Annotated in this window: 105 protein-coding genes (2 of these 105 only partly in view); 59 read left to right on the forward strand and 46 right to left on the reverse strand. The window is 45.4% G+C overall.

Annotated features, from left to right (window positions below; genetic code table 11):
* The 4 genes in view from OCU35_RS18435 to OCU35_RS18450 are tightly spaced (at most 45 nt apart) and all read right to left on the reverse strand, a layout consistent with a single transcriptional unit that may run on beyond the window.
* Positions 1 to 925: the 5' portion of an NAD(P)/FAD-dependent oxidoreductase gene (locus OCU35_RS18435; protein ID WP_017031859.1), read on the reverse strand. Its footprint begins 353 nt before the window's first position; 925 of the gene's 1,278 nt are visible here — the first part of the coding sequence; the start codon lies at positions 923 to 925; its stop codon lies off the left edge, out of view.
* Between the two features lie 45 nt (positions 926 to 970).
* Positions 971 to 2,455 carry an aldehyde dehydrogenase gene (locus OCU35_RS18440; RefSeq protein ID WP_065210455.1) on the reverse strand — a complete coding sequence of 495 codons (1,485 nt, stop codon included), beginning with the start codon at positions 2,453 to 2,455 and terminating at the stop codon, positions 971 to 973.
* A gap of 35 nt (positions 2,456 to 2,490) precedes the next feature.
* On the reverse strand, positions 2,491 to 3,048 hold the full coding sequence (puuR, locus tag OCU35_RS18445) for an HTH-type transcriptional regulator PuuR (protein ID WP_017031857.1): 558 nt from the start codon (positions 3,046 to 3,048) through the stop codon (positions 2,491 to 2,493).
* Positions 3,049 to 3,061: 13 nt separating this feature from the next.
* A complete protein-coding gene (locus OCU35_RS18450; RefSeq protein ID WP_065210454.1) occupies positions 3,062 to 3,811 on the reverse strand; it encodes a gamma-glutamyl-gamma-aminobutyrate hydrolase family protein in 750 nt (249 codons plus the stop codon).
* Positions 3,812 to 4,144: 333 nt separating this feature from the next.
* On the opposite strand from OCU35_RS18450, the gene OCU35_RS18455 reads away from it, so the two are divergent.
* Positions 4,145 to 5,488 carry a glutamine synthetase family protein gene (locus tag OCU35_RS18455; protein WP_261826179.1) on the forward strand — a complete coding sequence of 448 codons (1,344 nt, stop codon included), beginning with the start codon at positions 4,145 to 4,147 and terminating at the stop codon, positions 5,486 to 5,488.
* 15 nt (positions 5,489 to 5,503) lie between these two features.
* The gene (locus OCU35_RS18460) at positions 5,504 to 6,979 is read left to right on the forward strand and encodes a Na+/H+ antiporter NhaC family protein (protein ID WP_261826180.1); all 1,476 of its coding nucleotides are present in this window, start codon (positions 5,504 to 5,506) and stop codon (positions 6,977 to 6,979) included.
* 45 nt (positions 6,980 to 7,024) lie between these two features.
* On the opposite strand, the gene OCU35_RS18465 is transcribed toward OCU35_RS18460, so the two are convergent.
* On the reverse strand, positions 7,025 to 7,606 hold the full coding sequence (locus OCU35_RS18465; protein ID WP_017243374.1) for a GNAT family N-acetyltransferase: 582 nt from the start codon (positions 7,604 to 7,606) through the stop codon (positions 7,025 to 7,027).
* A 278-nt stretch (positions 7,607 to 7,884) separates the two neighbouring features.
* Between OCU35_RS18465 and OCU35_RS18470 the strand changes: the two genes are divergently transcribed.
* The 19 genes from OCU35_RS18470 to OCU35_RS18560 all read left to right on the forward strand — a co-directional run bounded on the left by OCU35_RS18470 (position 7,885) and on the right by OCU35_RS18560 (position 26,997).
* Positions 7,885 to 8,841 carry an AAA family ATPase gene (locus OCU35_RS18470; RefSeq protein ID WP_261826181.1) on the forward strand — a complete coding sequence of 319 codons (957 nt, stop codon included), beginning with the start codon at positions 7,885 to 7,887 and terminating at the stop codon, positions 8,839 to 8,841.
* An 11-nt stretch (positions 8,842 to 8,852) separates the two neighbouring features.
* Entirely contained in the window at positions 8,853 to 9,854 is a 1,002-nt protein-coding gene (locus OCU35_RS18475; RefSeq protein ID WP_261826182.1) for a DUF58 domain-containing protein, read from the forward strand.
* A gap of 10 nt (positions 9,855 to 9,864) precedes the next feature.
* Positions 9,865 to 10,359: a DUF4381 domain-containing protein gene (locus OCU35_RS18480; protein ID WP_065210449.1), complete on the forward strand. Its 495-nt coding sequence runs from the start codon at positions 9,865 to 9,867 to the stop codon at positions 10,357 to 10,359.
* Positions 10,356 to 11,324: a vWA domain-containing protein gene (locus tag OCU35_RS18485; RefSeq protein ID WP_261826183.1), complete on the forward strand. Its 969-nt coding sequence runs from the start codon at positions 10,356 to 10,358 to the stop codon at positions 11,322 to 11,324. Before OCU35_RS18480 ends, OCU35_RS18485 begins: the two co-directional genes overlap by 4 nt.
* Complete coding sequence (locus OCU35_RS18490; RefSeq protein WP_261826184.1) at positions 11,314 to 13,188, forward strand: vWA domain-containing protein; 1,875 nt, start codon at positions 11,314 to 11,316, stop codon at positions 13,186 to 13,188. The genes OCU35_RS18485 and OCU35_RS18490 overlap by 11 nt, the downstream gene beginning before the upstream one ends.
* 5 nt (positions 13,189 to 13,193) lie before the next feature.
* Positions 13,194 to 14,807, forward strand: coding sequence for a BatD family protein (locus tag OCU35_RS18495; RefSeq protein ID WP_261826185.1), 1,614 nt, complete (start codon positions 13,194 to 13,196; stop codon positions 14,805 to 14,807).
* A 508-nt stretch (positions 14,808 to 15,315) separates the two neighbouring features.
* Positions 15,316 to 15,759 (forward strand): PTS sugar transporter subunit IIA, encoded by a 444-nt coding sequence (locus tag OCU35_RS18500; RefSeq protein WP_102427549.1) that lies wholly within the window; start codon positions 15,316 to 15,318, stop codon positions 15,757 to 15,759.
* Positions 15,760 to 15,789: 30 nt separating this feature from the next.
* Complete coding sequence (locus tag OCU35_RS18505; protein ID WP_290242873.1) at positions 15,790 to 17,193, forward strand: PTS mannitol transporter subunit IICB; 1,404 nt, start codon at positions 15,790 to 15,792, stop codon at positions 17,191 to 17,193.
* A gap of 45 nt (positions 17,194 to 17,238) precedes the next feature.
* Positions 17,239 to 18,510, forward strand: coding sequence for a zinc-binding dehydrogenase (locus OCU35_RS18510; protein WP_102381818.1), 1,272 nt, complete (start codon positions 17,239 to 17,241; stop codon positions 18,508 to 18,510).
* 57 nt (positions 18,511 to 18,567) lie between these two features.
* Positions 18,568 to 19,086: an MltR family transcriptional regulator gene (locus OCU35_RS18515; RefSeq protein ID WP_170875140.1), complete on the forward strand. Its 519-nt coding sequence runs from the start codon at positions 18,568 to 18,570 to the stop codon at positions 19,084 to 19,086.
* Between the two features lie 10 nt (positions 19,087 to 19,096).
* Positions 19,097 to 19,831, forward strand: coding sequence for a nucleoside/nucleotide kinase family protein (locus OCU35_RS18520; RefSeq protein ID WP_261826186.1), 735 nt, complete (start codon positions 19,097 to 19,099; stop codon positions 19,829 to 19,831).
* 19 nt (positions 19,832 to 19,850) lie between these two features.
* Entirely contained in the window at positions 19,851 to 20,597 is a 747-nt protein-coding gene (locus OCU35_RS18525) for a phosphatase (RefSeq protein WP_261826187.1), read from the forward strand.
* Positions 20,598 to 20,608: 11 nt separating this feature from the next.
* The gene (gene tkt / locus OCU35_RS18530) at positions 20,609 to 22,618 is read left to right on the forward strand and encodes a transketolase (protein WP_261826188.1); all 2,010 of its coding nucleotides are present in this window, start codon (positions 20,609 to 20,611) and stop codon (positions 22,616 to 22,618) included.
* Between the two features lie 134 nt (positions 22,619 to 22,752).
* Positions 22,753 to 23,790: an acyltransferase gene (locus OCU35_RS18535; RefSeq protein WP_261826189.1), complete on the forward strand. Its 1,038-nt coding sequence runs from the start codon at positions 22,753 to 22,755 to the stop codon at positions 23,788 to 23,790.
* 38 nt (positions 23,791 to 23,828) lie between these two features.
* On the forward strand, positions 23,829 to 24,794 hold the full coding sequence (locus OCU35_RS18540; RefSeq protein ID WP_261826190.1) for an aminoglycoside phosphotransferase family protein: 966 nt from the start codon (positions 23,829 to 23,831) through the stop codon (positions 24,792 to 24,794).
* Positions 24,795 to 24,869: 75 nt separating this feature from the next.
* Positions 24,870 to 25,847 (forward strand): permease, encoded by a 978-nt coding sequence (locus OCU35_RS18545; protein WP_102472033.1) that lies wholly within the window; start codon positions 24,870 to 24,872, stop codon positions 25,845 to 25,847.
* A gap of 15 nt (positions 25,848 to 25,862) precedes the next feature.
* Entirely contained in the window at positions 25,863 to 26,096 is a 234-nt protein-coding gene (locus OCU35_RS18550) for a thioredoxin family protein (protein ID WP_017028550.1), read from the forward strand.
* 87 nt (positions 26,097 to 26,183) lie between these two features.
* Entirely contained in the window at positions 26,184 to 26,693 is a 510-nt protein-coding gene (locus tag OCU35_RS18555; protein ID WP_390208385.1) for a sigma-70 family RNA polymerase sigma factor, read from the forward strand.
* A gap of 169 nt (positions 26,694 to 26,862) precedes the next feature.
* Positions 26,863 to 26,997: a hypothetical protein gene (locus OCU35_RS18560; RefSeq protein WP_257744375.1), complete on the forward strand. Its 135-nt coding sequence runs from the start codon at positions 26,863 to 26,865 to the stop codon at positions 26,995 to 26,997.
* A gap of 20 nt (positions 26,998 to 27,017) precedes the next feature.
* On the opposite strand, the gene OCU35_RS18565 is transcribed toward OCU35_RS18560, so the two are convergent.
* The gene (locus OCU35_RS18565; protein ID WP_261826192.1) at positions 27,018 to 27,905 is read right to left on the reverse strand and encodes an AraC family transcriptional regulator; all 888 of its coding nucleotides are present in this window, start codon (positions 27,903 to 27,905) and stop codon (positions 27,018 to 27,020) included.
* Positions 27,906 to 27,994: 89 nt separating this feature from the next.
* On the opposite strand from OCU35_RS18565, the gene OCU35_RS18570 reads away from it, so the two are divergent.
* Positions 27,995 to 30,196: a glycoside hydrolase family 3 N-terminal domain-containing protein gene (locus OCU35_RS18570; RefSeq protein ID WP_261826193.1), complete on the forward strand. Its 2,202-nt coding sequence runs from the start codon at positions 27,995 to 27,997 to the stop codon at positions 30,194 to 30,196.
* Between the two features lie 52 nt (positions 30,197 to 30,248).
* On the opposite strand, the gene OCU35_RS18575 is transcribed toward OCU35_RS18570, so the two are convergent.
* On the reverse strand, positions 30,249 to 31,139 hold the full coding sequence (locus tag OCU35_RS18575) for a PA4780 family RIO1-like protein kinase (RefSeq protein WP_290242868.1): 891 nt from the start codon (positions 31,137 to 31,139) through the stop codon (positions 30,249 to 30,251).
* 697 nt (positions 31,140 to 31,836) lie between these two features.
* On the opposite strand from OCU35_RS18575, the gene OCU35_RS18580 reads away from it, so the two are divergent.
* The 4 genes from OCU35_RS18580 to OCU35_RS18595 all read left to right on the forward strand — a co-directional run bounded on the left by OCU35_RS18580 (position 31,837) and on the right by OCU35_RS18595 (position 36,431).
* Entirely contained in the window at positions 31,837 to 33,021 is a 1,185-nt protein-coding gene (locus OCU35_RS18580) for a DUF4062 domain-containing protein (protein WP_261826195.1), read from the forward strand.
* Between the two features lie 99 nt (positions 33,022 to 33,120).
* Positions 33,121 to 34,026, forward strand: a complete 906-nt coding sequence (locus OCU35_RS18585; RefSeq protein WP_261826196.1) for a nucleotide-binding protein — start codon at positions 33,121 to 33,123, stop codon at positions 34,024 to 34,026.
* A gap of 80 nt (positions 34,027 to 34,106) precedes the next feature.
* The gene (locus OCU35_RS18590; protein WP_261826197.1) at positions 34,107 to 34,670 is read left to right on the forward strand and encodes a hypothetical protein; all 564 of its coding nucleotides are present in this window, start codon (positions 34,107 to 34,109) and stop codon (positions 34,668 to 34,670) included.
* Between the two features lie 240 nt (positions 34,671 to 34,910).
* Positions 34,911 to 36,431: an ISNCY family transposase gene (locus OCU35_RS18595; protein ID WP_261825223.1), complete on the forward strand. Its 1,521-nt coding sequence runs from the start codon at positions 34,911 to 34,913 to the stop codon at positions 36,429 to 36,431.
* Positions 36,432 to 36,582: 151 nt separating this feature from the next.
* On the opposite strand, the gene OCU35_RS18600 is transcribed toward OCU35_RS18595, so the two are convergent.
* A complete protein-coding gene (locus tag OCU35_RS18600; protein WP_261826198.1) occupies positions 36,583 to 37,953 on the reverse strand; it encodes a serine hydrolase domain-containing protein in 1,371 nt (456 codons plus the stop codon).
* A gap of 88 nt (positions 37,954 to 38,041) precedes the next feature.
* Between OCU35_RS18600 and OCU35_RS18605 the strand changes: the two genes are divergently transcribed.
* A complete protein-coding gene (locus OCU35_RS18605) occupies positions 38,042 to 39,013 on the forward strand; it encodes a helix-turn-helix domain-containing protein (protein ID WP_261826199.1) in 972 nt (323 codons plus the stop codon).
* A 22-nt stretch (positions 39,014 to 39,035) separates the two neighbouring features.
* Here the strand turns inward: OCU35_RS18605 and OCU35_RS18610 are convergent, their stop codons facing one another.
* The gene (locus OCU35_RS18610) at positions 39,036 to 39,917 is read right to left on the reverse strand and encodes a LysR substrate-binding domain-containing protein (protein WP_261826200.1); all 882 of its coding nucleotides are present in this window, start codon (positions 39,915 to 39,917) and stop codon (positions 39,036 to 39,038) included.
* Between the two features lie 153 nt (positions 39,918 to 40,070).
* Here OCU35_RS18610 and hisC point away from each other — a divergent pair, with 153 nt between their 5' ends.
* The 6 genes from hisC to OCU35_RS18640 all read left to right on the forward strand — a co-directional run bounded on the left by hisC (position 40,071) and on the right by OCU35_RS18640 (position 45,224).
* A complete protein-coding gene (gene hisC / locus OCU35_RS18615) occupies positions 40,071 to 41,147 on the forward strand; it encodes a histidinol-phosphate transaminase (RefSeq protein WP_261826201.1) in 1,077 nt (358 codons plus the stop codon).
* Positions 41,148 to 41,160: 13 nt separating this feature from the next.
* Positions 41,161 to 41,937, forward strand: coding sequence for an ABC transporter substrate-binding protein (locus OCU35_RS18620; RefSeq protein WP_065210425.1), 777 nt, complete (start codon positions 41,161 to 41,163; stop codon positions 41,935 to 41,937).
* Between the two features lie 176 nt (positions 41,938 to 42,113).
* Positions 42,114 to 42,584 (forward strand): ASCH domain-containing protein, encoded by a 471-nt coding sequence (locus OCU35_RS18625; protein WP_017026970.1) that lies wholly within the window; start codon positions 42,114 to 42,116, stop codon positions 42,582 to 42,584.
* Between the two features lie 10 nt (positions 42,585 to 42,594).
* The gene (locus OCU35_RS18630) at positions 42,595 to 43,230 is read left to right on the forward strand and encodes an HD domain-containing protein (RefSeq protein ID WP_261826202.1); all 636 of its coding nucleotides are present in this window, start codon (positions 42,595 to 42,597) and stop codon (positions 43,228 to 43,230) included.
* Positions 43,231 to 43,413: 183 nt separating this feature from the next.
* The gene (locus OCU35_RS18635; RefSeq protein WP_261826203.1) at positions 43,414 to 44,577 is read left to right on the forward strand and encodes a glycosyltransferase; all 1,164 of its coding nucleotides are present in this window, start codon (positions 43,414 to 43,416) and stop codon (positions 44,575 to 44,577) included.
* A complete protein-coding gene (locus OCU35_RS18640) occupies positions 44,574 to 45,224 on the forward strand; it encodes an START domain-containing protein (protein WP_017026973.1) in 651 nt (216 codons plus the stop codon). The genes OCU35_RS18635 and OCU35_RS18640 overlap by 4 nt, the downstream gene beginning before the upstream one ends.
* A 39-nt stretch (positions 45,225 to 45,263) precedes the next feature.
* On the opposite strand, the gene OCU35_RS18645 is transcribed toward OCU35_RS18640, so the two are convergent.
* The 3 genes from OCU35_RS18645 to OCU35_RS18655 all read right to left on the reverse strand — a co-directional run bounded on the left by OCU35_RS18645 (position 45,264) and on the right by OCU35_RS18655 (position 46,826).
* Positions 45,264 to 45,566 carry a DUF1330 domain-containing protein gene (locus OCU35_RS18645; RefSeq protein ID WP_017026974.1) on the reverse strand — a complete coding sequence of 101 codons (303 nt, stop codon included), beginning with the start codon at positions 45,564 to 45,566 and terminating at the stop codon, positions 45,264 to 45,266.
* Between the two features lie 97 nt (positions 45,567 to 45,663).
* Positions 45,664 to 45,936, reverse strand: a complete 273-nt coding sequence (locus OCU35_RS18650) for a hypothetical protein (RefSeq protein ID WP_065210423.1) — start codon at positions 45,934 to 45,936, stop codon at positions 45,664 to 45,666.
* Positions 45,933 to 46,826 carry a homocysteine S-methyltransferase family protein gene (locus OCU35_RS18655; RefSeq protein WP_261826571.1) on the reverse strand — a complete coding sequence of 298 codons (894 nt, stop codon included), beginning with the start codon at positions 46,824 to 46,826 and terminating at the stop codon, positions 45,933 to 45,935. Before OCU35_RS18655 ends, OCU35_RS18650 begins: the two co-directional genes overlap by 4 nt.
* Before the next feature lie 215 nt (positions 46,827 to 47,041).
* Between OCU35_RS18655 and OCU35_RS18660 the strand changes: the two genes are divergently transcribed.
* Entirely contained in the window at positions 47,042 to 48,583 is a 1,542-nt protein-coding gene (locus tag OCU35_RS18660) for a glutamate synthase-related protein (RefSeq protein ID WP_261826204.1), read from the forward strand.
* A gap of 173 nt (positions 48,584 to 48,756) precedes the next feature.
* Here the strand turns inward: OCU35_RS18660 and OCU35_RS18665 are convergent, their stop codons facing one another.
* The 3 genes from OCU35_RS18665 to OCU35_RS18675 all read right to left on the reverse strand — a co-directional run bounded on the left by OCU35_RS18665 (position 48,757) and on the right by OCU35_RS18675 (position 51,004).
* A complete protein-coding gene (locus tag OCU35_RS18665) occupies positions 48,757 to 48,984 on the reverse strand; it encodes a hypothetical protein (RefSeq protein WP_017028057.1) in 228 nt (75 codons plus the stop codon).
* The gene (locus OCU35_RS18670; protein WP_102359934.1) at positions 48,981 to 49,886 is read right to left on the reverse strand and encodes a LysR family transcriptional regulator; all 906 of its coding nucleotides are present in this window, start codon (positions 49,884 to 49,886) and stop codon (positions 48,981 to 48,983) included. Before OCU35_RS18670 ends, OCU35_RS18665 begins: the two co-directional genes overlap by 4 nt.
* A 128-nt stretch (positions 49,887 to 50,014) precedes the next feature.
* Positions 50,015 to 51,004: a zinc-dependent alcohol dehydrogenase family protein gene (locus OCU35_RS18675; protein WP_017031814.1), complete on the reverse strand. Its 990-nt coding sequence runs from the start codon at positions 51,002 to 51,004 to the stop codon at positions 50,015 to 50,017.
* Positions 51,005 to 51,285: 281 nt separating this feature from the next.
* Here OCU35_RS18675 and OCU35_RS18680 point away from each other — a divergent pair, with 281 nt between their 5' ends.
* From OCU35_RS18680 to OCU35_RS18700, 5 genes are all read left to right on the forward strand, one after another.
* Positions 51,286 to 52,131, forward strand: a complete 846-nt coding sequence (locus OCU35_RS18680) for an enoyl-CoA hydratase/isomerase family protein (RefSeq protein WP_261826205.1) — start codon at positions 51,286 to 51,288, stop codon at positions 52,129 to 52,131.
* Between the two features lie 178 nt (positions 52,132 to 52,309).
* The gene (locus tag OCU35_RS18685) at positions 52,310 to 53,185 is read left to right on the forward strand and encodes a radical SAM protein (RefSeq protein ID WP_017243042.1); all 876 of its coding nucleotides are present in this window, start codon (positions 52,310 to 52,312) and stop codon (positions 53,183 to 53,185) included.
* A 195-nt stretch (positions 53,186 to 53,380) separates the two neighbouring features.
* On the forward strand, positions 53,381 to 54,832 hold the full coding sequence (locus OCU35_RS18690; RefSeq protein ID WP_261826206.1) for a catalase: 1,452 nt from the start codon (positions 53,381 to 53,383) through the stop codon (positions 54,830 to 54,832).
* A gap of 217 nt (positions 54,833 to 55,049) precedes the next feature.
* A complete protein-coding gene (locus tag OCU35_RS18695) occupies positions 55,050 to 56,366 on the forward strand; it encodes an ABC1 kinase family protein (protein ID WP_065210415.1) in 1,317 nt (438 codons plus the stop codon).
* Positions 56,367 to 56,428: 62 nt separating this feature from the next.
* Positions 56,429 to 56,962 carry a dihydrofolate reductase family protein gene (locus tag OCU35_RS18700; RefSeq protein WP_261826207.1) on the forward strand — a complete coding sequence of 178 codons (534 nt, stop codon included), beginning with the start codon at positions 56,429 to 56,431 and terminating at the stop codon, positions 56,960 to 56,962.
* A 7-nt stretch (positions 56,963 to 56,969) separates the two neighbouring features.
* On the opposite strand, the gene OCU35_RS19200 is transcribed toward OCU35_RS18700, so the two are convergent.
* Positions 56,970 to 57,980: a GNAT family N-acetyltransferase gene (locus OCU35_RS19200; protein ID WP_315972633.1), complete on the reverse strand. Its 1,011-nt coding sequence runs from the start codon at positions 57,978 to 57,980 to the stop codon at positions 56,970 to 56,972.
* 177 nt (positions 57,981 to 58,157) lie between these two features.
* Between OCU35_RS19200 and OCU35_RS18715 the strand changes: the two genes are divergently transcribed.
* Positions 58,158 to 58,508, forward strand: a complete 351-nt coding sequence (locus OCU35_RS18715) for a DUF4156 domain-containing protein (protein WP_026026139.1) — start codon at positions 58,158 to 58,160, stop codon at positions 58,506 to 58,508.
* Here OCU35_RS18715 and soxR read toward each other — a convergent pair.
* The 3 genes from soxR to OCU35_RS18730 all read right to left on the reverse strand — a co-directional run bounded on the left by soxR (position 58,499) and on the right by OCU35_RS18730 (position 60,461).
* Positions 58,499 to 58,969, reverse strand: a complete 471-nt coding sequence (gene soxR / locus OCU35_RS18720; RefSeq protein ID WP_017028049.1) for a redox-sensitive transcriptional activator SoxR — start codon at positions 58,967 to 58,969, stop codon at positions 58,499 to 58,501. The genes OCU35_RS18715 and soxR overlap by 10 nt on opposite strands.
* Positions 58,970 to 59,038: 69 nt before the next feature.
* Entirely contained in the window at positions 59,039 to 59,269 is a 231-nt protein-coding gene (locus OCU35_RS18725) for a hypothetical protein (RefSeq protein ID WP_017028048.1), read from the reverse strand.
* Positions 59,259 to 60,461, reverse strand: a complete 1,203-nt coding sequence (locus OCU35_RS18730) for an iron-containing alcohol dehydrogenase (RefSeq protein WP_102430726.1) — start codon at positions 60,459 to 60,461, stop codon at positions 59,259 to 59,261. The genes OCU35_RS18725 and OCU35_RS18730 overlap by 11 nt, the downstream gene beginning before the upstream one ends.
* 214 nt (positions 60,462 to 60,675) lie before the next feature.
* On the opposite strand from OCU35_RS18730, the gene OCU35_RS18735 reads away from it, so the two are divergent.
* Positions 60,676 to 61,704 carry an NADP-dependent oxidoreductase gene (locus OCU35_RS18735; RefSeq protein ID WP_065598637.1) on the forward strand — a complete coding sequence of 343 codons (1,029 nt, stop codon included), beginning with the start codon at positions 60,676 to 60,678 and terminating at the stop codon, positions 61,702 to 61,704.
* A gap of 82 nt (positions 61,705 to 61,786) precedes the next feature.
* Here OCU35_RS18735 and OCU35_RS18740 read toward each other — a convergent pair whose 3' ends face one another.
* The 8 genes from OCU35_RS18740 to OCU35_RS18775 all read right to left on the reverse strand — a co-directional run bounded on the left by OCU35_RS18740 (position 61,787) and on the right by OCU35_RS18775 (position 69,258).
* Positions 61,787 to 62,422, reverse strand: a complete 636-nt coding sequence (locus tag OCU35_RS18740) for an RpiB/LacA/LacB family sugar-phosphate isomerase (protein WP_017031803.1) — start codon at positions 62,420 to 62,422, stop codon at positions 61,787 to 61,789.
* 142 nt (positions 62,423 to 62,564) lie between these two features.
* Positions 62,565 to 63,326, reverse strand: coding sequence for a 2-dehydro-3-deoxy-D-gluconate 5-dehydrogenase KduD (gene kduD / locus OCU35_RS18745; protein ID WP_017028044.1), 762 nt, complete (start codon positions 63,324 to 63,326; stop codon positions 62,565 to 62,567).
* Positions 63,327 to 63,645: 319 nt separating this feature from the next.
* Positions 63,646 to 65,106, reverse strand: coding sequence for an alkaline phosphatase (locus OCU35_RS18750; protein ID WP_261826208.1), 1,461 nt, complete (start codon positions 65,104 to 65,106; stop codon positions 63,646 to 63,648).
* Positions 65,107 to 65,311: 205 nt separating this feature from the next.
* A complete protein-coding gene (locus tag OCU35_RS18755; RefSeq protein ID WP_261826209.1) occupies positions 65,312 to 65,689 on the reverse strand; it encodes a VOC family protein in 378 nt (125 codons plus the stop codon).
* 364 nt (positions 65,690 to 66,053) lie between these two features.
* The gene (cyoE, locus tag OCU35_RS18760) at positions 66,054 to 66,950 is read right to left on the reverse strand and encodes a heme o synthase (protein ID WP_017028040.1); all 897 of its coding nucleotides are present in this window, start codon (positions 66,948 to 66,950) and stop codon (positions 66,054 to 66,056) included.
* Positions 66,947 to 67,996 carry a COX15/CtaA family protein gene (locus OCU35_RS18765; RefSeq protein WP_261826210.1) on the reverse strand — a complete coding sequence of 350 codons (1,050 nt, stop codon included), beginning with the start codon at positions 67,994 to 67,996 and terminating at the stop codon, positions 66,947 to 66,949. Before OCU35_RS18765 ends, cyoE begins: the two co-directional genes overlap by 4 nt.
* Positions 67,997 to 68,020: 24 nt before the next feature.
* Positions 68,021 to 68,581 (reverse strand): hypothetical protein, encoded by a 561-nt coding sequence (locus OCU35_RS18770; protein WP_017028038.1) that lies wholly within the window; start codon positions 68,579 to 68,581, stop codon positions 68,021 to 68,023.
* A 2-nt stretch (positions 68,582 to 68,583) separates the two neighbouring features.
* Complete coding sequence (locus OCU35_RS18775) at positions 68,584 to 69,258, reverse strand: SURF1 family protein (RefSeq protein ID WP_241901872.1); 675 nt, start codon at positions 69,256 to 69,258, stop codon at positions 68,584 to 68,586.
* Positions 69,259 to 69,325: 67 nt separating this feature from the next.
* Between OCU35_RS18775 and OCU35_RS18780 the strand changes: the two genes are divergently transcribed.
* A complete protein-coding gene (locus tag OCU35_RS18780) occupies positions 69,326 to 69,547 on the forward strand; it encodes a DUF2909 domain-containing protein (RefSeq protein WP_017031797.1) in 222 nt (73 codons plus the stop codon).
* A gap of 103 nt (positions 69,548 to 69,650) precedes the next feature.
* Here OCU35_RS18780 and OCU35_RS18785 read toward each other — a convergent pair whose 3' ends face one another.
* Genes OCU35_RS18785 through coxB form a run of 4 tightly spaced genes read right to left on the reverse strand, consistent with a single transcriptional unit; the run spans position 69,651 to position 73,985 of the window.
* Entirely contained in the window at positions 69,651 to 70,526 is an 876-nt protein-coding gene (locus OCU35_RS18785; RefSeq protein WP_017031796.1) for a cytochrome c oxidase subunit 3, read from the reverse strand.
* Positions 70,523 to 71,143 carry a cytochrome c oxidase assembly protein gene (locus OCU35_RS18790; protein ID WP_261826211.1) on the reverse strand — a complete coding sequence of 207 codons (621 nt, stop codon included), beginning with the start codon at positions 71,141 to 71,143 and terminating at the stop codon, positions 70,523 to 70,525. The genes OCU35_RS18785 and OCU35_RS18790 overlap by 4 nt, the downstream gene beginning before the upstream one ends.
* Positions 71,144 to 71,160: 17 nt before the next feature.
* Positions 71,161 to 72,789, reverse strand: coding sequence for a cytochrome c oxidase subunit I (gene ctaD / locus OCU35_RS18795; RefSeq protein ID WP_102380708.1), 1,629 nt, complete (start codon positions 72,787 to 72,789; stop codon positions 71,161 to 71,163).
* The gene (gene coxB / locus OCU35_RS18800) at positions 72,789 to 73,985 is read right to left on the reverse strand and encodes a cytochrome c oxidase subunit II (RefSeq protein ID WP_390209026.1); all 1,197 of its coding nucleotides are present in this window, start codon (positions 73,983 to 73,985) and stop codon (positions 72,789 to 72,791) included. Before coxB ends, ctaD begins: the two co-directional genes overlap by 1 nt.
* A 335-nt stretch (positions 73,986 to 74,320) precedes the next feature.
* Between coxB and OCU35_RS18805 the strand changes: the two genes are divergently transcribed.
* The 3 genes from OCU35_RS18805 (at position 74,321) to OCU35_RS18815 (ending at position 79,060) form a co-directional block, all read left to right on the forward strand.
* On the forward strand, positions 74,321 to 75,922 hold the full coding sequence (locus OCU35_RS18805; protein WP_261826212.1) for a mechanosensitive ion channel family protein: 1,602 nt from the start codon (positions 74,321 to 74,323) through the stop codon (positions 75,920 to 75,922).
* Between the two features lie 1,133 nt (positions 75,923 to 77,055).
* Complete coding sequence (locus tag OCU35_RS18810) at positions 77,056 to 77,454, forward strand: GFA family protein (protein WP_065210406.1); 399 nt, start codon at positions 77,056 to 77,058, stop codon at positions 77,452 to 77,454.
* A 220-nt stretch (positions 77,455 to 77,674) separates the two neighbouring features.
* A complete protein-coding gene (locus OCU35_RS18815; protein WP_017028029.1) occupies positions 77,675 to 79,060 on the forward strand; it encodes a YjiH family protein in 1,386 nt (461 codons plus the stop codon).
* A gap of 76 nt (positions 79,061 to 79,136) precedes the next feature.
* Here the strand turns inward: OCU35_RS18815 and OCU35_RS18820 are convergent, their stop codons facing one another.
* Entirely contained in the window at positions 79,137 to 79,961 is an 825-nt protein-coding gene (locus OCU35_RS18820; RefSeq protein WP_261826213.1) for a methylated-DNA--[protein]-cysteine S-methyltransferase, read from the reverse strand.
* On the reverse strand, positions 79,951 to 80,850 hold the full coding sequence (locus tag OCU35_RS18825) for a DMT family transporter (protein ID WP_261826214.1): 900 nt from the start codon (positions 80,848 to 80,850) through the stop codon (positions 79,951 to 79,953). Before OCU35_RS18825 ends, OCU35_RS18820 begins: the two co-directional genes overlap by 11 nt.
* A gap of 315 nt (positions 80,851 to 81,165) precedes the next feature.
* Between OCU35_RS18825 and OCU35_RS18830 the strand changes: the two genes are divergently transcribed.
* The 3 genes from OCU35_RS18830 (at position 81,166) to OCU35_RS18840 (ending at position 84,865) form a co-directional block, all read left to right on the forward strand.
* Positions 81,166 to 81,723, forward strand: coding sequence for an outer membrane beta-barrel protein (locus tag OCU35_RS18830; protein ID WP_261826215.1), 558 nt, complete (start codon positions 81,166 to 81,168; stop codon positions 81,721 to 81,723).
* 73 nt (positions 81,724 to 81,796) lie between these two features.
* A complete protein-coding gene (locus tag OCU35_RS18835) occupies positions 81,797 to 82,711 on the forward strand; it encodes a hypothetical protein (RefSeq protein WP_261826216.1) in 915 nt (304 codons plus the stop codon).
* Between the two features lie 84 nt (positions 82,712 to 82,795).
* The gene (locus OCU35_RS18840) at positions 82,796 to 84,865 is read left to right on the forward strand and encodes a YjbH domain-containing protein (RefSeq protein WP_261826217.1); all 2,070 of its coding nucleotides are present in this window, start codon (positions 82,796 to 82,798) and stop codon (positions 84,863 to 84,865) included.
* Between the two features lie 4 nt (positions 84,866 to 84,869).
* Here the strand turns inward: OCU35_RS18840 and OCU35_RS18845 are convergent, their stop codons facing one another.
* The 5 genes from OCU35_RS18845 to OCU35_RS18865 all read right to left on the reverse strand — a co-directional run bounded on the left by OCU35_RS18845 (position 84,870) and on the right by OCU35_RS18865 (position 89,568).
* On the reverse strand, positions 84,870 to 87,053 hold the full coding sequence (locus OCU35_RS18845) for a YjbH domain-containing protein (protein WP_261826218.1): 2,184 nt from the start codon (positions 87,051 to 87,053) through the stop codon (positions 84,870 to 84,872).
* The gene (locus OCU35_RS18850; protein ID WP_261826219.1) at positions 87,050 to 87,829 is read right to left on the reverse strand and encodes a capsule biosynthesis GfcC family protein; all 780 of its coding nucleotides are present in this window, start codon (positions 87,827 to 87,829) and stop codon (positions 87,050 to 87,052) included. Before OCU35_RS18850 ends, OCU35_RS18845 begins: the two co-directional genes overlap by 4 nt.
* 17 nt (positions 87,830 to 87,846) lie before the next feature.
* Positions 87,847 to 88,497 carry a YjbF family lipoprotein gene (locus OCU35_RS18855; protein WP_102451282.1) on the reverse strand — a complete coding sequence of 217 codons (651 nt, stop codon included), beginning with the start codon at positions 88,495 to 88,497 and terminating at the stop codon, positions 87,847 to 87,849.
* Between the two features lie 104 nt (positions 88,498 to 88,601).
* Positions 88,602 to 88,895, reverse strand: a complete 294-nt coding sequence (locus OCU35_RS18860; protein WP_133126486.1) for a hypothetical protein — start codon at positions 88,893 to 88,895, stop codon at positions 88,602 to 88,604.
* 31 nt (positions 88,896 to 88,926) lie between these two features.
* Complete coding sequence (locus OCU35_RS18865; RefSeq protein WP_261826220.1) at positions 88,927 to 89,568, reverse strand: tetratricopeptide repeat protein; 642 nt, start codon at positions 89,566 to 89,568, stop codon at positions 88,927 to 88,929.
* A 248-nt stretch (positions 89,569 to 89,816) separates the two neighbouring features.
* On the opposite strand from OCU35_RS18865, the gene OCU35_RS18870 reads away from it, so the two are divergent.
* Positions 89,817 to 91,607: an alpha-amylase family protein gene (locus OCU35_RS18870; protein ID WP_261826221.1), complete on the forward strand. Its 1,791-nt coding sequence runs from the start codon at positions 89,817 to 89,819 to the stop codon at positions 91,605 to 91,607.
* A gap of 251 nt (positions 91,608 to 91,858) precedes the next feature.
* On the opposite strand, the gene OCU35_RS18875 is transcribed toward OCU35_RS18870, so the two are convergent.
* Positions 91,859 to 92,689, reverse strand: a complete 831-nt coding sequence (locus OCU35_RS18875; RefSeq protein ID WP_102485014.1) for a MalM family protein — start codon at positions 92,687 to 92,689, stop codon at positions 91,859 to 91,861.
* 144 nt (positions 92,690 to 92,833) lie between these two features.
* The gene (gene lamB, locus OCU35_RS18880; RefSeq protein ID WP_102380720.1) at positions 92,834 to 94,063 is read right to left on the reverse strand and encodes a maltoporin LamB; all 1,230 of its coding nucleotides are present in this window, start codon (positions 94,061 to 94,063) and stop codon (positions 92,834 to 92,836) included.
* 611 nt (positions 94,064 to 94,674) lie between these two features.
* On the opposite strand from lamB, the gene glgX reads away from it, so the two are divergent.
* From glgX to OCU35_RS18895, 3 genes are all read left to right on the forward strand, one after another.
* Positions 94,675 to 96,675: a glycogen debranching protein GlgX gene (glgX, locus tag OCU35_RS18885; RefSeq protein ID WP_261826222.1), complete on the forward strand. Its 2,001-nt coding sequence runs from the start codon at positions 94,675 to 94,677 to the stop codon at positions 96,673 to 96,675.
* A 392-nt stretch (positions 96,676 to 97,067) separates the two neighbouring features.
* Entirely contained in the window at positions 97,068 to 98,900 is a 1,833-nt protein-coding gene (locus OCU35_RS18890; RefSeq protein WP_261826223.1) for a sensor domain-containing diguanylate cyclase, read from the forward strand.
* A gap of 817 nt (positions 98,901 to 99,717) precedes the next feature.
* Positions 99,718 to 101,544 (forward strand): ABC transporter ATP-binding protein, encoded by a 1,827-nt coding sequence (locus OCU35_RS18895; protein ID WP_261826224.1) that lies wholly within the window; start codon positions 99,718 to 99,720, stop codon positions 101,542 to 101,544.
* Between the two features lie 69 nt (positions 101,545 to 101,613).
* Here OCU35_RS18895 and OCU35_RS18900 read toward each other — a convergent pair whose 3' ends face one another.
* On the reverse strand, positions 101,614 to 102,354 hold the full coding sequence (locus tag OCU35_RS18900; RefSeq protein WP_017031776.1) for a GMP synthase: 741 nt from the start codon (positions 102,352 to 102,354) through the stop codon (positions 101,614 to 101,616).
* A gap of 646 nt (positions 102,355 to 103,000) precedes the next feature.
* Between OCU35_RS18900 and astA the strand changes: the two genes are divergently transcribed.
* The 3 genes from astA to OCU35_RS18915 all read left to right on the forward strand — a co-directional run bounded on the left by astA (position 103,001) and on the right by OCU35_RS18915 (position 106,494).
* On the forward strand, positions 103,001 to 104,038 hold the full coding sequence (gene astA, locus OCU35_RS18905) for an arginine N-succinyltransferase (protein ID WP_261826225.1): 1,038 nt from the start codon (positions 103,001 to 103,003) through the stop codon (positions 104,036 to 104,038).
* Positions 104,039 to 104,058: 20 nt separating this feature from the next.
* Positions 104,059 to 105,414, forward strand: a complete 1,356-nt coding sequence (gene astB / locus OCU35_RS18910; protein ID WP_102555818.1) for an N-succinylarginine dihydrolase — start codon at positions 104,059 to 104,061, stop codon at positions 105,412 to 105,414.
* Between the two features lie 888 nt (positions 105,415 to 106,302).
* Positions 106,303 to 106,494 carry a hypothetical protein gene (locus OCU35_RS18915; RefSeq protein WP_017029021.1) on the forward strand — a complete coding sequence of 64 codons (192 nt, stop codon included), beginning with the start codon at positions 106,303 to 106,305 and terminating at the stop codon, positions 106,492 to 106,494.
* Positions 106,495 to 106,582: 88 nt separating this feature from the next.
* Here OCU35_RS18915 and aroG read toward each other — a convergent pair whose 3' ends face one another.
* Both aroG and OCU35_RS18925 read right to left on the reverse strand, forming a co-directional pair.
* Positions 106,583 to 107,635 carry a 3-deoxy-7-phosphoheptulonate synthase AroG gene (gene aroG / locus OCU35_RS18920; protein WP_065210391.1) on the reverse strand — a complete coding sequence of 351 codons (1,053 nt, stop codon included), beginning with the start codon at positions 107,633 to 107,635 and terminating at the stop codon, positions 106,583 to 106,585.
* 239 nt (positions 107,636 to 107,874) lie between these two features.
* Entirely contained in the window at positions 107,875 to 108,483 is a 609-nt protein-coding gene (locus OCU35_RS18925) for a TetR/AcrR family transcriptional regulator (protein WP_017029019.1), read from the reverse strand.
* A gap of 124 nt (positions 108,484 to 108,607) precedes the next feature.
* Here OCU35_RS18925 and OCU35_RS18930 point away from each other — a divergent pair, with 124 nt between their 5' ends.
* Positions 108,608 to 109,699: an MBL fold metallo-hydrolase gene (locus OCU35_RS18930; protein ID WP_170963482.1), complete on the forward strand. Its 1,092-nt coding sequence runs from the start codon at positions 108,608 to 108,610 to the stop codon at positions 109,697 to 109,699.
* Positions 109,700 to 109,727: 28 nt separating this feature from the next.
* Here the strand turns inward: OCU35_RS18930 and OCU35_RS18935 are convergent, their stop codons facing one another.
* Positions 109,728 to 110,618, reverse strand: coding sequence for a LysR family transcriptional regulator (locus tag OCU35_RS18935; RefSeq protein WP_102321672.1), 891 nt, complete (start codon positions 110,616 to 110,618; stop codon positions 109,728 to 109,730).
* A 78-nt stretch (positions 110,619 to 110,696) separates the two neighbouring features.
* Between OCU35_RS18935 and OCU35_RS18940 the strand changes: the two genes are divergently transcribed.
* Positions 110,697 to 111,911 (forward strand): multidrug effflux MFS transporter, encoded by a 1,215-nt coding sequence (locus OCU35_RS18940; protein WP_371936656.1) that lies wholly within the window; start codon positions 110,697 to 110,699, stop codon positions 111,909 to 111,911.
* Between the two features lie 5 nt (positions 111,912 to 111,916).
* Here the strand turns inward: OCU35_RS18940 and OCU35_RS18945 are convergent, their stop codons facing one another.
* On the reverse strand, positions 111,917 to 113,485 hold the full coding sequence (locus OCU35_RS18945; protein WP_261826226.1) for a diguanylate cyclase domain-containing protein: 1,569 nt from the start codon (positions 113,483 to 113,485) through the stop codon (positions 111,917 to 111,919).
* Positions 113,486 to 113,650: 165 nt separating this feature from the next.
* Here OCU35_RS18945 and OCU35_RS18950 point away from each other — a divergent pair, with 165 nt between their 5' ends.
* Positions 113,651 to 114,097: a carboxymuconolactone decarboxylase family protein gene (locus tag OCU35_RS18950; protein WP_261826227.1), complete on the forward strand. Its 447-nt coding sequence runs from the start codon at positions 113,651 to 113,653 to the stop codon at positions 114,095 to 114,097.
* A 61-nt stretch (positions 114,098 to 114,158) separates the two neighbouring features.
* Here OCU35_RS18950 and OCU35_RS18955 read toward each other — a convergent pair whose 3' ends face one another.
* Positions 114,159 to 115,019, reverse strand: a complete 861-nt coding sequence (locus OCU35_RS18955) for an SMP-30/gluconolactonase/LRE family protein (protein WP_017029013.1) — start codon at positions 115,017 to 115,019, stop codon at positions 114,159 to 114,161.
* A 201-nt stretch (positions 115,020 to 115,220) separates the two neighbouring features.
* On the opposite strand from OCU35_RS18955, the gene OCU35_RS18960 reads away from it, so the two are divergent.
* Positions 115,221 to 115,343 carry the start of a hypothetical protein gene (locus tag OCU35_RS18960; protein WP_261826228.1) on the forward strand. The gene runs 735 nt beyond the window's last position, so the window shows 123 of its 858 coding nt (coding positions 1-123); the start codon lies at positions 115,221 to 115,223; the stop codon falls past the right edge of the window.

Raw genomic sequence — 115,343 nt, forward strand, 5'->3', positions numbered from 1 at the left:
TAGGATCTCTCGCGCCATACACAACACCACCACCGAACAACAGGCGCTTGTCAGCGCTCAAACGGAAGTAATCAAGCAGGTAGTTACAATCTTCTACACAGTAATCACTTGGCAGGATGGTTTTCAGTTGCTCATCCGTTAGCTGCTCTGTTGCAACGACCTGAGTACCACAAGGAATCGCTTTGTTGCTGATGTTAGGAGCAAGACCGCCAAGGTATGCATTACCCGCTAGAACTAGGTACTTAGACTTAACGCTACCTGTTGCTGTGCGAGCGATAGGGTTTGCACCCTTTTCAATGGAGGTTACTGCTGACTGTTCAAAGATTTGTCCGCCTAGGGAGACAAATGCAGCTGCTTCACCCAGTGCCAGCTTCAGCGGATGAATGTGACCACCGCGCATATCAAGCAAGCCACCTACGTAGGCATCGGTACCCACTGCAGACTCGACTTCTGAAGCATCTAGAATTGAAAGCTGGTCATTACCATAGCGTTCCCAGTTTTTCTTGTGATGCTCAAGGCCTTTGAACTGCTTTGCGTTCAGTGCCGTAAATAGTCCGCCCTGTTTCAGGTCGCAGTTAATTTGATATTTGTCCACAAGACCTCGGATGATATCGCCACCCTCAAAGATCATGTCGCACAATTGTTTCGCTTGCTTCTCACCGTAACGACTTTCGATGACGTCTACATCACGACTGTAGCTATTTACGATCTGGCCGCCATTGCGGCCCGTTGCGCCAAAGCCTACTTTGGCACTTTCTAAAACCACTACCTTGAAGCCTTTCTCTGCTAGGTGCAGTGCTGAAGATAAACCTGAGAAACCCGCGCCCACTACACACACATCGCATTCGATGTTGTCTTGCAGCTGAGGGTATTCAACGATGTTATCTATCGAATTAGCGTAAAACGAATCGGTATGTTTGTTCATTACAATATTCCTTATCTAATCAGTTACGACCTTACTCTTATGAGCTTAAGGTTGTAGACGAATCCATGTCGTTTTGGTTTCGGTGAATTTCTCCATTGCGTGTAGCGATTTATCTCGCCCATTACCACTCATCTTGAAGCCACCAAACGGAACCGTCATGTCCCCTTCGTTGTAGTTATTCACCCAAACTGAACCAGCCTGAAGCTTTTTCGCCACGCGATGAACGCGATTGATACTGTCACTCCAAAGCGCAGCGCCTAGGCCATATTGAGAGTCATTAGCTATCTCGATGGCTTCTTGCTCTGTGCTAAATGGAATGACGCACAGTACAGGGCCGAAGATCTCTTCCTGTGCCACTCGCATCTTGTTGTGGACGTTATCCAAGATCACAGGCTCAACAAATGCACCTTGGCCTTCAACATCACCACCGCAACGCAAGGTTGCGCCGGCTTCTTTGCCTAGCTCAACGTAACTCAACACCTTGGCTTTGTGCTCTTGGTCTATCAACGCTCCCATCGAAGAAGAAGGATCGAGAGGATCTTTTGGCTGGAAGCTTTTCGCTGCAGCAATGACTTTTTCTACAAATTCGTCTTTGATGCTTTCATGGACCAGCAAGCGAGTTGCGGCTACGCACACTTCACCTTGGTTATAGAAACATCCGCCTGCCGTTTCTGCAGCGGCTCGGTCTAGGTCGCCACAATCTTCAAAAACGATGTTGGCATTTTTGCCACCCGCTTCAGCCCAAACGCGTTTTAGGTTTGTTTCACCAGAAGCAATCATCAGTTGACCTGCAACTCTCGTAGAGCCTGTAAAGGTGATGCAATCGATGTCTGAATGACGAGAAAGCGCATCTCCCACTTCATGGCCAAAGCCAGTCAATACTTGGAAAACACCATTAGGTAAGCCCGCTTCAGAGGCTAATTTGCCAAGGAAGATAGCGGTTAAAGATGATTTTTCTGAAGGTTTAAGAATGACGCTATTACCCGCAGCCAGTGCAGGGCCTAGCTTCCAGCACGCAATCCATAGAGGGAAGTTCCAAGGAACGACTGCCGCCACCACACCAATGGCTTGATGAGAAATAAAGGCATGCACGTCTTTTTCGGTTGGAGCGACTTCCCCGTAGACCTTGTCAATGGCCTCTGCGTACCAACGCAGCGCATTAGCTGCACCTGGAATATCAGTAGAGGAGCTGTGGGCAATAGGTTTGCCCGTATCTAGGGTTTCAAGAAGAGCCAGTTCATCGTTATGAGCGTCGATGAGATCCGCAAATTTGTTCAGAACCGCTTTTCTGTGGGAAGGAGCACTGTCGCTCCACTCTCCTTGTTTGAATGCGCGACGAGCACATCCTACTGCGAGTTCTACGTCGTCAGATTGACAGCGAGCGATGTCTGTAATGATGTCATCTGTTGCTGGGTTGACTACCGCTAAACGTTCACCGCAGATGGCTTCGGTAAACTCACCATTAATGTAGGCTCGGCCTTCGATGTTTAGGCTTTGTTGCAGTTCAAGCCAATCAGATTTAAGTTTCATACACTCTCCTTGTTTATCACAACAAGGAAAGCCCACTAGAATGTGGTTGGCGTATGCGCACTTATCATTCTGCAAGCCTTGCCTGTGTGATTTATAAATTTATGAGGCACAGTGGTGTCTATGACGTAAGACTCACCGGCCTTGATAATGTAAGAGCTGCCTTGATACTCCAGCGTAATTTCGCCTTCTAGTATCGTGCCAACCTCTTCACCTTCATGTTTAATTTCATCCGTTCCTGTGGTGCTTTGCGGGGCATATTCTTCTATCAGAAAACCGATCACCTGTTTCTTCGAGCCGTTGGTGACAAGCTTCATTGATACTGTATCGCTGCCCATTTCAACCAGTTCATCTGGCTTAAATACCACTTTTTCTTCCGTTTTCCCTGCTTGGTCAAACGTAAAAAACTCTGATAAAGACAGTGAAAATACATTCACTATTTTTTGTAAAGAACTCACAGAAGGACTGACTTTAGCATTCTCGATGGATGAGATTGCGCTGTGTGTGATCCCTGCTTTTTCTGCTAATTCCCTTTGTGACAATCCATGCTGTTTTCGCAACTGAACAATATTTTGACCAATCAGTTGGTTGTCCATTGATAAAGCTCCTTTAAGAGTTAGAAGCCTCCATCATAAATTCTTTGAACAAGATCTTAGAGAATTGATTACTTGTTGCTTGCCATTCAGGGTGCCATTGCACCCCTACAAAGAACCTTTGATCTGGGAGGCTGAAGGCTTCGATGAGGCCGTCTGGGGCTGTCGCCTCTACCATTAAGGTAGGTGCCAACGTTTTGACCCCTTGATTATGAAGAGTATTCACATCGAAGCTTTGCGTATTTTGCCAATTGTATTGAGATAACCAGCGTTCAAACTTACTGTTTTCTTGCACCAATACAGGATGAGAAGGTGCGTATTTTTCAGAAAAATCATCAGTTTGGCTTTCTCTATGATCATTATAACCAGATTCATGTACCGCAGGGGTTAAAGTTCCACCAAGTGCAACATTCATTTCCTGAAATCCGCGGCATATGCCAAGACAAGGAATATCTCTATCTATCGCATGACGAAGTAAAGAGATTGAAATCTCATCTCTCGCTTCATCTGTTTTAAGTTCAACGTGCTCAGCACCATAGCGGTGTGGAGCGACGTTTGAATGACTGCCAGGAAACAGAAAACCATCACACACATCCAACATCACCTTAAGGTCATCCAAGGTGCTTCTTGGAGAAATTACGATAGGTAACCCGCCAAAATCAGTGACTGCATCTAAGTAGAACTCATTCACAGCTTGTATTTGATAGCCTCCAAGAGACTTGCTGCAACTGACAACACCGATGATTGGTTTACGAGAATCTGACATAGCCATTCCGTGTACAATTTATTTAACAAACACACTACATTTGCACACTCCAACCATCAACCTGTTTGCCCGATATATTTAACAAAATGTGATTAGTGTCGATTTTTTCTACCTAAAAGCATGTAATTCCGGTCGATATATTGAGCAAAATGCATTCAGGTGTTAAAAATAAGTTAATCAAAACAAACATCGATTTTCGATAAAACTGCTTTAACATGCATTTAAGCGACTGTTTTAAAACGTTTTATGCAAACAAGCAATTGCTGAGTGTGTTTTTAATTAACAATTTTAATATTTCACACACACAGCGAAACAAAACCTTGGAGAGTTCAAATGGAATGGTTTCGACAGGAAGTTAAAAATTTTCGACAAAATTGGCCAACGATAGAGTTTATTGACCTTATTTTTACCGACATCAACGGTACGCCAAGAGGAAAACGTATCCCTGCAGAAGCTTTGGATAAGGTAGGAAAAGGAATTGCACTGCCTCTATCTACTATTACGCTGGATACTAAAGGCAATGTGGTGGAATCAGCTGGATTGGGTGAAGAGCTTGGTGAACCAGATAATATCTGTTTTCCTGTTCCAGCGTCTTTAACACCCACAGCAAGAGAGAATATTGGGCAAGTTTTGCTCACCATGATGGACGATTCTGCTACTCAGCCTAGCCCACTCTTTATCCGCAACATCCTTGAAAGCCAACTTGAACAGCTGAAAGACAATAACCAATACCCATGCATGGCGTTTGAGCTTGAATTCTACTTGATCGATAAACAGCGAACCCCATCAGGTGGGTTACTTAAGGCCATGAATCCGGCCAAGAATATCCGAGAAAAGAACACCGAAGTTTATGATGTCGATGGTCTAGATGACTATGACGGGTTTCTAACCGACCTAAATACCCTGGCTCAAGCACAAGGACTAAATACCTCAGGTGCATTATCCGAATCTGCACCAGGCCAATTTGAAATCAACTTCAACCACTCTCAAGATGTGCTTCGTTCATGTGATGAAATCATCATTGCCAAGCGCTTGATTCGCCAAGTAGCTAGTCAGCACAACTTCGATGCCACCTTTATGGCTAAACCCTTCGCGGATGAAGCAGGCAGCGGCATGCATGCGCACATCAGCCTTCTTGATTCAGACAATAATAATCTGTTTAGCCAAGACAACGGCGAAGCAAGCCCACTTTTCTATCAAACAATGACGGCAATGCTGGCTCAATCTGCTGGTTCTATCGGTTTAATTTGCCCTAACGTAAATTCGTACCGCCGTTTCGTACCCGGTGCCTATGTTCCAACTAAGGCAGACTGGGGAACAAATCACAGAGGCGTGTCTTTCCGCGTGCCACTGAGTGACCCTAAAAATCGTCGAATAGAGCACCGCATCGCTGGTGCTGACGTTAACCCTTATATCCTTGCTGCAGTAGTGCTGTCTTCAGTATTAGCGAGTGACCAATACACGCAAGAGCAATGTCCACCCGCTCTTAATGAAGAGGCTCCTGAACTACCAAGACGTATGTTCGAAGCCTTGAATTTACTTGAAGTCAGTGAACTCTCTCAATTTATTTCGAAAGAGTTCATCGGTTTGTATCTAGCCTGCAAGCATAGCGAGTTGGCCGAATTTGAGAGTGCTATCACCTCGACCGAAATCGACTGGATGCTACATACGGCTTAATAAAGGAACTATTACATGAATACACAAACCAAGACGATGCCTGCATCGTTTAAAATCACCAGCAAACACACTCTCATTACCGTCTTTTCGATAGCCGTGTTCCTACTGTTCACTTCTATCGGATTAAACCATGCTGAAGGCGAAACCTACGGATGGATGGGCTTATTACCGACCGGACTAGTGCTGTTATTTGCACTGACTACGCACCGTACTGTTGAAGCATTGTTTACCGGTGCTATCGCGGGTGTCCTATTGCTAAACCCTACCCAAGCGGTGGAAGAAATTGTTGGCATCTCAATGGATGTAATGATGGATGAAACCATTGCATGGATCATCCTTGTCTGTGGCTTGATGGGCGGATTAATCGCCATTCTTGAAAAGGGCGGCAGCATCCTGAGCTTCTCAGATATGCTGGTCACTAAGGTGAAAAGTCGTAAGCAATCAATGCTGATGACATTCGGTCTAGGTATCTTGATCTTCATCGATGACTATCTCAATGCGATTGCTATCTCTTCTTCGATGAAGAAAGTAACCGATGGCTACAATGTTTCTCGTGAAAAGCTCTCTTATCTTGTGGATTCAACGGCTGCACCGATCTGTATCCTAGTTCCTATCTCTACATGGGCAATATTCTTTAGTTCTCTCCTTGAAGCGAACGGTGTTGCAGAAGCAGGCGAAGGCATTAAAGCCTACATCCAAGCGATTCCTTACATGGCTTACGGCTGGGTGACATTGGCGATTGTACTGCTAGTCGCGATGGAGAAAATACCAGACCTAGGTCCAATGAAGGCCGCAGAGAAGCGTGCTAAGGGCGGACAAGTACAACCTGACGATTCAGTAGAGATGGACTTAGGTTCTGATATCGCTCCACACACAAATCCGACAATGGGTCTAATCAACTTCTTGCTTCCAATGGTTGTGCTAGTGGGCGCAAGCTGGTACTTCGGCATTGATTTATTAGCGGGTGTGTTCGTCGCCATTATCTTTACCGTGTGTTTCTACGGCGTACAAAACCTGATCTCAATGAACTCAATGTTCGATGCTATCTATGATGGTATTAAGGTGATGCTGCTACCACTCGCAACGGTTATTGGTGGCTTCATGCTGAAGAACGTCAATGATTCGTTGGGTGTTACTCAATTTGTCATCGAAACCGTGAGCCCAGTGCTATCTGCAAGCTACTTCCCAGCAATTATCTTTATGATTACCGGCGCGCTAGTATTTGCAACGGCGTCTTCTTGGGGTGTGTTTGCTGTGGCAATGCCTATCGTTCTGCCACTGGGCGAGCAACTAGGTGTGCCTCTACACCTAACAGTAGCCGCACTACTTTCTGCCTCTGCAGCAGGCAGCCACTCATGTTTCTTCAGTGACTCTACCGTATTATCGGCGCAAGGTTCAGGTGTGACAGCAATGCAGCATGCTAGAACTCAGTTCCCATACGCACTTATCGGTATTGTAGCGACTTGTATATTCTTCTTGATTGTCGCTTAATCATTCGAGCTAAATAAAAACAGAGGCGATATCGCCTCTGTTTTTTTATTTCTGCAGATACTGCTGCCGAGTCATGCCGTAGTGCAAGCGATCGTCAAAATCATTGTCCAACTTGTAGTAACTCTTTTGCACGCCTTCTCGCTCATAACCGTTTTTCTCCAAGGTGCGATACGAACCCACATTGGTCGCATAGCAATCAGCACACACTTTATGCGCCCCTAGAACATCAAACGCTATCTTGGTAAAGAACTGGCAAGCAGCCGTAGCAATGCCCTGCTTCCATGCGTGTTCTGAAAGCTGATAACCAATCTCATAATTACCTTCCATAAACATCACACTAGTGATTGCTGCCATTCCCATGTAACGACCGCTGTTATCACGAATAATGCCTATGATGTTGTCAGGATAGCTCTGATCTGCGATAGCTTGCTGGGTATTCTCAATCATTGGCCCAAAGTAGCCTTCATACATTTCGGCTGGGGCTGGGGCAAAAAACAAGTACTCTGCAACTTTGGGGTTGTCTAGCATTGTAATGATGTCTTGCAGATCTGGCTTTTGAATCAGTTGAATGTTTAACTCTGAGGTTAACGCAACACTCTCACCCTTGAGAAACGGTAGAATTGACATAATTTTGCTCACTGGTCTTGGATAAATAGAGTCTAAGTGAATTAGAAACGAACGTCATTATCCGATGCCTCAATACCATCGTCTTGGAACCAATTGAACTCATTGAATAGCATGGAGTTGCCCATTGAACATGATTCATAACGCCTTGAAGTTCCGATAAAAGAGACCCATTTCTTCTAAACCTAATATTTCAACAATACAATGATAAAGGTGGGGAACTTTCTGTTATTTTCTCCATCTATCTATTATTCAAATGCTCGCTTTAAGGAACATCACACATGCCAGCGCAGTCATTCCAGCAACTACAACGCTACCTAGAATCTCAAGTTATTGGTCAAGACAACCTCGTTAAGCAACTGCTTGTTGCGCTGTTGGCCGATGGTCACATTTTAGTAGAAGGCCCCCCTGGTCTTGCTAAAACTCGCGCGGTTAAATCACTAGCAGACTGTATTGAAGGAAGCTTTCATCGAGTACAGTTCACACCCGATCTCCTGCCATCTGATCTAACGGGTACAGATGTGTACCGTCCAGAAACAGGGGAGTTCGAATTTAAACCCGGTCCTATTTTTCACTCTTTAGTACTCGCGGATGAGGTCAACCGAGCGCCCGCTAAGGTACAAGCGGCCATGCTCGAAGCCATGGCAGAGAAGCAAATCAGTGTGGGCCAGACCACCTACCCTCTGCCCGAGCTATTTCTGGTAATGGCGACTCAAAACCCAATCGAGCAAGAGGGTACCTATCCTCTGCCAGAGGCTCAGCTGGACCGTTTTCTGCTTCATCTTGAGGTCAATTACCCCAACGCAGAGAGTGAACTAGAGATCCTACGTCTAAATAGAGGCGAGGCTTTAGGGGAGATTCAACGTTTCGACACCCCATTAACACAGCAAGATATTTTCGAGGCTCGTCGTCAGGTTTTGTCCATTCACATGGCTGAAACCATAGAGAAATACATCATTCGTTTGATCATGGCGACGCGAGATCCGCGAGCTTACAGCGACGATCTTGCAAAATGGATTGAAATGGGTGTCAGCCCTCGTGCCACCATTGCCTTAGATAGAGCAGCGCGAGCGAATGCATGGCTATCGGGGCGCGATTTCGTCAGCCCAGAAGACATCCATGCCGTGATCTTCCCAGTGCTACGCCACCGCCTGCTGCTGACCTACCAAGCACAGGCCGAAGGGGTTACCGGTAATGCGGTTATTGAAGAGCTTCTGCGAACCGTTGCATCAGCTTAAGGCCGTCAAATATGTTTGAAGGCCTTAAACTACATCGCTTATTTTCTACAAAAGCCAATAGCGCCAATCTGCTAGAAGGTGCCATTGCTTCTGGTGAACTACCCAATGCCAGTAATGGCGTCACGGTCAGTGTTGAAGAGCTGAGTTTCTACCAGATCCACGGTAAACGCTGGCAACCACCAGCGAAAAGCCTCTGGTCACAGCTTAATGGGCAGCATACAAGTTCGCGCAAAGGGCGAGGGATGACCTTCTCAGAAGTGCGCCAGTATCAAGCGGGCGACGATGTACGCCAAATTGATTGGCGCGTCACTGCGCGAACAGGAAAAGTGCATACCAAGCTGTTCACTGAAGAGCGCGAGCGTCCAGTCGTAATGTTTATCGACCTTACTCCGAGTATGTTCTCCGGAACCCAACTGCTCTTCAAGTCTGTACAACTGTGCCATCTAGCCGCGTTACTTTCTTGGATTGCTATTGGCAGTAAAGACCGAGTAGGGGCGATAATCCGCTGCGGTGATACGCTGACTGAAATACGTCCATCTAGCTCGAAAACCGCCGTGCTTCAGCTACTCAACCGCTTGTGCGAGATCCATAATCAAGGTTTAACTATGGGAGGCACTACTCTCACCGATGAGCAGCGCGATCCCTTTCATGCCCTTGCTAATCTGTGCCGTAAGGGCAGCGAGCTAATTTGTATTAGCGACTTCTCGACGCTTTCTGAGCAAAACATTGCATCAATGACTCAAATTGCAGCACACAACCGAGTGAGAGCAATCCAGATCTACGACCCAATAGAGCTTGGTGACACTCAGGCCAAAGGTATTCAAGCGCTGCAGGGTAGAGATCAGGTTTTCTCGGTGAATTTGTCCAGTAGCAAAGCCAAGGATTCCATAAAGCACGCCTTCACGCATCAACAACAGCAGTTAAGCGAGCAACTGAGCCAATATGGCATTACGCTCTCGCAGGTTTCCAGCGGCTCACCGCTATTACAACAATTGCTTCAGCATTCATTTTAAGTATTACGACATGAGTCAGATTGATCAGACACACACCTTGCCACTCAAACCCCTTCACTTACCCCTTGAGCCCAGCTTTTGGCCTCTACCTTGGGGGTATTGGAGTCTGTTTGCGCTCATCGCTATCGCTCTCATCTTGAGCCTTGTTATACAGCGCAAACTGCGCAATAAGAAACGAGCAAAAAAAGCGGCGTTACATATTCTAAAGCAAGGCTCAAACTGTCTAACGGTTTCAGAAGCACAAGAGCTAGTGCGACAGGCCGCGTTAAGTTACTTCCCACGTAACGATATTGCCAAGCTAACCGGAGAAAAGTGGCTGTCGTTTTTGGATTCACAGCTTGCTACACCTCGTTTCTCTCAAAACAAAGAGCAGTGGCAATCAATATTGTATTCATCAGGGGTCAAGGATCACGCCATCAACGCATCCTTAATTGAAGACTGTGGGTATTGGATAGAACATGCCCTGCCGCCAAAAAGAAAATACAAAGACTGGAATGCATCATGAGTGGCTTTACCTTTGAATGGTGGTGGATGCTGTTCGCTCTCCCCCTCCCCTATGTGGCATTTCGCCTGCTAAAAGAACAGAGATCTTCATCGCTGGTTGTGCTCCCTCACGTCACTCAGGCGACAGTCACTCGTGACAAATCAGAGAAGATTGCAAAGCTATTCGCTATCTTAGCGTGGATTTTGCTCGTCATTGCCAGTGCAAGACCGGTTTGGTACGGCGACCCTATCGAGATTCACCCTAAGCATAGAGATATGATGCTGGTAATCGACCTGTCTTACTCCATGAGTCAAGAAGACATGAGAGAAGGCAACGATTACATCGACAGGCTCACAGCAGTGAAACAAGTGGTCTCTGACTTTGTCGACAAGCGCTCTGGAGACAGACTAGGACTGGTGTACTTTGCGGATCATGCCTACCTACAAACGCCGCTCACCTTTGATCGCGAAACAGTAAAAACGCAGCTTGATCAAACGGTACTAAAACTTATCGGCACCCAAACCGCTATTGGTGACGGTATAGGTTTGGCGACCAAAACCTTTGTCGATAGTGATGCTCCGCAGCGCGTGATGATATTGCTCAGTGATGGTAGCAATAACTCAGGCGTACTCGACCCTATTCAAGCCGCTGAAATAGCCAAGAAGTTCAACACCACTATCTACACCATAGGTGTCGGTGCCGGCGAGATGCAGGTACAAAACTTCTTTATGACTCAAACAGTGAACACCGCAGAAGACCTTGACGAGAAAACCTTGATCAAGATAGCGGATATGACCGGAGGCCAATACTTTAGAGCTCGTGATGCGAAAGAATTAGCCACTATCTACGACACCATCAATGCCCTGCAACCTATCCAAAAGGCGACTCAATCTTGGAGACCCAGAACAGAGTTGTTCATGTGGCCCGCATTCATCGGATTACTATTGGTTGTCGTGACCGTGATGATAAGGAGAAATGATGTCTAATTTTGAATTTCTTTATCCCGAGGCCTTCTGGTTACTGATACCCCTGGCCGCAATCATAATGTGGCTAAAAAGCACGACTGCACACTCACAAGTGATCGCTTCTCATCTAGCAACAGCAATGGCAGATAAGCCCTCAAACAGCAGACGCCACTATGGATGGGTGGCATTGCTTGGCGTCATTCTCACTGTCTCGTTAGCCGGCCCTAGCTTTGAGAAACAAGCCATTCCTGTATCTCAATCTGAACACGCGCGAGTGCTGGTGTTGGATATGTCTCGCTCTGTGTATGCCAACGACATCAAGCCTAGCCGCCTTGCTCAGATCAAGTACAAGGCGCAAGATCTATTGCCATTATTAAACCAAGGCCAAACAGGCTTAGTGGCCTATGCCGGTGATGCTTACACGTTAAGCCCGTTAACCACCGACTCTGCAACCCTAGCCAACCTTGTTCAAAACCTATCGCCAGAGATCATGCCGATACAAGGGGCGCGAGCAGATCTAGCAGTGAAGCAAGCCATATCAATCATGAAACAGGCAGGCTTGAATCAGGGTGAAATTGTACTGTTTGCCGATGATCTCGATACGCAAGAGTTAGAGCAAATCAAAGCGCAATTAAGTGAGGGAAATTGGACGTTATCTGTGCTCGCCTTTGGCACTTCGGCAGGTGCGCCAATCCAGTTGTCTGATGGCTCACTATTGACCACCAACAGTGGCAAAACAGTTATAGCCAAAACCCAATTAGGAAACCTTCGCGCGGCCGCACGAGCAGGGAATGGTCAGTTCGAGAAGTACCGTCACGACAATCAAGACATAGCGAACCTTGTCTCTGAGTCAGCATTTGATGCTGTTAACACAAACGCCAAGGGTGAGGAGTTAGAAGCCAAAATCAACAATGGTTTTTGGTTGCTGCCATTAGCCCTGCTGTGCGCTCTTCCTTTATTCCGTAAGGGTGTCATTTTCTCATTCATTGCGATGATGTTTAGCTTTGGTTTTACCCCTAACCATGCGCAAGCATCGGTCTTAGATAGTGCTTTTTCAAACGCTAACCAAAGAGGCTTGGCCGCGTTTCAAGAGAAGGACTATCAGCGAGCAAGTCAGGAGTTCAAAGATACTAAATGGCGCGCTGCTGCCCAGTATGAGAGTGGTGATTATGAAGGTGCGATCACTAGCCTTGAAGGCCATTCTGATACGGACTCGCTCTATAACCTTGGCAATGCCTATGCGCAAAATGGCGAGCTAGACAAAGCCATTGCAAGCTATGAAATGGTGTTACAACAAGAACCTGACAATGCCGATGCCAAGTACAACCTTGATATTGTGCAACAGCAACAGCAACAGCAACAGCAACAGCAACAGCAACAGCAACAGCAACAGCAAGATTCTGATAGCGACTCACAACAGGATCAACAGGACAAGTCACAGCAGTCCGAAAGTAATAACAGCAGCCAAGACCAAACAGACTCAAGCCAAAGCCAGCAGTCTGAGCAGTCTGAGCAGTCTGAGCAGTCTGAGCAGTCTGAGCAGTCTGAGCAGTCGCAAAATAATCCGCAATCTCAACCTTCACAACCCGAGGACTCTGACGCACAAGAGAAATCGGCGCGAGGTGAAGAGCCAGAACAACAACAGCCTCAACAGGAACAGCAGGCTCAAGCTGAGGCCACTGCGAATGAACAAGAATCAGACGACGAACAAGGCGAAGGCAAACAACAAACTGCATCCCTTTCACAGCAGCAAGAAGTAGACCCTGATATTAGAAAGCTAGAGCAAGTGGAAAGCGTGAGAGATCCTAGCTACCTGCTTCGCGCACAGATGCTCCTTCAAGCCAAAGATAAAGCAGCTCCCTCATCAACAGGGAAAGATTGGTAACCGTAATGATTAGATGTAAACCCCTTATCACCACAATAACCCTAGTGACAGGCCTAGCTTGTAGCTTCTCGTCGTGGGCACTGAATATGACTGCCAGCGTGAGCAAAACCAATGTCAGCAAAGATGAGGTTATCCAGCTCAAAATAGTCGCTGACGAAAGACTCGATGGCGAAAAGGTCAACTTTGATGCCCTATCCAATAACTTCTATGTAGGCAGACCCAGCTTCAGTTCATCGGTCAATATCATAAACATGAAGCGCACCGACACCAGTGTGTGGACAGTGTCTATCGCTCCACAAAAAACAGGAACAATCACTATTCCAAGTTTTAAAGTGGATGACGCAACCACCGACCCCATCACACTAAAAGTGACGGCTGGCGAGCAAGTGCCAACTACCGACGATATCATTGAAGTACGCTCAAAGATTGGCAAGAAAGAGCTTTACCCTAATGAGAGTACTAAGCTTGATGCTCGCATCATCGTTAAGGTTGACCCTCGCCGATTACAAAATCCGAACCTAACTCAACCTCTTGCTCCGGGCTTACAGATCGAGCCTCTCTCTGAGCCTAAGCAATATCAAGCGGTACTTGATGGCGTTGAAGTGCTGATCATCGACCAAGAGTTTCGAGTAACTGCAAGCAGTAGTGGTGATTTCTCAATAAAGGTTCCCACTTTGACCGGCGTGGTTCGTTACGGTAATAACCGTTCTAGCACCCGTATCATTACGCTTGATGGCAAATCTCCACAAGTCGACTTGAAGGTACTTCCTGTACCAGAGAACTATCAAGGTGCGTGGTTGCCGACGTCTAAGCTAGATCTATCGCAAAGTTGGCAACTGGATAACAACAAAGAGTTCTCCGGTGACTCGGTGACGATAGATGAGGGTGACTCCCTAACACGAACCATCACGCTCACCGCAGCTGGGTTAAGCGCTTCGCAACTGCCAAATCTGACCATTAATAACCCTGAAGATTTTCGCGTATACAGTGAGAAACCTGCGTTTAGCAATAATGATGATGGCTCAGTGACCATGACGACCAAGCAGGTGCTCATAGCAAAAAGAAGCGGTGAGTTCTCGCTGCCGAGTGTCCCCGTGCAATGGTGGGATTCTGTAAACAAAAAAGCCCAAACCAGTGAAGTAAAAGGGCTCAATGTGGCGGTCAATGCGAACGCGTCATCGAGTAGCGCGCCTCTTCCACCACAAGCATCTGCTACCCATGCTCAGCCAGTGAAAGACAGCGGCTACTGGCCAATGCTAACCGCTCTTTTTGCCGGCTTATGGATCTTCTCTACTGTGATGTGGCTGCGCGCCAGACAACAAGGCCCATCAACAGCGCCAAGAGTAAGCAATGGTAAAGCGCTCCCTTTGAAATCAGAGCTAATAGAAGCCATACAGCAAGGTGACCCCATCAAGGCACAATCACTGCTAGAGCAGTGGCTGACTACCCAAGATGTTGAGCCTAAAGATGCCAAAGCCATTCGCAATGAAATGAATTTGATGAGTCAAACGGTAATGGGGAAAGAGCCCGCTCAATGGAAGGGAGATAAGCTTGTGGGCCTGATAAAACGGGCTGGGACGAGAACAGGTCAACGGACAGACGACCTAGCAAAACTCTAAAATAGAAACTACTTTCAACCGCCTTCTCGAAGGCGGTTTATTTTTGGGAGCGCTTAAATAGCCCTGCAGTTATTAACCCAACCAAAGCAATCCGAATTACTAGTAAAATGTAAGAAAACGTCTTTATTTGTCATACATATGATCAGGCACTTTCATGCGTGATCAAGATCACCAATCGAATTTCATTTAAACACGTGAAGCTAGGTTAACCATGACGCCCATGTCACAAATAAAGACTCGTCAATAGCACTAATATTAATTAGGTCACATTTACACAAATATAAGTAATGATGATATATGAGATTTACTTCAAATTTAATCTATTGACATGTAACAAAATTAATATTTGTAATAAAATTTCATTTCAATAATGTGATTAGGCGACTAAATGCCTACTTGACACATATTTTTAAGTGACATCAATCACACTTAGTCCTTATTTCCCAATGCAGAGACATAAGCAGATAATAACCCCAACAACAACGAACACGAATAACTGGGACTTATCATGCTATACGACCTCATTGACCACGACCTCATCGATGTAATCAACCACTCTGAATACCAGTGGGAAGACGCAGTTAAAGAAACCACCCGTTACTTGCAAGACAAGGGCTATGTAACCGAAAACTACGCAAACGCAATCATCCAATCGACGCACGATAATGGGCCATATTACGTTCTTTGTCCAGGTATTGCTATGCCTCATGCCCGTCCAGAGGCTGGTGTTTTGAAAACAGGACTAGGTATCCATGTCTTTAGTACACCTGTCGATTTCGGCTCAGACCTTGGACCTGCCAATGTATTACTAACGCTAGCAGCAAAAGATTCAGATACTCATATTGAAGTGATTCAAGCTCTTAGCGAAATGTTAGTTGATGAAGAAAATATCGCAAAGCTTGCTGCTTCATCATCTAAAGAAGAAGTTCTCGAAATAATCAAAAGCTACTAAGAGCCTTTAAATAATAATAAGGAATATAACGTGTCTACAAATGCAAGAGCTAAAGTGCAAGCCTTCGGCGGTCATTTGACTGCAATGGTATTGCCAAATATCGGAGCCTTCATCGCTTGGGGCTTTATTACTGCTTTATTTATTCCAACAGGTTGGATACCAAACGAGTATTTTGGTGAACTAGTTGGACCAATGATTACTTATTTATTGCCTCTACTTATTGGTTACACTGGTGGCCAGATTGTTGGTGATAAGCGTGGAGCCGTAGCGGGTGCTATTGGTACCATGGGCGTTATCGCTGGTGCCGAAATTCCAATGTTTGTCGGCGCTATGATAATGGGTCCACTGAGTGGCTGGGTTATCGTACAAATCGACAAACGCCTACAAGATCGAATTCCTTCTGGTTTTGAGATGGTAGTAAACAACTTCTCGCTAGGCATCTTTGGCATGCTGATGTGTTTGTTTGCTTACGCTATCGTTGGGCCTGCTGTGAGTGCGGCCAACCTATTTGTACAAACAGGCATCGAAGCACTAGTCGCAACAGGTTTCCTTCCTTTACTCGCTATCATAAACGAACCAGCCAAAGTACTGTTCCTAAATAACGCGATTGACCAAGGTATTTATTATCCGCTTGGCCTACAAGCAGCTGCAGAGACAGGTAAGTCTATCTTTTTCATGGTGGCATCTAACCCTGGCCCTGGTCTTGGTATGCTTCTGGCGTATGCAAAATTTGGTGAAGGACTGAGTAAGCGTTCAGCACCAAGTGCCATTATCATCCACTTCTTTGGTGGTATCCATGAGCTTTACTTCCCGTACGTTCTAATGAAACCAACGATGATTCTTGCCATGATTGCTGGTGGAGCGACAGGTATAGCAACCTTTAACATGCTTGATGCTGGTCTAGTTGCTGGCCCAAGTCCTGGCTCTATCTTCTCTTACTTAGCATTAACGCCAAAAGGTGGCTTCCTAGCAACAATTGCAGGCGTAACAACAGCAACCATCGCGTCATTCTTAGTAGCAAGTGCCATCTTGAAAATGAGCAAGAAAACGTCTTCAGAAGACGAGTTTGAACAGTCTGTAACAGACATGAAAGACATGAAGGCTGAAGGTGCTGCCAACGCAACAGCTCAAGCAAGCACAGCTAACGACGCAAAAGATATTAAGTTTGTTGCATTTGCTTGTGACGCAGGAATGGGCTCTAGCGCAATGGGTGCCTCCACTTTCAAGCGAAAACTTGAAAAGGCGGGATACGAGGTCGAAGTTAAGAACTTTGCTATCGAAAAGGTCCCAAGTCATGCAGACGTTGTTGTGACTCACGAAAGCCTAGAAACACGCGCAATTAAGGCTACAGGTCTACCGGTAGTCACGATTAAAAACTTCATGCATGACCCAGCATTAGACAACCTACTAAATACGATTGGTCAGCAAGCCTAAATAAATATTCAGGGGTCACGTTGTGGCCCCCTTCGGAGAAAAATCATGGTTCAAACAACAGCAGCTGTAATTTGTGGTGAAAAAGACGTTCAACTAAGAACATTCGAACTACCAAAAATTTCTGATGACGAGCTTCTAGTAAAAAACATTTCAAACAGTGTTTGCCTTTCAACTTACAAAGCAGCACTTTTAGGCACAAAACATAAACGCGTACCAGAAAACATTTCTGAGGTTCCTGTTATTACAGGACATGAATACGCAGGTGTTATTGTTGAAGTAGGAGCCAACCTTAAAGACAAATTCAAACCAGGTGAACCCTTTGTTCTTCAACCAGCAATGGGGCTCCCTACGGGTTACTCACCGGGTTACAGCTACGAAACATTTGGGGGTAACGCAACCTACTCGATCATCCCTAAAGTCGCTATCGATCTTGACTGTGTATTACCCTACAAAAGCACCTATTATGCAAATGCATCATTAGCGGAACCAATGTCGTGCATCATTGGAGCGTTTCATGCTAGCTACCATACAACTCCATATGTGTACGAGCACCAAATGGGCATCAAAGAAGGCGGTTCACTTGCGCTACTTGCTTGTGCTGGCCCTATGGGTATCGGTGCTATTGATTATGCGATCAACGGCCCCGTTAAACCAAAACGCATTGTTGTAACGGATATTGATGAAGCGCGTCTTTCCCGTGCAGAAAGTCTTATCCCTGTATCTAAAGCAGCAGAGAACGGTATTGAGCTGTTCTATGTTAATACAGCAAAAGTAGACAACCCTGTTGATTACCTCAAAGAGTTAAATGATGGTCAAGGGTATGACGATGTCATGGTATACGCAGCAGTAAGCCAAGTACTAGAGCAAGCAGATGATCTTTTGGGTAATGATGGGTGTTTAAACTTCTTTGCCGGTCCAACAGACAAGCAATTTAAGGTACCATTTAACTTTTATAACGTTCACTACGAAGCAACACATATAGTCGGTACCTCTGGAGGTTCTACTGGCGATATGGTTGAATCTATTGAACTTTCTGAAGCGAACAAAATCAACCCGTCATTCATGGTGACACACGTAGGTGGTCTTGAAGCTGCTCCTCATACGATACTGAATCAGTTAGATATCCCTGGCGGTAAGAAGCTCATCTACCCTCATATAAATCTACCACTGACGTCTATCGATGAGTTCCATACTCTCGCCGATGTTGACCCGTTCTTTTTAGAGCTAGACCAAATTCTAAAAGCCAACAATTACGTTTGGAATGAGCCAGCTGAAAAAGCACTGCTCGAATTCTACAACGTGAGCTTAGCAGGCTAAGTACCGAAAACGGCTGTGGTAGTGGAGACGCTGCCATAGCTCAACGAGGAATTAATTATCTTGAACCAAGAAGAGTTATTAGATGCCTTAGATGATTGCGATTCAGCGACCAGTTTTCTCAAGATATCAAATAAATTAATCAACGACAGATTAAAAAAGCTACTACCCAGAGTCTTTGTACAAGACCCTTTGGTGATGGAGTATGCCGTTGTCCCTCTTCTAAAAGAGGATGGTCCTCTAGTAGCAACCGATGTAGTGTCTAAGTTAATGTTTGCTATGGGAAAAATCTCCCTAGAAACCTATGCCGACATAGGACTCTTTAACCAGATGCTGGATTTTGTGAGTAAGAACAATGAAACCATCCTCTTTGACGATGACATGGTTTATGACTTCATAACGAACCTGTCAACGTTCTCTAAGGGTGAAGACAACATCTACCTGGATTCAATTAACCAACTTAGATTTTCATCGTTTGATTCATTCTCGAAGGCTCGTTATGAGTCGTTGATTAAGACCGTACTCAAGCTCTCTTGTGAGAAATTATTGGAAAGCGTAGAGAAAGAAATACTAGATTAAGGTTTTGAACATGAAAGTGTCGTTAAATGTCAGTGGCTTTGAAACAGAAGCTGTCTTTTCTGAGAGAAATATAGAACAAATCCATAAACCCCTTGTAGAAAAATTCACCCGTCTCTATAAAGAGAAGCAAGGCCGTACCGTCATTTTTCTGTGTGCGCCTCCAGGCAGTGGCAAGTCAACCTTAGCCGCCTTTTGGGAACACCTTTCAAACACAACTCCAGAAGTTGAACCTCTACAAGTGTTACCTTTTGATGGATTCCATTATCCCAATGAAATTCTCGACTCCAATTATACAATTCGAGATGACCAAAGAATCACACTTAGAAGCATTAAAGGGTCTTATGAAACCTTCAATCTGACCGAACTGATATCCAAGCTAAAACAATTAAAGGTCAAAGATCCCACATGGCCATACTACGACAGAAATCTACATGACCCGGTGGATGATGCCATCAATGTAGACAAAGAAATCGTCGTCATAGAAGGAAACTGGCTATTACTGGATGAACCCGTTTGGAACGGTTTACATGAACTAGCCGACTTTACTATTTTCATGGATACGGACCCTAAGTTCCTTGAAGAGCGATTAGTAAACCGCAAAATTAGAGGCGGTTCGACGGAAGAGGAAGCTCTGGCTTTCTATAAAAAGTCAGATTCAAAAAATGTAGAAAAAGTACTCAGTCACTCCGTAAAAGCTGACCTTACACTGTTTATGAATCAAGACGGTTCATTTGAAATTAACTAATTTGAATTAGGAGGTCGTGATGGAGATCGTCGTCGACAGCCACACTCATACTATTGCCAGCGGGCATGCGTACAGCACCATTATCGAAAATGCATTAGCATCAAACAATAAAGGGCTTAAACTTCTTTGTACAACAGATCATGCTCCTGAGATGCCCGGAGCCCCCCACTACTGGCATTTTAACAACCAGAGAATTTTGCCCCGCTTTTTACATGACGTTGGAATACTCCGAGGAGTGGAAGCCAACACCCTTAATGTGGAAGGACAGCTCGATCTTCCACCTTCTTCCTATCAACATTTAGACTGGGTCATAGCCAGTTTTCATGAGCCTGTATTCACTCCTTCAACCGAAGAGGTGCATACCCGAGCTTTAATAAACGTAATCAGGAACGGACAAGTTGATGTACTAGGCCACTTAGGCAATCCCAACTATCCGTTCGATATAGAAGCTGTATTAAAGTGTGCAAAAGAACATAACGTCGCCATAGAAGTAAACAATACCTCACTCACAGGCAAGAGTCGCAAAGGCAGTGATGTTCGGTGTTCGCGAATTGTAGAGTTAGGTAAAGAGATAGGTGTCTACTTTACTACTGGATCAGATGCCCATTTCTGTGAAGAGATCGCACGTCTGGATTTGGCGAAGACTTTGCTGTCACAACACGAAATCGATGAAAGTAAGATCCTCACTACCTCAACAACACGCTTTCTAAACTTTTTACTGTTACGTGGTAAATCACGTATCGAAGAATTTTCTCATTTGTATTAAAGAATCCAATTATGACAAACCAAGAAGACCTAAATAAAAAACAACTCGCAAACGCCATTCGCGCCTTAAGCATGGATGGTGTTCAACAAGCTAACTCTGGTCACCCAGGCGCACCTATGGGTATGGCTGACATCGCTGAAGTCCTTTGGCGTGATCATTTGAACCATAACCCACAAAACCCAGAGTGGGCTGACCGCGACCGTTTTATTCTGTCAAATGGTCACGGATCAATGCTGATCTACTCTCTGCTTCATTTGACGGGTTACGAGTTATCTATCGATGACCTTAAGAACTTCCGTCAGTTGCACTCTAAAACGCCAGGCCACCCAGAATATGGTTACGCACCTGGTATCGAGACCACGACAGGTCCTCTAGGTCAAGGCATCACCAACGCTGTTGGTATGGCAATGGCTGAAAAAGCACTTGCCGCTCAGTTCAATAAAGAAGGTCACGACATCGTTGACCACTACACCTATGCATTCATGGGTGACGGCTGTCTGATGGAAGGTATCTCACACGAGGCGTGTTCTCTTGCGGGTACTCTAGGTCTTGGCAAGCTAGTTGCTTTCTGGGATGACAACGGCATCTCTATCGATGGTGAAGTGGAAGGCTGGTTCTCTGACGATACGCCTAAGCGTTTTGAAGCGTACGGCTGGCATGTCATTCCAGCAGTAGATGGCCATGATGCACAAGCAATCAACGCGGCTATCCTTGCGGCAAAAGCAGACCCTCGTCCAACACTTATCTGTACTAAGACAGTGATTGGCTTTGGTTCGCCAAACAAAGCAGGTACGCACGACTGTCACGGCGCACCACTGGGTCAAGATGAAATCGTTGCGACTAAAGCGGCCCTTGGTTGGGAGCACGGTCCATTTGAAGTTCCTGCTGACATCTACGCAGAGTGGGACGCAAAAGAATCTGGCGCTGCAAAAGAAGCGGCTTGGAATGCGAAATTTGAAGCTTACGCAGCAACATACCCTGCTGAAGCGGCTGAGCTTAAGCGTCGCGTTAACGGCGAGCTTCCAGCTGAGTGGGAAGAGAAAGCAAACCAAATCATTGCTGATCTTCAAGCAAACCCAGCCAACATTGCATCACGTAAAGCATCACAAAACGCACTAGAAGCGTTTGGTCAAATGCTTCCTGAGTTCATGGGTGGTTCTGCTGACCTTGCGCCATCAAACCTAACCATGTGGTCTGGCTCTAAGTCTCTTGAAGCAAATGACTTCTCAGGCAACTACATCCACTACGGTGTACGTGAGTTCGGCATGACGGCTATCATGAACGGTATGGCTTTGCACGGCGGCTTCGTACCGTACGGCGCAACCTTCCTAATGTTCATGGAATACGCGCGTAATGCAATGCGTATGGCTGCTCTGATGAAAATTCAGAACATCCAAGTTTACACTCACGACTCTATCGGTCTGGGTGAAGACGGCCCAACTCACCAACCGGTTGAGCAAATGGCTTCTCTACGTTTGACTCCAAACATGAGCACATGGCGTCCATGTGACCAAGTTGAGTCTGCAGTAGCATGGAAACTGGCAATCGAGCGTAAAGACGCGCCTACAGCGCTTATCTTCTCTCGCCAAAACCTAGCACAGCAAGAGCGTGACGCTTCTCAAGTGACTGACATCGCTAAGGGTGCTTACATCCTTAAAGATTGTGCTGGCACTCCAGAGCTCATCATCATTGCAACAGGTTCTGAAGTAGAACTCGCAGTTACAGCGCAAGCTGAACTAACAGCAGCAGGCAAAGCGGTACGTGTAGTATCAATGCCTTCTAATGACGCGTTCGACAAGCAAGATGAAGCGTACCGTGAGTCAGTACTACCATCATCAGTGACTAAGCGCATCGCGGTAGAAGCAGGCATCGCTGATTACTGGTACAAGTACGTTGGTTTCGGCGGCAAGATCATTGGCATGACTACCTTCGGTGAGTCTGCTCCAGCAGGCGAACTATTCAAGATGTTTGGCTTTACTACTGAAAACGTAGTGAAGACGGCGAAAGAGCTTTTAGCTTAATTTTAAAATCGCAATAAAAACAAAAGACCAGTAGCCTACAAACTACTGGTCTTTTGCTATCTGAATTTCTTACTATCAGCGAAGATGTACGCTAGATTAGAAGTCATAGTAACCACTCACTTTCATGGTCAACATTGAAACACTCAAATGAAACTAATCTCTTCTGGGCTGACAACCTACGCGTATTCGCCGTATTTGCGGTGATCGTTCTGCATGTGGCGTCTGACTTTATTAGCGGTATTGATTTCACAAGCCCTGTTTATGGCAGTCGTGAATGGTGGGCGGGAAACTTATACGCCTCTTTGACTCTGTGGTGCATTCCCCTATTTATCACGCTCAGTGGCTACTTGCTGTTGGATAAGCAAGAATCCAATAAAGAATTTTTCAAGAAAAGAATCCGCAAGATACTGACCCCAATGATATTTTGGTCGCTATTTTATTCGTTGTGGGTGTTGCTTAAGCATCATTTGAAGGGCGATGTCAGCACCGCTTATTTTACCGTTGCAAAGGGCTGGGCATTGGGAGAGCCCTACTACCATCTGTGGTATCTATTTATGATCCCGTTCTTGTACTTAGTTGCGCCCATTCTAAGAGTAATACTGAGATCGATAAGCCAAAAAGAATTCCTGCTGTTCACTGTGGTGTGTTTTGCACTAGCGGCGCTCTCAGCACTCACTAATGTTGTGCTTTTGTACTTTGAGCTCAGTGCTAAGGTGAGCTTGTTTACCAATGATTTTTTGAGCTACTTAGGCTACTTCTGCTTGGGTGGGTATGTGGCTAAATATGGTTTCAAGGCTAACGATAAATGGTGCGTTGCTATTATCATTGCCTCGCTTGCAGTTACCCTTTTCGGTAGCTACTACCTAACTCACCTATATTTTTACTCTTACTTGAGCCTGAATATCATTGCCCTGTCTTTAGCGCTGTTTTTTACCCTGAAAAAGCATGCCAGCGCCAATCTTAGGCTCCATCAATTTGCAGGATTAAGCTTTGGGATCTATCTCATTCACCCGCTGTTTATTAAGCTTATTGCTTCCTATGCCGACGAGTGGTTGCTGTCATTATTCGATATCTATTTGTACATTCCGATTGTGGCGTGCATGACTTTTGCGCTGTCCTATCTGACCGCTTTAGGGATGAGTAAAACTCGCTTTTTAAACCGATGCATTTAATCTAGCAACCCTCTAATAGAAGGCTCACTAACATCATCATGGACTACTTACCTTTAATTCAACAGCTAGGTTACAAGGAACTTCATAGCACTCAGTTAATTCAATCGCTATGGGGAGGCTACGGTGAACTGGTGCGTGTGTTTGCAGACAAAACGAGTATCATCGTTAAGCATATCGCTTTACCCGAAACACAAAACCACCCTAGAGGTTGGAATACCACACTATCCCACCAAAGAAAGATTAACTCTTATCAAGTTGAGCTTCACTGGTATCAAAACTTTGTCCCTCTCCTTCATAAAAACTGTTCTGCTCCATTACCTTTAAAGATCGTTGAGCAAGAGCATACATGTCTATTAGCAATGCAAGACCTGCATCAGTTGGGTTACGTCGACACGGTTAAAGAAGCAAATCCAATGCACCTCAGCGCGTGCTTAAAATGGTTAGCATGGTTTCACGCAACTCATATTCAAAACCCAGGCGACAAACTATGGGAAAGTGGCACCTATTGGCATCTCGAAACACGACCAGATGAACTGGAAGCATTGCTTGATCCTGTGCTAAAAAAGCATGCCAAACAGATAGATCTGAAGCTTAAAGACGCACCTTTTCAAACCTTGGTTCATGGTGATGCAAAGCTGGCGAACTTCTGTTTTACAGCCGATGGCAAGCAAGCGGCGGCTGTTGATTTTCAATACGTTGGAAAGGGTTGTGCAATGAAAGATGTTGCTCTATTCATGAGTAGCGCAGTTGCTCCACAGCAGTGTACCGAAAAAGAACAATGGATATTGGATACCTACTTCGGACATCTAAGAGAAGCCATTGATAGCACTCAACCAAAGCTAAGTTTCTCCGAAGTGGAAAAAGCATGGCGGCCATTGTTTTGCATTGCATGGGCCGATTTTCAACGCTTTGTCAAAGGATGGAGCCCAAGCCATTGGAAGATAAATGACTATACGGAGGCGTTAACAAAGCAAGCTATTGAGGCGATCAACAAACAAGCTTAAAAAGTCACAAATAAAGCATCCTTTTCCGATCTCATACGTGTTGTTACTAACAGACACTTATAAGGAAGAGAAACATTGTACGTTTTCACTCTACTCGCCAGTTGGCTAACCTATGACATCTTTGGTCTAGATCCCTCGACCTCAGCTGGCATAGGGCTGCATTTCTTCATCGAGGATACCAGTAAGATCCTCGTCTTACTGGTCGTGCTCATCTATATGATTTCGTACCTTCGCGCCAGTTTAAGCGTGGAGAAGGTTCGCGATTATCTACAAGGCAAGAACAAAGCCTTAGGCTATGTTCTCGGTTCGATGTTTGGTGCCGTCACGCCTTTTTGTTCTTGCAGTTCTATCCCTTTATTTATGGGGTTCGTTTCCGCGCGAATTCCAATAGGTGTCACTATCGCCTTTCTGATCACCTCGCCACTGATTAATGAAGTTGTGATCATCATGCTCGGCAGTATTCTGGGGCTCAAGTTCACCATCATGTATGTGGCTATTGGTATGTTGCTAGGCATCTTTGCAGGCGTTGTACTTGATGCGTTAAAAGCTCATCGTTGGCTACAACCTTTCCTCGCCAAGGCGTACCTAGAAGAAGAAAGCACCACTATAACCAGCTCTTCAAAGCCGGTTTCAATGAACCATCAGCAGCGCCATGAGTTTGCCAAGAACGAAACCGGTGACATTGTTAAACGCATTTGGAAGTGGGTGATCATCGGCGTTGGCATCGGTGCCTTCATACATGGCTTTGTGCCCGCACAGTGGTTTGAAGAAAACCTCGCCAATGGGCAATGGTGGACAGTGCCACTTGCCACACTCAGTGCTATCCCTATCTATACCAATGCCTCCGGCGTGGTCCCTATCATGGCTTCTTTGATTGATAAGGGAATGCCTTTGGGTACGACGCTGGCCTTTTGTATGGGCGCGGTAGCGGTCAGCCTTCCTGAATTTATGATGCTTAAGCAGGTCATGCAGTATCGCTTGCTTGGGGCTATCGCCATTTATCTACTTGTCGCCATCTCTATTACTGGGTGGCTATTCAATGCTTTTTATTAAACTACGGAGTTCGTTATGAAACATATTCAAGTCTACGGTACAGGATGCAAGGGCTGCACTGTGACCGCTGAGCGAATAGAGCAGGTCGCACAAGAACTGGGCCAAAACATCACGTTAGAAAAAGTCACCAGCTTAGAAGATATAATGCAAGCCGGCGTTTTAAGTACCCCAGGAATCGGTATTGATGGTGTCATAAAACATACTGGCTCTGTCCCTAGCGTGGAACAAATTCGTGATCTATTCGCCTGATTAATCTCGCCATAAAGGTCGCTATGCCACACTTGAGGTATAGTGACTTTAGCGATTGAAAATAGGAATTCAGCAATGAAGTGCTTGATGAAAGCATGGGGCGAAACAGAGCACCAACTGTATGGCTGGCTGATCAAACAGACACACAGTCAGCAAGAAACAGAAGACATAATGCAAGAAGTGTTTCTCAAGGCGATGAAGAACAGTGAACGTTTTTGTACTCTCGAAGACGGAAAGTCGTGGCTGTTTCGCGTAACTAAAAACCATTTTATCGACCGCCTGCGTAAAGAAATAGACAGTGAAGATATAGCCGAGTACGTCGCAACTAGTGAGATCCCTCCCGTGATGACACAGCTGCAAACTTGCCTACCTAGGGTATTACCCAAACTAGCCGATAGTGATCGGGACATCATAGAGCAATGCGACCTCTATGGTTTAACCCAACTCGAATATGCTAAGCGCAACAACCTCAGTCTTCCGGCCACCAAGACTCGCCTTCGTAGGGCTCGCAAAGAACTTAAACACAGGCTCATTGCGGAATGTAAGGTGGAACAAGATGACAGCGGTGTATGTTGCTTTAAACGAGTTGAAGGATAGCAAAAACAAGAACGCCAAATCCCTCCCCCTACAAAGGGTGATCCAGTTAACGCTTTTGGGTGGCGCGTAATGATAAGTAACTCTTTGATTTATCCATTAATATACCCGCAATGAATATCACCACTGCAAATAACACCGCATAGGCGGCGTTGCATTCGAGGTTACACCATTGCTTAAAAAATTAATCGCCATCTCTGCGTTATGTATCTCTTCAATTACCTTCAGTATGGACGATGACCAGACCGTCCAACTCGATAGAGAGAATGTGCGCCCTTCAATAACCGATATTGCCTCACAGAAATAACGGCAAAACTTACTATCTGATCAGCCCAATCTATTATTCACAAATTCCTGCTTACGATAGTCCCTCGGAGAGATATCAACTTGCTTGCGAAATACTCGAGAAAAATAGTTACTGTCACTAAAGCCACAGCTATGGGCAATTTGATTGATACTCAAGTTAATGTCACTGACCAATAATTCTTTGGCTCGAGAAATCCGTTTATCACTTAGGTATTGACTGGGCGTAGTCTGGAAGAATTGATGAAATAGTCGCTCTAGTTGGCGCGTGCTGAGGAAGCTATTGGTCGCGATATCAGTGGCCCGTAGATCCGATTCAGAATAGTTTTGCTCCATATAAGACAAGGCACGCGCCAAAGCTAAGGTATTCTTTTGCTTAGGGTTTGCTTGCTCTGGGTAGTTGCGCACTAAAAGCACGGCAAGATGCTGGAGCAAGGCCATTAATACCGGCTCAAACCCGAGAGCAGCGTCAGTGTATTCCTCCTCTATCTCTCTTAGCAGCAACTCTACTTTCGCCAAAACATTCGTTTTCAAATTGAGATACGGCACTTCGGATTCTTGTTCACGAGCGAGCGGGTCAATATTAAACAGGGCTTGGTAGCCAGGCAGAACACGAATCCCCGAGGTCTCAAAGTAAGGCTTTTGTCCATCGAACATCAGGTTGTAGATGACCAGCCCATTAGCATGACTAAAACCGTGCTCGACAGTTCCATTCATAACAAATACATCGCCCGTTTTAATGGTCGAACGCTGATTACCCACAATGTGCTCAGCTTGACCCGATAACACTATCATCAGCTCGGAAAAGTCATGCCGATGCAAATGAAATGCCCCATCGTGTATCGCAGGCTGAATACAAAAGGGAATATGCGGGTGAAGAAGGTGAGAGCTAAGTCTATAAGTCGTTATCATGTCGGAATAATGCTAATAATTGTCGCTTTTAGCAAGGTTTATAGGGCATTAAGCGCTTAAGGTAAACCAAAATTATTGGAGAACAAAAGATGACTTACCCTTACCAGAATCCAAAACTTAGCATTCAAGAGCGCACAGACGACCTTCTTTCTCGCATGACGGTTGAAGAAAAAGTTGGCCAAATGCTACAGCTTCCTGCACATGATCAAATCCATGTCGACAACCTAGAAGCCATGAATGTGGGTAGTTACCTGCACTGTACCGGAGAGCAGCCTCAGCAGCTTCAAGACCGCGCTGCTAGCACACGTCTTGGTATTCCCCTGATCTTTGGTATTGATGCCATTCACGGCCATTGCTTTGAAGACGATGCGACCGTATTCCCAACTCAGCTAAGCGCTTCTTGTTCGTGGGACAAAAGCTTAATGGAGAGAATGGCGCAAGTCACCGCATTTGAAACTCGCGCTTCTGGCCAGCACTGGACTTTTTCTCCTGTGCTTTGCGTGGGTAGAGACCCACGCTGGGGTCGTGTAGATGAGACCTATGGTGAAGACCCATGGTTAATTGGTGAGCTTGCGGCATCCACCATCGTCGGTTACCAAGGCAACGACTTTACCAGTGAAAATTCCATCCTAGCGTGTGCAAAGCACTATGTTGGCTACGGGGAAACGCTCGGAGGCCGTGACTCCTACGAAGCCGATACCTCAAGACGAAAACTGCTTTCATTGTTCTTACCACCCTTTGAAAAAGCGGTCAAACAAGCCAACTGCGCAACATTAATGACTGGCTACCAGTCGATTGATGGCGAGCCATGCACCACCAACTCTTGGTTGTTGAAAACCGTCGCTAAGGAGCAATGGGGACTTGATGGATTTATTGTCACCGATTGGAACAACGTGGGTTCTCTGCATGACAAGCAAGGCGTCGCCGCTACCCTAAAAGAAGCAAGCTACAAGGCACTACTTGGTGGCAATGACATGATGATGACCACACCTGAGTTCTACCAATCGGCCATCGAACTGGTAGAAGAAGGTCTTGTGGATATTTCACTCATCGATGACTCCGTGCGCAGAATTCTAGAGGCTAAGTTTAAGCTAGGCTTGTTTGACGAAAACCGTTACACCTCGCTAGAGAGCAAAAAGCTACTGGGCAGTGATGAGTCTTGGGAGATATCCCTTGAAGCCAGTCGTAAGAGCTTAGTGCTTCTGAAAAATGAAGATGTATTGCCACTTTCAGCAAACAACATCAAAAAAGTGCTGGTTGTGGGACCGAATGCAGACGACATTATTGCTCAGCTAGGTGATTGGTCTTTTGGCTCCATGCAAGCAGAAGCCACTCACGAAAACTACCACCGCGGCCATACCATCACGCCTTTAGCGGCCCTGCAAAAGATGGGTCAAGAGCAAGGCTTTGAAGTGGAATACATCAAGGGTGCAGACTGCTTAGATTCCGACTTTGAGGAAATCGATAAAGCTCGATTTGCTGCAGAGTCGGCGGATGTGGTGATCGCTTGTGTTGGCGATACGCTAAAACAAAATGGCGAATTTCATGACCGCGCAAATCTCGACCTAAGTGGCTATCAAAATGAGCTAATCGAAGCGGTTAGCCAAACTGGAACCCCTGTAGTTGGCGTTCTGGTTGCATCCAAGCCACTGACCATTCCTAAGATGGTTGAGCAATGTAATGCTGTTATCTCTGCATTCAACCCAGGTTGTAAGGGCGGACAAGCCTTAGCTGAGCTTCTATTTGGGCAGTATAATCCAAGCGGCAAACTGACCATCTCTTTCCCACACCATGTGGGACAGGTGCCAGTCTATTACAACAAGTTTAAAGGTTGGCATGCGCTGCTAGAAGCAGAGCTAGACAATCAAGAGCGCTATATCGACATGCCTGAAACGCCGCTGTTCGCATTTGGTGAAGGCATTTCATACACCCAATACAAATACTCAGACCTGCAGATCGAAAACCCAGCGTTGTCAGCTGGTGAAGACCTTAGATTCAGCATCAAGGTGTCTAACGTAGGCGAGCAAGATGGCGTGGAGATTGTTCAGGCTTATTTCAACGATCTGTTCAGTTCAGTGACCACTGAGGTTAAGAACTTACGCGCATTCGAGCGTATCACTCTTAAAGCCGGTGAGAGCAAAGTGGTTAACATGACGATTGTATTTGATGATCTAGCCCTGATTAACTCCGCCCTAGAGCGAGTGGTTGAGCCGGGTGATTTTGAATTGATGGTTGGCGCTAGCTCGAAAGACTCTGATTTAATCAAAGCCAACTTTAAGGTTGTTGCTTAACACCACCCATAAATGAATGCCAAATCACCGAGTGTGGTGATTTGGCATTTCCTTATTGGGGTTCAGCCCAATTGAATTTACTGTCGTCAACACCTTCAGTGGCTTCCTTAAGGCGCTCTCGACGATTCAACTCTTCGGCTCGTGCGGATTCTATTTCTAGGATAATGGAATCAAGATCAGCCGCGGTTTCGTCTTCCTTGAATTCGCCCGTCAACTTACTATCAGGCTTTAAATCGCCTTTTTCGTACAATGCCCACATTTCCTTGGCGTACTCAGTAGAAAGGAGCTCAGGCGCAAACTGTGCATAGTAATCACGTATGTTATTCACATCACGGCTTAGCATCCACTCAGCATTATTATTCGCAGCCGCATCTACCGCCTGTGGCAAATCGATAATCACTGGGCCAGTTTCATCGACAAGTACATTGAACTCAGATAAATCACCGTGAATCAAACCGACGCAAAGCATTTTAACCACATAGCTCATCATAACCTGATGATCTTGAACGGCTTGTTCGGGAGAAATCACGACATCATTTAGCCTTGGAGCCACATAACCTTCGTCATCAGTGACTAACTCCATAAGCAAAACACCATCAAAGCAACCATAAGGTTCCGGCACTCTCACCCCAGCAGCGGCCAGCTTATACAAGGCATCAACCTCTGCACTTTGCCAGACTTTTTCTTGCTGATCGCGACCAAAGCCAGAGCCTTTTTCCATCGCTCGAGCACGGCGGCTATTACGTACCTTGCGACCTTCTCGATATGCAGTAGCCTTCTTGAAACTGCGTTGGCTTACTTCTTTATAAACTTTGGCACAACGGATAGTTTCGCCGCAGCGTACTACATACACTGAAGCCTCTTTGCCACTCATTAATTGGCTTTTCACCTCGTCGACTAAACCATCGTCAACTAAGGGCTGTATTCTTTTAGGTATTTTCATCGGGACGTTATACATGAATTAGCTTGCAGATGAAATGTTAACCAACGAGATAGCGGATGATTGTTTCCAACTTTTCTCATTGTTCTGCTTTTGGGGTTAAGAAAGCACGGGTTTTCAAATGCTTTTGAAGAGGAAGTGATAGGAGGGTGTCTATTGATCTGGTAACTGAAGAAGGGCATCAACAGCCTGTTCTTCGACACAGCTATGGGTGAATATGATCTTTTACGTCAAAACAGTAAGAATGCGCTAACTCACTTATGCCCCAAAGTGTGTTTCGTAATACCGAGAGAATTTTGTGAGCTAAAAGTTTTGCGATACAAAAACTAATGTCTGTAGAGCATAGATGGGAACTTCGGTAATCAACGCCTGCACAGGATCAATGGGCGTGGTCAAAAATTTATCGAAAACAGGCTCGCTTACGCTTCTGGTACTTCTCGTTTTGTCGCCATAGGATGAAGGTTTTGCCTACCTATCAATGCATTACAATCTGCGTGCAACAGCGATAATGGGAATGAGTTAGTGCAATATCTCGTTTTTTCTGGGAATAAATGATTTGGTTCAAAACTTTACCTCATAAAAACAATAAGTTGCACTTAGTTTTGTATTATGAGTGACAGGTGCATTTGAGATGTCGCACTATTAAGCTGTTAGCTGTCTTAATGAGTCATAGTCTCCAAATTAATTAAGGAATATATACATGGCAAGTCCAAAAGTTTTCGTTTCATCTACGTGTTACGATTTAGGTATGGTTCGAGAACAAATTCGTTCTTTTTTGTTGAGTTTGGGCTATGAACCAATAATGAGTGAATACTCAGATGTATTATATGACCCTAGGCAGCACACTCATACAAACTGTTTACAAGAAATCCCAAATGCAGATATGGTTGTTTTGTTAGTTGGCTCTAGATTTGGTGGTAAAGCAATACCTGAAGCATTAAAACTTCTAGATGTAGATAACTTACTCAAAGCAAGTGTAGATACAACTGTACTAGAAGATATTGAAAAACTTTCTGTAACACAATTGGAAGTGCTAAAAGCAATTGATAAGTCTATTCCTGTTTTTGCATTTGTTGATGAAAAAGTTTGGCATGACCATCTTGTATACGAAAAGAATAAAGATCTAGTAGATTCAATTAAATTCCCATCAATTGATAAACCAGAATCAGCTAAGTTCATTTTTGAATTTTTAAACTTTTTAAGATCTAGAACTGAAGGGAATAGCGTAATTCCATTTGGGAAAACGGAAGACATTGAAATTCATTTAAGAAAGCAATGGTCTTCACTTTTTCAAAGATTACTTCAAGAGCAGCGTATTTCGAGAACCGATGAGAAACGTTCAGGAGCGATTACAGAACAAATAGAAGATTTAAGAACCGCTGTTTTATCTACTATAAGCAATAGCCAAACTCGAGATGTTGCTCGTGGTGTAATTAAATATCGTAGGTTAAATGATTTTATTCGCGGAATAGGTTTAACATCTCAGGATGTTGTAAATGACGAAGATTTAAAATTTGATGCACTACTTGAGCAAGTCGGAATCGTCGAAATAAGTTCAATTCCTAGTGAGTCAGGAAGGAGAAATAGCAGAACAGCACTAATTAAAGAAGATAGAACCTTTTTTGAATCCCGATATAATGATGAGTTTTTTCACCGTGTGTCGGTTGATTGGGCTTCTTTCTCCGCATTACCTAAAGAACATAGAGAAGTTATTTTCGATGCATTATCAGATATAGATGGTCTTAATGGAAATATGTTGAGGTATAGGTCTTTTCCGTATGAAGATTTATTAAATGAATCTGAAGATGAACAAACTACTACTACGAGTAGTAGTATCAAAGAACTATTGGCTTTATTTGATGATGAAACTGAAAAAGCCAGCTAACAAGTTGCTTAAACGGAATAAAAACAGTTGGCCATCGCTTCGCGATTATAGCCAACCATTTTTATCCGCTTAGCAAGGCGTTAGCTACCGAGGAGAGATATGTACAATTTGATAATTGGGTATGTGGGGCCGACTGATTATGAAAATGAAGTTGTCGTATCATCCTCACGTTTTTTAGAATATACAGACTCTGAAACTCAGATGAGATATCGGGTTTTAAATCCTGATGCAGTAAGAGAAATAAAAAGTTTCCCTGCTCTTTTTATGCAAGAACACTATGAAGATGGTGCGTTTATCGCGAACATCATTAACATTACTGGCCATGGCAGAGATTACAAAATAACTTTTGATAGAGATCAGAATATTGGTGTAATACCTCCTGCGGATATAGAAAGACTTGCTCTTGAACTTGGCATTGATGATTTTGAATTTTACCGAACTCATTGGGCTATTAAAAATGCTGATCTATATCGAGCACTTTCTGAAAATAGTGTAGATGATGAAGCGCGAGATACTGAAGCTCTTGATTTTAGTGTTCCGAACAAGCCTCCAATTGATGGGTCTGATTTTAATAAAGATCAAGTATTTATCGTTCATGGCCATGATGAACATGCTAAAAATGATGTTAAATCTTATGTTGAATCTAAAGGTCTTGAGCCGATAATCCTGCACATGCAGGCTAGCGGTGGAAGAACAATAATTGAAAAAATAGATCATTACAGTAACGTTGGTTTCGGAATCGTTTTATATACTGAATGTGATATTGGTGCCAAAAGAGACTCCTTGGGCTTTAAGTGGCGAGCAAGACAGAATGTCGTATTCGAGCATGGCTATCTAATTGCTAAACTATCGAGATCTAGAGTTGCAGCACTTGTTAAAGGAACTGTTGAAACACCAAATGACATTAGTGGTGTAGTTTATGTTTCTATGGATGCGGCGGGTAATTGGAAAAGTGAGTTAGATGCAGAATTACGAAATGCAGGGTTTAATGTAAATGGTAGCTAACAAGCGGCTGCAATCTGACCTCCGGCCACTGTCACCTGCAGTTGAGCCGGGCGTTATAAGGCAATCTAAGTACATACATTATGAATATAATTGAGACAATAAGACAGGTTCTTCAGCAAACGAAAAAGGAAGGGCATACTTCAATTTCAATTGAAGCATTTGAAAACTATTTAACTAACATTGAATCCCAAGATAAAGCGCAACTGGAACGCGATCTTGCACTGTTCAAAGCACAAAATGATAGTGCAATAGCTCACTCTAATAATGTCACTACCTCAAACCTGGAAATGTTCAAGTCGGTAATCGCTACTGGTCAAGCCGCTCTGAAAGCAAGTATGGTTGTGAATGGTGGTGCGGCAGTGGCTCTGCTAGCGTTTATGGGTAAAATTTGGAATTCCACAATAGACGCGAATATTGCATATAGTTTATCGGCTTCGATGAAGATATTTTGTATTGGAGTGGTTCTAGGAGCTTTTGCGACCGGGACAACATACCTTAGTCAAACATTGCATAGCTTGGAACACTCTAAATCTGCAAATAGCCTCAACTTAATTACAGTTTTATCTGTATTGGCTTCATATACCTTATTTATATATGGCGCTTTTAAGGCTGCAACTGCATTTGGTGTACACTTTGCCTTATAACAAGGCGTTAACTTCCTATACTTCAACTAATCCGTTATATCCTAATTTAGCAAAATCACTGACTCGTTTCTGTCCAGAAACAAGCTTGCACTTCATCCACATGAATGTGATCACCAAGGGATTCTGTCGTACCTTAATTACCAAGCGACTTTGTCATTACGTTAACTACCGAGGGATTCTGACGGAACTCATTTAGCTTACCTTTTAAAGTAATCAATGGAGCTTTAGAGGGAGCGAAGGATGTTCTATATGGATTCTAAATCCCAATTTACTGTCGATATTATCTGTAAAATTGTCGATGGAAAAATCAGCATCAACAGTGCTACTACTTTGCTCAACAAGTCTCGGAGAACTGTTGAACGTTACCTTAGTCGATATCGGAAAGAAGGTATTCGCTTCATCATTCATGGAAATCGAGGGCGTTCTCCAGCCAATAAAATCCCAGAATCGCTCAAGAAAGAAGTCCAAAACCTCATACAAACCAAGTACTTCGATTTCAATCTGCAGCATCTTTCTGAAGTCCTAAGAAAGAACGAAGGTATCGCCATTAAGCGTGAGACCTTACGCTCTTGGGCTCACGATATCCATCATGTTAAACGTGCAAAGCGACGCAGAAGTCGAGTCAGAAAGTATCGAGAGCGTATGGAATTACCGGGATTAATGCTTCAAATGGATGGGAGCCCTCACCGCTGGTTTGGTGATGAGAAATCTTGTTTGATCGCTATGATTGATGACGCCACCAGTGATATTCATGCTCAGTTTTTCCCCTCTGAGACCACCGAGGGCTGTATGAGGGTGATGAGAGCTTATATTGAGAAACGAGGGGTATTTAAGACACTCTACGTCGATAGAGCGGGTATCTTCGGTGGTCCCAAGCGAAGTAACTTCTCTCAGATGCAACGAGCTTGTGACGAGCTCGGTATCGAAATTATCTTTGCAAACTCACCACAAGGGAAAGGGCGTATCGAACGATCATTCGATACCTTCCAAGATAGGCTCGTACCAGAGTTACGAGTACGCAAAATCATCGACATGGAGAGCGCAAATCGTTATCTACAAGAAGAGTTCATCCCTAATTACTGGGATAAAAAGGTTCGAGTTCAACCCAAAAGTTCTCGCTCTGCTTTCAAGCGCTTACCACCTAACTTGGATCTGAATAGCATCTGCGTGCAGAAAGAGTATCGAACAATACGACGCGATCACACGTTCGGCTTTGACAACAAAAGGTATGTTATCGACTCGCCAATCCGCTACTCCATTGAAAATCAAAAAATAGAGATCCGATGTCAGTTCGACGGCACATTCTCCGCTTATTTTGGCCACCGCCGATTAGATATTACGGAGCTGGTTGAGCCTCGTAAATGCAGTGAATATGGCAAGGAGGTTCAGCGAAAAATAGAAGCACTAGAGCTCGTTGAACAGCTCGGTAGTTTCTCTAAAGCCGCCCGTATCCTTGGTTGTTCCCGTCAATCCCTGTACACCTATCAGAAAATTATGGCTGAGGAAGGGCCTATGGGGCTGAAGCGGATCAATAAGCCCCTAAACCGCAGTAAGAATCGCATACCAGAGTATGCAGAAGACAAGATTATTGAGCTGACGTTGCAGAACCCACACCTGACTTTGATGCAACTCACGATGGAGCTAAAACAACACGATATCACTGTGAGTATTGGTACGATTAAAAACATCTGGAAGGAAGAAAACCTCAGCACTAGAGAGCTTAGGATTAAAAAATCACAATCACTGAATATCGACGTGTAAGGCGAGAAGTATCAATCGAGACTAAAATGTAAGAGCATGACAGAATCGGTTGGTACTTATCCCGTCAAGATCCCTCAGTAATGACAACTTCATCCACATGAAAAAAATGAGGCCCGCAGCGGAGCCTCATTGCATCTATCAATATCTATCTCTAATCCGCCAACAGCTTAGCCGCTGAGCGCATCAGCGCCGGTCCTTTGTTCTCGCCAAACCCTGAGTCGTATGGATTGGTTGAGAACATCACGCCCACAAAGTCGCGTGCTGGGTCGATGTAGATGAGTTGGCCTAGGTTACCGCTTTTTGCCATGGCGCCATCATCAAAGATAAAGTCGAACTGATAGGCGTTGTAGTCGGCTTTTTCACCAAAGGCGTGGATTGAGCTGTTTTCTTTCTCTGTTCCAACGAACGCTTTAGGGTCGCCACTATTGCGGATTCGGTCGATGACAGCTTCAGACACAACGGGCTCATCTGCTACTGCTTTCCAGCTTGGTGTGAACAGGGTTCCCCAGCGAGCCATATCTTCGACTGTGCTTGATACTAAGCCTACCGGCAGTGCGGTTCCGTCAGGGGTTAGGTTAAAGTCCATTGACTGTCTTGCGTGAACCTTTGACCACACGCGATCTTCAAACACTTGTGTCCAGCTCTTGTTCTCTACATTTTCCACCAGCTTGGTCAGCACTATGGTGTTGATAGAAGCGTATCTAAAGTGATCGCCTGGCTTTTCGCCCTTTAGCTTTTGCGCACCCTGTGCAACCTGTATCCAAGTCTCGACTTCGCTGGTTGTTGCTCGTGGTGAGTTAAACGCTGATGCGAAGAAGCGCACAACATCTGAATCAGGGTTTAAAATCGAAGCGAGCGTTTCTTCATTGTCTAGAGCCGTAGACATATTCAATGTATTCAACACTGTCACGCCATCCCAGTTAGTGCCTTTTAGTTCAGGAACATAAGTGGAGATGGGAGCATTAGGGTCGATTTTTCCTTCTTCGACGAGCATTGCGATAACGGTGCCAACGGTGGTTTTCGCAGAAGATGCCCATACGTGCTTATCCATCGGGTTCATTCCCGGATACGCCTCATAAACTATCTTGCCTTTATGTATCAACATAAAGCCCTGAGTTCGAAACTGTTCATCCGCTAAGTAATCAGCCATCGACATTTCACCCTTTGTCTCTGTTTTCACAGTGAGCGTGTCTAGGCGTGAGTCTATCGCTTTCTCTAGTGGTCTGTAGTCTGCATTCGGCGCTGCCATGGCAGTCGGTAGGAATTCGCTCATATGCATGTTGTAATACAAAGAGTGATCCCCTCCCATTTGCCAATGAAAGTTGTTGAACTCTTTACGAGCCGTTGAGATGAACTCAGGTTCAAAAGTTTGTTTGGCAGCTTTTACAGGAATTGTCACTTGCGCACCTTCAACCTGAAGCGCAGCTTCCACTGGGTTTAGTTGAGCTGAGCTATTGGCAAAAGCTTGTGAACTGATTAGAACCCAAGGGGCAATAATTAGGGTTGTTAGATCAAGTTTCATCGTTCGTCTCCACATTTTGTATGTGGCGAACTATAGTGATACTAGCTGGAGTAAAATAGGTCATTTACCGCCAAAAAAGAGATCCGCGATGAGTCAGACTAATGCCAACATCAGCCACTCAAGTAATTTGAAGCCATTTTTGAATTACTTTAAAAAGCACAACATAGAATGGAAGATCACTGCAGAAAAGCACGATATTCCACTTAACATTGCCACGCGCTCTGTGTGGCTGCCCTCACTAAATGTGATGGCATTTTTGATGTCGATGATGCGCCAAAGCAATCGAAATATTGGCTTAGAGGTGGGACAACTAATATCGCTGGCACAGATTTCACCTGAGCTCGACCGCGCGATTCATAAGTGTCACGACATGGAGGAGGCCGTTCATACGCTGATGGAGCTGATGCCTTCGTTAAACAGTCATATATCTATATGGGCGGAGCAAATAGACGGAGATTGGTACCTTTGCCATCGCGGTGCTTATCGTCCATCGACCCCTGGTTACGAGCAAGCCGAGTGGTTTCGAACCTTTGCATTGCTGTCAGTGTGCCGACACTTCCTTGGTGAACCTTGGCAACCTGCAAAGGTATTAATGACTATCTCGCCTCATCTGGGCAAACCTCATGAGTCGAGTTTAGAGCACTCGCAGATTCGTTTCGCACACTCTTTTGGCGGGATTCAGATTCCGGTTTCAGCCGATTTCCTACCAATCGAAGGCATCAACCACGACATCGACTGGACGAATCATATGGCAAGACTGTGTCATACTTATTGCGTTCTGCCTTGGTTTAACATCCGCTGGTTAGCAAAGTTACTAGGCATGTCTGAAAGAACACTGCACCGACGGTTTGTCGAACATGGCACCACATTCAGGCTTCTACGAGATAACGCAAGACGTGATATAGCCACCTCACTGCTTGCCAATGAACACCTGCTACCTGAAGCCGTCGCCTGGCACTGCGGTTATAGTGACCTTTCAAACTTCAACCGAGCCTTTAAAGTGTGGCAAGGTTGTACTCCGTCGCAATATCGAAAGAAAGCGATGCAGCAATCGACGTAGATCTAGTCGCTTGCCGAATAAATTACTGAGGCAACAACCACGCCAAAAAGTCATCAATAGCAGCGCTCTGTGCCTCTGCAGGTCTCAACAAGTAATAGCTTTGTCCTGACGTCACATAGTCGGTATAGGGCTGCATCAATCGATTTAGCTTTAGATCCTCCTCTGCAAGAGTGATATCCCCGACCGCAATACCAAAGCCCTGCTGCGCTGCATTCATCGCTTGGTCTAAGGTTGAGAACGTCTGATTGCGTCTGCCCTTTCTCGCAATACTACCCGACTTTTCTAGCCACAGGTTCCAATCACTTTGCATTGGGTTTGCGTGAAGCCATGTGAACCTTGCAAGGTCTTTGTCGTTCCATTGTCCCTCTTCACCAATGACCTGCTTCCATAGTTCTGGAGAACAGATAGGTGTGAGTTTTTCTTCAAACAATACGTGCTCACTCACCGATAGTGAACGAGGTGGCCTGCCGTATACGATGACTAAGTCGAACGATTCAAAATTTGGCAGTGATTGATGCTTAATACTAGAGGTGAGTTCTACCTCTATATCCGGATGCTCTTGCTGGAAGGACATTAACCTTGGCAGTAACCAAGAGGTGACACAGCTTGGGGCATTGAGTTTGATTTTGTTGGAGCGGTCGGCCACATCGATAACCGCCTTTCGAAGGCGCACCAAGATGTCTTCGGCCATAGGAATCAATTTGCTTCCTTCAGGTGTGAGTGCCAACCCCCTCGCCTGTCGGTAAAACAGCGCGACGCCCACCAACTCCTCTAATGACTGTATCTGGCGACTGATCGCCCCCTGCGTCATATTCATGGCTTGAGCTGCATGAGTAAAATTGAGGTGCTCTGCGGTAGCCAGAAACGCTTGTAGGTTCTTAGTTGAGGGCAATCGTGTGTTCATTTAACGCTCTATCCATGAGTTATTTGCATGGCTAGTATGTCTTTATTTCGATTCTTACTCAAAACCTTTTTGATTAGATTAGTCACATAGACAGTCAAAAAATAAATCATTAAGCAAATAAAATGATTTGGCATTCAAAAAGAGATAATACTAATGACGTCACTGGCTTCAAAACTAGCGCCTGAGAGCATAAAAAAATTAATACCATATCAATCAGCGCGCCGCATTGGCGGATCAGGCCGCCTTTGGCTTAATGCCAATGAATTAGAGCACGGGGTTCATTACAGTGAACACGCCTCTGATTACAATCGATACCCTGACTTTTTGCCTCATGACATCGCAGCTGCGTATCAAGAGTACTGCCAAACTCAGGTGCCTGCTGTAGCTGTACGTGGCGCCGACGAAGCGATTGATCTTCTTATCAGAACCTTTTGTCAGCCGGGCAAAGATAAGATTTTGATCAGCTCTCCCACTTACGCCATGTATGAATTTTGCGCTGATGCATTGGCTATAGAGACAATAGATATTCCACTCAAAGGAGAGTCATTTGATCTTGATGTTGAGAGCGTGATCAAACAGGCTCCTCAAGCCAAGATTGTTTTCTTGTGTTCACCGAACAACCCAACGGGTAACTTGCTTTCTCGAAGCGACATCATTGCCGTTCTCGAGGGTACTCAGCAAGATGCGATTGTGGTGGTCGATGAGGCCTACATTGAGTTTGAACTAGCAGAAACGGTGGCAAACCTAATAGAGCAATACCCTAATCTGGTTGTCATTCGCACCTTATCAAAGGCCTTTGGCTTAGCGGCAGTACGTTGCGGCTTTATTTTGGCGGCAGAAGAGATCATGGAATACGTGATGAAGCTTATTCCTCCGTACCCTATGCCAGATTGTTCGGCCAAGATTGTGCTTGATGCCCTATCTCCGCAAGGGATTGATATTGCAATGAGCAATACACACAGCATTATTCAAACGAGGCAACACTTTGTTGAAGCCATCCAAGATTTACAATGGATAGAACACGTCTATCCATCATCTACTAATTTTGTGCTCATTCGCACACATCAAGATGCAGAACTCTTTAGCTATTTGAAGGAACAGGGAGTCGTTACTCGTAACCAATCTCATGAGCCTGCATTAAAGAACTGTGTCAGAATCACGATAGGTTCACCAGAGTCGATGCAAGAAGTCGCCGAACTTATCAACCAATACTCATTTTCATCGCTCTAAAAGGGAATTAAGAATGAAAAAACTTCTACTTGCACTTACGTTCGTTGCTTCACTTGGATCAGTTACAGCAATGGCAAAAGAGGTGCGCTTAGCATCAGACTTTACCTATCCGCCTTTTAACTACAAAAACGCGGAAGGCACACCTGTTGGCTTTGACATTGAGATTGCCGATGCATTGTGTGCAGAAGCTGAGCTTAAGTGTACTTGGGTTTCTCAAGGCTGGGACTCGTTAATTCCGAGTCTATTAGCGCGTAAGTCAGACGTTATCATGGCGTCTATGCGTATCACTGAAGAGCGTAAGAAGCGTATCCTGTTTACTGACAAGTACTACCAAACGCCTGCACGATTTGTTGCCAATGAAGAGAGCAACTTTGCTATCGACCAGAGCGGCCTAAAGGATAAGGTGATCGGTGTACAGCAAGGGACAATTCACGACCGCTATGTGACCGATAAGTTTGGTAAGATCGCGACCATCAAGCGCTACAGCGGCCAAGATGAAGTGTACATCGACATGAAAAATGGTCGTCTAGACGCTACATTTGGTAATGCTGACCAACTGGCATTGGCATTCCTAGATAAAGAGATTGGCCAAGGTTTCGAGTTTAAAGGCGAAGCAGTCACGGACAAATCTTACATCGGTGAAGGCACCGCACTGGCATTGAGACAGCAGGATAAAGAGCTGGCTGAGAAGTTTAATAAAGCGATTGCTGAGATCCGTGCCAACGGTACATACGACAAGATTGCTGCCAAATACTTTACTTTTGATATTTATGGTGAAGAGATAAAGTAACCAACTCATACTACTAAAGGTCTGATATTTATATAAATATCAGACCTTTAACACATCACCAGTTACATATTGTTACTCACTAAACGCCCTCTGGCTCACCATTCCTGAACTCTACTCTTTCGAACCCCATTACCTATGGATAATCTATTGTTATCCGTTTTAATGGTGACAATCCTATGACGACTAAGCATGAACAACTTCTAGAAAGCTATCTTTCTACGCTCAGTGAGACTGAGCGAAAAAACATCGCAACAATCAATGCCGACCATTTTTGTGCTGACGAATTTAACGCCAACGAATGCGCCAAGCTCGTCAACGAAGGTAAAAAGCGTGCAACGTGTAGCCTAAAGGTTGGGTACGAAAAAGAGAACGCTCCTCTTCCCAAGCAAAGTGACCTTACTATTGTGCTGGATTGGTCTCAAAACCCTGTCTGTATTATCAAAACCCATAAAGTTGAGACCAAGCCTTTCAAAGAGATAGACGCAGAGTTTGCAGCAATGGAGGGAGAAGGTGACGGCAGTTTTAAATGGTGGCAACGAGAACACGCTCACTTTTTCTCTGAATACGCCAAGGAGATCAGTGTTAGTTTCAATGAAGATTCCGAAATAGTGCTAGAGTATTTTGAGAAGGTTTATCCTATTGAATAGAGCAGGTTAAATGAAACTACCGACGGACTTTGAGGAACAATTCGAAGCCTTCATCCAAAAAGAGATGAAGACTGATGCTGCCCATGACCTGAGCCATGTGCAGCGAGTAGTGGCTATCGCAAAGCGCCTCGCTCAGCAAGAAAAAGCGAACCTGTGGATCGTATTACCTGCAGCCTACCTTCATGACTGTTTCGCTTATCCTAAAGATCATCCAGACAGACACCTCAGCTCCCAGTTAGCGGCAGATAAAGCCCTGCAGTTTCTCGCCTCAATCAAATATCCAACCTATACCTATCAAGATATCTATCACGCTATCAGCGCGCATAGTTATAGCGCCAATATCCCACCGGAAACCATAGAAGCCGAAGTCGTGCAGGACGCAGACCGACTCGACTCACTTGGTGCTATTGGCATTGCCCGTTGCATTCAAGTAAGCACTAGCTTTAACGCCGAACTTTACTCTCCAGAAGACCCATTCGCCGAAGAACGCGCATTAGATGACAAGGCTTACGCGGTTGATCACTTCTTTGAAAAACTGTTTAAGCTACCTGAAACCATGAATACCAAGTCGGCAGCCAAAGAAGCCAATAAACGCGTTATCTTCATGCGTCAGTATTTAAACCAACTTCGACAAGAGATTGGTTAAATCTGCATTCCACCAGCAACAAAACTGTAAGCAAATGAAAATAACCACCAGTAAAAGTTAGAACCTCATCACATAACTTGATAGCGTATCTGCACCGTCTTTTTCGTTGCATGGATGCCAAGATTAGCGACTGATTTTCACTGTACGAGTCGCTGATATTTTAGGGTGCTAAAAGGTTATTCCATGTTACTACTTATACTGTCAGTCTTATGTTTACTGACGGTTGCGGTGTTTATCTTCAGGTTACTTCGACTGGCTAAACAACGCATCCACATCCCCGACTCTACGCAAGATAGAAGTGATTGGCCGAAGGTTTCGATCATTATTCCCGCGCGCAATGAAGCTGAAAATATCACAGGGTCACTAGGCAGCGTACTTGAGCAAGACTATCCAACCGACAAACTAGAAGTCATTGTTATTGATGACTTTTCTGAGGATGGTACTAAAGGTATCGCCGAAGGCTTGATGGCCAAATCTGAGTTCTCAGCGCAATGCATTCAAGGAAGAGCATTACCAAAAGGTTGGCTTGGAAAGAGTAATGCCTGCATGTGGGGAGCGACTCACGCGACGGGTGATTACCTATTTTTCATTGACGCCGATACGCATTCTTCACCGCATATGCTCAAGAGTGTTATCGACTTCACGCAGACTCGAGACATCGAGATGTTGTCGTTTAACCCTCAGCAAGTGATGGTATCAAAGGGCGAAAAGTCCTTACTGCCTGGCATCTTTCTCTCTACCGCCAACTCTATGGACTTTGTTGCTTCTAACGATCCAACACAGCAAGAAGCCATCGCTAACGGTCAAGCTATGCTGTTTAAAGCAGAGAGCTACCGCGCTGTGAATGGACACGAATTGGTTAGAAGCGATGTTTCTGAAGACTTGGCCTTTGCCAAGAAAATGAAGCAGCGCGGCTTTCGCATTTTTTGGGCATTTGCAGACTCTTTGATGCGCACTCGCATGTACACCAGTGCCAATGATATTTGGCAGGGTTTCTCAAAAAACATGAACCGCATTGTTAAAGCGGAAACCCTACCCTTAGCAACTTGGTATTGGGTTAAATGCCAATGGATCGCATGGATGTCGCCGATCTTGCTGGTTGTGTCATTCCTGCAATATCAAGAATCAGCATCACAGATAAGCACTTTGGCGCTAGGTATTAACCTGATTACCAGCATCGTATTGCTTGGCACTTTCTCTGGGTTAGTTCGAGAGCTATCAGTTCCTATCCGTCATGCGATATTCGTGCCCTTCGGCATCAGCATGAACGGTTTTCTCGCGCTCAATGCTTGGCGATTACAAAAATCAAACCGTGTGGTTTGGAAAAATAGGAGTTTGCCACAATGAACATCAAACACATGATTGCAGCTCTTGTTGCAACACTCTCCTTTAACTCTTTTGCTGACACAGTGAATTGGAAAGAAGTGAAAAACAATCATGGGATCACGGTTTACAATCGCAGTATCGAGGGCAGTAGCTTTAAGGCTTTTCGAGCTGAGATGACCGTTGAGTCTGATTTAACAACGCTAATGGCCGTTTTTAACGATGTTGATGTAGGCACTACTTGGGTTGAAAATGTCGATGAGATGCGCCTTGTAAAAGCGAACTCAAACATGGACAACGTGACTTACGCGATGACCAAAGCGCCATGGCCAGTAGCTGACAGGGACTCTGTGGTTCATAACCACATTAGCCAAGACCCTAAAACGCTAGCGGTGACCATCAAACAAGAAGCGGTTCCAGATGAATTGCCTCGCACCAAAAACAAGGTGCGCATTGAGACCTTGCACAGTACTTGGGTGTTCACTCCTATCAACGAAAAGGAAACGCGAGTCACTTATCAAGTGTTCACTGAACCGGGTGGCAGTTTACCTGCATGGCTAGTTAATAAAGTCGCTATTTCTCAGCCTTATAAAACCTTCCAAGGCCTACGTGAAATGTCGCAAAAGCCTAGCTATCAAAAAACAGACGTAGAAGGTATCTACAACCTTTAACCCAATGAAACAAAGCCCCTTAAAAAGGGGCTTTGTTGTTTAGGCTAGGTCATCCGTTCCTTCAATCAAGAAATGATGACTAATAGACCCTGCTGATCGCGCTTTAAAGTGAGGAACGTAGTCAGGATCAGCCATAAATGCCTGTGCCGCTTGTTTAGAGGGCCACTCGATAATTACCCTCAGTGCAACGTCTTCTCCCTCGCCTTCTAGCCGTTCATGACTGCCCGTTCGAGCCAAATATTTACCACCGTGTTTTGCCACAGCAGCATTGGTAGGTGGAATATAGTCCGCTACCCAAGCATCAGTAGTGGGTGTCACTTCAAGTACAGAGTAATAAGCCATAATGTTGTCCTTTCACATGAGTTTGATGAGTTACCTTTTATAAGAGACGGCGCTTCTTTAACAGCGACCGCTTGGCATTGATAACACTCACAAAACTTTAAGGACAATCAGTAACTACTTCCTGCAATGGCAACGTTTGTTCTTGCTCTTTTGCCACCTGAATTGCACCAAGCTCATGCATCAAATGCTTCACAAGTATGGCATAGATGAACATCATCGGTAGTCCTGCTACTACGCATAGCGATTTGATGGTATTAATTCCGCCCCCTGCCAAAGCTTGCGACTGCGCAGGAAACAAAGACGAGACAAACAGCAGGGCAATAACCATCACCACCGCAGGAATGGCTAACCCATAGTTTAGGTTTCTCATTTACTGTCTCTCCACTCAGCCAAGGCTTTGATGTGTGAAGGGTAAATCCCGCAACAGCCACCTATGATAGTTGCCCCAGCGTGATGCCACTGTTTAGCAAATTCGAGATAATCTTCGGGAGAAAGCTCACGCATAGATTGGATAGTGTCATTGGCTTCATGGGTTGCACCAATCGGCGTAAAACTATTGGCAAAGACGCCGATGGCAACATCAATACCTTGCTCGTCAATGATAGCCTTGGCTTCGGCGATGGCTTGCTCCATTACTTCAGGAATAGAACAATTGAAGAAGATGCCATCCGCCCCCAACTTGCACAGTTTTAGGATTGCTTCTTTAACCGTTTCTCCAGAACGCAATTTCGGAATATCAGACAGATCATCTTGCAGGGTAAACGCGTAGTGACAAGGTTTATCCGTTTGAGAGAGCACTTGGCTAATGGCTTCAAACTCAGCGATGCTGGCTACGGTTTCAGCGAGCCAAAGGTCAACATACGCTTCTTGTGCCTCAAACAAGGTTTGAGTGATCTCTTTTACCTGCACGGGTTCAAAGAGATCAGGGCGATAGCTGCCTAATGCTGGAGGGATAGAGCCTGCGATAGCAACGTTTTGATTGCTTTTATTGACCGCCTCTCTTGCAAGCTGCGCAGCGGTGCGAGCCAGTTCTGCACCTCGCTGTTGGTACAAGGCCTCACCGAGATGAAATGGCACACAAGCATAGCTGTTTACCGTGATAATTTCGGCACCTGCCTCAATGAAACCACGATGAGCCTGCTCAACATGCTTAGGAGATTCGATAAGTGCTTGTGCACTCCATTGTGGCTGAGTAAACGGTGCGCCAATACGTTTTAGTTCGCGCCCCATGCCACCGTCAAGGATGATTACGTCTGTCATCTTAATTGCTTCCATACAACTCTACTTGGATACCTCACATTGAATACGAGCAGCAGGTCAATTGATAGTGAAAGCTGTTCAACAGCTATATGAAGAAATTTCAGGTTCATTAAATATAGTCCTGTGTTGCTGACCTGACCGAGCATTCCCTCGCGAATTTTTCTAGTCGAACTACAGTTATTGAACACTCTTCACTCAATCCTCAGGTGGACAATATGAACAAACCTATCGTGGCCGACAACAAACCCAAGAAAGTCGAACTCACAAAAGGCGAGGAGTATTATTTCTGCACCTGTGGACGGTCTAAGAACCAACCCTTCTGTGATGGCTCACATGCGGGTACCGGGTTTAAACCAAAGAGCTTTACTGCCGAAGAAACCGCTGACGGATACTTATGTCAGTGCAAGCACACCGCGAATGCGCCATTTTGCGACGGCTCTCATAAGCAATTCTCAGCAGAGCAAGTGGGTCAAGAAGGCCCAGGTGTTCAAGTGCAGAAAGCGGAGATCCCTATCGCCGTAGCAACGACCGAAGAGCCTACCGTAGAATTCATTCATCAATTGGCTCGAGATGGTCTCTCTAAGCTTGGGCACCACGGCCCAATGACCTCTATGGGTGTGCCTCGTCACTTACTGCCACATTGGGATGACTTGCAGATCATGGTCGCGCAGATGGCGACTAAGCCACTGATGGAGGATGTTCCTGTGGGTACAGAGCTCGTCATTGGTCCAAATGCCAAGAAACCTCTCACACTGAAAATCCCGCTGTTTGTTTCAGACATGAGCTTTGGCGCTTTATCTGAAGAAGCAAAGATTGCCTTAGCCACTGGGGCAGAACTGGCAGGAACAGGGATCTGCTCTGGTGAGGGCGGAATGTTACCAGAGGAGAAAGCGGCCAATTCTAGATACTTTTATGAGTTAGCCAGTGCTGGATTTGGCTACAAAGAAGAGCTATTAAAAGGCGTGCAAGCCTTTCATTTCAAAGGCGGACAAGGGGCAAAAACCGGCACTGGAGGTCACCTTCCTGGCAATAAAAACACAGGTAAAATATCTCTGGTGCGCGGTATACCTGAGGGCGAACCTGCCATCTCACCACCCACCTTTAAAGACCTAAATACCGCAGAAGACTTTAAGGCCTTTGCCAACCGAGTGCGTGAGGTCACCGGTGGTATCCCTATAGGCTTTAAACTCAGTGCCAATCATATTGAAGAGGACATACAGTTTGCCCTTGATGCCAGCGCAGATTACATCATTTTAGACGGACGAGGCGGCGGTACTGGCGCGGCTCCTGAAATGTTCCGCGACCATATTAGTGTGCCGACAATTCCGGCACTGGCTCGTGCTCGTCGCTATTTGGACGAGCAAGGGATGAGTGGCAAGGTCACCCTTATTATCACAGGGGGTATCCGGGTACCCATGGATTTTGTCAAAGCGATGGCCCTTGGCGCTGATGGGGTGGCTATCTCAAACAGCGCAATGCAATCCATAGGCTGTGTTGCGGCGCGAATGTGTAACACCAATAACTGCCCAGCAGGGATTGCCACACAAAAAGCGGACCTTAGACAAAGGCTTAACGTCGATAAATCTTCCAAGCAGTTACATAACTTCTTCAATGCCTCTGTGGAGCTCATGCAAGTAATGGCAAGAGCCTGTGGTCATCATAGTCTGAGTGAGTTTAATAAAAAGGATCTCGCGACTTGGCATAGGGAGATGGCTTTGTTGTCTGGGGTCAGGTATTCGGGATATGGGGAGCCGTAAAATCGGCTTTCAGCTGTCAGTTATCAGACGGTCTCTTGATCACAAGTCGGACTTTTGGGTATACGTCATCCTGAACTTGATTCAGGATCTTAGTGCGCACATAGCTGAGTTTTGCACTCCCCAAGGTACTGGATAAATACTCCGTATTTTCCAGTATGACGTGACTTTATAGACTACTTATCAGAGCCTGTTAGCTTAGACTTCATGTCCATGATGAACATTGGGCCAATAATGATGACGCAGGCTAGCAGTAGTACCTCTTCTGCTATTAATAGGTATGAAGTATAGAGGTCGCTTTGTTGCGGAGTAAAACCCATAGTGGGCACTAAGATGACCAACACCCACGACAGCACGTAGGCCACAAGCAATGCAATACTCACCCCTAGTTTGGCTTTACTCATTGGTTTACCTCAAGTGACCAATATGGGGGCTTCCCATAATATTGAGAGAAGTAATCAACAAACGCTCTCACCTTTGGTGCAAGCAAGCGGGCACTAGGATAAACAACCCATATTGCCGCCCCATCCACCAAGGGATAATCTTCAAGCACTTGCACAAGCTCACCGCGCTTGAGGTTTTCATGCACCAGCCATGTGGCGCACTTGGCGATACCTAATCCATCCAAACAGGCATCTCTTACAGCCTCACCGTGGTTGACTCGAATACTGCCGGTTCCCTTAATATTGACCTGCCCTTGCGGGGTATCAAAGGTCCATATTTTAAGACCTGACTGACCGATGCACTGATGTTCACGCAATGAATCAGGATTATCAGGCAAGCCATACTTTTCAATGTACTCAGGTGAGGCGCACATGATGCGCTCATCAACCGCAAGCTTCTTGGCGATTAGGCTAGAGTCCTGCAATTCTGCATCACGGATTGCCACATCAAAGCCACCATCGATAAGATCGATCATGGAGTCGGTCAGCTGAATATCGACAGATAAGTCAGGGTTCTCGCTAAGGAACCCTTTTAAAGCCGGCATAAGGTGCATACGCCCAAACGAAGCTGGGGCAGTAACTCGCAGCGTACCTTGTGGTCTTTCAGCTCCCTTGCCCACTGACGCAAGTGCCGCATCAACCCCTAACAATAACTCTTCAGCATGAGGCAAGAATGCCTCACCTTCTTCAGTCAAAGAGACCTTACGAGTGGTACGATGAATCAAGCGCGCACCGACGCTCTCTTCTAAGCGACTAATATGCATGCTAGCAACGGGGGCAGACAAACCCAGCTCTTGACCTGCTTGGCTTATATTATGAGTGGACGCCACGCGGACGAATAGCTTGAGGTGCTCTATATTCACTTAGTTTGGCCTGCTTTGATTCAGCATCAGCTTCTAGATAAAAGTAAATATACGCTAATTTTGGACATAAATAAGGCCCACTTAGAAAAGTGAGCCTTATTAAAGGGAAGTGAAGCTTGCTGCTTGGCTTAGATAACGTTGACGACAACCTTACCAATCGCCTGACCAGACGCTAAGTGCGCGTGTGCATCGCCCGCTTGGCTAAGATCAAAGGTCTTAGGATCAACAACTGGAACCAAAGCCCCTGCTTCTGCAATCTTCGCAAGCTCTGCCAAGATGTAGCCATGCTCTTCACGCTTGAAGTTGTGGATCATTGGGATCAGCATAAACACCACATGTAATGATAAGCCTTTGAAGTGCGCGGTGCTTAAATCTAGCTCCAATAGAGAAACCGTTGTAGCAATCTGGCCGTTCAGTGCCGCGGCGTCCATGGAGTTTTTCAGGTTCTCACCGCCAACCGAATCATAAACAACGTCAAAGCCTGCACCTTGAGTATATTTAGCAACATAGTCCTCAACAGACTCAGAGGTAAAATCAATCGCGGTTGCGCCAAGTTTCTCCATCAATTGCGCCTGCTCACCTGCGCGACCGGTTGCGAAAACCTCTGCGCCCATGTGGTTTGCGATTTGCAGAGCTAAGTGCCCTACACCGCCAGAGCCGCCGTGTACTAATACTTTCTGACCTGCGCTCGTTCCTGCACGAACTAAACCTTCATAGGCGGTAATGCCAGCAAGAGGAATAGCCGCCGCTTCACGCATCGAAAGGTTTTTAGGTTTATGAGCAATCAATTTTGCATCTGCAGGCATAAATTCGGCAAGTGTACCTTGCAACTCACCTAGACCACCAGCGCAACCATACACCTCGTCACCTACAGCAAAGCCTGATACACCCTCGCCTATTGCTTCAATCGTACCGGAAAAATCCATACCCAAGATAGCGGGTGTTTTTGGAGAAAAAGGAAGCCCCTCGCCCATCTCGCGTATCATCATATCGACGGTATTTACACTCGTAGCGGCTACACGAACCAATACCTCACCCGCTTTGATTTCTGGTTTAGATACTTCTGCTACTTCAAACGCATCCACACCACCATATTCACGTACGATTGTTGCTTTCATTCAATTTCACCCTTTGTGTATTTTTATCATTGGTCAGCTTGGTGCTGAATTCTATGCTTAGCCATAGAGTCTAGACAAATTCACACCATTCATCTTCAAGCAATACATGAAAGAGAGTTAAGCATTCTTTAATAATCCACTAAGCACAAATCTCAAGATTTATTATTTAGTTTCCTTTAATACTGTTGTGAGAAAGTACACATTGTTGTCTGAAGTTCCCCTGCATAGAGTTGTGTTGAGCGTTCACTTTTCGCTCAGCCCAAATTTTAAGGAGTAACACTATGGCTTACGACGGATACACAACCTTTACCGCAGAACAAGAAGAAGGGATTCTTACCGTCACTTTCGACTTTGGCCCTGTGAATGTACAAGGTCAGGAAATGCTTGCCGACCTCAATGGCTTGGCCCTTAGGCTTGAACGAGATAGGGATGTAAAAGTAGTCGTATTCCAATCGGCTAATCCGGAGATTTGGGTCTGCCACTACGACACAAACCTATTGAAGGACATGTCTACAGAAGCGGTTTCGCGAGAAGAGGCGAAGCTATTGGATCTTCAGTCTGTGCTAGAGCGCATCAGTAAACTTCCACAAGCGACCATTGCCAAACTAGAAGGCTTCGCGCGAGGCGGTGGCCATGAATTTGCCCTGGCCTGCGATATGCGATTTGCCGCTCGTGGCAAATTTAAGTTCATGCAAATGGAGGTCGGTATGGGAATTCTGCCATGCGGCGGAGGTGCCTCACGTATGGCTAGGCAAGTGGGTTTAGGGCGAGCCTTAGAGATCATATTAAGCGCACGAGACTTTGATGCCGATGAGGCTGAAGCCTATGGCACCATCAATAAAGCACTAGAGCCCGATGAAATTGGCGAGTACGTCGATACCTTAGCAAAACGTATTTCCAAGTTCCCTGCCGAGTCTATTAATGCGTGTAAGCAAATGGTGTACGAATCTATCGACAAACCTATTGATGAAGCCCTTAGAGCTGAGGCTTATTGGCTCTATCAGGCCACCAGCAAAACCGCTGCAATAAAACGTTTCACCATTGCTGATGAACAAGGTTTGGAACACGACATTGAGAACCAGCGCAACTGGAATACCTTGGTCATGAATGTGCAAGACATCAACTGATCAAGCCTATCCCCGTTTTACATCTGCAAGCGGCCCCTTAAACAGTAAGTAGAGGGGCCGCTTTTTATTGTCTTAAGTCGATTATTAATATTTTCTTAAAACTGATTTGGTTGGCAGCTCATTTATCTCTCTCCTTGGCAGCAGTAGACTTCTTCGCTCCAACACTAAGGAGTTTTCTATGCATTACGAAGGTAAAATTTATCGTCCATGGATGGAAGCTGAGAGCGTACTGATTCAAGCCACTCTTGGTTGCAGCAATAATCAATGTACATTCTGTACCATGTTTGATGATAAACGCTTCAAAATCAGAGACATTGAAGGCATTTTTCAAGATATTGAGGAAGCGCGTAGACTGTACCCGCACGTCGAATCTATCTTTTTGACCGATGGCAATGTGATGGCGATGCGCACTGAAATGCTGGTTAAGATCTTAGACAAAATCAAAACCACCTTCCCAGAGATCAAGAACATTGCGCTCTACTCTGGGTTTAACGATTTTCGTCGCAAGAGTGTTGCTGAGCTTAAAGAGATTAAATCAGCTGGCCTGAGCATGGCCTATTCTGGCTTAGAGTCTGGAGACCCTGTAGTACTTGAAAGAATTAAGAAACGCATGACTCGAGAGCACGCAATCGAGGGCATGGAAATGGCTCGTGAAGCAAAGATTGGCGTCTTAGCCTCGTTTATCTTTGGCTTAGGTGGCAAAGAGCGCTCCATGGAGCACGCTATCAATACCACCAGCTTGCTCAACATCATGAAGCCAGATGCGATTGCACCAATGGCGCTTGCCATTCAACCTAGCTCTGAGCTTGAAAAAGAACTGCATCGCGGCGAGTTTACCTTGCCAACTCCTTTGCAGATCTTAGAAGAAGAGAAATACCTTCTAGAGAATATGGATGACTTCCATTGCTACTACTGGGGTGATCATGGCAATAACATCTCGCCAATGCGAGGCGTAATGCCAGCGGCAAGACCGGCATTTTTAGAGCGTATCAATACCAACATTGCTCACAATCCAATCACCAAAGAGAATGTTATCCAAACATTCGCATGGTAAAAATCCTAATATAAAGCCTTGTTTATCAAGGCTTTAACTTTTTTGTGAAATTACACAAAAACTGGTCCGATGTCACAAAAATAAGACAATACTACAACCGCTCTTCAAATCCACGTCAAACATTTGATTTACATCAATACAACACTTTGTTGGCGATTGATAATCGTTCTCAGATATAAACAAATGGATGTGATTATGACTAAGAAACTCACCACTGCTGGCGGCTGCCCTGTCGCGCATAACCAAAATGTTCTTACTGCAGGTAAGCGCGGACCACAACTTTTACAAGATGTTTGGTTCCTTGAAAAATTAGCTCACTTTGATCGTGAAGTTATCCCAGAGCGTCGTATGCACGCTAAAGGCTCAGGCGCGTACGGCACCTTCACCGTAACCCACGACATCACTCAGTTCACCAAGGCTAAGATCTTTTCTGAGGTAGGTAAAAAAACCGACCTATTCGCTCGCTTTACCACAGTAGCAGGCGAGCGCGGCGCGGCAGATGCCGAGCGTGATATTCGCGGGTTTGCTGTTAAGTTCTATACCGAAGAAGGTAACTGGGACTTGGTTGGCAACAATACGCCAGTGTTCTTCCTGCGCGATCCACTTAAGTTCCCTGACCTAAACCACGCGGTTAAACGCGACCCAAGAACCAATATGCGCAGTGCAGAAAACAACTGGGATTTCTGGACTTCTTTACCTGAAGCGCTTCACCAAATCACCATTGTAATGAGTGATCGCGGTATTCCAGCCAGCTATCGCACCATGAATGGTTACGGCAGTCATACCTTTAGCTTTATTAACGCAGACAATGAAAGATACTGGGTAAAATTCCACTTCAAGAGTCAGCAAGGCATTAAAAACCTAACGGATCAGGAAGCAGAAGCTATAGTCGGTAAGGATCGCGAAAGCCATCAAAAAGACCTGTACGAAAACATTGAGAATGGCGCGTATCCGAAGTGGGACCTGAAGGTCCAGATAATGCCAGAAAAAGATTCGGAAACAGTGCCATACAACCCATTCGACCTGACAAAAGTGTGGCCGCATGAGGACTACCCTCTGCATGATGTAGGTGTGCTGGAACTAAACAAAAACCCAGAAAACTTCTTTGCCGAGGTAGAACAATCGGCGTTCAACCCTGCTGCTGTAGTACCAGGGATTGGTTTCTCTCCTGATCGCATGTTGCAAGGTCGATTGTTTTCTTATGGTGATGCTCAGCGCTATCGCTTGGGTGTTAACCACCATCAGATCCCAGTGAATGCACCCCGTTGTCCAGTGCACAGCTACCACAGAGACGGCGCAATGCGCACCGATGGTAACTATGGTTCAACCATCGGATATGAGCCAAATCAACACCAAGAGTGGGCTCAGCAGTCTGAGTTCTCAGAGCCACCACTAGAGCTGCAAGGTGTTGCAACTCATTGGGATCATCGTGAAGACGACGATTACTTCACTCAGGCCGGCAACCTGTTCCGCATCATGCCAGAGGATGAAAAGCAGCGCTTGTTCGACAATACCGCTCGAGCTATGGATGGAGTTTCAACCCCTATTAAGCACAAGCATATTACTCATGCACTACACGCCGACGTCGCATACGGCGAAGGACTTGCAAAGGCAATGGGGCTCGATATAGAAGACGTCACCAAGTAGAGGAGCCTGATTATGCTTGAAGGTATCTTTCAAATTCTCTCCCTAGAAGAGCGCTATTTGATAATGTGGTAACCAGCCTCAACCAAATGCTCTAGCTATAACCCTCAAAAGCCCTGTCGCATTTATGCCGCAGGGCTTTTAATTACTGATCTTAAGCTTGTCAGCTCTGGTATAAGTCTCTAATTTAGAAAGCATCTGATACAGGGACAAAACCTATATGGCTTCTCAAGAAAGCAAAGTACCCACTCACCGACTCTCCCGCTTTGGCAAGTTTGCATCACTCGCAACGCGAGTGGGTGGCGCTATGGTTACCGAAGGAGCAAAACAGCTTGCGCAGGGTAAAAAGCCCAAAGCCAAAGACCTGCTTTTAACCCCTAACAATATCAAAAGAGTGGCCGACCAACTCGCACACCTTAGAGGCGCGGCAATGAAGGTAGGGCAATTGATGTCCATGGATGCGGGGGATCTCATCAGCCCAGAGCTTGCCGACATATTATCAAGGCTTCGCTCTGACGCCTCTCCTATGCCCACCAAACAGTTAGCGACAGTGCTTTGTGATGAGCTTGGACAAGACTGGCAACAAAACTTCATTGAGTTTAATTTCAAGCCGATAGCCAGCGCCTCCATTGGACAGGTACATCAAGCCCATGCCGACGACGGAACCAAGCTAGCAATTAAGGTTCAGTATCCCGGCATCAAGCAAAGCATTGATAGTGATGTGGATAATGTAGGCACCCTGCTCAACGTTGTCGGGTTAATTCCAAAGGGCGTGGACTACAAAGACCTGCTCGAAGAAGCAAAAAAGCAACTGCACGCAGAGGCTGATTATCTTCTAGAAGCGGACCTGCTCAATCGCTACAAGTTGTTATTAACAGATAGCCCTGACTTTGTGATTCCTGAGGTTCTTAGCGACATTACCACCGACAGTGTCCTAGCTATGACTCACGTGAACGGCGAGCCCATAGAGTCGCTCCAACACGCGGATCAGCACACCCGAGACAGAGTGATGACACTTCTATTGGAATTGCTATTCAAAGAGATCTTTAGCTTTAAGTTGGTGCAAACAGACCCCAACTTTGCCAACTTCCTCTATGATGAGAGTCAGCAGAAAGTCGTACTTCTAGACTTTGGCGCAACCCGTGCCTACAACGAAAATATTAGCGATGGCTATCGCCTCGCCTTTACCTCTGTCATCAATAACGACGATAAGGGTCTCGACCAAGCCCTGACTCAAATAGGCTTCTTTAGCAAACAGATAATACCAGAGCAAAAGCAAGCCATCTTCAACCTCGTCAAGCTCGCCTGTGAGCCACTAAAATTTGATGGTAATTATGACTTCGGCTCAAGCAACCTAGCCCAAAGGCTCAGCCAAGCCGGCACTGTGCTCAGTATGGAACAAGACTACTGGCACACACCACCAGCAGATGCCCTTTTCTTGCATCGCAAGATCGGTGGGCTATACCTTCTCGCTGCAAGACTGAATGCTAAGGTGGATGTAGCGAAGCTGTTTGAATCATACCGCTTGGACTCTTAGTCGGTACTCTTTTGTCATCGATGGGATATTCTTATTAAATTGCAATCTAATCGGAGTATTCCATGCCAAACATCGTTTACATCGCAACCAGCCTTGATGGCTTCATCGCCGACAAAAACAATCAGCTGAATTGGCTTCATGATGTGCCAAACCCTGAAGGTTCAGATTTTGGGTTTGCAGCGTTTATGGATCGCGTTGATGCATTGATAATGGGGCGAAATACTCTAGATATAGTGCTCAGTTTTGGTGTGGACTGGCCGTATTCAAAGCCGGTCTTCGTGCTAAGTAACACGCTTACTAAGGTACCGGAAGGCTTAGACGGCAAGGTATTTTTAGTTAATGGTGAGCTACCTGATATTGTTCAATCCCTCAATCAAAAAGGCTTTGAAAAGCTCTATATTGATGGCGGCAAGACTATACAAAGCTTCCTGCGACACGATCTTATAGATGAACTCATTATCACCACCATCCCTATACTTCTTGGGGGAGGTATCCCTTTGTTTTCCGAATTATCCGCCCCTCTGAAGTTTAAGCACCTAGGCTGTGAAAGGTTAGCGGATCATATGGTGAAGAACACCTTTATCCGCACTCGGTAACTCTAACTTACTGCAATTTCTTCACTGCATCGGGTAGCTCATATAGGGTGTCAATCTGAGGAATATCTTGATCCCCTTCCACAAGCGTATGTTGTGGATTAAGCCAAACCACCTTCAATCCTGCTTCGATAGCAGGGTTGATGTCTTTATCTAGCGTATCTCCAACCATCAACATCGACTCAGTGGACTCACCTAACTCTTGCGCTATCTTGCAAAAGAACTCGGCACTCCCCTTACCTATACCAAGATTCGCTTTGCAGAAGTATCCAGAGATGAACGTGGCTAAACCCGCTCTGTGAAAGGCTTTGTGGATGTCACTTTCGGTTGAGTCTTCTGCATTGGTCGCTACGTAAATTTGATAACGTTTGGAAAGTTCTTGAAGCGCCTCGATAGCGCCTTCTACCGTAAAGACCTCAGGCCAGTCGCACATCTTTCCTTGTTGATCAGGCAAATCAACCATCAAGGTATCGCCCCAATCAAATAAAATCGTATTCACTGCAGAGGGAGTCTGAATGGAACGCTGATATATGTGGTCGGTATGAGAGATACCCTTTATCACATAAGCATCAGGGATAATTTTAGCTAGGGTAAAACCAGCTTTTTCCAGCACTCGCTCAGAGCCAAGATTGCCTTGGGTTACCGTCGCGGAAAACTGCTCAATGCCATGGGTGTGCCTTGCCCAGTCGATCAAGTATTGCAATGATTCTGTCGCATAGCCCTTCCCATGAAACTCAGGCAGTAGCATGTAGCCGACTTCGGCAACCTCATCTTGCATACAAAACCCTGTCAGCCCAACTTGTTGCCCTGAGACACGTTCGGTTATTACCAAACACAACCAGTGAAGAGAGTTCTTACTCCAAGGCTGGATTCTCGCTTGAAAGCGTAGCTTAATATCCTTAAGGCTGGGCTTGTCAAAACACAGTTCAATTACACGCTCATCCACATGCAAACTATGAAACAGTGTCCAGTCGTGTTCAGATAAAGATGTGAGGGATAGTCTCGCCGTGCACAGTTCCATTTAGGGGTCTCAAGTCCTCAACTCACCTTCAGTGATGAGTCTTGTTGTTCAGTACTTTAATAAATCACAAAACTAATGCAAAAGAAAACGGTTAAACAATTGAATTTAAATAGTTCTTCGCTAACAATTCATTAAGTGTGTTGTATTTGAGCCGTTACTATCGGCAGATTAAGGGAAATGATGAAACATTGGCTAGCATTGGGGTTTTCAATAGTTTTGGTGGGGTGTACTTCGCCAGAAATAGCGCTGATGCCAGAAGCAAAACACGTACAAGTTCGCACTAACAATGCACCCTTGGTAAGAAACTGTAAATGGGTTGGGGAAGTCACGGGCAGTGAAGGGCATTGGTATTCTTATCTTTTTTACCCCAATGATGTGCTTATTCAAGGGGCAATTAACGAGATAAAAAACAATGCGTACTTAACCAATGCGAATACTGTGGTTTTACTTAGCCCTCACTACTTCAAAACTTCAGCAACCTTTGTGGGCACCGCGTACAATTGCCCACCAAAGCCACCTCAAGACTGATCTTCCGCCGTTGGCGAGCCATCGATTAGATATCTAGCACCTGTTCCTTGCGCAGATGCGGTATCTTCTGGATTGAATAACTTGCAGCTTTTTAGCGACAGACATCCGCAGCCAATACAACCGTCTAGGTTGTCTCTGAGTCGTTGCATCTCGAGTATCTTTTGATCCAAAGATGCTGCCCACTGCTTGGACATTCGAGCCCAGTCTTTTTTGGTTGGCTGTTTATGATTAGGCAGGGTTTTCAGTGCAAGTTTGATCTCTTCTAAACTCACCCCTATTTGTTGCGCTGCCTTGATAACGGAAATAACCCTAATGGTACTAGCTGGATAGCGCCTTTGATTGCCTTCTGTCCTGATGCTTTCTATCAGCCCTTTACTCTCGTAAAAACGCAAGGTCGACGTCGCAACCCCACAACGCTTGGCCGCCTCACCTACCGTGAAAAAACGTGTATTCAAAGCCACAACTAAACCCCTTAAACCTTGAGTTAACTTTAGCTTTCAATTAAAGTAATAACAATCGTGACTATAGACTCAAGAAGGGTCGCTGTCTTCATTCTCAGCATCCAATGCCTTTGCCGCATCACGCACTGCCCACACGCAAAGTCCCATCATGGTAAATGGGATGGCAGCAGCAACATATTCAACCCACCCCATTTTTGCCAATACTGGGGTAAGAATGACGTGACCAAAAATGGACAGAAAGGCCACAACTAGCATTGCGATAATGATTCTGATCTGACTCTTGTGGCTCTTACTGGTCATTCGTCATTCTCTTTACTAGCCCTTTCAAAATGTTCTGACACTGCTCTTCACTCATTTCGACAGGCACGGGATAATCGCCAAACGCCTCATCAATCGCCTGTTTCGCTATTAGCGAGATATCGGCAATTTTCAGCTCAGCAACACAATCAGGAATACCTAATTGCGTCAGTAACTCTTCGACTTTCTCTATAAACGCCACCGCGTTTGTCTTATCAGTATCTCCCGAGGTATAGCCTGCAGCCTTAGCCAATGACGCTATTGATTTAGGGTCTGCTGTGGCAATAAACCTTAGTACCGAAGGCAATACAATTGCGTTCGCACGACCATGAGGAACGTGATAGAAGGCGCCGAGTTGATGAGCGATGGCATGCACATAACCAATGTAGGTTCGGGTAAATGCAAGACCCGCCTCATAACTGGCCTGCGCCATTTCCTGTCGAGCATCGAGATTGCTACCGTCCTGCATTGCTACCGGCAACCATCTGAAGATTCGTTGAATTGCTGAAATAGAAAGCTGCTGCGAATATTCGTTCGCATAGCCACTGATATACGACTCTACAGCGTGGGTAAGCGCATCCGCTCCGGTTTCTGCTGTAATTTTAGGAGGTAAACCTACCATTAAGTTCGGGTCTAATAGGGCGACCTTGGGCACAATAAAAGGGTCGGTAATCGCCCGTTTCTTTCGAGCTTGGTGATCACTAATTACCGCAGCCACCGTACCTTCTGATCCTGTTCCAGAAGTCGTCGGTACGGCAATGACAGGGTAAACGGGTCTATGCACCCTCATAAGGCCAAGCAACTTACTCACATCCTTGTTTGTTTTGGCACTCGCCGAAATGGCTTTAGCGCAGTCCATCGGCGAACCACCGCCCACCGCTATAATCCCGTCACATCGGTTATCGATAAACAGACGTACTCCGTTTCTCACCTCATCAAAGCCTGGATCAGGCGCAACCTCGTCAAACAAGGTAAAGGGTAAGCCCGCTTGCTGAAGAGTGCTGAGCACTGGCTCGATAATCCGTAGTTCAACCAGCACCTTGTCTGTAACGATTAATGGATGAGTAATGCCTAATTCCCTGCAAAGCTCAGTAATTTGACTGACACTACCTGCTCCTGAAACCAATTTTGGCTCTGGGATAGGTAGCATCTTCAAAAACGGCTTTTTTACTCCAACTAAAATCTTATGAAACATGCCCTATCCTTGGTCGCTCAGTGCAGCACTGCATCCGAATGCATCTCACTCCATACTAAGTTAACGATAATAGGGCTCAACAGAAACAGGCTTAACTTGTTATCTAGCTTCGATAAATAAACTTTATTGAGACGGTTCGCCCGCACTGCCATGAAATGGCGTAGACTGGTCAGACTAGATAATGAACCTATATCACTAGAAGGGAATTGAACTCATGACCACCATCAACCGCCAACTTGTTTTGGCCTCCCGCCCTGTCGGCGCTCCCACTTCAGGTAACTTTCGATTAAATACTGCTGACTTGCCCATTATCAAAGAGGGTGAAGTACTGCTTCGCAGCGTCTATCTATCTCTCGACCCTTATATGCGTGGCAGAATGAGTGACGCAAAATCATATGCAGATCCTGTCGCAATTGGTGAGGTGATGGTGGGCGGCACCGTTTGTCAGGTCACGGAATCGAAAAACAGTGATTTTGCTGTGGGTGAGTGGGTACTCGCTTATACCGGATGGCAAGATTATGGGGTCTCTAATGGTGAAGGCTTGATCAAGCTTGGTATGAATCCAGAACACCCTTCTTATGCCCTTGGCGTGATGGGAATGCCTGGCTTTACGGCTTATATGGGACTACTGGATATTGGTCAGCCTAAAGCCGGTGAAACCGTGGTAGTCGCAGCAGCAACAGGCGCGGTCGGCTCTATGGTTGGCCAGATTGCCAAGATCAAGGGTTGCCGAGTTGTCGGGATCGCTGGCGGCGAAGAAAAGTGCCGCTTCGCTGTGGATACTCTTGGATTTGATGCCTGTATTGATCACAAAGCTGATGACCTTGCTGAGCAATTAACCAATGCCTGTAGCGACGGTATCGATGTCTACTTTGAAAACGTTGGCGGCAAGGTATTTGATGCGGTAATGCCCCTGTTAAATACTTCAGCACGCATTCCTTTATGCGGCCTGATTTCCCAATACAATGCAACGTCACTCCCAGAAGGCCCAGACAGAATGTCGATGCTGATGGGGCAACTGCTAGTGAAACGCATCAAGATGCAAGGCTTCATCATCTTTGATGATTACGGTCACCGCTACCCTGAATTTGCACAGCAAATGATGACCTGGCTCAGTGAGGGAAAAATCACCTACAAAGAGCATCTTGTTGAAGGGTTTGAGAACGCACCTGAGTCTTTTATTGGTCTACTTGAAGGCAAGAACTTCGGCAAATTAGTAGTGCAAACCAACCAGCCAATTTAACCGCTCTTTCTATATTCTACCCAGAAACAACAAAGGCCAGCTGAAGAAAACAGCTGGCCTTAATTTTTAATAACTCGAAGAATTAGTCGATTAGAGAGCGAACGTACTCTGCAATCTCTGAATCTTGGCAGTTAGAGAAGAAGCACTCTTGGAAATGTGCGCTGCCTACTGCTTGCTTCACTAGTTCTTGATCGATTGCACGTAAAGAAGATACAACGTCTTTACATACTGCAGATTTCACTTCGCTTAGGATAGCGGCGTTTGCTTGTTGAGGTGCAGCACGCTCAATTGGGTAACCTTCACCGCGAGCACCCGTAAATGCTTTTTCGAAGATGTAGCGAACGTTCAGTTCACCAGCCCAACCAAAGCCTTTAGCGAATGCTAGAGAAATCGCATTGCCGTTGTTGATTTGGTTGAATAGGAATGCATCAGATGGTTCTAGGCAGTAACCACAAACCACACCTGGGTGTAGGTTGCTTGCCATCAATGCGCCTTGACCTGTACCACAACCCGTTACAACGAAGTCTACAGCCTTAGAGTTAAGAAGGATGCTAGCCATGATGCCAAGGTGGATGTACGTTAGGTGATGATCGTTCTCGTCAGTCATACCAACGTTGAATACGTCATGGCCAAGACCGCCAGCAACATTGTTAAGCTCTGTAGCAACCATTGCATTTTTAGGTGCTTGGCTGTTTTCCATCATAAGTGCGATTTTCATTGAATACTCCTGCAGTAGACTGCAATAAATTAATCTAATTATAAGTCTTGGGCTGAAGACGCGCTGTAATAAGCACATCCTCTCGACACACGGCTATTTATCTTTGAACTATAGCGTGGCCCGAATTTGTCCTGTGTTCTCGTTAGCGAGATAACCAACCGCCATCGACGGCAATGGTGTATCCGTTAACATAATCTGATGCGGCTGAAGCCAAGAATACGCAAGGCCCTGCCAGGTCTTCCGGTTTGCCCCAACGGCCCGCAGGAATGCGGTCAACAATTTCTTTGTTGCGCTTTTCGTCAGCGCGCAATGCGTCTGTGTTATTGGTTGCCATGTACCCCGGAGCAATCGCGTTCACATTGATATTGTGGCTCGCCCACTCGTTGGCCATTAAGCGTGTTACACCCATTACACCACTCTTCGACGCAGTGTAAGAAGGCACGCGGATGCCCCCCTGGAATGAAAGCATAGAAGCAATATTGATGATCTTGCCGCCTTCCCCTTGAGCGATCATTTGCTTAGCAACGGCTTGAGAAAGGAAGAATACTGATTTTACGTTGACGTTCATCACGTCATCCCAGTCTTGCTCTGAGAAGTCGATAGCGTCGTTGCGGCGAATAATGCCTGCGTTGTTAACCAAAACGTCAATACGACCAAGTTCAGTCACTGCGCGATCAACAATGTTAGGAATATCATCTGTTTTAGAAAGATCGGCGCGAACATCGATAAACTTGCGACCCAACTCTTCAATCTTTTGCTTTGTTTCCGCAGGTTCTGATTGGTTCACACCAACAATGTCACAGCCTGCACTCGCAAGACCAACAGCCATTCCTTGACCAAGACCCGTGTTGCAACCGGTAACGATGGCAACCTTGCCTTGTAGGCTAAAAGAATCAAGAATCATGTAGGTTCCTCAAAAGGTATAGGGTTTCAAAAGCGATCATCTCTCTGATGCAGAGTACTATAACAATTTTTGAAACTGCATTTCAAATAAAATTAAAACATAATTTTAATTAATTATGACGAGTGTCTTGTTTTGACGTTCTCGAACGGTTCCCGAACGGTTCCCGAACGATTCCCAAACTGCGCACAACAGGGCTTGCTAGCTCGTTGATCACTAAAGATTAGAGTGTTTCAAGTATAGATAAGGGGAGTTACGTGGGCATTGAAAAGAGTGAGAGAAGAAGAAAGGGGCTACCTAAGTAACCCCCCTTTTGAATAGATTACTTAAACTTCAGAGCATCTGCAATTACATGATAGATATAGTTTTGTTCAACCACACCTTGGAACAGCCATGCTTGTGGGCCACGAGCAAAAATAGCAACATCTTCACCAGAGTGTGTTTCTGAACCCAATTTAATCAATGCTTGTTGCATGTAGTCAGGGTCTGCAGCTTCTTCTGCGGTAACGTCTGGACGATCACCAACAATACCACCAGGGCCGTTACCGTAGATTAGCGTAGTGTAAGCCTTGCCTGATGCATCTTTATTTGGCTGACCGCCGCTCATCGATAGACCCAAGATGTCATTTCCGCGCTCAGCATAGCCATTAGCGACAAAGCTGTGTGCATGGTCCGCTGTTACAATCACCAAGGTATCTTTAGGATTAGTCTTCTCTAATGCAATTTGAATTGCTTTATCGAAGGCCAGAGTATCTTCTAACGCTCGCTTTGCGTTACCAGCATGGTGCGCATGGTCAATACGACCACCTTCAACCATAAGCACATAACCCTTTTTATTGTTCTCAAGAATATTGAGTGCTTTTTCAGTCATCTCTGCAATTGAAGGCTCTTTATTCTCTTCAACGCGATCTAGCTCGTATTCCATGTGAGAGCTATTGAACAGCCCCATCACGCGAGACTTATCATCTAATTTTTCAAACCCATCTTTATCGAATACATAGCTCGCATTGGGATAGCGCTGTTGCCACTCTTCAATTAGGTTTTTGCCATCACTACGTCGACCCGAGAAGCCTTGCTCATCTTGCGCGTCAGCAGGTAAGAATTCTCTGCGACCGCCAGCAAACACAACTTGCACGCCATCACCATGTTCAAAGTTCACCAATTGATGAGCGATGTCAGTACAGCCATTAGACTTGTTGTAGTTTGAGATAGCTGAATCGTTTTCCCAATCTCGATCAGGGCTATGGGCATAAGCGGCCGCCGGAGTGGCGTGGGTAATACGAGTCGTCGTTACTAAGCCAACAGACAGCCCATTATCCGCTGCCGATTGAAAGGCACTCTTTACCTTGTTTTCTGCAACATCGTTACAGAAGCCACGCTTAACATTTTCGTTCACACCTAGCACGCCTGAACTGGTTTTCACTCCAGAAACCATCGCGGTTGCTGTGCCAGCAGAGTCCGGTGTTTGCATGTCAGTGTTGTAGGTTTTCGCCAGTGCGGCATGAGGTAAAGACTCCATGCTCAGCTTAAACTCTTCACCATCTAAGCCTTTCTGCTGACCTGCGTAGATACGCGCCGCAGTGATAGTGCCGACACTCATTCCATCACCCACAAATAGAATCACATTCTTTGCAGGACCATTGATTGGCTTAATCTTCTTTGCTTGCTCTAAGGCAACCTGCCCTTCTTTAAACCACTGATCTGATTGTTGTGGCAACTGAGCATAGGCTGATAAAGATACACACCCTGCGATCACTGATAAAACTAATCCACTGCGTTTCATTCTCATTTCTCCATGTTTTTGAGACTGTTATTAGGATTGATTTACGACTGCTATCTCGTTGAGATACAGATAAATTACACAGTGCAGATGACAATGGTGCGCTTAAATATTAAGCATTTTTGAATCTTTGATTAACTAAAGATAACAAAACGCCTCATCAAGAAACTTGATGAGGCGTCTTAGTAAAAAGAGCGATTGGAGCGAATCACATAAAGTGCGTGGCGCAGATTTTATTGCCTGCAGGGTCGCGCAAGTACGCCATATAAAGCTTGGTCTCTGAATTACCGCGAATTCCCGGTGGCTCTTCACATTCAGAGCCACCATTGGCCAGACCAACTTGATGCCACGTATCGACTAGTTCTGCATCAGCAGCTTTAAAGCCAATGGTCATGCCATTGCCGTGGGTAGCGGGTTCACCGTTAATAGGATTTGTGAGACAGAAAACTCCACTGTCCGAAAAATAAAAACAGCGCCCTTTCTCATCGATTTTTCCTGTCGGGTACCCTAAGGTCGCGAGTAGCGCATCATAAAATTGCTTTGATGCTTGCATATCATTGGTACCGATCATTACGTGACTGAACATACACTTCCCTTTCTGTTTGGTGAGTCTTCAATGTGCAGTAATGAGTAACTATTGTCTACATAAGAGCCTTATTTTTCTAGGTGGAGAAGTGGAGAGTCTTTTAGCTTTAGTGGGTGAAGAGATCCCCGATAAGAGCACTCGGGGATGACTCGTCTTTGAGCATGGAGAGCTGTTTTTGCACTGGCCGCTCCACCAATCGCCGTCATACTGGAAAACACGCAGTGTTTATCCAGTATCTTGGATTGTGCGAAAGCCAACCTTGGGCACTTTCTAAGATACTGACTCAAGTTCAGGATGACGCCCTATACAAGCCATAGAACCTAGGACCATAGAACCCAGAGCCCAGCACCTCTCCTCACCACTCCTAAAAATAATGATCCACCAGCAAAGCCACAAACAGCAGCATCAAATGATAGATAGAGAACTTAAACGTCTCCATAGCCTGTTTGCTATCAGCTTTGTATTTCAGTTTCCAAGCGTGGTAGATAAAGCCGGCACTCAGAATGGTTGAGCTAGCAAGGTAGATTTGACCGCTCATGCCCACCAGAACCGGCATAGCACACACTAGAGCTAACAAGATGGTATATAGCAAGATGCTGGTTTTGGTGTATTCCACACCATGTGTAACCGGCAACATTGGGATATCGGCTTTGGCGTAGTCATCTTTACGATGGATAGCCAGTGCCCAGAAGTGGGGTGGTGTCCAGATGAAGATAATCATCACCAGTAGCCATGCATTGGCATGCAATTCACCCGTCACCGCTACCCATCCAAGAAGGGGCGGCATAGCACCTGCAATGCCGGCAATCACTATATTCTGCGGTGTAGCACGCTTGAGGTACATGGTGTAGATCACCGCATAACCTAACAAGCTCGCAAAGGTAAGCACTGCGGTTAACGTATTCACCCAAGCAACCAAGACTACAAAACCAACCACACCAATAGAAGCAGCAAACAGGAACACCTTGGCAGAGGATAAGTCTCCAGACGGTAGCGGACGCTTATAAGTGCGCGCCATGATGGCATCGATACGCTGATCAATAAGATGGTTAAACGCTGCCGCAGAGCCGGCCATCAAACCAATACCTAGCAAGCCAAACAGAGATTGTTGCAATGGCAACGCACCGGGCATCGCAAGACACATACCCACTACGGCGGTAAGTAGCATTAAGGCGACTACCTTAGGTTTGGTCAATTGATAGTAGCTTTGAAGGGTGCTTCTGGTTCTAACTAGTGTCTGCGAACCTGCAAGATTACTCATACTGAATACTCCCTTTCAGAATCATGAGCCAACGAATTTGAGGCAGCTATTCTCGCCCATACGAAGTGATTAGTTGCGACTAGGGTGACCAACAGCAGGGCGGCCCCTAGGTTATGCATTACCGCGTTGATAAGCGGAAGATGAAAGATAACGTTGGCAATACCCAGCCAAACCTGAACAGCAAGGCCAAAGCCAATGGCTCTTACGTAGATTCTTGCTGAGGGTAGCGAGCTGCGCCACAGTAATACCATCAATGATAGCAAGGCAGAGGTCGTGATCAGCGCCCCTACCCTATGTGTCACATGTATCGTCATTCTCGCCCCATAATCCAGCACCCCGAACTCGTAGTTATCAAAACCGGTTTGGTTAAAGTTAAAGGCGTTACCAAAGTCGAGATGACTCAGCCACTCGCCCTGACATATAGGTAAAGAGGTACACATCAGGGCGGCATAGTTAGATGATGTCCACCCTCCAAGCATGATCTGAACAAGCAATACCACCGTCGCAAACACGGTAAACCCACGTAGCGTGGACAATGATGAATGAGGCAAATTTATCAAAGGTTGCGGAGCGTTTCTTAACCGGCACATAAGCAAGGCAAGCAAGCTAAACAGCGTAAACCCGCCGAGCAAATGCAACATCACAATCACAGGCATAAGCTTAAGCGTCACCGTCCACATGCCAAGAGCGGCTTGGGCGATAATCACTGTGCTTAAAACGATAGGGAAGGCTTTGCCAGTGACAGAGCTTTTCCAAAGAAGAAAAGAGAGGGCAAAGACCACTAGGCCTAACGTGCCCGCAAAATAGCGATGTATCATTTCTAGCCAAGCTTTATGGGTTTCCACGGCTCGCTCAGGAAACAGTTGCTCTGCCTTAGCGATCTCTTCGGCTTGCATTGGCACTGCTATTTTCCCATAACACCCTGGCCAGTCAGGGCAGCCAAGCCCTGCATCGGCCAGTCGAGTGTAAGCGCCTAGTGCAATCACAACAAAAGTCATGGCCAAGGCTAGCCAGGTCAGTCTTTGTATTGAAATGCGTCCTTGCATATCGTTTCCTCGCATATTTAGTTGCTATCCGACTCGTGAAAGCTTAAGGATTTTTCGTACGTCGGCGATCAGCCCCTTATTTTGTGCCACCAGCGTATTCGCTTCAGCTTGCGGATAACGCATTACCCACTGTCCTAGTGGGTCGACGAGCAAATAATCTTGAGACTCAACGGGGACGGGATGTGCATTCAACTGCAAAATCGGATAGTTGGATTGATTTTTCGCAAGCCAAGATGTATCCGCAGTTTCTGACACATACAAAGTAACTACCACTCGCTCGCTGTACGCCCCAAGAGCAATATAACTCTGGTTCAATAAGTGCCATCTTTGCTCACACACTTGATCGCACTTGTCCGGAACAATAAAGGCCAATTGCCAAGTATCAGAAACTGGGCTCACAAGGCCCGCGGATTCAAAAGTGAACCTAGGTTCAATAAGCACGCCTTTATTCGTGACCCCTGACTGATACCACCCTTGATTCAATATCAAGTGAGCGGCAACCACAGGTAAAGCAAATATCAGGATCAAAGCCAGTAGCTTAAGCCGTCCCTGTTTTTGCTGAGGATAAATCGCTTGGCTTTGCATAGTCATTCCTTCACTTTTCTCTTTCTTACTACAAACAGGACAACGAGCAGGGCATAAACCGTGGCCATACCAAACCATTGAAATGCATACCCAAAATGCTTCTGTGAGGTCATTGGGTAGGGTGACCAAATCTTCGGCAGATCACTATTGGGCAAGGCGTACGGCTGAAGAACAAAATCAAACAAGGGAGTATCTAACACCTTAGATAACTGGTTTAGATTAAGGTTTTGAATACGAATGCCCCCTAGCATTTGTTCTTGCATCACATCACTGCTCAATGGATTGAGGCTTCGCTGATACACCCGCCCGACTACATTCTGCGCGGTTTCAATACTATTGACCCTTGGTAATCGATCTCGAGTAGCAGGCGCCACAGCAAAACCTAACTCAACCAGCAATATTTTCTTTTCACCCTGAAAATAGACCGCCATGGGTTGCAAAACGGTATACCCAACCCTTCCCTCAACCGTCACGTTATCAATGTAAATAAGAGGGATAGTTTCGGGTTCTACATCTACCTGCAAAGGGAAACCAGTAAGGGTGAATTCACTGTCTATCTCTGCTAACTGCTCAATCACCATAGGTGTCATCTGCTCCCTATCTTGCAGCTGTTGCTCAAGGAGTAACTTTTCTTCTCCACGAGACAATTGCCAGAAGCCCAATTTGACCAGAACCAAAAACAGAACCACAGTTAAGACAGTCGCTACTATCCAAAGCGCTTTTTTTGAAGACCTAGGAGACCTGATGTCACCACTGCTGTTCAAATTAATAATCATCCTGTTACTGCTATTTATTGTCTTCAATCTTGCTCTTGCGATGGTACACATGGTGCGAGAAGAGCCTGATTCTAAGGTACCTATGAGCCGTTATCTTGGCCGCCGTGTTGCGTTATCTGCTGTTGTTATCCTGTTTTTGATCCTAGCGTTGAAGCTGGGGTGGGTTGTGCCTAATCAGCGGCCTTATTAGGGTTTTTCCCAAAATTTAAGTCTGCCCTTGTGGCAAAGTAGATCCTCGATAGGAGCGCTCGAGGATGACGTTTTGTCATGGCGCATATCGAGGTTAATTCAACCTAGATCACATACACAAAAATGAATAGGCATAGCCATACCACATCGACGAAATGCCAGTACCAGCTTCCTGCTTGAAAGCCAAAATGGTCTTTAGGGGTAAAGTGGTCTTTGCTGATTCTAAACAGCAGCACGATCAAAAATACCGTGCCTATGAATACATGCATCCCGTGGAAACCGGTTAGCAAGAAGAAGGTATTGCCATAGATGCCTGATTGTAGGGTGAGTCCCATATCTTGATAGGCGTGGATATACTCTTCGGCTTGGAAGAATAAGAAGAATCCAGCCAATACTATGGTTAACTCCAGCCACACCACTAACGCCATGCGCTTGTTCTGCTCAAGGCTAACGTGCGCCATATGCAGCGTCACAGAAGAGAGCAATAAGATAACCGTGTTCTTTAGCGGAAGACCTTGCCAGCCCATGGCTTGCGTTGTATCGCCACCAGGAGTCAAGGTCAGCGGCCACATGGCCTCAAAGGTCGGCCACAGCACTTCGTTGGTCATTACGTTGTTGTCTGCCCCTCCTAGCCAAGGCACAGAGAACATTCGTGCATAGAAGAGCGCGCCAAAGAAAGCCCCAAAGAACATCACCTCAGAAAAGATGAACCAACTCATACCTTGTCTAAAAGAGCGGGCTATTTGTGCGCTGTAATAGCCAGACAATGACTCTTGAACCACATTGGTGAACCAACCGGCCAACACCACCAGCAAACCAACAAAGCCAATGGCTAATAACCAAGGGCCTAATAAACCACCATCATTCATGGTTTGAACGGTCAGTCCTGCTCCAACGGCAACAAAAAACAATGCGAAAGCAGCCACTAAAGGCCACTGGCTTTGGGCTGGAACGTAATAAGTTTCGTGCTTGTCACTCATAACGCATCTCCTTGCGTGTCATGTGTCTGCGCCAATTGCTCCGATACAGCCAATTTTTCTGGCACAGCCAAGGAAGCGAGTTTCTGGTCACCATCGTCAACGCTGTCACTGATGTCATACAGCGTATAAGACAGGGTTAGCGTATGGATAGAATCTGGTAAGTCATGCTCTACATAAAAAATCAACGGCAGCTCCGCCTCTTGCTTGGCATTGAGCGGTTGCTGATTAAAACAGAAGCATTCAATTTTATTAAAGTGTGTTGCCCCCAACCCTGGAGACACGGAAGGTACAGCCTGAGCTACTAGCGCGTTTTTTGATTCGTTCGTTGCTATATAGGCTGTGCGAATTATCTGTCCAGGATGAACCTTCATCACCTTAGATTGAGGTTCAAACGTGATAGGTAAGCCCGGAGGAATGTGTGAGACAAACTCGACCTTTATGGTTCGCGACTCGTCCACTTGCATAGACTCTGGCTCTTGCACTGCTACGGTAGAGGTTTTGCCGTTAATACCCAGCTGCTCGCAAAGAATGTCGTACAAAGGTACAAGAGCAAAGCCAAAGCCAAACATAGCGACGGTGGCTCCACACAGTACCAGTGTGAGTTTCTTATTCGACATTCCCTTGCTCATAATTCTTAATCCACTTTAGGGGGCGTTGAGAAGGTATGATGCGGTGCAGGGCTTGGCACGGTCCATTCAAGACCTTCAGCCCTTTCCCAGGGCTTGGCCGGAGCTTTTTCTCCACCTCGGATGCACTTGATGACCACCCACAAGAAGATCAACTGGGAAAGCCCAAATGCAAAACCGCCAATGGAAACGATCTGATTCACATCTGCAAATTGGATAGCGTAATCAGGGATCCTGCGTGGCATACCTGCCAACCCCAAGAAGTGCATAGGGAAGAACAACACGTTCACCGAGACAATCGATGTCCAGAAATGGAGTAAGCTCAATTTCTGGTTGTACATATTGCCCGTCCATTTGGGTAGCCAGTAGTAGGCTGCCGCCATAATGGAGAATACCGCTCCCGACACTAATACATAGTGGAAGTGTGCCACCACGAAATAGGTGTCATGGTATTGAAAATCAGCCGGGACTATTGCCAGCATCAGTCCAGAGAAACCGCCGATGGTAAACAGCACGATAAAGGCGATGGCAAATAACATTGGCGTCTCAAAGGTGAGCGCCCCTCGCCACATGGTGGCCACCCAGTTAAATACCTTCACCCCTGTGGGTACCGCTATCAGCATGGTGCAATACATAAAGAATATTTCGGCAAAAACCGGCATCCCTGTGGTAAACATGTGGTGAGCCCACACTAAGAATGACAGAAGTGCGATCGAACAGGTTGCATATACCATTGAATGGTAGCCAAACAACTTCTTGCCACTAAATGCCGGTACGATTGCTGAAACAATACCGAAGGATGGCAAGATCATGATGTACACCTCAGGGTGTCCGAAGAACCAGAAGATATGCTGGAACATCACAGGGTCGCCACCACCGGCTGCATCAAAAAAGCTAGTGCCAAAGTATTTATCAGTGAGAACCATGGTCACTGCACCGGCTAGCACCGGCATTACCGCTATCAATAAGAATGCGGTGATTAACCAAGTCCACACAAACAAAGGCATCTTCATCAGTGTCATGCCAGGGGCGCGCATATTGAAGATAGTCACGATGACGTTAATCGCCCCCATGATGGAGCTGATACCCATAATGTGAACCGAGAACACAAACAGTGCGGTGCTATCAGGCCCGTAGGTCGTAGAAAGAGGTGCGTAGAAGGTCCAACCAAAATCAGGACCACCACCAGGCATGAACAGCGAGCTTAATAAGATTAAGAAGGCAAAGGGCAGGATCCAAAAGCTCAGGTTGTTCATTCGTGGAAGAGCCATATCTGGCGCCCCTATCATCATAGGGATCATCCAGTTAGCAAGGCCAGTAAAGGCAGGCATGACTGCACCAAATACCATCACTAAGCCATGTACTGTGGTCATCTGATTGAAGAATTGAGGATCAACTAGCTGCAAACCCGGTTGGAATAATTCGGCGCGAATAATCATCGCCATTGCGCCGCCGGTAAAGAACATGATCAAACTAAACCATAGATACAGTGTTCCTATATCTTTGTGGTTAGTTGAGTAGATCCAGCGCGCTAATCCTTTTGCAGGTCCATGATGATCGTGATCGGCACTGCCACCCGCATGAAGATCATCGGCAGCAGTACTCTCATAGGTAGAGGTTTTATCCAACTCTTTCATCACTCACCCTCCGCGTTCATTTGTGTACTCACATCGGAAGCTTGCACTACATCACCAGTATTGTTGTCCCATGCATTACGCTCATAGGTGACCACAGCCGCGATCTCTTCAGCGGTCAGCTGAGTGCCAAATGCCTGCATCGCGGTTCCACTCACACCGTTGACGATAATATCGATATGACCATTCACATCCCCGAGCACTACTGCGCTGCCTTTCATTGCAGGGAACACATTCGCGACACCTAAGCCATTACTCTGATGACAGACCGCACAGCGACCTTCGTAAACGTCTTTACCCAGCGCCATCAGTTCATCCATGCCCAAGGTTTTTTCTAGGGCTTTCTGCTCTTCGAGTTTGGCAGCCGCTAGCTCTTGTTCTTTATTGGCTATCCACTCATCAAATTCTGCAGCCTCAACGGCTTGGACTACGATAGGCATAAAGCCATGATTGCGCCCACACAGCTCTGCACATTGCCCGCGATAGATTCCCGGTTTATCAATCTTGGTCCACGCCTCGTTGATAAACCCTGGGATAGTGTCCTTTTTCACCGCAAAGTCTGGCACCCACCAAGAGTGGATCACATCATCAGAGGTCATTAAGAAACGGATTTTTTTTCCGATAGGAAGCACCAAAGCATTGTCTACCTCTAGTAGGTAGTGCTCACCCTTCTCATCCGTACCCTCAATTTGTTCATTACTGGTGGAGAGATAACTGAAAAACTCAACGTCATGGTCAAAGTAACTGTAGTGCCACTTCCACTGTGAACCGGTGATCTTAACCGTGATATCAGACTCGCTGGTGTCTTCCATCTCAATAAGCGTCTTGGTCGCAGGAATGGCCATGCCGATAAGAATAAGGATTGGAATAACGGTCCAGATGATCTCGACCTTGGTACTTTCATGGAAATTAGCGGCGACTGCGCCTTTGGATTTACGATGCTTGATGATGGAGTAGAACATCACTCCAAATACCACGACCGCTATCGCGACGCAGATATAGAAAATAAGCATGTGCAGGTGATACACCTTGCCACTTATCTCTGTTACACCTTGGGTCATATTGAAGGAAGACTCAGTATTTTCAGCCGAGACTGTGCTGGGCGCGCTTACAAGCACCCCAAAACACAAGCTGAAAAACCACGCGCGTAGCCAATCGACTACTCTCACGAATGATCGCATTACTTTATGGTCTCGCATTAGGCGTATCACCCTCCTGGTGAGCCAATGTTGAGGCCGGAATCTACCCAGCTCATCAGAACATTTGAACGTCAATGCATATCTGAACGACAGAGGTCAGGTATGCGCACCCTAAAAGATTCTTCACACACTCGTTAGGTTGTCTGTGCAACCCTACGATACAACCATGTTATATTTATGTTAATAAATGCTAGTTTAGATTGGATAACAATCAAGAAATCAGTGAAATTCGCTGTTATTGCTCAGCGAACAGATCAAAGTTTAACTATACTCCCAGCTAAGGTAGCTCATCTGTAACCTCATATTTTTTATAACAATTCCAAAGAGATCTCATCATGCGTAAAGGATTACTACTGCTCGTTTTTCTGTGCAATATCTTTGCCAGTATTGCCATAGCAGCTGATACCAGCCATTTGTTAAAGCAACAACAACAGTTTACTGCTCAGTTAGAAAAGATTGAGGCAGCAAAGGGAGAGCAAGCCCTGTTTCTTGAAGACGTATTGCGACGCAAGAACGCAGTACTTAGGGATAGTATTTCAAACCTAATCGCGCAGTCTCCCGACTCAAAAGAGTTAAAGACTCTTGTCCCGGCTCAAGCTAGCATGCTCCAAGCGCTAATTGTTCATGCGGATAAACAAGCGGAAACCCTATTTAGTAACACTCGAGATGCAGATGCTGCTGAGAAGGCGGAATACCAGTTTTTAACTCAGCAAAGGATCAGTAGTGTTGATATCTATTACACTGAGCTTGCAACGACCTTTGGTTGGGCTAAAACTCTTGGAATTGAATTGGATGAATCAGGGTTCAAGCAAGATCTTCAAAAGCGTAGCGAGGTGCTGTACGACATCGTTATTTATCTAGATAGCCGCAAAAGGGCGCTCGATGAGCGTATGAATTACACCATTGAGGCGGATAAGCCTGATCTAGAAAAACAAATTTTTGCCCTTGAACAGCTACAACGTTTCTTGCTCTCAAGCATGAACAATACCGTTACCTTAATGTCAGATTTTGGGTTGGATGTGACCGAATATAAGCAAACCTTGTTTGCCATGACAGGTGATATCAATGCTGATGTATTGGACGTGAATGTGGCATTTGGTTTACTCAGTGAATGGCTCGATTCATTTAAAGACTGGGCGTTGGATAACTCACCGTCATTGCTGGTTAAGCTACTCGTATTCTTAGCAATACTCTGGGTCACTCGCATCTTATCTAAGCTGGTCGCCAATCTAGTCAAGAAAAGCGTATCGCACTCAAAAATGGATTTTAGTGTGTTGATGCAAGATTTCTTTATCTCCATCGTAGCTAAAGCCGTTACCTTTATTGGCTTGTTAATCGCCTTGTCTCAGGTAGGCATTAACCTTGGCCCACTACTTACCGGTTTCGGTGTTGCCGGTGTCATCATTGGTTTTGCATTGCAAGACACTCTTTCTAACTTTGCTTCAGGGCTCATGATCCTTATCTACCGTCCATTTGATGTGAAGGACTTGGTTCAGGTCGCAGGGATTCAAGGTAACGTGAGTCACATGAGCTTGGTATCAACCACAATCCGTACTTTAGATAACCAAACCCTTGTCATTCCAAACAACAAAATATGGGGTGACGTCATCAACAATATGACCTCTGAGCGCGTCCGTCGTGTCGATATGGTGTTTGGTATTGCCTATTCTGATGACTTTGATTTTGCCAAAGAAATTGCTATTAAGGTTCTAGAAAACCACGATAGAGTTCTTAAAAACCCTGAAATGAATGTACGTGTACACACGCTAAACGAATCGTCCGTTGACCTAATTGTCCGCCCTTGGGTAAGAACCGACGACTACTGGGATGTGTACTGGGACGTAACCGAAGAGGTCAAACGCCAGTTTGATGCGAACGGTATTACTATCCCGTTCCCTCAAAGAGATGTGCATATTTTTAAGACTGATAATTCGTAAGCCCCGTCATTCTGGAAAGCTCAAATGAGCTTATCCAGAACCTTAGACTGCACATTGTTCAATTAAGTACTCTCTAAGATCCCAGATAAATTCCTATGGAATTTTCAGGGATGACGTCCAATTAATCGTCGCAACGTATATCTACTTGAACGCGTCATTCTGGAAAGCTCGACTGAGCTTATCCAGAATCTTAAAGTGCACATTATTCAATTAAGCACTCTCTAAGATCCCAGATAAATTCCTATGGAATTTTCAGGGATGACGTCCAATTAATCGTCGCAACGTATATCTACTTCAGCGCGTCATTCTGGAAAGCTCGAATGAGCTTATCCAGAATCTTAGAGTGCACATTGTTCTCTCAAGGCATAATTTAAGGTTTACTGAAATGAACCTATAGTCATAGTTGCCTCAAAACAAAAAACACAAACTCCAGACAAAGAAAAACCCCGAGGGCTTGCGCCCATCGGGGTTATAGTCTTACTCGCAGCAGTCCGGCTACTAAAAGTGCTCCATGCATCTAAATCCATGATAGTGTGCTTATCCTAAGCTTAATCCTTTCTCGCCTTCCTAGCGGTGTCCAATGCCTTATCCTGGCTGACCAATATCCTTACTGGTATCACTCACTTGTTCCTTGAGCGGTGTCCTTTACATCATCCTGATGTTTGTTCCTTTCCTCTATCCTAGAGGTGTCCATTGCCTTCCGTTGCAAGCTACCATCCTAGTAACTTCTGTATCCGTACAATGTCCTTAATCCTTTTTCAACGACAATCCTAGTCGTTGCTCTTCATCCTGAAGATTCCATAATGCCTGCTTCCTGCTGACAACTTAAGTTTCGTTGTTTTTGGCCTTACTAACAATAGGTGTGAGACTTTCACTCAATACCAAAATTATTGAAATATACGTCAATCATAATAAATTCAACAAGTTAAGTGGTGTCAGCCGTTATTTTCTGGCTGAGATAATCCTATTCTCCTACGACTTTGTAAGAGATCTCGCACAAGCAGAGTAGAAGATCTCACCCTTATACCCTTAAAGGCCGCCTGCTTGTTGTCACATTTTCCTGATTTCTTGGCTTAGCTGAGCCAAATTTCATTGCTATGATTAGTATTGTCAGCGTCATGGAGGGAACAAAAATGCAGAAAGTTCGTACGGCATCGTGTAGCTGTGGTCAAGTTGAGATCATAGCTAAAGGCGCTCCTATCCGTTCAGCTTTATGCCACTGTGTCTCTTGTCAGAAGCGCACAGGAAGTGTTTTCGGTGTGCAAGTTCGTTTTCTGTTAGAACAAGTCACCATTAATGGAGACCTCAATCAATTCACTCGAATTGCCGACAGCAATAACTCTGTCAATCACAGCTTTTGCCCTGCATGCGGCACAACTATGTTGCTTTCATTATCAGTAGCAAGAGAGTACGCCATCATCCCTATGGGCGTCTTCAACGTACAAGACTTTCCACCACCCAGCTTTTCCGTTTACGAAGAGCGCAAACATGACTGGGTGCAGTTTTCTCAACAAATGGAACATTTCTTGTGACCGCAACAAAATACCAACAAAGCACACTTTATCGTTACAAAACATGGCAGAGATCATATATTTCAGAATCTCACCCTGAATAATTAGACATTTTTAATGAATAGTATTGCTATCAAACACGAAGATGCTTATCCTTGCGCGCAATTTGATAGATTCATAAATGAGCTATCTGACATAACAATTCTAGTGTCCTTATTTAGACGTTAAGCACGAGTTAAAAATGCAAACTAACACAACAAACAAATCAGCACCGAACGATGCAGAGCAGCCTGTAAAAGGCAATTTCTGGATGTTCTTCATCCCTTCTATCATCGGGTTGTTCTTATTCATGGCTCCAATCAGCTATGACGGTAACCTAACGATTCCTGTTGCTGTATTAGCCAAAACCCTTCAAGGTGCGCTAGATGGTAGCTTGATTGGCATCATCACGTTGATCATTTCGGGTATGGCACTAGCGTCACTATTGTGCGCTATCAAAACGCCGCGCTTTATCGAAGATAACGACTTCTTGAATGGACTGTTCAAGCCATCACCTCTTTGGCTTACTGTGCGTATTATCGGTGGTCTTGCTGTTGCGTTAACCTACTTTCAGGTTGGCCCAGAAGCCATCTGGGAAGAAAACACGGGCGGGTTGGTTCTAGACGGATTGTTGCCAACGCTGTTCTCTGTATTCATTTTTGCAGGCTTGCTGCTTCCTTTCCTACTTAACTTTGGCCTGCTAGAGCTATTTGGCACCCTATTAAGCAAGATCATGCGCCCGTTATTTAACCTCCCAGGACGTTCTGCTATCGACTGTATGGCATCTTGGTTGGGTGACGGTAGTGTTGGTATCTTGATGACCAGCAAGCAGTACGAAAGTAAGTTTTACACCCAGCGTGAAGCCGCTGTTGTGGGTACGACATTCTCGGCTGTATCTATTACCTTTAGCTTGGTTGTTATCGCTCAAGTTGAACTAGAGCATCTATTCCTACCTTTCTATGGCGCTATCTGCTTAGCGGGTTTTGTAGCGGCTGTGATTATTCCTCGCCTACCTCCATTGAGCCGCAAGAAAGACGTATTCATTGATGGCTCGAAACCACACCATGATGCGAACGCAATTCCTGCAGGCCATTCGACCTTCTCTTGGGGTATGGACTTAGCACTACGAAAAGCAGGTCAGGTTACTTCAGTTGGCGCAGTGGCTAAAGAAGGCGTTAAAAACGCAGTCGATATGGTTTTTGGTGTACTACCTGTGGTTATGGGCCTAGGTACTATCGCATTGGTAATCGCTGAGTACACCTCTGTATTCGCAATTATGGGTAAACCATTTGTCCCGTATCTTGAGCTTCTGGCTATTCCTGAAGCAGTAGCAGCATCACAAACCATCGTAGTTGGTTTTGCGGATATGTTCATCCCTTCTATCCTAGCGGCGTCTATCGATAGCGAACTAACGCGCTTCGTTATTGCAGCAATGTCGGTAACACAGCTTATCTACATGTCAGAAGTGGGTGCTCTACTACTAGGTAGTAAGATTCCAGTGAATATTGGTGAACTGTTCATCATCTTCATTCTAAGAACCTTGATCACCCTGCCAGTTATCGCAGGTGTGGCGCACCTAATCTTCTAAGGCTAGGTACTCAACGTTATAAAGCCCGAGCATCGCAAGATGCTCGGGCTTTTTCATATCGGAATAATAAAGACAGTTACCCCAGTTGGGCCGCTTCCCACCCTTGAATGGCAACCTTACGATCACTGCCCCAGCGGAATTGCCCGACATCGCCATCACCGCGAATAACGCGATGACAAGGTATTAGAAAGCCAATGGTGTTGGACGCTACAGCACTGCCTACGGCACGTGAAGCCTTGGGTGAACCAATGCGTTCAGCTATCTGAGAATAAGAGAACAGTTCTCCAGAATGGCTTTTCATCAGCGCTTCCCACACCTTAATCTGAAAATTAGTGCCTTTAACGATAAGGTGCACCTTATTACCCGATCCAGAAAAGATACTATTCGCGATACCTTGGGCGTCCCCTTGCTTGAATGTCGCCAATGGCCATTGCTCCTTCAGTATCGCTAGCGTCTCAAATGCATTGCTGTCTGCAAACTGTAGAAAGCATACGCCTCGCTTGGTCCAACCAATCACTGCTGTTCCAAACGGTGTATATGCTTCACCAAAAGAAATAATTAACTGCGCACCTAAGCTTTTCACTTCGCCAGGCGTCATCGCCTCACAAGACACGATGAGATCATGCAACCGCCCCGTACCTGACAAACCCACATTGTCGGCTGCATCAATAAGGTTAGAGGAGCTCTTTAACACCTCAAGCGCACGCTCTTTGGTCAGCGACTGCATAAAACGCTTTGGAGAAATGCCTGCCCATTCAGTGAAAATACGCTGTAAGTGGTACTCGCTCAAATGAACATGCTCTGCTACTTCGGTGAGGTTTGGCTGACGATTCAGATGCTCCCGAATAAACACTATCGCTTTTTCGACAGTATCGTAGTGACGCTGCTGACTAGTATTCATGTTTCACCTTTCGATTTGATGCGAGCATTTTCTTTATAGAAAACCCTGTTACTAGCATGGTTCCGCCAATGACAAACAGAGCCCCTAACGCGGTGTTCCATCCCACTTGTTCATCGAGAAATAGATAACCCCATAGAATGCCAAAGAGAGGAATTAAAAAGGTCACAGACAGTGCTGATGGCGGACCAAGATCTTCAATAAGCCTAAAGTAAAGAAGATAGGCGAGTCCCGTACACACAACCCCTAGCAATATCACTGAAATAGAAATCTGTACGTCAGGCATTTCTCTAATTGGCATAAAGGGCAATAGAGGCAGCACAATCAAACACGCTGCCCACATGCTCCCGTGGGCATTATCAAACGACGAGATCTTGGGAGCATTTTTGGCATAGTTACTGGCGATACCATAACAACAAGCAGCCATAACACCTGCAATCATCGCTACACCAGAATTCGCAGGCAGAAGAGCATTATCCAGCCCAACCAAAATGTATACGCCTATAACACCAGAAATTAGACCCACGATAACCCTTAGCGTTGGCAGACTTCTTGACCAAACAATCGCGATTGCGGCACCCCATATGGCGGCAGTTGAGTTCAATATCGATAGAATAGATGCCGGCAAGGTTTGTGCTGCATAGGCAAACAATAAAAAAGGCAACGCCGTATTCAACAATCCAATAATAAAGAAGTGCTTAGTGTGTGCAGTGAAATCCAGTTTCTTCTTCATATACCAAGCTACAACCAGCAAGCTCACCGCAGCAAATAGCACCCTTGCTTCAATAAGATAAGCGGGGCCTAGTGCATTAGCGGAAATGCGCATGAAGAGAAATGAACCTCCCCAGATCGCAGCTAGACAGATCAGACGTAGCACGCTCGATAGAGTCAAAATAGAGAACCTAGTGTCATTTAATCAATAAAGTTAAATCAGTGTGATAGTTAACGCACCGATACTCAACCCGATTCTTGCGCAATTCACTAGAAATCACCTCTAGAACAGTGCTTATCTCTGCAACAAAATGCTTACAATAAAACCACAAATGTGATCTTGCTCCCAAATTGTTACAATTCATTCACAAGCATCACAAATAGTTCAATTTAGTGAAACTTTACTATTAAACAATAAGTTAAGATAAATTGTAGTGTGGTCTTGATGCCTATTCGGTATTCAAGAATTGATTTTTACTGATAGGGATTTCAGCCAATGAAAAAAATCAGCTTAGCTGTCTCACTTCTGCTTGCGGTGTCCTCGGCGTCAATAGCCGAAGAAACCAAAAGTCATCAACATCATTATTATGGTGGTATCAACCTAGGTACAACCAGCTGGGGGAATTTGGGTTCTGGCGTAACTGACGTCACTCGCGTTGACGACCCAGATTTTTCTTGGGGTGTATTTATAGGCATGCAAACGCTGCCATGGCTTGCCTTTGAACTGGGTTATCAAGACCTAGGAGAAGCTGACCTCAAAGATGTTTCGGGTAGCTACGATGCTCAAACCATAAACCTTTCCGCGAAACTCTCATACGATATTGTCGAGCGACTAGCCATCTACGGAAAAGTCGGTACCCAGTGGTATGACTGGAGCGCCAATGGTTCGGGTGTATATGAGGATGATAGCGGTTGGACACCTCACCTTGGTGTAGGTCTCGAATTAGCATTCGACAAAAACTGGTCTGGCGCGCTGGACTACACTTGGTATAACGATATTGGTGGTCCAGACATCAACTATTTCGGCATCTCAGCGGCCTACCACTGGCGCTAAACGCAACACAAACTGAATTTAATTTGCTCTCCAGCATGGATGGATAGCACTTATTTCACTCAGGAGGATTATTGTGAAATATAAAGTAATCGCATTAGCTGTTAGTGGTGCCCTTTTAGCGGCATGTGGCAGTGACAATGATAATTATGTAACCCCACAAAATGTTACCGTTCAAGCATATGATGGCGGTGTTCGAGGCATTGAAGCTTTCTACGATTGTGGTGATGGCGACATGTTAATGGGTACGACTGGCGGCGGTGGCTTCCTAGAGATTGGTCTAGGCAACTTCCCTGAGTTTACTGAAAACCCAGATCAGTGTGTGGTCAGCTTTGGACCTACTCAAGGTGCTATTGATGAAACTAACAGTAAAGATATGAGCGATGTTCAGTACATTGTTCCACTTGAGCTGTATGAAGCAAACACCGTTATAGCTGCTACGCCATACACGACGCTGATCAACAAGCGTATAGAAGAGCTTGAAGCGGCGGGAGAAGATGTCATCATCGATGACATTATCGATGATGTTTTTGAAGACTCTTTGCCTGATGGCGCAGATCTTACTGATGCTCAAAAACGCCAACTTCTAAGCGATCCTGATGCTGCTTTAGCTTCAATGAGCGACGATGTAGCCGCAAAAGTTCAAGCATCAACAATCGTGTTGTCTGACGCATTAGTAGCTCAGCCTGACAGATCAACTGACGATTTAACAAATGTAACCAAAACTATTGCCACTTCATTGGCTGCAGATCCTAACTTTCCAGTGAATGAAAGTACTGGTGCGCCAACCTATATTGACGTGTCTGAAGACCTTAAAGATGACACCGCATTTGACGATGTAGTAACGCGAGACCCTGATCCAGAAGAGCCGTTACCAGATGACACTCTTCAAGATGGTGAAGAGCTTCCAGAGGAACCACCAGCGGTAATTCCTCCTCCGGGCGAGGAAACCCCACCACCGACAGGTGGTACTGGTGGCACTGCAGGATAAGCAACTGCCCAATGACGCCTCTTTGATAGAGGCGTCAATTTTTACAGCTCGACAATATCTACCCCCTAGGATATGGATGTTCCTATGCGTACGACTGCCTCTCGCACCCTTGCTCTCTCTCTGGTAACTGGATTTAGTTACCCTGCTCTCGCTCAAGTTGATATCTTGCCTTCTCAACAAGGCTTTAGCGGGCTTATCTTTACACCCAATGCGCAAACCATAGAAACTGGGCGAGGAAGTGCCTTGTTTAGCCAAGGTGTGCCCTATCGTGGAAGCATCGCCGAATTAGACAACTGGTACGTCAATGCTGGTGTATTCCCGCATCTTGAAGTGGGTGGGCGCATCGTTACACAAACTTATGATTGCAATGGATATACAGAGTCTGGCTGTGGCATTCGAGATCTCTCTGCTACCGCTAAATTTCAGCTTCCGTATTTAGAAGACCTTACTGGCTTTAATCTCGCCTTTGGTGCACAAGATATTGGTGGCGCAGCAAGTAACTTCGACGCGTATTTTGTGGTTGCGGATACCGAGATAGAGTCGTTTAACTTGCGCCTCAGTGGTGGTTACGGTCAGTCGGATCTCAGCTTGGGCGTACTAGACGGACCTTTTGCTGGTGCTGAATGGCAACCATTTGATTTTGTTCAACTGGCTGGTGAGTACGACGCGCAGGAATTTAACGCCGCTGTGCGCTTAATGACGCCACGAGATATGCTGCCTTACGGGGCACAACTGGCCGCTCAATATCAGCTTTACTCTGGCCATGAAAATCAAGATCAAACCTTATGGGGCGTGAGTGCCTCAGTGCCCTTCTTTGGTGATACCTTCACCCGTAACAAATACTCAGATGTTAAGCCTGATTCACAAACACAGGTTGAAACTCAGCTCGCTAAGGGTGATGCCAGCAGCCTAACTCAGCTTATCGGTAAACTAGAGCAAGAAGGGTTCGTGAACATCCGTGTTGGTGCGAACCTAGATACCTTAGTTATTGCACTAGAAAGCAAACGCTATCAGCACAACACCATGGATGGCGCAGGTGTGGCCCTAGGTATCATCTCTGCAAACTCAGGTGAAGGTTTATTTGCTGACTTACCTCGTGGCTCAAGCAAGGCCCAAAAAGTAGAGCTAGTGCTTTTGCAGAATAAAGTCCCAATGCTCTCTATCAATACTGAGCTGAACTGCTATCGTGACTTTTTGAAAAGTGGCGCTGAATGTGAGCAGATGCGGTTCTCTAATCAGGACTTAGCTGCAAAATTAGACCAGACACAATGGCGCTATGAAACCGTCAACGACGGCTTTGGCTATAGCGAACTTATCTTTTCGCCTGTAATGAATTATGCCGTTGCAACCGAATACGGCTTCTTTGATTATTCTATCGGACTTGGTACCAATCTTTATACTCCGCTATGGAAAGGTGCTGCTGTTGATGTTCGTCATATCCTACCTATCGCCAACAGTGATGATTATGATGATGGGTACTACGAATCTGATGCTTTGGAAAACGAAGTTGATCGCGCCTTAGTGCATCAAGCATTTCGTCTACCTGCTAACACCATGACGCTATTTAGCGCTGGTCTAATCAGGAGCGATTACTATGGCGGGCAAAATGAAACCCAGTGGTACAGCACTAGCGGTATGCATAACCTAGGTTTTGAGGCGGGCTATTTTACCGCCAAAGACAGCATTGATACTGAAGACCGAACCCCGCTTCTTGCTCATTATCGACTCTCCGTTGCACAGTGGAACTGGCAAATGCAGGTGCAAGGGGGTGAGTTTTGGGGTGGCGACCAAGGGGTGAAAGCCACGTCTAGCCATTGGCTTGGTGACACACGCCTAGACGCTTCTTATTTAAACAGTGAAAGCGAACAATTTGTCACCTTGAATGTATCGATTCCTCTTACCTTCTGGCGCGGTATGAAACCAGATTATCTGACCGTGCGCGGTGTTAGTGAGTGGAACTTTAGCGTACAAACTCGAGTTGGCGAGAGCCATAACCAGCTAAACACTGGGCTAGGCAAAACAGCGAATAATTACCACAACCTCGACAGACAGTACTTCAACAGAGCAAGGCTCAACCCGAATTACTTTGAAAACAACCCAATCCGCCTAAGAAACGCTTATCTGCGTTACCTAGATGAAGTGGTATACGAGTAACAAGCTAACGATTCGCAGGAGGCCTTTGATACCAAGGGCTTCTTGCGTCCGTCACCTCAAATAATTCATATTTACGCATTAGCATCTGTCCGCCATCTCGAGTAATGGGTTGCCAATTAAAGTTGGCTCTGTTTTGACTAGGCTTCACTGTCATTACATCAAAAGGAATAGATACGTAAAATCCCTTAGTAAAACTACCTTCGCCATATTCTTCCGGGGTTAAGTCAGACACGCTGGCAAAGACTCCCGCAATCACACCCGAGTCAAATTGCTTGGAGAAATCAAAGCGCGCACCGTAGTCACCCGCTAAAAATTCACCGACTCCGACCTTAAACAAGGTATCGTCCAGCAAAGACAACTTAGGGGCATAGTAAGCAGTCACAAACCCTGTGGTACCTTGATCGATAACGTTGTAGTAGCGCTGATCTACCTCACTATATTGAGTAGGACTATCAAACACCCCAAACCATGATTCAGGGTCGCGTTGATAAATGAGATTCACATCCACACCAAACGCCCAGCTGCTGTTTAAGGGGCGGTACAAGACCTCTCCGCCCACTCCTGCAAACATCATTTCTAAATACCCGCCATACAATTGCGTGTACCAGTTTGAGCCAAAATCTTCAAACCATGTGAGCTGCAAATTCTTCATGCGTAGACGATTCTCATCCACATAGGCCCTAAATAGGGTTCGCACCCTAGGTACATCAGTACCATCTGGTGGGGCGATGTAATTAAACTTGTCGTAGTTATCGAATAGATTGAGATACAGCGAGCCACTCATCTGCAGATTAGAGGTGAGCCAATATCCAGCATCCGCATTAACACCAATACTGTACAGGTAGAAGCTCTCCGCAGAACCAAAAGACTGTATAAGCTGCGGTGAAAATGCATAATCGAATCGATCGAAGTCTTCATACTGTGGGCTAGAATCAACGTCATCGACATTGCTCACTGAGACTGAATCATCATAGTTAACATCGAGATACTGCTGTTCATGTGCCGCCACGAAAGTCTGACTATCAATATCCGTCTCGGTCAATAATAGAGCTTTATTGGTTTCGACAATAGATATGGTATTTACAGAAGGGGGCGTATGGTTGAGCGTAATGACTGCAGCCCTATTTCGGGCGAGGTCTCTATCTCGGTACTTTTCTTGCTCTGCAGAAATGAGTATTCGCTGCTCGTCCTGCCTGATGCTGTGCACCTTATATCCCGCTACATCATAGAGCTCTTGAGACAGCTTTTCATAATCGGTAGTAGAAGAGGAATCTCTTTGTTGAGCAAGTCGCGGTGGCCGTTCATCAACCCAGGTGGCGTATAGATCATTAAAGTTGGTGGATAAGGTTACACCTAACGCCAGCGTATCGCCTCGCTCATAACTGAATCGAATTTGCGCCCAATCGTCTACGCGATAAACCATTCCAAAGTTCACTGGAATATGCTGAGTCATATCGGCTGTGCCTCTTACTACAGGGGCATCTTGTGAATAATCATTGGTATCGTATTCAACCTTAAACGAGAGCGGTTCAAACGGGGTCTGATATTCCAATCCCGCATAGATTGAAGCAGGCCCAGAAAACCAACGGTCCACATCAAACTGACCACCATTGCCACTATACTCATTGGGCCTTTCACAAAATCGATCCGCCACTGAGCACATAGGGTTAGAGATATTGCCACTCTGACCTAAATACCCCCAAGCGATGCCGACCGTTGCATCAAAAGGACCAAAACGCTTGCTGGCCGCGATAAACTCCCCATCAAATAACCCCGTACCACCAAAGTCTCTAAAGCCAATAGATAGCTCTGGAATATAACGACTCTCTTGCAATAAGCGGATCTTAAAATCAATCGCCTTATCAGCCAATTCGTTATCACCACTAAATTCAGTATCTCCACTGTAGAGTAAATCTTGAACTAGCGTGTAGCGAACCGTTGTCTCAAGCCACGGGAGCACCTGCAAGCTAATACTGTAGAAATGGTATTCGTTATTCCAAGTGCCGTTTAGGCTAAATTCTCCCTCTCTCGCCATTCTGCCAGTGGGCATTTGCATTAGGCCAACACCACCAAAATCAGATTGAGAAGGGGTTGCTTGCGCGCTATAAAAGAGATCACCGGCCAAGCTCTCGCTGCTTATAGAACCCAACAATGTCAGTCCAATAACGACACCATACCGCAACCTCATAGCCCCACCTTATGAGTGAGCAATTCGACTATCTTAAGGTTGAGCTCCTCGTTTTCCCAAGCAAGGCTCCTTAGACCAATAAAGATTGTCGCACCTGGGGCAAAGTAGACCTCTTTTCCGTTCCACCAGCCATAAGGTAGTTGTGTCATCTCGCCATCTGGCTGTATAACAAAAGCGAGGCTTTTCTGAGCTCCCGATAGCAGGTTTACATGGTGATTCTCTAGATAGTCTGAAAGCTGCCAATGAGGCTTAAATGGCACTAGGGTGGGTTTATCTATGGCTCCCATCAAACGAATTTGTGTGGGCCTTGTTGATTGTAATAGCCGAAAACGAAGCCCTGCATTTTCATTTTGAAAGGCTAATACAGGGTCAGTTGATATTTGGCTGCGAGCCCAGTCAGCATCAAGCCTGTACGGCAACCGTCTAAGATAAGTAAACTGCTTAAGCTGTTCTAAAATCGCTTGGGAGGATTGATTTAGACTCTCGTTATTGGGCTTGCTGGCTCTCTGCTCAAGCTGATTGAAGATATCTTTTTTCTCGGCAGCCATGTCCGATTTTTTATCTAACAAAGCTAAGTGATTCGCGAGTACAAATCTGTCCGGTTCAATCCTTTGCGCATCAATCAGTATTTGGCTTAGTCGCACAGCCTTCGAGTAATAAAGCTCTATCTCTTGATTGGGCAACTGCACGGTTATCGGCGCAGCCAAAGCCTTGCCTATACAAAGCATTAATAAGAAGATTACGTAAGCAGATGCTATCGAGCGAGGGCTAATCATTCGTCATTATCTGCCTATTAGCCAAAGTCGCGGATTAACAAGAGCTCAATACTACTCATGTCTGGGCCTATATGTTGAATGGTTTTAATCACCCTCCCATCACGATCTACCCAAAAATGATTTTCAAAACCTGTATCAAGAACTTGGAAGTACACTGTCTCGATGTAATGATTCGTTGTGAATTGTTGTAGGGGGGTATCAACGCTTTCAGACCCTATTAGCCTGCGAGTAATTGTGGCCTGATAACCATAGCGATAACCAGGTTGCCAATCGTATGTTGCTTGCCATGAGACTGGGGTATCTGACCCAAAAGGATATTGCTGTGTAGTGACCTCCGCTAAATTATTAACAGGCATAGCCAAAGTCTTTGTGATTCTCCCACCTTCTGTGACAATCATAGCCCTATCTTGAGCTACCCATTTCAATTCAACAGAAGATTGACCCGAGAGGGTATCAGCATAAGCCAATACCATGTGTATCTGAGGGCCTTGATCAACACGCGCATAAAGGCTGGCATATGGCAGTTTTTGTAATCGCTCATCAGCAACAACAACATCCTCAGCACCCCATACCGACTGCTCAACTGTCACTCCTACATCTTGAAATTTCTGCGAACACCCTACGATTGATGAAGATAGGATAAAGAGCAGTAATATCCTTTGTGTCATCTTGCTATCCCTGCAAAGTCCAAAGAAAATCTTCATTAACAATAGATTACAGACAAAAAAAAACCACTTCCTGGCTGGAAGTGGTTCATATGATTTTTTAGGCGTTACCGATTTTGAACCGTTGTGGAAGGAGAATCATCTCCGGCATCGGCTATCGCTACACCAGCAACAATAACAACAGCACTCACAGCCACAACGGCCCCAATAACCGTGCCCGAGGCGAGAGTTGTAGCGGCAGTCCCTGCAGCAACCCCTCCAGTAGTGGCACCCGTCGTTGATGTAGCAGAGGTTGCGGCTCCAGTTGAAGTGCTCGCGCCTTCGGTGCCCGTTGCCACCTCTTCAGCGGCAAAAGATAAACTTGCAAAGCTCACCAGCAATAGTGCTAAAAAACTCTTCACAGTACCTACCTTATAGTAGCGCAAGCGCACTCTATTTAGAGCGCTCGTTAAAATCAACGTGTTCAGACATGCTTCTCCACATCTTGGCTTTTTCTGCATCAGCTAACGGGTTTTCCGGCGATTTATACCAATCAGCCAAAAACATCTGCGCCCTAACACAACGCCTGTTTGCTGCGTGCTCAATAAGCTGGATCCCTTTATCCATATTACTGCGAATACCAAATCCTTCGAACAGAGCGATACCCTGCTCATACTCGGCTTGCTCATCACCATTCAATGCATCGAGAGCATTTCTCCAGTAACGATATTTATCTTGGGGTACAACATCCTCAGGCGTTGATTCACACACCCTTACGATGCCTTCAATGCCGTCTCTGCTATCTTGCAAAGCGGCTTTTTCAAACCAATATACCGCCTCTTTAGGGTGTGCTTGCTCACTTTCTAGGGCCAATTCAAGTTGCTTAGCCAAATGTCCATTATCAGCAAGAGCGACCTTTTCTTTATGAATTCTTACACGCTCCGCTTCAGCTAAGTGAGCTTGCTGCTCAGCAGCTTGTCGTCGTCTCTCTGCCCGTTCTGTGCGACTTGAAAACCATTTCGCAACACCTAAAAACACAATCATAAAGGCTAAAATCGAGCCGACGGTAGCAATCATCTCAGTAACTGTATCCATACAGTATCTCCGTGCGACAAAAGCTCGGTCTGTCATTCCATCATTGTGATGGTTTGGACATACCAAGCGCGGGTATCATTAGACTAGTAAACTCAACCTAGCCACTACGACACCGTTAAATTATAGTTCAAGATCTCACTTTCTCAGTCTTAACCATACTTAATTCAACCTTTGTAATCACAAAGTCACCAATACTCGCTATTCTTCATTGTTTAATAACGCAGATCTTTCACCTCGGATTCAGAGCTATGGCACACAATAAGCTCAATATTTATCAAGTATTTACTCGATTGTTTGGCAACAAAAAGACAGCGCATGTACCCTGGGGAACAAAGGAAGAAAATGGGCTGGGGAAATTCAGTGATTTTTCTGATTTAGCGTTATCGGAAATCCGAAAATTGGGCATGACACACGTTTGGTTTACGGGAATTCCGCATCATGCCGTTATTGCTGACTATACGAATATCAACGTTCAAAACGATCATCCACTTATAGTGAAGGGGCGTGCGGGTTCGCCTTACGCAGTTAAAGACTATTACTCAGTAAACCCAGATCTAACAGACGATCCCGAAGTGGGGTTATCTGAGTTCAAGCAACTTATTCAGCGGTGCCACAAGCACAATCTAAAAGTCATCATTGATATTGTCCCAAATCATGTAGCGCGCCAGTACAGAGGGTTAAATAACCCCAAAAACGTCACCGACTTTGGTGTAAATGATGATGCAAGTGTTGAATACGCTCCAGATAACAACTTTTACTACATTCCAAAGCAAAGCTTCGTGATTCCTAATATACCCGCGGAGTTTGAACCTCTAGGGGAAGAACCCCACTTTACTTCACACCCAGAGTTTTGCGAATATCCAGGCAGATGGACAGGCAATGGCGCACGCACTGCTCAGCCTAGTTTTAATGATTGGTATGAAACGGTAAAAATAAATTATGGAATCCGCCCTGACGGCAGTAAGGATTTCGAGGAGCTTCCAGGTCACTACCGACGCCTAAGCTATCAGAAACATTACGAATTTTGGCAAGACAAGCAAGTACCTGATTCGTGGAGAAAGTTTAGAGATATCGCACTCTATTGGTTGGCCCTTGGCGTTGATGGCTTCCGCTACGATATGGCAGAGATGGTGCCTGTTGAATTTTGGAGCTTCATGAACTCCAGCATCAAAAGGCAATTTCCTGGTACTTTTTTATTGGCAGAAATCTATCAACCTAGCCTTTATCGCGACTATATCGAGCTAGGCAAGATGGACTACCTGTATGACAAAGTTGGCCTCTATGACACCCTCAGAGCGGTTATGCGGCGAGAGCAATCGACATCTTCAATCGATAGTGTACAAAAAGAATTGTTCGATATAGAACAGCACATGCTGCATTTTCTTGAAAACCACGACGAACAGCGAATTGCATCGCCACAGTTTGCTGGCAAAGCAGAATTGGCAAAGCCCGCGATGGTAGTCAGTGCCCTAATGAGCTCAGCGCCTACCATGCTGTATTTTGGGCAAGAAGTTGGCGAGCCCGCTAACGAAGATGCCGGCTTTGGCAAGCCTTCACGAACCTCCATCTTTGACTATATCGGAGTACCCCATCACCAACGTTGGATGAATGGTGGTAAATTCGATGGCGGACAACTCACAGAGCAAGAGAAATCGTTGCGAGATTTCTACTCAAAGCTAATGAACTTCACTTTACAGTGTAAATCTCTACTTGGAGATTTTGACAGTCTACAACAAGCCAATGAAGAGCAACTGACCGAAGGCAGAGACAGTGTCTACTTGTTTACTCGCACAGCTGTAGCCACGAAATCCGTTGAGTGTTTAATTGTGGCGGCAAACTTCGACAATGAAAATACCTTTGATATTTCCATCACAATACCGCGAGAACTCATAGCTAAGTGGAGGCTTGACGATGGTAGCTATACACTCCTCGATAACTTAGGAGAGGGCCCGATCTATAAAATGAAGGTACACAATGGTGAAGGTAGGATTAACCTGCAGTTATCACCAAGTGGGTCTGTAGCGCTGACCTTGGCTTAATTGACTCACCTACTGCGTCAAAAGCAGACGTCATACTGGCGGACGATGGAATGCCTGCCCAGCAGTATCTTAGAGTGCACATACCCAGCCCCGAACCACCTAAGATTCCAGCTCAAGGTTGGAATGACGAACCGCTGGATGGAGCGTCAACATCTGCATTGTTTCAATCATGAAGACAAAAAAAAGCCAGAGTAAGGTTTAAACCTTCTCTGGCTAACAGGACAAATACACAAAGTATTTCGGGTTAAAATTTAGTTGGCTTGGCGAGCCTCTAGTGCATCAATGTACACTTGCTGAGCACCTTCTACGTTAAGCTCTTTTGCTTCATCTAGCAGAGCAAGAGCTTTTGGCATGTTGTCTTCTTCGACGGCCTTGCGAATAGCATTGTGGTAGTAGTCTTGTGTTGATTTCTCTACCGTTGCGTCTAGGTTTTGAGTTCCTTTATCTGCTTCATCTTTTGCAAATATTCCAGCACTTGCACCTGCTACTTCAACAACCAACTTACCCGTTTTAGAGTGTGGGGTTGGAATGTCTTTCAATTCAGGCATGTAACCGCCCTGACCTTCTACCATAGCGCGGTACGGGTCAACACGATCGGTTGTTTTAGCCAGTTCTTCCGGAGTCGTATAGATCAACATAGTGACCGTCTTTTGATCAACCGGCGGTGTAAATCTGATTTCAGCTACTAGACGATCACCCCACGCTAAACGCGGACGACGATATTCAAATGCTGATGAATCGTATTTCTCAATCACTTCACCATCGTTAGAAACGATCATGATTTCTGGAGAAAAGAATGTCTTCTCAGAAGTCATGTTACTGGTTACTGATATTTCCAATGGACCACGGTTTGAAGGAATTTCAAAAGCAACAACAGGGCTATCAATGGCATCGTTGCTCAATACCTGTGTACTTTGATCAATCGTCACTAATGCTTGAGTATCAAGAGCAAAAGGTGATTTGATTAGCGATGCTACTGAAGTAGCGGCGGCATCTGATTGCCCCACTTGATGAATAGTATCTTGGGTTGCACAACCAGCAAGAGCCACACAACAACTTAACACTAAGGCTCGTAATTTCATTGGATGTTTCCTTTGTTATTTTTTTAATGACTTTGAAATCGAATTGCCTGTTATAGCAAATACAGAAGCGTAAAGCCCTTAAAAAAATAGCCGACTGAACGTCGGCTATATTCAATAAACCTAATTCAAACTAGAACGGTTTGATTACCACCATGCTTCAGCTTGGATACCAACAACGTACTCAGTGTCGTTGCCAGTGCCAAATGCATCATCATTTTCTGTATCTAGGATGTAAGAACCGTATACGCGGATCTCAGGACGAGCCCAGAAGCTGCTTCCCATTGCCCATGCTTGAGCAACTGTAACTTTAGCGTTACCGAAGTCTTCAGTACCAGTGCCACCTAGACGCTCACCAGCGTTGTAACCACCTTCGAATACTGTGCGCATAGTGTCGTTCCACTTGTACATTGGACGAACAACAACAGAGTACTGGTCGATATCATGCTGAGAAACACCGTCGCCAATATCTTGACCTGCTAGGTATGCTAACTGGTGACCCATTTCCCAAGAGTCGCCCATTGAGATAACACCCCAGTTCAATAGACGGTAACCCGTAGAATCATTAAATTGGTCTGTACCACGAGCGTAGTAAGAACCTGAACCCCAGAAGTTAGCAGCCTGAACACCGTAACCAGCTGTACCATATTGGAATACAGTTTGGTTGAAGCCATTGCTTAGACCTTGTTGAAGAATCAATGTAGCTAGTAGGCCATCATCAGCTTGCTCAGATACACCAGAATCTTTATCTACTGCGAAGTTGTAAGCAAGAGCAACTTCTAGGTTAGCATCAGACCATAGACCAATGTTTGCTAGACGCGCATCAAAGATGAAACCTGAAGAATCACTGTTACCTGCATCTGGGCCTTGAGTTGTATTATCACCATCTTGGACAAGTGCTACAGAAAGCTTAGTATCACCAATAGAGATGTTTTCAATACCACCACCAGTACCTGATGTATTCAAGTAGTAGAAGTCAGTGATATGGATGTCTTTACGTTGGTAGTATGTTTTACCAGCCCAAAGTGTTGCACCACGGTCAAATGCTAGAGCACCTTGTGCTTTCACAGCAAACTGTGCAACGTTGAAGTCAGCGTCTTCCCAACCGTTTGCACCTGGAGCGCCAGAAGCAATCATTGACTCAATGCGCCAGTTAACTTCACCAGTTTGAAGATCTTGAGCAAGACCAAACTCAGAGTAGTTGTCGTTTTCGTTACCTAGACGACCAATACCGTTTTTGTTTACTGATACATCAGAACCACTGTTACCACTGATACCAGTACCAGCACGCATGTAACCGTTAAACTCTACAGCCATAGCTGATGTAGATAGTAGGGCAGCTGTAACCGCTGCTGTTAGTAGGTTTACCTTTTTCATTATTCGTTAACTCCCGAAACGATTTTTTTTGTTTTTCTAATACATTCTTAATTGCTTAACAGTCCATTCCGTTAATACAGCCAACCAAAAATGTAAGTGCGAAAACTGTTCTTATTCGACAGGAGAGATAATAGTTCTAACGATAAAAGTCGGAGTCCTCCTCCTTTGGCTAAATAGCGGGGGAAGTAGGGAGGGGGTGAGGGGGCGTAGATCTAGCTACTTGTATAGTTGATCACACAATTAAGGAGGAGATCCCTCATTGCTAGAGATAGAGGTCACAGTTGATTGTGTGCAGAGTTAGATCTATGTCTCTATTTAAAAGTTCCATCTGATTTTGATTTAATTTCGTTAAATAGTATATTTCGTGATGTAGATCTCAACGACCCTTGTCTAAAGCTCTTTTTAGAGCTTTATTAGTGAGCCCTCCCCTACCAGCCCAGTAAAAATGGGTAAGTTAGCCATCCTATAGATAGTGTACGCTGTTCAATATTTTGAATTAAAACCTGCTCAGAACAGGCTTCATCCCACAATCCACTATTGCGTTAACTGGCCAAACCTTTTAACTTAACCCTCAAACCATTCACAAAATAAACAAAAGACAAAAATAACGAATGAGTAGTAAGAAATCGCGCCCCTATCCGCTAGGCGCTGAATTAGATAAAAGTGGATGTAACTTCTCTATTCATGCACCTAGCTGCAAAGAGATTTCTCTAGCGCTTTTCGACTCCAAAGGTGAGTTCAAAGCCTACCCAATTACCGAAAACTACGCTGGCATTAAACACATCTATATAGAGGGTGTTACTGCGGGCCAAGAATACGGCTTCATCGTCATTGACCCAAATGGCGAAAAGATCCTGCTGTCAGACCCTTACGCCAAAGCTTTGAGCGAACCTCTCAACTATAAGACGCCATTTTCTAACGAAAAAAGCTGGTCAATGGCCAAGTCTGTCGTCACCTCATCAGAATTTGACTGGCAAGAAGTCGAGCACCCTCGTTTAGCTCGCTCTGAAATAGTGTTGTTCGAGACTCATACTAAGGGACTGACAAAGCTCAATAAGAAGGTTCCTTCTCAGCATAGAGGCAAATATCTAGGCCTGGTAAGTGACGAGATGCTTGCGTTCTACAAAGAACAAAACATCAACTGCTTACAATTGCTGCCTGTGGCCGCTTGCATGCATGAACCGCATCTACTGGATATGGAAAAGGTCAACTACTGGGGTTACAACCCTTATGTGTTTATGGCGCCAGATCCACGTTATGCAGATACCGATGCCGTTCAAGAGCTAAAAACCACGATTCGTGAGCTACATAAAAATGGCATCGAGGTCATTTTAGATGTGGTTTACAACCATACCGCTGAAGGTGGTGATGGTGGTCCTGTCTTCAACCTCAAATTACTAGACAATCAATACTACCTTAAGCACGGTTGCCACTACGCTAACTTCACTGGCTGTGGCAATACGGTCGATCTTAATTACCAACCCGCGCTGACCTTAGTCATGGATACCCTTCGTTACTGGGTACAAGAGTTCAAGGTTGATGGATTCCGCTTTGATCTTGCGGCAACTCTGGGTCGCAACGGTGATAACTTCAATCGTGAAGCTGCTTTCTTTAAGGCGGTAGCACAAGACCCTGCTCTTAAAGAGACGAAGATGATTGCGGAACCGTGGGATATCGGTCCAAATGGCTATCAAGTGGGTAACTTCCCTGATGGTTGGAATGAATGCAATGATAAGTTCCGCGACATTACTCGAAGCTTTTGGAGAGGCGATCAAGGCTTCTTGAAAGAGTTTGCCACTCGCATCATGGGCTCACGTGACCTGTACAGCGCAAGCCGTTGGCCACATAAGATGACTATCAACTACATCACCTACCACGATGGCTTCACCATGCAGGACTTAGTGTCTTACAAAATGAAGCACAATGAGGAGAACGGTGAGCACAACCATGATGGCCATGGTGACAACCGTTCAGATAACTTGGGAGTGGAGGGTGAAACGCCAAGCGCTGATGTCATCCAATTGCGAGAAAAGCGCAAGCGTAACTTCATGAGTAGCCTGCTGTTCTCTTTCAGTATTCCTCACATTCTTACCGCAGATGTGGTGTCACACACCCAAAAGGGCAATAACAACGCCTATTGCCAAGACAATGAAACCAGTTGGTTAGATTGGGAACTTGAAGCCCATGAAGAGAGCTTCAAGTTGTGGCTAGCGAATATGCTACAAGCACGTCGCGAACACATGATCCCATTCATTGAAGCATTTAGCGGAGAAACCCGTAACGACAACCGAGTGAGTTGGCATCGCCCAGATGGCAACTTGATGGAGATGGATGACTGGAATCAACTGAACGCTGTTTCGTTGAAGCTAGGTATCGGTAAAGATGGTGCAGAGCTGCTGTACTATATCAACCAATCGCAAACACCTGCTCGCTTCAAGTTACCTGATGGTGGAACCGATCGCTGGACATTGATTTGTGATACTGGTGAATCAGAAACAGGCAAAGGTACCATCAGCAGAGATATGCTACTCAAGCCTCAGTCTATGGTGATTCTGAAGGCTAAAGGGCCGGCAAAGATACTGCCAGTTAAACAAGAAACCTTAGAAGCCTAGTAGCGCTCATCCCTTACACTTAGCCTCAGCCTTTGCTGGGGCTATTTTTTTCTTAAAAATACATACACCTCCCCTACCTATTCACCAATACCTTCTCGCTCTGGTATCAGTCATTCGCAGACAAAAGAACCGACATACCCGACCTCCCCCTGTTTTATATCAAGACTACAAATATGGAAACACGTTTTAATATGGCCCTTGTCATTACATGCCAGCAAACAAATGAGAGCTTGATCACACATTAAATTAATATACAATCGCCCTTCGTTTCAAAGCGGACAAAAAGTAACCGCGAAACTTAATGGCGTTCAACGCTCAACTAAATTAACAACAACGAACTCAGTATGGCTTTACCAAGAACTATTATTCGGCTTATGCGACCCTATGTGGTTGTGCTCAGTACAATTTTGATTTTCGTTGCTTATCAGCACTATGCCAGTGTTAAAGATGATGCGCTGAAACAAACACAAGCTAACCTCAGAACAGCTTCAAAGCTGATCCAGGCGCAATTGAAAAATAGCGTCAATATTTTCTCATCCCTAAATCGCTCCGCTGAGCTCGAAGATCCTAGTGCCGCAAACCTAAATGCTGTCGATATCATCCGTAATACCGAGAATTACAATGATATTTTGCGCTATGACCCAAGCACAAACTCAGCGGTATCTGAAACTGCTATTTTTAATGCCAGCATGTATAACACCGATGCTACTGCGTTTGATATGCAGGACGCTAGCTGGACCGATATCAGCTTTATGGACAATCGATTTCAGATATCGAGCCTTTATCGCAGCCAGAACCGTCGTTGGGTTGTTGGCCTACGTGAGACAAACCCTGCAGGCATTCCACAATACATTATTGAATTTGATCTGATGTATGCAAGTCAGGCGTTCATCGACCTGCGCACTCTAAACAGTGGCAATGTGTTTATTGTTGATAGAGCGACTGGCAAGGTGATACTCCACCCTAATCCAAATAGGATTGGAGAAATGGCGGTTGTTTATAAGTATTCAATTGCCGGTGAGCTCTCGCAAGATGAAAGAACTCAACCCGTTAGCTACTACTTTTCCGATACACCAAGCTACGCCTTTAATCCAGACAGTGCATTGCCGAACAACCAGCTGTACGGTTCAATCAACTATTTCTTCCATGGTGATGCAAAACTTGCATCCTACAACGCTAGAAATAGCATGAACTGGATCTATTTCTCGTCAATATCTCGTTCTGACCTGTTTGCTCACAGCTATTCAGTACTGCTTATTGGCTTCGTAGCACTGAGCTTATTGCTATTCGTATCTATCTTTCATTACCTGAACAAGCAGCTACAGGTAGCACTCGCTGACTTGTCAAAAGCAACTACTTTACTCGAGTTCAAAAAACAGGTTCAGACTCTATTAGAAAGGTTCTGCACACGTCGACGTGTTCAACTTTGCCTTTACAATCACGAGAGTCAGACGTTTTACACTGTCGATTATCATGGACAAGAGCAATCGCTACTCATTGATAAAGAATACGCTCTAGACTTACTGACAAGTGAAGTGAAGTATCAACGATCAGGAAGCCAAGATCCGCTGGCCAAACAGATTCAGTTTAGTGCCAAGTATTACCGTGTACCCTTACATGGACACAATGGGCTTACTGGCGTGATTTTCCTTGAGAGTAGATTCCAGACATTCCCAAGTTTGATGAAATTACTACAGAATTTCATCGAAACTTCTCTGTCTAACGTATTGTTTCAACAGCAAGTTTTACAGCGTGATGCGACAACAAATCAAGATAACTTGTTTACACTGCGCAATAAGATCAGCCGCTACAAGGGTCACCGTGATGTGTACCTCCTAACTATTGATGTCGATGACTTGAAGCTGATTAACTATAAGCACGGCTATACCTGCGGCGACCAGTTGATACTGGAGATGTCGAGTGTGATTTCGAAGCACTTCCCTGCGCCATCCACACTATCAACGGCTAGAACAGGCGGCGACGAATTCTGTGTGCTTTATCATGCCGTGGATCAGCAACACGCATTTAGCTTGGCAGAGAACCTTCGTGAAGCCATTGAAAGGCATAAGCTTGTCTTTGATACCGTCAACGTTAACTTTACTGTCAGCATTGGTGTATCTCACCTACGTGACTCCGTAGACAAGACGCTTTCGTCATCACTACAAGCCACAGACAGAGGCAAGCAAAACGGCAAGAACCTTGCCATCATGAGTGCCGCTTCTTGATGATTGTCTGGGAGATAGGGTGATTGCCGATACCCTATCTTCGTCGTCATTCTGGAAACCCAATAGGGTTATCCAGAACCTTAGGATGCACATGGCTTGGTTCGGCACTCTCTAAGATCCCGCTGGGCTGGCATTCCAGATAAGTTCTGAGAACTTTCCAGGATGACGATTTTAGCTCTGAACTGATCGCTGAAGGCTTCTAGCTATCAGCTGTCAAAAATGGCAACTCTCGTCGTCTCCAAAGTCTTTTATTGGAGACCTCTTCAACTACTGAACTCACCAGATCCCCGATAAAAGCATTCGGAGATGACAAAGCTCAACTTCGTCATGCTCGAAGTGTTCTATCGAGCATCTGCTGTGCTGTCTACCTAGCAATATAATCACTAGATCTCCGATAGGAGCACTCGGAGATGACAGAACCCACCCCGTCATGCTCGAAGTGTTTTATCGAGCATCTGCTGTGCTGTCTATCTACCAGTGTATTAACTAGATCTCCGATAGGAGCACTCGGAGATGACAGAGCCCCCCGTCATGCTCGAAGTGTTCTATCGAGCATCTGCTGTTCAGTCTAACTAGCAATGTAATAACTAGATCTCCGATAAGAACACTCGGGGCTGACTATTTTAGCTCTAAACTGATCGCTGAAGGTTGTAAGCTGACAGCTATCAGTTCAAAGATAAAAGAATCATTCTTCAGATGTTCTTTCCCCCATCATCGACTATCCTATGTATCTAAGTGTCTGTTTAAAAAACACTATTTAAGCCTTGCTCTCGCTTTTCTTACCGTCTCTCAGCAAGGTGTATTTTAGGATTGATGTATGTATAAAATCTTCGAAGGATTCACCAAAGCCTTCCCAAAAAACGAACCTGAACAGCCGCCAAATACGGTTTTCGCGTTTTGTCGTTATTACACCAAGGGATTTGAAAAGCCTCTGCTACTGATGGCACTACTCAGTACCATAGTCGCCATTGTTGAGGTGTCCCTATTTGGCATGATGGGTAAACTTGTTGACTGGCTAGGGTCGAGCAATCCTGACACCTTTATGCAGGACAATGCCAATACGCTGATCACCTACGGTGTGTTGGTACTGATCATTATGCCAATTTTAGTCACCTTGCATTCACTGGTTCAACACCAGACCTTGCTAGGCAATTATCCAATGTCTATACGCTGGATGGCACACCGTTATTTGCTTAAGCAGAGCTTATCGTTTTACCAAGACGATTTTGCAGGGCGTATAGCCACTAAGGTAATGCAAACTTCCCTTTCTGTAAGAGAAACAGTGATGAAGACTCTGGACGTATTTGTGTACGTCTGCGTGTATTTTACCTCTATCATAGTGCTTCTCGCTCAAGCAGATTATCGCTTAATGCTGCCTATGCTAGCTTGGCTGCTCGCGTATATTGGTATTCAGATCTACTTTGTACCTCGCCTAAAACAGGTCTCTTCAGAGCAAGCAAATGCACGCTCAACGATGACGGGACGCATTGTCGATAGCTATACCAATATCGCAACGGTTAAGCTTTTTTCTCACAGTAAACGTGAGACCGAGTATGCCGAAGAAGGCATGGAGGGCTTCCTAGATACCGTTCATCGCCAGATGCGCCTTGTTACCGGCTTTAACGTGATGGTTGAAGTGGTGAACTATGTATTGGTGTTCGCTATTGCGGCCATCTCCATCATGTTATGGATGGACAATGCCATCAGCATTGGCGCCATTGCCATCGCAATCAGCTTGGCCCTGCGCCTAAACGGAATGTCGATGTGGATCATGTGGGAAGTGGGCGCACTGTTTGAAAACATGGGCACTACTGTTGATGGTATGGCGACACTTTCGAAACCTATAGACATCAAGGACAAACAAAATGCGAAACCTATTCAAGTAGAGAACGGTGGAATACATTTTGATGACGTTAGCTTTCACTATGGTGAAAATAAGGGCGTCATAAGCAATCTCAGCTTGAATATTAAACCTGGAGAAAAGGTAGGCTTAGTTGGACGCTCCGGCGCGGGTAAATCAACCTTAGTCAACCTTCTGTTGCGTTTTCACGATGTAGAGGGAGGCAAGATCAGCATCGACCAACAAGACATCTCAGCCATTACTCAAGACTCGCTACGTAGCAATATCGGCATGGTGACGCAGGATACCTCGCTGTTACATCGCTCCATTCGAGAAAATATCTTGTATGGCAACCCGACGGCAAGTGAGGAAGAGTTGATTGCCGCGACCAAGCAAGCACATGCCCATGAGTTCATCGAAACACTCACCGACCCGTTTGGTAATCTTGGTTATGATGCTCAAGTGGGAGAGCGAGGAGTGAAGCTCTCAGGTGGACAGCGTCAGCGAATTGCCATCTCTCGTGTGCTGTTAAAAGACGCACCGATATTGGTACTGGATGAAGCAACGTCCGCTTTGGATTCAGAGGTTGAAGCTGCTATTCAAGAGAGTCTGAATGAATTGATGAAAGGGAAAACCGTTATTGCCATTGCGCACCGTCTATCAACCATCGCCGCTATGGATAGACTCATCGTTCTAGATAAGGGGCACATAGTGGAGGAAGGAACCCATCAAGAACTCATACAGGGTAAGGGCATCTACGCACAGTTGTGGGCACATCAAACTGGTGGGTTTATTGCACAGTAGGTTTATTACGCTTTAAATTATTCGACTCTTCAGCAAATCAGGCCTAGAGAATTTCTAGGCCTTTTCTTTTTACCCTGCCTGCTGAAAGCCTTCTTCTTGAATCGACTGAGTATTGAATACAAAAAAAGCATCAATCCAATGCAACACAATGGCTGAATCGGGCGCTTCTTTTAACTGTTCAAAGGTGGAACGATAATGCTCTTCACTAATTAGGTGTTTACGCATTTCGATGAGTTCGGCGGTAAACTCCATAGAAAACTCAGGGTGTCCCTGAACGGTGAATATATGATTGTCCTTTGCCAGCATAAAGTTTGGACAAAAATCATTGGAGGCAACAACGCGCATCCCTCGAGGAACAGTAATCACCTGATCTTGATGACTCACTAACATTCTTAGCCTATCGATAGACAGGTTCATCCAGCGCTTTTGGGCAATAATGTTCACGTCATAGTTGCCCAGCCCCCAACCTTTGGATGATTTCTCCACTGTACCACCAAGTGCACGAGCGATGAGTTGATGACCAAAGCAGATACCCACCAAGGGTTTACGTCTTGCTTCACAGCGTTGAATCCAGTCTATTAATCCTAAGATCCAGGGGTCATTATCATACGCATTACAGACACTCCCTGTGAGTATGTAGCCGTCGCAATCTTCTAGCTCAGGCAGCTGCTGATTGAATGCATCATATTCGTAGAAGGTGATTTCATTGTTGACCGCTTTGAATACCGACGCGATCATATTTGAGTACTGACCGTAATTTTCAGAAAGTGCTGGCGCTAAATGCCCGCATACTAGAATCCCTATTTTCATCCATCGCCCTCGCTTATCCTATGAGAATTCCGCCTAGTCATTAGGGTCTGTTGACCTTTTGCGATTAAATTTTGCTCGACCAGAAGCCATTTAATCAAGGCGAGGGACTTGCCGCCTAGTCATCTAAGCAAAAGTCGCTCAACGATGAGTAAATGGGTTCTGGTCGAGCCCTTCGGGTAGCGCTTTGTTGGGCATTTCTACCGCGTTAGTCACTTTTCATGTGGAACCACCACACCTAAAAGCGACCGCCTTGTATTAATACCCAACAAATCGCTACAAAAATAACCTCAAAAGATCAACAGACCCTAACGAGTATAGGCGCTTATTTCTCTCCACTGCGATAAATTGGCAAAGAATCAAGCTCAAAAAACAACCACAAAACCAAAGCGCAAACTTGACGACAGATCACACTTTCGGAATGGAATTTGAAATTATTGCTCTATTTATGGGATCTCATAAATAGTCACTCGCTTTCTATAACGTCAACCCTTTAAATCGACAATAACTGAATACCTAGATACCCAAACTGCATAAGGAGTGAATAAATAAAGGGGTTATTCAATCACAATGAATATTTGAGGCTTGCTAAGCCCTTCTAAGCCTGTATTGTGACTTCTCATTTTAGATTGCAAGGGATGCATTTATTATGCTGTTGATACGTCCAATTACAGCAAGCGATCGTCAAGGACTGGCGGAATTAGCGAAACAAACAGGTACTGGTTTCACCTCAATGCAGGATGATCCAAAGCGCATCGACCAGATGATCGAAGATGGTTGCGCTGCGTTTGAGAGCGACACTCCTCTGGAAGATGGATACTATTTGTTTGTTGCTGAAGATCTAGAACAACAAGCATTAGTAGGGACGTGTGCAGTTCAAGCCGGTGTCGGCCTACAGGACCCTTTCTACAGCTATCACCTAGACACTACTGTCCATGCCTCTCGTGAACTTGATGTATACAGCAAGGTGCAAACCCTAAGCCTCAGCAATTTCCATACAGGATGCACTGAGTTGTGCACTCTGTTTTTGCTTCCTGAATCAAGAAAGGGCTACAACGGCCATTTGCTTTCTAAGAGTCGTTTTTTGTTCATGGGACAAAACCAACAACGCTTTGATTCTACTGTTATTGCTGAAATGCGCGGCTTTAGCGACGAAGAAGGGAGCTCACCATTTTGGGAAGGCCTAGGACGTCACTTTTTCAACCTAGACTTTGCAATCGCAGATAAGTTATCGATGCACGATAAGGTGTTCATCGCTGAATTAATGCCAAAGAACCCTATCTACACCAACTTGCTTCCAGAAGAAGCTCAAGAAGTGATTGGTCACACACACCCACACACTCTGCCAGCACGCAAGCTTTTGGAGTCAGAAGGATTCCGCTTCAATCACTACGTCGATATTTTCGATGCAGGCCCTATGTTGGAATCACAAGTCAGGGATATTAGAGCGGTTCGAGAACAACGCTTAGCGACGGTAAAAGTGGCTGAAGACATCACTCCAAGCGAGATACCTTACCTAGTCAGCAATGGCAAAGTGAAGCACTTTAGAGCCCTAGCAACCAAAGCGATTCAATTTGACGGTAATACCATCATTATGGATACCAAGCTTGCAGATACATTGCAGCTAAAAGAAGGCGATTCTGCGCCGTTTGTTCCACTGTTTAACGCTCTAGCAGAGCAAGAGTAGAATCCATTCAAGGAGTGAAGATGAACAACTCAACCCAACATGTTGAAGCCAATTTTGATGGTCTTGTGGGCCCTACTCACAACTATGCTGGTCTTTCTGACGGAAACCTTGCCTCGAAGAACAATCAAACCAAGGCATCTAGCCCTAAACTAGCGGCCAAAGAAGGCCTAAAAAAAATGAAGGCGTTGCACGACCTTGGAATGGTTCAGGGCGTAATCGCACCTCTTGCTCGCCCTGATATCGGCACACTTCGTCAATTAGGCTTTACCGGTGATACCGCTGCAGTGTTAAAACAAGCCGCTAAGCATTCACCTGCACTTTTGGCTGCTTGCTGCTCTGCATCAAGCATGTGGACAGCAAACGCGGCGACTGTGTCTCCAAGCAGCGATACTCACGATGGCAAACTGCACTTTACGCCTGCAAACCTAATCAACAAATTTCATCGCTCGATTGAACACCCACAAACGGGTCGAATCCTAAAGGGGATGTTCAGTGACGCTAACCACTTTGCTCACCATGATGCGCTTCCATCTAGTAACTATTTTGGTGACGAAGGTGCCGCAAATCATACCCGCTTCTGTAATGAGTACGGTGACCGAGGTGTAGAGTTCTTTGTGTTTGGTGAGAGTGCGTTTAATGGTGCAATACCAAAACCAAAACGCTTCCCGGCACGCCAAACGTTAGAGGCAAGCTCTGCTATCGCTCGCATACATGGCTTAGCGGAAGATAAAGTCGTGTTTGCTCAGCAAAATCCTGATGTTATTGACGCGGGTGTATTTCACAATGACGTAATTGCCGTGGGTAACAGAGACGTCATGTTCTGCCACGAACACGCTTTTTTAAACAAAGACGCTGTTTATAACAGCCTAAGTACCGCGCTAGATAAGCCATTAAATGTCATAGAAGTTCCTGACTCTGCAGTATCGGTTGCCGACGCAGTAGGAAGTTACTTATTTAACAGCCAATTGCTCAGCCTACCAAACGGTAAAACGGCGTTGGTCGTTCCTAGAGAATGTGAAGAAAACCCGCAAGTCTCTGATTACCTGCAAACCTTAATTGCCAGCAAGCAAGGCATCGATGAATTACTCTGTTTTGACTTGAAGCAGAGTATGCAAAATGGCGGTGGCCCAGCGTGTCTGCGTTTACGTGTGGTTCTTTCTCCTAAAGAGCAAGCGGCGATGAACCAGTCTGTCATTATGAATGACTCGCTGTTTGCCACGCTAAATCAATGGGTAGATGCGCATTATCGTGACTCTATTTCAGCTCAAGACCTGGTAGACCCTGCATTGTTAACAGAGAGCCAGTCGGCACTGGATGAGCTCACTCAGATACTGAAACTAGGTTCGGTGTATGACTTCCAGAAGACAGGAGCATGACCGGAAACGCAAAATAGAGTGCAACAAAGTATGAAATTAGTTGCACTCTATTGATATACCTTGATTTGTTTACAAATTGAGTAGATTTGCGACTAAAATCCAGATAGGATTATTTTGTAGTCACCATTCTCAACGACTACAAAATGAGAAGGCTTAGCTTAAAGCCTCATAAATTTGGTCTTATCTGTATCAGTTGGCTAACTTACATATATCAGACCCACTCTCCATACCCAAGGCTATCCACCTTGGGTTTTTCTTTATTGAACATAGCTGTCAGCTGCAAGCTTAAAGCTGTCAGAAAAAGAATCTTTTTGAGAGCGGTCATTGCCAAGACTTTTATTGGCAACCTCTATGTCCCAGCATTCCTAGATTCCCGCTAACAACATGCGGGAATGACCTCGTTGAGCACGTCGCTAACTATAAGCTCGTTATCCTCGAGGTCTCCTATCGAGGATCTACATGCACCTTCGTTCCTAGATTCCAGATAGAAGCACTCTGGAATGACCTCGTTGAGCACGTCGCTAATTGTAAGCTCGTCACCCTCGAGGTCTCTTATCGAGGGTCTCGATGCACCTTCATTTCTAGATTCCAGATAAAAGCACTCTGGAATGACCTTATTGATCACGTCGCTAACTTTGAGCTCGTCATCCTCGAGATCTCCTATCCAGGATCTACATGCACTTTAGTTCCTAGATTCCAGATAGAAGCACTCTGGAATGACGAAGTCATATTAGTCTTCTGGCTGAAGGCTGATAGCTGACAGCTGACAGCCAAAAAAAACACAACCCAATAACAAAACCGCAACAACATTGATCTAGATCATTTTCTGAAATGCTCAGCTGAATTAAGGTGAAGTTGTTAACAAAGTGTGAACAAAGGAGTATTCGCATGGAACTAAAACAAGACCCAAGATGCTACACCGACGTATGCGTAAACGGACTTTGGTATCACTATGATCACTGCGGGACAAAGGCTTATGTACTCAAGGGAGGGGCTTCACCTTCGGTGGACTTTCATAAAGAGCCCAAAACTGAGGACGAGCTGGTCGATATGATCAAAGCATTGGACCAGGCTAAATAGTTAAAACTACAACTAAATACCAATAAAAAACGCCCTGACTCACATCAGGGCGTTTTATTTTATTCGAATGTTTATGACCCTAGAAAGCTTATGCGTTGCGGCGTGCGGTCACAGCGTCTGCAAGTTGGTGCAGTACCTTCTCAGTGTCTTCCCAACCAATACAAGCATCAGTAATAGACTGTCCGTATGTTGGCGCTTTGCCGTCAACTAGGTCTTGTCTGCCTTCCACTAGGTGTGACTCAATCATAACACCGAAGATAGCTTGCTCACCGTTCGCTAGTTGCGCTGAAACGTCGTCAGAGACGTTGATTTGACGCTGGTATTGCTTACTGCTGTTCGCGTGGCTGAAATCAATCATCACCTTCTGACGTAGCTTAGAGGCTTCTAGCTGTTGCTTAATATCAGCAACGTGCTCAGCACTGTAATTTGGCTCTTTGCCGCCACGAAGAATGATATGACAATCTGGGTTACCACCGGTTTCCACAATTGCAGAGTGACCGTATTTGGTTACAGATAGGAAGTGGTGAGATGCCTCAGCACTGCGAATCGCATCTGACGCAATCTTGATGTTGCCATCGGTACCGTTTTTGAAGCCAACTGGGCAAGATACGCCTGATGCCAGCTCACGGTGAACCTGAGATTCTGTAGTACGAGCACCGATCGCACCCCAGCTGATCAAGTCACCTACATATTGAGGCGTGATCATATCTAGAAACTCACCCGCCGTCGGTAGGCCCAAATCAGTTAAGTCTAGAAGCAGCTTACGAGCCATTCTTAGACCATCGTTAAGCTTGAACGTATCGTTCATGTACGGGTCGTTGATTAAGCCTTTCCAGCCAACCGTGGTACGAGGCTTTTCAAAGTAAACACGCATAACCACTTCTAGGCGATCACCTAACTCATCACGAAGAACTTTTAGACGCTTACCATACTCAAGTGCCGCCTCTGTATCGTGAATCGAACAAGGGCCAACGATAACCAATAAACGGTCATCTTGGTCATTTAAAATGTCGTGAATCGCTTTTCGTGAATTATATGTGGTCGCAGCAGCGGTTTCTGTTGCTGGAAAGCGTTCCAAAATAGCAATTGGCGGTAGTAGTTCTTTTACTCTTTTGATGCGAACGTCATCGGTTTGGTACATAGTAGATTATCCTTAAATTCTTACCGCTTACAGAATAAGCACTTGGCATTCTAAATTTATGCAGTGCAGTAACGGCATCTGTTTTGCTTGTGTCCATGCAACTTAACTAAGAAGAAAACGAGTTTCAATCACTTTTTTAATTAAAAAGCAATATTTCGACAATATATAAATTTTACGCAAGGTGTACAGTATGAGTTACACCCGTTATTAGGGAGTATTTAAGAGGCCTAATACACTCTCTAACACACTAATTTATAATGACTTAACAATAATTCAGCACTACGCTGCGCATGTAAACACTTTTCTTCTTGTGTAGGGAAATCTCTCATTCCTACTAACAACGGCCAGAAATAATATCCTTTTATCAATGCGTAGGCTTGCTCAGTAAATAAGCTAACCTCACATTCCTTCAATTTACCATCAGCCATCCCTTGCTTTGCCCAAACCGCGATCGCGCTATCTTCTTTGGAAAACTTTGCCACCTGCAATTGCAGCTCTTCAGGAGAATAAAAATAATGACCGATAGCAACACGAGCCAGCTCAATATAGTCAGGCGCGCAACTCGCCTCAATTTCTGCCAGTAACACTTTTTCTAGCTGCTCTTCCAGCGGCATATCTGGCTGATAGTCGAGGTTAATCTCCTGGACCGCTTCTCGCCACATAATGCCCACCAGCTCTATCACCAATGCTTCTTTAGAACTGAAGTGATTGTATACGGTGCGCTTAGACACATTGGCAAGGCTAGCAAGCTTATCCATGCTGGTGTTCTTAACGCCAAACTCAAGAAAAGATTGCTTTGCTGCGGTAAGGATCGCTTCGCGCTTTAATTCACTACGTGTCTTTTTCATTATTTATCAGAGTCTTATTTATGGTGGAGGAAAAACCATCACTTTATTTTACACTAAGTAGTTTACTTTTAAAGCACCGCATGTAAACTACACCGTATAGTTTACTTTAACTAGTGGCATTTACATGAAACGATTTGTATTGGGAGCACTGCTTATGTCTGCAACAACCATCAACGCAGCTGAATTTTCATCGGTTGAGAAAAACGGTAAATTTCAAAACAGCGAGATCGAATACACAAGTAGTTTTGGCGATCTTTACGGCATCATTAAATCCTATGTTACTGCCGATCGTGAACACCCAACTCCGCAACAGGCTTTGCCAAGCGTTCCCCTATCCCGAGAGGAGATTGAGAATACCACTAACCCTGCAGTTGCACGCCTAGGCCATAGCAGTATGCTCATTCGTCTAGATGGTAAAACTATTCTCACTGATCCCGTATTTAGTGATCGTGCATCACCCGTGCAGTGGGCTGGCCCGAAGCGTTTCCAACCTGCGGCTATCTCCATTGAAGCGCTCCCCACCATTGATATGGTTGTCATCAGTCATGATCACTATGATCACCTAGACAAACACGTCATCAAATCGATACACGCCAAGGTTGAACACTTTTTGGTACCGCTGCGTATTGGCAAAATCTTGCAAAGCTGGGGCGTTCCACAAGAAAAAATCACAGAATTAGATTGGTGGCAGGAAAAGACGATAGGCTCAATTACCTTCGCCGCGACACCCACCCAACATTTCTCTGGTCGTAGTCTATTTGATAGAGACCAAACCTTGTGGGCCAGCTGGGTCATAAAGGGCGAGCAAGCGAACTTATTTTTCAGTGGCGACTCTGGTTACTTCTCTGGATTTAAGGCTATAGGAGAAAAATATGGACCCTTTGATCTGACCATGATGGAAACGGGTGCCTACAACGATGCCTGGAGTGATATTCACATGACGCCAGAGCAAAGTGTTCAGGCGCACATAGACCTTAAAGGCAAGGCAATGCTACCTATCCATAACTCCACTTTCGATCTTGCTCTGCATGATTGGTTTGAGCCACTTGAGCGCGCTCTTGTCCATGCAAACAGTAAGCAGGTTCAATTGGTCACTCCACTATTTGGCCAAATGGTCGATGTAGAGTCGCCAAGTAGTCATGCTCAGTATGCATGGTGGCGCGAATTGCAACCGTACAAAGAAGAGTTCAAGACAGCGGTAGCAAATACCCACTAATATTGAGCAAAGAGCAGAAACTAGGAAGCTAGGAAGCGCTCTGCTCTTCTTCTAAACATTGCTGCAAGTAATCTAGAAACAATCGGGTACGAGTATGCTCATAATCTAGCTTAGGGTAATACGCGTACACCATAGTGTCTTTTGCTTGCACATCTGGGAGGATTTTAACTAGGCTTCCCTGCATCAGTTCTTGTTGAATCATCACGGCATTGGAAATCAGAATACCCATTCCACTCTTGGCGGCGTGAAACATCGCCTCCGGATTGGTCGAAGCAAAATTTCCGTTAAGAGAGAGTCGTTTCCCATCAGCGAGTTTCAACTCTCGATGAAGCTGCTCACCAAAAATCAATACATTATGCTGTTGCAGTTCAGTGGTATCTTGCGGCTCGCCATGCTCGAGCAAATATTTCGGCGAAGCATAAAAACCTAAGCGATCTTCAAATAATGGCTTAGATTTAAAACTCAGTGAATTCAAATGTTCGAGCTCTCGGGTAATAAACAGATCTAGACTCATTTCCGGCATCTGTCCCGGCGTCGTGGTAATGAGTTGAATTCGAATATCCGGATATTTCTTCAAGAACCCATCAAGGTAATGAACTAAGAATTTCGAACCTACTGCTATGGTCGCTCCAATCTTCAGCATCCCATTCGGACTTTCACTGACCGAACGAGTTTCGTCTACTACCGACTGGAGTTGGTCGAGAAGTTGCTTAGTTCTATCATAAAACAACGCTCCCGCTTCTGTCTGAGTTACCGAACGAGTGGTGCGCTTCAATAGCTGCACACCTATTCTATCCTCTAGCCATTGTATGCGCTTGCTTACCGCAGAACTGGTCGTCGATAAACGTCTGGCAGCCCCATTAAAGCTCCCCTCCTCAACCACCAGCACATAGCTTTTCAGGCTCTGAATCCAATCCAAATTATATCCTTACAGGAATCAATCTAATTCCTAGTCGGGTAATTATCATCCACTGCATTTTAATCTAAACTATTCGGCATGAAATTAAAACACTCTTCAAAGATGAAACTGGGCCCATTAGTCTTGGCAATGATGATCATTGCTACAGGACAGATGGGGGTGAGCATTTACTTACCGTCACTGCCTTTAATTAGCGAAAGCCTGCAGGTAGACAAATCTCAACTGCAGTCGATCGTTACCCTATTCTTGGTCGGTTTTGGTGTCTCACAACTCTTTTATGGTCCCTTATCAGACGCCATTGGCAGACGTCCAGTATTCTTACTTGGGCAGTTTATCTACCTTATCGGCACTGTGATCTGTCTTGCCTTCTCCGATAGCATCACCACTCTTGAGGCAGGTCGATTATTGCAGGGACTAGGTGCGGGTAGCGCTTCAGTACTGGGCCGTAGCGTCCTTAGAGACAGCTATGACGGTGGACAATTAACAAAAGCCTTGGCTTATTTGTCTGTAACAGCATCTATTATGCCAATCCTCTCCCCTGTGCTTGGAGGATGGGTAGCCTTCCATTTGAGTTGGCATGCTGTCTTCGCTTTCGTACTGGTTTATCTCGGCGCTACATTCGTTATAGGTTGGTTTGTGATGCCAGAAACCTTGCCGTATGCTAAGCAAAAATTCAGGCCATCTTCAGTTCTTAGTAAGTACTTACAACTCATTAAGAACCCGCAAGTGATTGGCTCTGCATCCTACAATTGGTTCAGCTATCTGGCGGCAGTGGTATCGCTATCCATCATGCCTTACTTGATGCAGCAAGAAATGGGGATGAGTGCCGCTGACTACGGCACCCTAATGATCATACCCTCGGCAGGACTACTAGGTGGCAGTCTGTTGCTGAACATGCTTAATAAGCGATACAGCACCTTTCAATTGCTCGCTCTCAGCATTGGGCTATTCTTCTTTGCTGGGCTTTGGCTACTCATTACCCCATTTACGGTATTCAATCTGATCTGGGCGTTTACCTGGCTCACCGTGGCGCAGGGGCTTTCCTTCCCACTGTCAATCACGCTACTGCTACAGCCACACAAGAAAGACGCAGGTTCAGTTTCAGCGCTTTCTGGGTCGGTGCAGATGTGTATTGCAGGCTTTTTTGGAAGCTATCTAGTGGGTAATTGGGTGACGAATCAGATGGAGCTTGGGGCTCTTTACTTGTGCATTGGGGCAAGCATGGGCGCCGTATTGCTGTGTTCAGTGCTGAAGAAGAACCTTCAAGATAAAGCTCTATTGCAAGAAAAATAGTGGTATTAATTGGTCGCTAACGTATTGCGACCGTTCTGCTTGGCCTGATACAAAGCGTTATCAGCATCAGTAATAAGCTGCAGCAGTGAGTTATCTTCACTCGGTACGACACTTGCAATACCTAAGCTCACAGTCACATGGGGTGCCACGTCGCTCATTGGGTGTGGCAGTTGCATAGCGGCAACCTTGTCCAATACCGTCTTAGCCAGATGTGTGGCACCATCAAGACCAGTACTCGGCAATAAGATAACAAATTCCTCTCCCCCGTAACGAGCAACCAGATCCGCTGGGCGCGCTACACTGTCCTCCAGAGCTTTCGCAATGCTGACTAAGCACTGATCACCTTCAACATGCCCGTAATGATCATTGTATTGCTTAAAAAAGTCCACATCGCACATGATGATTGAAATAGGCAACTGTTCACGCTGCATCCGGCGCCACTCCATTTCAGACACTGAATCAAACTTTAAACGGTTAGAAATTTGAGTGAGGGCATCGGTCATTGAAAGCTCTTTCAGCCTCGCTAAAAGCTCCTCTAGGCTTGCCTCTCTATTCTCAATAACATCGAGCATTTTGTTGAGTTGTCGAGATAACTCCCCTATCTCGTCACTTGTTTCTACCTGTGCACGCTTTTTATAATCTTTAGTATTAGTGATTGCCGTCGCTTTCTGTGTGAGGTGAGTTACTGGCTCCAGTACTACCTTCCGCAAAGTAATCCACAATGCAAACAACAGTAAAAACCCAAGTAAAACACTCGTAAAGAGAGCCGATTGGACCGCCACCTTACCCTGCGCACTGATGTCTCTAGGGAAGAAGGATTCTACCAACATGATCGGCACGCCATAGCTAAACACATAACGTGAAACCTCTAGGGTTTCATCATCAATTTCAGTCACAACCAGCTCGTCATTGTAGGTTTTAGTCCTGTCCGCAACAGGCGTTATCTTAAATCTTACATGAGTTTGTTTGATGAAGTTCGAAACAAGGCTGGGGTCGATATAACGTCCACGAAGGACAAAGCCCTTAGAGGGACCAGTCTCTTGAGAGGTTAGGATAGGACGAATAGAGTAAACAACAGGTTTGTTTTCCAAAAGAACAAGCCCAGTGTAATGAGCTTCTGCACTGAACAAATCCAGATCTGTTTTTATCAATTTATCTTCTAAGCGATCAACAACACGCTGTACAAAACTACCATCATAAACAAGTGAATCAGTATCAGGGTCATAAATGCCATGCCAATGCAGGTGTTTTGCAAGGTCGAAGAAAAATAAGAAATCAAACTGACCATTTCGAAATGACTCAACGCCTAAATTTGCATCAATATAATCGAGGTTTTCTCCCTGGATAAACTCATAAGTATCATCCCAAGCCCCCCAATCTTTGTTTTGTAGGTCTAGATCAACAATATCCTCATTGAAACGAGCCGCCACTCGCTCAAAGTTCGTAATGGCATCTTCTCTTTCTAGCTGTTTAAAGACAGGAAAAACGTACTGCCAGTGCGCAAAATAGCTCACGGCTACCATGGCAGCTAAAAGTGGCAACAGTATGTAGAGGATTTTTTTTGATAAGGACATTTAGTGCTTAAATACCGTTGTATGACGAAAAACACCAACTATCTAGATAGATTTATCAGTTGGATCAAGGAATTATGAACATTATTACTGTGCTTATAATAGACTAAAATTATGCAAATGGGTGAATGAGCGCCCCTGAAGCAAGCACATCACACAAGGATCGTTATGTCTCGAGTCAACATCTACAATGTACAGCCTGCCGCTTATAAAGCTTTTTTTGCGGTAGAAGCTTATCTAAAGCAATGCGCTTTTGACCCTATTATCGAAGAGATCGTTCGCGTTCGTACCTCTCAGATCAACGGTTGCGCCTACTGCATACACGTTCACACAAAAGGGGCACTGCAACATGGGGAGACACAAGAGCGTATCTTTGCATTGTCAGTGTGGAAGGAATCGAAGCTATTTACCGGTCAAGAAAGAGCCGTGTTAGCGCTGGTTGAAGAGATGGTTCATATCTATGCGCAGGGGATTACCGATGACACCTATAAAGCGTTAGAGCAACACTTTTCGGAAGACCAAGTTGCTCAACTCATCGTTCTTTGTACCATGATGAATGCTTGGAATCGCTTAGGTGTTGCAACCCATGCTAATGAGTTGACTGTATACAAATAGTAGAGAAAGGAAATCGAGGCCTGATGCTACTCTCAGGCCTCTGAAAATCGGCTTTATAACCCTATAGCGATAGCTTCACTGCAGGCTCAGCTATACCTTTACCCACTCCGGTCAATACCAAAGTTTTACCTTCATTGGCCGAACGGTCTTCAATACCGACTTTAGCTGAGGTCACATACAGCGTATCGAGGTTCTCTCCACCAAATGCAGGACAAGTGGGTTGTTTAACGGGAACAGGATAACGTTCAACAATCTCACCCTCCGAAGAATAACGTACTAGCTCTCCAGCGCCCCAATGCGCACTGATCATATCGCCATTGGCAGCCACAATTGCTCCATCAGGCTCTCTAAAGTTTTCTGAATGATCGATAAACAGCTCCGGCTCAGCGATAGGCCAACCCGTGTCTTGATCTAGCTTCATTCTCATTATCTGCGCCGTAGGAGAATTCGTGAAATAGACCCAATGTTTATCCGCAGAAAAGCAGCAGCCATTAGGTATCGTGATATTTGAAATAACCTTGGTAAGCTTGCCCTGAAAGTAGCGATAAAACGCTGCTTCTCCCTCAATGGCATCGCGATGCATCGTACTTATCCAAAAACCGCCCCAAGGATCTGCGCGTCCATCGTTGCTACGGTGCGTCAATGGATCATGCTCAAAACCAACAACCAGCTTAAGCGACTGTTGTTCAATATCCAGCAAATGAAGACCAACCTCATCGGCTAAAAGTAAAGAGTCTTTATCTACCCATCCAAGAGCTGATGGAGTTCGTTCTAGTGGGGTATCGACAATTTCTTCACCCTTAAGTGATAACAATCGATGCTCAATAATATCGATCCAAAACATTTGTTGACGTTCAGGGTGCCAAAGAATCCCCTCCCCTAAACCACAAGGGACATGCTGCAGTGCAGAAACCGTGATCATAACTTCCTAGCTTTTCATTTTTATAGTGGGATAGAGGAAACCATAAACAAGTAAAAAATGCCGATAGACGGCTCGCAGTTATTTATTTTCTTACAAACTAACTTGATTTAAGCGTGGCGCAAATTGGACATCATAATAAACCTCAAAGGTTAAAATGCACGCAATTCGAACAATCTAACCCGTTTGCAAGTGAGTCATACTATGCCGATATCCATCAAAAAAGCCGCCACTACAGTCGCCCTACTTTCAACGCTGTTTGCGCTTCCTGTATTAAGCAGCGAACAAGATACCGACAAGAAAGCCTTAGCGGATGAGGCAGCTAAA

The organism is Vibrio breoganii (genome assembly GCF_024346795.1).
GTDB lineage: Bacteria > Pseudomonadota > Gammaproteobacteria > Enterobacterales > Vibrionaceae > Vibrio > Vibrio breoganii.

Excerpts from the sequence above, each read along its gene's own strand:
- OCU35_RS18440 (WP_065210455.1), bottom strand. The coding sequence starts at position 2,455 with ATGAAACTTAAATCTGATTGGCTTGAACTGCAACAAAGCCTAAACATC.
- puuR (WP_017031857.1), bottom strand. The coding sequence starts at position 3,048 with ATGGACAACCAACTGATTGGTCAAAATATTGTTCAGTTGCGAAAACAG.
- OCU35_RS18450 (WP_065210454.1), bottom strand. The coding sequence starts at position 3,811 with ATGTCAGATTCTCGTAAACCAATCATCGGTGTTGTCAGTTGCAGCAAG.
- OCU35_RS18455 (WP_261826179.1), top strand. The coding sequence starts at position 4,145 with ATGGAATGGTTTCGACAGGAAGTTAAAAATTTTCGACAAAATTGGCCA.
- OCU35_RS18460 (WP_261826180.1), top strand. The coding sequence starts at position 5,504 with ATGAATACACAAACCAAGACGATGCCTGCATCGTTTAAAATCACCAGC.
- OCU35_RS18465 (WP_017243374.1), bottom strand. The coding sequence starts at position 7,606 with ATGTCAATTCTACCGTTTCTCAAGGGTGAGAGTGTTGCGTTAACCTCA.
- OCU35_RS18470 (WP_261826181.1), top strand. The coding sequence starts at position 7,885 with ATGCCAGCGCAGTCATTCCAGCAACTACAACGCTACCTAGAATCTCAA.
- OCU35_RS18475 (WP_261826182.1), top strand. The coding sequence starts at position 8,853 with ATGTTTGAAGGCCTTAAACTACATCGCTTATTTTCTACAAAAGCCAAT.
- OCU35_RS18480 (WP_065210449.1), top strand. The coding sequence starts at position 9,865 with ATGAGTCAGATTGATCAGACACACACCTTGCCACTCAAACCCCTTCAC.
- OCU35_RS18485 (WP_261826183.1), top strand. The coding sequence starts at position 10,356 with ATGAGTGGCTTTACCTTTGAATGGTGGTGGATGCTGTTCGCTCTCCCC.
- OCU35_RS18490 (WP_261826184.1), top strand. The coding sequence starts at position 11,314 with ATGATGTCTAATTTTGAATTTCTTTATCCCGAGGCCTTCTGGTTACTG.
- OCU35_RS18495 (WP_261826185.1), top strand. The coding sequence starts at position 13,194 with ATGATTAGATGTAAACCCCTTATCACCACAATAACCCTAGTGACAGGC.
- OCU35_RS18500 (WP_102427549.1), top strand. The coding sequence starts at position 15,316 with ATGCTATACGACCTCATTGACCACGACCTCATCGATGTAATCAACCAC.
- OCU35_RS18510 (WP_102381818.1), top strand. The coding sequence starts at position 17,239 with ATGGTTCAAACAACAGCAGCTGTAATTTGTGGTGAAAAAGACGTTCAA.
- OCU35_RS18520 (WP_261826186.1), top strand. The coding sequence starts at position 19,097 with ATGAAAGTGTCGTTAAATGTCAGTGGCTTTGAAACAGAAGCTGTCTTT.
- OCU35_RS18525 (WP_261826187.1), top strand. The coding sequence starts at position 19,851 with ATGGAGATCGTCGTCGACAGCCACACTCATACTATTGCCAGCGGGCAT.
- tkt (WP_261826188.1), top strand. The coding sequence starts at position 20,609 with ATGACAAACCAAGAAGACCTAAATAAAAAACAACTCGCAAACGCCATT.
- OCU35_RS18540 (WP_261826190.1), top strand. The coding sequence starts at position 23,829 with ATGGACTACTTACCTTTAATTCAACAGCTAGGTTACAAGGAACTTCAT.
- OCU35_RS18550 (WP_017028550.1), top strand. The coding sequence starts at position 25,863 with ATGAAACATATTCAAGTCTACGGTACAGGATGCAAGGGCTGCACTGTG.
- OCU35_RS18555 (WP_390208385.1), top strand. The coding sequence starts at position 26,184 with ATGAAAGCATGGGGCGAAACAGAGCACCAACTGTATGGCTGGCTGATC.
- OCU35_RS18565 (WP_261826192.1), bottom strand. The coding sequence starts at position 27,905 with ATGATAACGACTTATAGACTTAGCTCTCACCTTCTTCACCCGCATATT.
- OCU35_RS18570 (WP_261826193.1), top strand. The coding sequence starts at position 27,995 with ATGACTTACCCTTACCAGAATCCAAAACTTAGCATTCAAGAGCGCACA.
- OCU35_RS18575 (WP_290242868.1), bottom strand. The coding sequence starts at position 31,139 with ATGAAAATACCTAAAAGAATACAGCCCTTAGTTGACGATGGTTTAGTC.
- OCU35_RS18580 (WP_261826195.1), top strand. The coding sequence starts at position 31,837 with ATGGCAAGTCCAAAAGTTTTCGTTTCATCTACGTGTTACGATTTAGGT.
- OCU35_RS18585 (WP_261826196.1), top strand. The coding sequence starts at position 33,121 with ATGTACAATTTGATAATTGGGTATGTGGGGCCGACTGATTATGAAAAT.
- OCU35_RS18590 (WP_261826197.1), top strand. The coding sequence starts at position 34,107 with ATGAATATAATTGAGACAATAAGACAGGTTCTTCAGCAAACGAAAAAG.
- OCU35_RS18595 (WP_261825223.1), top strand. The coding sequence starts at position 34,911 with ATGTTCTATATGGATTCTAAATCCCAATTTACTGTCGATATTATCTGT.
- OCU35_RS18600 (WP_261826198.1), bottom strand. The coding sequence starts at position 37,953 with ATGAAACTTGATCTAACAACCCTAATTATTGCCCCTTGGGTTCTAATC.
- OCU35_RS18605 (WP_261826199.1), top strand. The coding sequence starts at position 38,042 with ATGAGTCAGACTAATGCCAACATCAGCCACTCAAGTAATTTGAAGCCA.
- OCU35_RS18610 (WP_261826200.1), bottom strand. The coding sequence starts at position 39,917 with ATGAACACACGATTGCCCTCAACTAAGAACCTACAAGCGTTTCTGGCT.
- hisC (WP_261826201.1), top strand. The coding sequence starts at position 40,071 with ATGACGTCACTGGCTTCAAAACTAGCGCCTGAGAGCATAAAAAAATTA.
- OCU35_RS18620 (WP_065210425.1), top strand. The coding sequence starts at position 41,161 with ATGAAAAAACTTCTACTTGCACTTACGTTCGTTGCTTCACTTGGATCA.
- OCU35_RS18625 (WP_017026970.1), top strand. The coding sequence starts at position 42,114 with ATGACGACTAAGCATGAACAACTTCTAGAAAGCTATCTTTCTACGCTC.
- OCU35_RS18630 (WP_261826202.1), top strand. The coding sequence starts at position 42,595 with ATGAAACTACCGACGGACTTTGAGGAACAATTCGAAGCCTTCATCCAA.
- OCU35_RS18635 (WP_261826203.1), top strand. The coding sequence starts at position 43,414 with ATGTTACTACTTATACTGTCAGTCTTATGTTTACTGACGGTTGCGGTG.
- OCU35_RS18640 (WP_017026973.1), top strand. The coding sequence starts at position 44,574 with ATGAACATCAAACACATGATTGCAGCTCTTGTTGCAACACTCTCCTTT.
- OCU35_RS18645 (WP_017026974.1), bottom strand. The coding sequence starts at position 45,566 with ATGGCTTATTACTCTGTACTTGAAGTGACACCCACTACTGATGCTTGG.
- OCU35_RS18650 (WP_065210423.1), bottom strand. The coding sequence starts at position 45,936 with ATGAGAAACCTAAACTATGGGTTAGCCATTCCTGCGGTGGTGATGGTT.
- OCU35_RS18655 (WP_261826571.1), bottom strand. The coding sequence starts at position 46,826 with ATGACAGACGTAATCATCCTTGACGGTGGCATGGGGCGCGAACTAAAA.
- OCU35_RS18660 (WP_261826204.1), top strand. The coding sequence starts at position 47,042 with ATGAACAAACCTATCGTGGCCGACAACAAACCCAAGAAAGTCGAACTC.
- OCU35_RS18665 (WP_017028057.1), bottom strand. The coding sequence starts at position 48,984 with ATGAGTAAAGCCAAACTAGGGGTGAGTATTGCATTGCTTGTGGCCTAC.
- OCU35_RS18675 (WP_017031814.1), bottom strand. The coding sequence starts at position 51,004 with ATGAAAGCAACAATCGTACGTGAATATGGTGGTGTGGATGCGTTTGAA.
- OCU35_RS18680 (WP_261826205.1), top strand. The coding sequence starts at position 51,286 with ATGGCTTACGACGGATACACAACCTTTACCGCAGAACAAGAAGAAGGG.
- OCU35_RS18685 (WP_017243042.1), top strand. The coding sequence starts at position 52,310 with ATGCATTACGAAGGTAAAATTTATCGTCCATGGATGGAAGCTGAGAGC.
- OCU35_RS18690 (WP_261826206.1), top strand. The coding sequence starts at position 53,381 with ATGACTAAGAAACTCACCACTGCTGGCGGCTGCCCTGTCGCGCATAAC.
- OCU35_RS18695 (WP_065210415.1), top strand. The coding sequence starts at position 55,050 with ATGGCTTCTCAAGAAAGCAAAGTACCCACTCACCGACTCTCCCGCTTT.
- OCU35_RS18700 (WP_261826207.1), top strand. The coding sequence starts at position 56,429 with ATGCCAAACATCGTTTACATCGCAACCAGCCTTGATGGCTTCATCGCC.
- OCU35_RS19200 (WP_315972633.1), bottom strand. The coding sequence starts at position 57,980 with ATGGAACTGTGCACGGCGAGACTATCCCTCACATCTTTATCTGAACAC.
- OCU35_RS18715 (WP_026026139.1), top strand. The coding sequence starts at position 58,158 with ATGATGAAACATTGGCTAGCATTGGGGTTTTCAATAGTTTTGGTGGGG.
- OCU35_RS18725 (WP_017028048.1), bottom strand. The coding sequence starts at position 59,269 with ATGACCAGTAAGAGCCACAAGAGTCAGATCAGAATCATTATCGCAATG.
- OCU35_RS18730 (WP_102430726.1), bottom strand. The coding sequence starts at position 60,461 with ATGTTTCATAAGATTTTAGTTGGAGTAAAAAAGCCGTTTTTGAAGATG.
- OCU35_RS18735 (WP_065598637.1), top strand. The coding sequence starts at position 60,676 with ATGACCACCATCAACCGCCAACTTGTTTTGGCCTCCCGCCCTGTCGGC.
- OCU35_RS18740 (WP_017031803.1), bottom strand. The coding sequence starts at position 62,422 with ATGAAAATCGCACTTATGATGGAAAACAGCCAAGCACCTAAAAATGCA.
- kduD (WP_017028044.1), bottom strand. The coding sequence starts at position 63,326 with ATGATTCTTGATTCTTTTAGCCTACAAGGCAAGGTTGCCATCGTTACC.
- OCU35_RS18750 (WP_261826208.1), bottom strand. The coding sequence starts at position 65,106 with ATGAAACGCAGTGGATTAGTTTTATCAGTGATCGCAGGGTGTGTATCT.
- OCU35_RS18755 (WP_261826209.1), bottom strand. The coding sequence starts at position 65,689 with ATGTTCAGTCACGTAATGATCGGTACCAATGATATGCAAGCATCAAAG.
- cyoE (WP_017028040.1), bottom strand. The coding sequence starts at position 66,950 with ATGAGTAATCTTGCAGGTTCGCAGACACTAGTTAGAACCAGAAGCACC.
- OCU35_RS18765 (WP_261826210.1), bottom strand. The coding sequence starts at position 67,996 with ATGCAAGGACGCATTTCAATACAAAGACTGACCTGGCTAGCCTTGGCC.
- OCU35_RS18770 (WP_017028038.1), bottom strand. The coding sequence starts at position 68,581 with ATGCAAAGCCAAGCGATTTATCCTCAGCAAAAACAGGGACGGCTTAAG.
- OCU35_RS18780 (WP_017031797.1), top strand. The coding sequence starts at position 69,326 with ATGTCACCACTGCTGTTCAAATTAATAATCATCCTGTTACTGCTATTT.
- OCU35_RS18785 (WP_017031796.1), bottom strand. The coding sequence starts at position 70,526 with ATGAGTGACAAGCACGAAACTTATTACGTTCCAGCCCAAAGCCAGTGG.
- OCU35_RS18790 (WP_261826211.1), bottom strand. The coding sequence starts at position 71,143 with ATGTCGAATAAGAAACTCACACTGGTACTGTGTGGAGCCACCGTCGCT.
- ctaD (WP_102380708.1), bottom strand. The coding sequence starts at position 72,789 with ATGAAAGAGTTGGATAAAACCTCTACCTATGAGAGTACTGCTGCCGAT.
- coxB (WP_390209026.1), bottom strand. The coding sequence starts at position 73,985 with ATGCGAGACCATAAAGTAATGCGATCATTCGTGAGAGTAGTCGATTGG.
- OCU35_RS18805 (WP_261826212.1), top strand. The coding sequence starts at position 74,321 with ATGCGTAAAGGATTACTACTGCTCGTTTTTCTGTGCAATATCTTTGCC.
- OCU35_RS18810 (WP_065210406.1), top strand. The coding sequence starts at position 77,056 with ATGCAGAAAGTTCGTACGGCATCGTGTAGCTGTGGTCAAGTTGAGATC.
- OCU35_RS18815 (WP_017028029.1), top strand. The coding sequence starts at position 77,675 with ATGCAAACTAACACAACAAACAAATCAGCACCGAACGATGCAGAGCAG.
- OCU35_RS18820 (WP_261826213.1), bottom strand. The coding sequence starts at position 79,961 with ATGAATACTAGTCAGCAGCGTCACTACGATACTGTCGAAAAAGCGATA.
- OCU35_RS18830 (WP_261826215.1), top strand. The coding sequence starts at position 81,166 with ATGAAAAAAATCAGCTTAGCTGTCTCACTTCTGCTTGCGGTGTCCTCG.
- OCU35_RS18840 (WP_261826217.1), top strand. The coding sequence starts at position 82,796 with ATGCGTACGACTGCCTCTCGCACCCTTGCTCTCTCTCTGGTAACTGGA.
- OCU35_RS18845 (WP_261826218.1), bottom strand. The coding sequence starts at position 87,053 with ATGAGGTTGCGGTATGGTGTCGTTATTGGACTGACATTGTTGGGTTCT.
- OCU35_RS18850 (WP_261826219.1), bottom strand. The coding sequence starts at position 87,829 with ATGATTAGCCCTCGCTCGATAGCATCTGCTTACGTAATCTTCTTATTA.
- OCU35_RS18855 (WP_102451282.1), bottom strand. The coding sequence starts at position 88,497 with ATGACACAAAGGATATTACTGCTCTTTATCCTATCTTCATCAATCGTA.
- OCU35_RS18865 (WP_261826220.1), bottom strand. The coding sequence starts at position 89,568 with ATGGATACAGTTACTGAGATGATTGCTACCGTCGGCTCGATTTTAGCC.
- OCU35_RS18870 (WP_261826221.1), top strand. The coding sequence starts at position 89,817 with ATGGCACACAATAAGCTCAATATTTATCAAGTATTTACTCGATTGTTT.
- OCU35_RS18875 (WP_102485014.1), bottom strand. The coding sequence starts at position 92,689 with ATGAAATTACGAGCCTTAGTGTTAAGTTGTTGTGTGGCTCTTGCTGGT.
- lamB (WP_102380720.1), bottom strand. The coding sequence starts at position 94,063 with ATGAAAAAGGTAAACCTACTAACAGCAGCGGTTACAGCTGCCCTACTA.
- glgX (WP_261826222.1), top strand. The coding sequence starts at position 94,675 with ATGAGTAGTAAGAAATCGCGCCCCTATCCGCTAGGCGCTGAATTAGAT.
- OCU35_RS18895 (WP_261826224.1), top strand. The coding sequence starts at position 99,718 with ATGTATAAAATCTTCGAAGGATTCACCAAAGCCTTCCCAAAAAACGAA.
- OCU35_RS18900 (WP_017031776.1), bottom strand. The coding sequence starts at position 102,354 with ATGAAAATAGGGATTCTAGTATGCGGGCATTTAGCGCCAGCACTTTCT.
- astA (WP_261826225.1), top strand. The coding sequence starts at position 103,001 with ATGCTGTTGATACGTCCAATTACAGCAAGCGATCGTCAAGGACTGGCG.
- astB (WP_102555818.1), top strand. The coding sequence starts at position 104,059 with ATGAACAACTCAACCCAACATGTTGAAGCCAATTTTGATGGTCTTGTG.
- OCU35_RS18915 (WP_017029021.1), top strand. The coding sequence starts at position 106,303 with ATGGAACTAAAACAAGACCCAAGATGCTACACCGACGTATGCGTAAAC.
- aroG (WP_065210391.1), bottom strand. The coding sequence starts at position 107,635 with ATGTACCAAACCGATGACGTTCGCATCAAAAGAGTAAAAGAACTACTA.
- OCU35_RS18925 (WP_017029019.1), bottom strand. The coding sequence starts at position 108,483 with ATGAAAAAGACACGTAGTGAATTAAAGCGCGAAGCGATCCTTACCGCA.
- OCU35_RS18930 (WP_170963482.1), top strand. The coding sequence starts at position 108,608 with ATGAAACGATTTGTATTGGGAGCACTGCTTATGTCTGCAACAACCATC.
- OCU35_RS18940 (WP_371936656.1), top strand. The coding sequence starts at position 110,697 with ATGAAATTAAAACACTCTTCAAAGATGAAACTGGGCCCATTAGTCTTG.
- OCU35_RS18945 (WP_261826226.1), bottom strand. The coding sequence starts at position 113,485 with ATGTCCTTATCAAAAAAAATCCTCTACATACTGTTGCCACTTTTAGCT.
- OCU35_RS18950 (WP_261826227.1), top strand. The coding sequence starts at position 113,651 with ATGTCTCGAGTCAACATCTACAATGTACAGCCTGCCGCTTATAAAGCT.
- OCU35_RS18955 (WP_017029013.1), bottom strand. The coding sequence starts at position 115,019 with ATGATCACGGTTTCTGCACTGCAGCATGTCCCTTGTGGTTTAGGGGAG.